This is a genomic window from Streptomyces sp. NPDC001604, assembly GCF_042893475.1.
Taxonomy (GTDB): Bacteria; Actinomycetota; Actinomycetes; order Streptomycetales; family Streptomycetaceae; genus Streptomyces.
The window spans coordinates 236,801-350,815 of record NZ_JBIAUY010000004.1 but is presented as its reverse complement, the minus strand read 5'-3'; the positions used below and the strand labels follow the sequence as shown (position 1 = coordinate 350,815).

Here is a 114,015-nt window from a genome sequence, read left to right as displayed (position 1 = left end):
GCCGGCCTGCAGCACCTGCTGCTGGACCTGCTGCTGAACGTGCTGCACGGCGACCTGGGCGATCTGGTGGAGCTGCTGCTGCACCTGCTGCTCGTGCTGCTGTTGCTGCTGCTGACCGTAGCCCTGCTGCTGGCCGAGCTGCTGCAGCAGCTGCTGGAAGGGCTGCTGCTGGCCGAGCTGCTGGAGCTGCTCCAGCGAGCCCATGCCCATGCCCATGGGCTGCTGCTGCCCGAACGGCTGCTGCTGGCCGTAGCCCTGCTGCTGCCCGAACGGCTGCTGCTGGTACTGCTGGTAGGGCGACGTGCTCGGGAACTGCTGGCCCTGCTGTTGTCCCGGTTGGCTCATCTGCGGGGTGGTGCTCATACGGGTGTCACCTTCCCTTGATGGTTGGGATTCGTCAGCCCGTGACGACCAGGCCGACGATCTCGTCGTCCGAGAACCACACTCGGACGTCGGGCCGTCCCCCCGCGAAGGCGGAGTGCACCGCCTGGCGGATCTCCGGGGACGGGTGGTTCAGGTTCCGCCAGGCACCGGCCACGAACAGCCTCAGCCTGGGCGGGAGTTCACGGGGATAGGGCAGCAGCTCGTCCCAGTACCGTTCGGCCTGGCCCGAGCCGACCGCCTCCGGCAGCAGATGGGTGACCGCCGCCTTGATGTCGGGCCGGTTGCCGATCCGCTGGGAGGCGGGCCGGCCCGGCGCGTCCTGCTGCGGGGAACCCGTGGCCCGCAGCACGGCCCGCGCACGCTCCGGGGACATCGGCTGCTGGGCGGCGGCCTTCAGCATGCCCTGCAGTGCGGCCAGGGCGCCGACCACCACCGGGCAGGCGGCGGAGGTCCCGGAGAACGTGTCCGTGTACCAGGCGATCTCCTCCGGCCCGCCCTGCAGATCGCCGGGCTTGTCCCAGAAGCCCCCGGTGGTCGTCACCTCGCGGCCCCAGCCCTGGGCGTCGAGGCGGGCGCCGTAGTTGGAGAAAGCGAGCCGGGAACGGTCCGGGCCGTGGTCGCGGCCGTGCGTGCCGGGCGGCGGTGCGCCCGCGCCCACCAGGACGGCACCGGAGGACTGGTTGGAGGGGTTGAACGGGTTGCGCCACCACTCGGGGAAGTCGTCCGGGCGGCGCTCGTAGACCGCGTCGTCCAGCGACTCCGCGCCGTTGCCGGCTGCCTCGACGACGAGGACGCCCTTGGCGGTGGCGTACCGGATGGCCGCGAAGTCGTCCGGCCACCACTCCAGAGCGACATAACCGCGCTGGTCGTCGCGCTCGGCGTACTCGAACCGCGGTCCGGGGCGGTGCAGTTCGACCAGTACGACGTCGCCGGGGCCGAGCCGGTCGGCCGCCGCGTGGATCGCGGCCGCCGTGCCGATGCCCTGGAAGGACGCGGCCGCGGTCACCGCCTCGGGCACGATGCCGTTGACGCCGTACTCATTGCGGTCGCCGCCGATCACGCCGATCACGGCGGTGCCGTGGTTGCGCCAGGCGAGGTCGGTCAGCGGGGTGCCGACCACGACGCCGGCCAGCTTGGCGGCCAGGTCCTCATGGCCCAACTGCCAGGCGCCCTCGACGTCGATGACCGTCACCCCCTGCCCCGACCCACCGGGGCGCTGCCAGGCCCAGTGGGCGTCTATCCCCTCCGGCGCGGGGCGCAGATAGCCCTGCCGGCTGCTGAAGTCGGGGGTGACGGGCGCACCCTCCTTCAGCCGGCCGCTCTCCTGCGCGAGGGACGCCGGTACGGCGCCGGGCTTGATGTACGCCGTCTCGACGCCGGGCAGCGCGGCGATCCGCGAGCGCAGCTCCTCCGCGCGGCTCTCGCCGCCGCGCACCCGGTAGAACATCGCGAGGTCGGGCACGTTGCTCTCGCCCGGGGCTGCGGACTGCTGCAGCCGCTCCTCGCTGCCGAACAGCGGCTCCAGGGCCAGCTGTTCATCGCCGAGGAACATGTTGAGAGCGGAGACGTCGGCTCCCGCGGCCGAGCGGACACCCTCGGCCTGGGCGCGCAGCCGGGCCTCGGGACGCGCGACGACGATCAGTTCCCGCTCGGCTCCTCGATAGGTGAATCCCGCTCCGTCGGGCCCCGGCCCGGACGTTCCCGGCCCTTGCGCCGGCTGTACCTGGTCGCTCATCGGTACCGCTCCCTTCGGTCCGTGCGGGTGCGCCATCGGTGCACAACCAAGCACGGTCTCGGCGAGGCGTCCAGACCGTCTTCACCAACTCGGTTTGAAAACAAGTTGAATTGGGTAGCGTGTGCAATCCGTCCTGAAACAGAGGTCACGTAGCAAACCGGCCAAAGACTGCAGAGTTGTCAGTCATGGGACGGGGCGACAGCCATGGCACGGGGCGACAGAACGCAAAGAGGGCGGTGCGCAAGCTGCGCACCGCCCTCAACCCGGTCGACCCGGCTAGTCCTCCGACGACTCCTCGTCGTCCGGACCCGCCTTCGGTGGCTTCGGCGGCTTCGTACGACCGCTGGGGTTGTCCCGCAGATACGACGTGCTGTCACTGCCGTCCGCGGTCGCGTGTCCGCCGCTCGACGGACCTCCGCCGTCCCGGCGCCGCAGATACCGCTCGAACTCGCGGGCGATCGCCTCGCCCGACGCCTCCGGCAGCTCCGCGGTGTCCCGGGCCTCCTCCAGCGTCTGCACGTACTCCGCGACCTCGCTGTCCTCGGCGGCCAGCTGGTCCACGCCGACCTGCCAGGCGCGCGCGTCCTCGGGCAGTTCGCCCAGCGGGATGCGCACGTCGATCAGGTCCTCCAGGCGGTTGAGCAGGGCCAGCGTCGCCTTCGGGTTCGGCGGCTGCGACACGTAGTGCGGCACGGCCGCCCACAGCGACACCGCCGGCACGCCGGCGTGCGTACAGGCCTCCTGCAGGACACCGACGATGCCCGTCGGACCCTCGTACTTGGTCTCCTCCAGGTCCATGCGCTGCGCCAGGTCCGCGTCGGACGTGGTGCCACTGATCGGGACCGGCCGGGTGTGCGGGGTGTCGCCCAGCAGGGCGCCGAGCACCACCACCAGCTCCACACCCAGTTCGTGCGCGAAGCCCAGCAGCTCGTTGCAGAACGAGCGCCACCGCATCGACGGTTCGATCCCCCGGACGAGTACGAGATCGCGCGGCTTCTCGCCGCCGACGCGGACCACCGACAACCTTGTCGTGGGCCACGTGATCTTGCGCACGCCCGCATCCATCCACACCGTGGGGCGGTTCACCTGGAAGTCGTAGTAGTCCTCGGCGTCCAGCGCCGCGAACACCTCGCCCTTCCACTCCCTGTCCAGATGCGCGACCGCGGTGGAGGCGGCGTCGCCGGCATCGTTCCAGCCCTCGAACGCGGCCACCATGACCGGGTCGATCAGCTCGGGAACCCCCTCGAGCTCGATCACCCAGGCCTCCTTCCGACGTGCCCTCGCTTGACCACACAACCTTACGGCGTTCCGCGGGGGCGCCCGCAGCCCCCTTGCACGGGGGAGTGAACGGATCACTGCCCCGTCCGGGGCCCTCGAACACCCATGATCGCCGTCGCGGGCCCCTGTGCGGGAAGCCGCTCAGAGCGTCGAGCGAAGCCACTGCTCCACGCTCGCGATGTGCACCGTCGCCCAGGACCGCGCGGCCTCCGCGTCCCGGTCGCGCAGGGCGGCCAGGATCGCCCGGTGCTCGTGCAGGGTGCGGCTGACCGCATCCTCCTGGGTCAGACCCCGCCAGATGCGGGCCCGGGTGGTCGGCCCCGACAGGCCGTCCAGCAGCGAGCAGAGCACCGAGTTGCCGGAACTCTGCACGATTCCCCGGTGGAAGTCGAGGTCGCAGGCGACCAGCTCCTCCACCGACGGGGTCTCCCCGAGCTTCTCCAACTGGGCCGACAGGGCGTCCAGTTGCTGCTCGCTGATCCTGGACGCGGCCATCGCCGTGGCGGCCGGCTCCAGGATGCGGCGCACCGCCAGGAACTCCAGCACCGTGTCGTCGCGGTGGAAGTCGACGACGAAGCTCAGCGCCTCCAGCAGCAGCTGCGGATCGAGGCTGGTCACATAGGTGCCGTCGCCCTGCCGCACGTCCAGGATCCGGATCAGCGACAGGGCTCGCACGGCCTCCCGCAGGGAGTTGCGGGACAGCCCCAGCTCGGCGGCCAGTTCGCTCTCCTTGGGCAGCCGGTCGCCGGGGCGCAGCGCGCCGGAGACGATCATTCCCTTGATCTTCTCGATCGCCTCGTCGGTGACGGCCATGGGCGGCCTCCCTGTCGTTCAGAGCTGTCGTTCAGACATCCGATGTATCAGTCCATTATGGGGTTCGGTGGGCTGAACGGGGTGCCGAATGCTCAGCTCAGGGCGAGAATCTCCAGGTCGGCGAGGACGATGCCCTCGTCGAGGGTGGGTCTTCGACCCTGCGCTCCCCGTCGTCGGCAACCGCGAACCGATCGTGGGGCGGGACGAGTCGGCGGACGTGGCAGCTGCAGGCGAACTCGTCACCTCACTGAGCCGACGGGTCGTCGAACCACTCCTTCCCGGCCGCCCAGTGCTTCACCCAGCCGGCAAAGCCCGGCTCGGAGGTCGTGAAGCCGAACTCCGAGCCGAACGGCATCGCGCCCACATCCGTGACCTGCCATATGTGCCCGCGCTGAGGGCCGCTGACGACGAGATGCCAGTTCATCGCGCACCCGTCCGTACCCAGCACGACCGACCCATGGTTGAGGACCTGCTCGATGACCGCCTCGGGGTCCTCGTACGGCCCGTCGTCCTCCTCCCAGAGCCAGGCCGCGGTGAGCGGGAACGGCTCGCCCAGCTTGCGGCCCGACCCGTCGTCGCCCCAGTCGTCGGGCAACTCGGCCGGCCCCAGAAGCCCGTACTCCGGCGGCCCCTGGTGCGATCCGTCGGACACCTCCGCCACGAACGTGCGATACGGCTCCGGCAGCACCACCCCGTGCTCCGCCTCGAAGGCGCGCACCGCCTCCCAGCCGAGCGCCGACTCGCCGCCGTCGTCCACGTCGAACGCCGCACGGAGCGCGGCGAGATCCTCGGCACTGGCCTGATCACTGTTCATGCCCTCATGAAAACACCCGCCACTGACAACGACGGGCGCACACGAAAAGGGCGGCTCCGTCGGCGCGGAGTCGCCCTTCTCGCGGATCCGGCCCCTGGGGGAGAGGGACCGGTCCCCGATCGTGCCGGCCCTGGTCAGGGAAGGGGCCGACGCGAGGTCACTTCTTGTCGAGCAGGTCCTGGACCTTGGCGCGGACCTCGTCCGTGGCGAGGCCGCGGATCGTCAGCGTCGTACGACGGCGCAGCACGTCGTCCGCCGTCTCGGCCCACTCGTTGTCCCGGGCGTACACCACCTGCGCCCAGATCTCCGGAGCGTCGGGGTGGACCCGCTCGCCCAGCTCCGGGTTCTCGTTGACGAGGCGGGCGATGTCGAAGGACAGCGAACCGTAGTGCGTGGCCAGGTGCTTGGCGGTGTCGGCGGCCATCCGCGGACCGGGCGCCGGGTTGTCCACCAGCAACCGGTGGGCGACCGCACGCGGGTTGGCGACCCCCGGCAGCGGCAGCTTCTTCGGCAGCGAGGAGATGGGCTCGAAGTCGTCACCCAGCGGAGCGCCCGGCAGCGCCTCCAGCTTCTGCATCACCGTACGGCCGATGTGCCGGAAGGTGGTCCACTTGCCGCCCGCGACGGACAGCATCCCGCCCCGGCCTTCCGTCACGACGGTCTCGCGCTTGGCCTTCGCCGTGTCGCCGGGGCCGCCGGGCAGCACCCGCAGACCCGCGAAGGAGTACGTGATCAGATCACGGCTGAGCTGCTGGTCCCGGACGGAGAACGCAGCCTCGTCCAGGATCTGGGATATGTCCTTCTCGGTGACCGAGACATCCGCCGGGTCGCCCTCGAACTCCTCGTCGGTCGTGCCGAGAAGCAGCATGTCCTCCCAGGGGAGGGCGAAGGTGATGCGGTACTTGTCGATGGGGGTGGCGAGCGCGGCCTTCCACGGGGAGGTCCGCTTCAGGACCAGATGCGCGCCCTTCGACAGCCGGATCGACGGCGCGGCATTCGGGTCCTCCATACGGCGCAGGTGATCGACCCACGGGCCGGTCGCGTTCAGCACCAGACGGGCGTTGACGCCGAACTCGTCACCCGTCGTACGGTCCTTGAGGTCCGCGCCCGTCACCCGGCCGTTGGTGAACCGGAGGCCGGTCACCTCGGCGTGGTTGAGGACGACGGCGCCCGCCTCGACGGCCGCACGGACCGTCATCAGCGCCATGCGCGCGTCGTTCATCTGGTCGTCGCCGTAGACGGCGACGGCCTTGAGGTTCTCGGTGCGCAGCTCGGGCACGTCCTGGGCCGCCTTCGCGGGGGACAGGAGGTGGCCGACGCCGTCACCGAACGCGGAGAGCGCGGAGTAGGCGAAGACGCCCGCCCCGAGCTTCGCAGCGCCGTGCGGCCCGCCCTTGTACACGGGGAGGTAGAACGTGAGCGGGTTCGCCAGGTGGGGGGCCACCTGACGAGACACCGCACGGCGCTCGAAGTGGTTCTCCGCCACCAGCTTCACCGCGCCGGTCTGCAGATAGCGCAGACCGCCGTGGAGCAGCTTGGAGGAGGCGGAAGAGGTGGCGCCGGCGAAGTCGCCGGCGTCGACCAGCGCCACCCTGAGGCCGGACTGCGCGGCGTGCCAGGCGGTGGAGATGCCCAGGATGCCGCCGCCGATCACGAGGAGGTCGTACGACGCCTTGGCGAGCTGCTCCCGGGTCTCGGCGCGGCTCGGGTTGGAGCCGGAGGCCGGGCGCGTACCCAGGGCAGGCACGGACTGCAGGGTGGACTGACTGGTCATTTCGGGTTCTTACTCCTCATCAGAGCCTTCGAGGGACTTGGCAGAGCCCTCGTCAGCTCTCTTCGTCCTCGAGCCAGCCCATCGTCCGCTCGACGGCCTTGAGCCAGCTCTTGTACTCACGGTCGCGGGTCTCCGCGTCCATGCGGGGGGTCCACTCGGCGGCCCGGCGCCAGTTGGCACGCAGGTCGTCGGTGCTGGTCCAGAAGCCGACGGCGAGACCGGCGGCGTAGGCGGCACCGAGGCAGGTCGTCTCGGCGACCATCGGGCGCACCACCGGCGCGTCCAGGAAGTCCGAGAGGGTCTGCATCAGCAGGTTGTTGGAGGTCATGCCGCCGTCGACCTTGAGGGCCGCGAGCTCGACACCGGAGTCCTTGGTCATGGCGTCCGTGATCTCACGGGTCTGCCAGGCGGTGGCCTCCAGGACGGCGCGCGCGAGGTGCGCCTTGGTGACGTACCGGGTCAGACCGGCGATCACACCGCGGGCGTCGGAGCGCCAGTACGGGGCGAACAGACCGGAGAAGGCCGGCACGAAGTAGGCGCCGCCGTTGTCCTCGACCGAGAGCGCGAGCGTCTCGATCTCGGCGGCGGTGGAGATCAGACCCATCTGGTCGCGCATCCACTGCACCAGCGAACCGGTGACGGCGATGGAACCCTCGAGGGCGTAGACCGGCTTCTCGTCGCCGATGCGGTAGCCGACGGTGGTCAGCAGGCCGCTGTACGAGTTGATGATCTTCTCGCCGGTGTTCAGCAGCATGAAGGTGCCGGTGCCGTACGTCGACTTGGCCTCGCCCTCCGCGAAGCAGGTCTGGCCGAACAGGGCCGCCTGCTGGTCGCCGAGCGCGGAGGCGACCGGGATGCCGCCGAGCAGGTCGCCCAGCTTGCCGCCCTTGATCTCGCCGTAGACCTCGGCGGAGGAGCGGATCTCCGGCAGCATCGCCAGCGGGACGCCGATGGACTCGGCGATCTTCTCGTCCCACTCCAGCGTGTGCAGGTTCATCAGCATGGTGCGGGAGGCGTTGGTGACGTCGGTGTAGTGCTTGCCGCCGTCGACACCACCGGTCAGGTTCCAGATGACCCAGGTGTCCATGGTGCCGAAGAGGATGTCGCCCGCCTCGGCGCGCTCGCGCAGGCCGTCGACGTTGTCGAGCAGCCAGCGGGCCTTCGGGCCGGCGAAGTACGAGGCCAGCGGGAGGCCGGTCTCGCGGCGGAAACGGTCCTGGCCGACGTTGCGCCCGAGCTCCTTGCACAGGGCGTCGGTGCGGGTGTCCTGCCAGACGATGGCGTTGTGGACGGGCTCACCGGTGTTCTTGTCCCAGAGCAGCGTGGTCTCGCGCTGGTTGGTGATGCCGATGGCCTTGATGTCGTCACGGGTGATGCCGGCCTTCTGGATGGCTCCGGCGACGACTTCCTGGACGTTGGTCCAGATCTCGTTGGCGTTGTGCTCGACCCAGCCCGGCTTCGGGAAGATCTGCTCGTGCTCCTTCTGGTCCACGGAGACGATACGTCCGTCGCGGTCGAAGACGATGCAGCGGGAAGAGGTGGTGCCCTGGTCGATCGCGGCGATGAAGGGGCCGGCGGTGTGGGCGTCGGTCACGGTGTGCTCCTGAAGTTCCGTGGAGTAGGGGCTGTCTGTACGGCGCGGTGCTGTTTAAGTGCGGTGAAGGCCGGTGCTCTTAAGCAAAAGCGACGTTGTAGATGCCTGCAGCGATCGCGGCGCCGATCAGGGGACCGACGACCGGGACCCAGGCGTAGCCCCAGTCGGAGCCGCCCTTGTTGGGCAGGGGCAGGAGGGCGTGCACGATGCGCGGACCGAGGTCACGGGCCGGGTTGATCGCGTAGCCGGTCGGACCGCCGAGGGACAGACCGATGGAGACGACGACGAGCGAGGTGATCAGGGCACCCAGGACGCCCAGGCCCTTGCCGCTGTCGTTGAGGCCCTGCGTGAGGACGGCGAGCACCAGCACGATGGTGCCGATGACCTCCGTGGCGACGTTCTGCCAGGCGACCCGGACCTCGGGGCCGGTGGAGAAGATGCCCAGGACCGGGCCGGCGCCCTTCTCCTGGGCCTCGACGGCCTTGGCCGCCGTGGCCTGCGCACCCGGACCGCCGACGATCTCCTTGTCGGTGAGGTGCGCGTGGAACTGACCGTAGTAGGCGACCCAGACCAGGGCCGCACCGATCGCGGCGCCGAGCAGCTGCCCGCCCCAGTACACCGGGACGTCGCTCCAGTCGATGCCGTCCTTCTTGAGCGCGAGCGCGAGCGTCACGGCCGGGTTGAGATGGGCGCCGGACAGCGGCGCCGAGGTGTAGACCGCCGTGAGTACCGCGAAGCCCCACCCGAAGGTGATGGCCAGCCAGCCGGCGTTACGGGCCTTGGAGGCCTTCAGCGTCACGGCGGCGCAGACGCCACCGCCGAGCAGGATGAGTATGGCGGTACCGATGGTCTCGCCGATGAAGATGTCGGAGCTGGACACCCGCGACTCCTTTGTCCTTCGTCCAGGGGACCGAACCCCGGGTCCCTCCGGGAGTTCGAGCTGCCCTCGGGGGTGAGAGCGAATACCGGCCCTTGGCGTTGTCACACTCTAGCGCGTATTGCCGGTAGGTGTTCGACAATGCCGACCGATGGACGGGAGTCTTGCCCCGGCGTCAGCCGTCCGTCAAGGGCCTGTGTTGGCGAAAATCCGATCGTTATCGATCGCTGTGAGCTGTCGATCTTGCAGGTCAGGTGCGTACGGCCGGGTAACAAGCACGCGGCGTACCGACCGGGCGGTTCGCCGGGCCGTCGCCGGGCACGACGGAGGCCGGGACGCCACTCGACGCCCCGGCCCGCTCCTGCGTCCCGCCGCGCCTCTCAGAACCGCCCGGCGCCCAGGTCCCGCGACACCGCACGGGCGCAGTCGCGCACCGCGGCGATCAGTTCCGGGCGCAGCGCGTCCTTCTCGTCGGCTCGGCACATCCGCTCCACGGCGCCGGTGATGCCCACCGCGCCCACCGGCATCCGCCGCCGGTCGTGGATGGGTGCGGCCACCGACGCGACGCCCTCCCAGGTCTCCTCGACGTCGGCCGCGTAGCCGCGCGCCCGCGAGATGTCGAGGATGTGCTCGAAGTCCTCCTGCTCGCACACGGTCCGGTCGGTGAAGGGCTTGCGGTCCGCCTCCATGGCCTCGCTGTGCGCGACCGGGTCGTACGCCGAGAGGACCTTGCCCAGGGCCGTGGAATGCAGGGGCTGCATGGCGCCTATCTCCAGCACTTGACGGCTGTCGTCGGGCCGGAAGACGTGGTGCACGATCAGTACGCCCTGCTGGTGCAGGACGCCGAGATAGACGCTCTCCCCGCTGGACCGGGCCAGGTCGTCCGTCCACACCAGGGCGCGCGCCCGCAGCTCGTGCACGTCGAGATAGGTGGTGCCCAGGCGCAGCAGTTCGGCGCCCAGCTGATAGCGCCCGGAGGCGTCGTCCTGCTCGACGAATCCCTCCTGCTGGAGGGTGCGCAGAATCCCGTGGGCGGTGCCCTTGGCGAGGCCCAGTGACGAGGCGATGTCCGAGAGGCCGAGCCGTCGCTCGCCGCCCGCGAGCAGCCGCAGCATCGCGGCCGCCCGTTCGAGCGACTGGATGTTCCGTGCCATCGCCGTACTGCCTCCGTCCCCTTCGACCGTCGACGTGCGACGTCGCTGCCGCTGTTCGGCAATGTCGAACACTACCGGTCGATGTCGACCTCTCGCTAATGGTCGGTGCGTTTCCGTCGGGTTCTGTTGTGTCACTGGTATCCCGTCGGTGACCTGCCCGTCATCCTCGTCCGTCCCGTGGACGCCCCTGACCATCCCCGGCCGACCCCGGTTACCCTGGCGAGGTGCGCCTGCCGGGGGCAGATCCCGGACAGACGCAAAGCCGACAGCCGTCGCACCTAAGGGAGCCCCTTCATGGCCTCGTCGCCACTGACCCCTTCCGCCGACAGCCGGACCCGTGTGTCCGCGCTCCGTGAGGCGCTCGCCACCCGAGTGGTGGTCGCCGACGGAGCGATGGGCACCATGCTGCAGGCGCAGGACCCCACGCTGGACGACTTCCAGCAGCTGGAGGGCTGCAACGAGGTCCTCAACGTCACCCGCCCCGACATCGTCCGCTCGGTGCACTCCGCGTACTTCGACGCGGGTGTCGACTGCGTGGAGACCAACACCTTCGGCGCGAACCTCACCGCGCTCGGCGAGTACGACATCCCCGGGCGCGTCGCCGAGCTGTCCGAGGCCGGCGCCCGCATCGCCCGCGAGACGGCGGACGAGTACGCCGCCCGCGACGGCCGGCAGCGCTGGGTGCTCGGATCGATGGGCCCCGGCACCAAGCTGCCCACTCTCGGTCACACCACCTTCAACGCCATCCGTGACGCCTACCAGCAGAACGCCGAGGGCCTCCTCGCCGGCGGCGCGGACGCGCTCCTCGTCGAGACCACCCAGGACCTGCTGCAGACCAAGGCATCCGTCCTGGCCGCCCGCCGGGCGATGGAGACCGCCGGCTATGAGGTCCCGCTGATCGTGTCGGTGACGGTGGAGACGACCGGCACCATGCTGCTCGGCTCGGAGATCGGCGCCGCACTGACGGCCCTGGAGCCGCTCGGCATCGACATGATCGGCCTGAACTGCGCTACCGGCCCCGCCGAGATGAGCGAGCACCTGCGCTACCTGGCCCGCCACTCGCGCATCCAGCTGTCCTGCATGCCCAACGCGGGCCTCCCGGTCCTCGGCAAGGACGGCGCCCACTACCCCCTCACGGCGCCGGAGCTCGCCGACGCCCAGGAGACCTTCGTCCGGGAGTACGGCCTGTCCCTGGTCGGCGGCTGCTGCGGCACCACCCCCGAGCATCTGCGCCAGGTCGTCGAGCGGGTCCGCGGCCTGGCCCCCACCGGGCGCGACCCGCGGCCCGAGCCGGGCGCCGCCTCGCTGTACCAGAGCGTGCCGTTCCGGCAGGACACCTCGTACCTGGCGATCGGTGAGCGCACCAACGCCAACGGGTCGAAGAAGTTCCGTGAGGCCATGCTGGCCGGGCGGTGGGACGACTGTGTGGAGATGGCCCGCGACCAGATCCGCGAGGGCGCCCACATGCTGGACCTGTGCGTGGACTACGTCGGGCGGGACGGCGTGGCGGACATGCAGGAGCTGGCCGGCCGCTTCGCCACCGCCTCCACCCTGCCGATCGTGCTGGACTCCACCGAGGTCGACGTCATCCAGGCCGGTCTGGAGAAGCTCGGCGGGCGCGCGGTCATCAACTCGGTCAACTACGAGGACGGTGACGGGCCCGAATCCCGCTTCGCGAAGGTCACGAAGCTGGCGCGTGAGCACGGGGCGGCGCTGATCGCGCTGACCATCGACGAGGAGGGCCAGGCCCGCACCCCGGAGAAGAAGGTCGCCATCGCCGAGCGGCTGATCGCCGACCTGACGGGGAACTGGGGCATCCGGGAGTCGGACATCCTCATCGACACCCTGACCTTCACCATCTGCACCGGCCAGGAGGAGTCCCGCAGGGACGGCATCGCCACCATCGAGGCGATCCGCGAGCTCAAGCGCCGCCACCCCGACGTGCAGACCACGCTGGGCCTGTCGAACATCTCCTTCGGACTGAACCCGGCCGCGCGGATCCTGCTCAACTCGGTCTTCCTGGACGAGTGCGTCAAGGCGGGTCTGGACTCGGCGATCGTGCACGCCTCGAAGATCCTGCCCATCGCCCGGTTCTCCGAGGAAGAGGTGCAGACGGCCCTCGACCTGATCTACGACCGCCGTAGCGAGGGTTATGACCCGCTGCAGAAGCTGATGGCGCTGTTCGAGGGGGCGACGGCGAAGTCGCTGAAGGCGGGCAAGGCGGAGGAGCTGGCCGCGCTGCCGCTGGAGGAGCGGCTCAAGCGGCGGATCATCGACGGTGAGCGCAACGGCCTGGAGACGGACCTGGACGAGGCCCTGCAGACCCGCAAGGCCCTGGACATCGTCAACGAGACGCTGCTGGACGGCATGAAGGTCGTCGGTGAGCTGTTCGGCTCGGGGCAGATGCAGCTGCCGTTCGTGCTGCAGTCCGCGGAGGTCATGAAGACCGCGGTGGCCCATCTGGAACCGCACATGGAGAAGGTCGAGGGCGACGAGGCGGGCAAGGGCACGATCGTGCTGGCCACCGTGCGCGGGGACGTGCACGACATCGGCAAGAACCTGGTCGACATCATCCTGTCCAACAACGGCTACACCGTGGTCAACCTCGGCATCAAGCAGCCGGTCTCCGCGATCCTGGAGGCCGCCGCCGAGCACAAGGCCGACGTCATCGGCATGTCCGGGCTGCTGGTCAAGTCCACGGTGATCATGAAGGAGAACCTGGAGGAGCTCAACCAGCGCGGCCTGGCGGCCGACTACCCGGTCATCCTCGGCGGCGCGGCGCTCACCCGCGCCTATGTCGAGCAGGACCTGCACGAGATCTACCAGGGCGAGGTCCGCTACGCCCGGGACGCGTTCGAGGGCCTGCGGCTGATGGACGCGCTGATCGGCGTCAAGCGCGGCGTGCCCGGCGCGAAACTGCCCGAGCTCAAGCAGCGCCGGGTGCGCGCCACGGCCGCGGTCGAGGTCGAGGAGCGCCCGCAGGAGGGGCACGTGCGCTCCGACGTCGCCACCGACAACCCCGTCCCCACCCCGCCGTTCTGGGGCACCCGCGTCATCAAGGGCATCCCGCTCAAGGAGTACGCGTCCTGGCTCGACGAGGGCGCCCTGTTCAAGGGCCAGTGGGGCCTCAAGCAGGCCCGCACCGGTGAGGGACCGACGTACGAGGAGCTCGTCGAGACCGACGGCCGGCCGCGGCTGCGCGGTCTGCTGGACCGGCTGCAGACCGAGAACCTGCTGGAGGCGGCCGTGGTCTACGGCTACTTCCCGTGTGTCTCCAAGGACGACGACCTGATCATCCTGGACGAGCAGGGCAACGAGCGCACCCGCTTCACCTTCCCGCGCCAGCGCCGCGGCCGCCGGCTGTGCCTGGCGGACTTCTTCCGCCCGGAGGAGGCGGGGGAGACCGACGTGGTCGGCCTGCAGGTCGTCACCGTCGGCTCGCGGATCGGTGAGGAGACGGCCCGTATGTTCGAGGCCAACGCCTACCGCGACTACCTCGAACTGCACGGCCTGTCGGTGCAGCTGGCGGAGGCGCTCGCCGAGTACTGGCACGCACGCGTGCGTTCGGAGCTGGGCTTCGCCGGTGAGGACCCGAGCCAGATGGAGGACATGTTCGCCCTGAAGTACCGGGGCGCCCGCTTCTCCCTCGGCTACGGTGCCTGCCCCGACCTGGAGGACCGTGCCAAGATCGCGGACCTGCTCCAGCCCGAGCGCATCGGCGTCCACCTCTCCGAGGAGTTCCAGCTCCACCCGGAGCAGTCCACCGACGCCATTGTGATCCACCACCCCGAAGCGAAGTACTTCAACGCCCGCTGAAAAGCCCGACGGAAAGGCCGACAGGGCCGACGGAAAGGCCACCGAAAAGGCCCGCCCGACGGCACATCGGCGCACGTCACAGCGGCCCCCGGCGGTACACACGATGTGCCCCGGACCACGCCGGATAAACGAGGCGCTTCGGCCGCAACAGTCGTACACTGGTCGGTCCACTGCAGGCCGGTTCCCCGCGCGGGAACCGGCCTGCTCGCCCCTCAAGGAGGTGCGCCCGGATGACCAGTACGGTCCCCGCGCTCGGAACCCGTACGGCCGAAGGCTCAGCCCTGCAGGCCGTACTCCTCGACATGGACGGAACCCTCGTGGACACCGAGGGCTTCTGGTGGGACGTCGAGGTCGAGATCTTCGCCGCCCTCGGCCACACCCTGGACGACACCTGGCGCCATGTCGTGGTCGGCGGTCCCATGACCCGCAGCGCGGGGTTCCTGATCGAGGCCACCGGCGCCGACATCACCCTCGCCGAGCTCACGGTGCTGCTCAACCAGGGCTTCGAGGACCGCATCGACCGCGCCCTGCCGCTGATGCCGGGCGCCGCCAGGCTGCTCGCCGAACTGGCTGAGTACGAGATCCCCACCGCCCTGGTCTCCGCCTCCCACCGGCGCATCATCGACCGCGTGCTCACCTCGCTGGGCCCCCAGCACTTCGCCCTGTCGGTGGCCGGCGACGAGGTGCCGCGCACCAAGCCGCACCCCGACCCGTATCTGACCGCGGCCGCCGGACTGGGCGTGGACCCGGCCAGATGCGCGGTCGTCGAGGACACCGCCACCGGTGTCGCGTCGGCCGAGGCGGCCGGCTGTCATGTGGTCGTGGTGCCCTCCGTCGCCCCCATCGCCCCCGCCGACCGGCGCACGGTCGTCACCTCCCTCGAAGACGTCGACCTGGCATTTCTGCGTGGACTGATCACGCTCTGATCACCCGCTGATCGCCACTTGATGACGGAAATGCGCTGAGCGTTCACCCAGCGTGCAGAACTGATAGGACATGAATTTCCAGGGCTCGTGTACGAAAGAATTCGAAGCGCGGTGGATGGTCCAATTCCGGGGTCGGTCCATGCCATTGGGGATGTGAGGTTCCCCACTCACCCGGGTCTCGACAGGTCGTGCGGGCTGTGCTCTTCGCCCCGTTTCGGGGTGCGAGGACGTGCCCTTGTGTCCCGATTGATGGAACGCTGCACGAATCCTTCCCGGGGCGGGTTTTCGGTCTGTCCACAACCGGTTTCGCTGCGTGATGGGGGCTCAACTCCGGTGACTGCGAACCGCCGTGCTGGTGCGGACTAATCTCGTCGCGAGAACCATCGCCTCTACCCCCGTGATCCGCCGCGACACCCCTGCATGCCGGATACACGGACCTGAACAGCTCTGGAGAAACACGAGCATGAACCGCAAGACTTTGGTGCTGCCGGCCGTGGTCGGCCTGCTCGCGCCCGTGCTCGCCGCCTGTGGCAGTTCCGACAGCAGCGGCAGCGGCGGGGACGCGATCGCCGTCGGCACCACAGACCGGTTCACCGCCACGAAGGACGCACCCGCGCCGCTCGATCCGGCGTACGCGTACGACGTCGGCACCTGGAACATCCTGCGCCAGACCGTGCAGACCCTGATGATCCAGCCGAAGGGCGAGGGCGACCCGGTGCCCGAGGCCGCGCAGAGCTGCGGCTTCACCGACTCGGGCAACGAGCGTTACGCCTGCACGCTCCGCGACGGCCTGAAGTTCTCCAACGGCGACAAGATCACCGCGGCCGATGTGAAGTACTCCATCGACCGCGCCCGCGCCATCAAGGCCGACTCCGGGGTCTCCGCCCTGCTGAACACCATCGACACCGTCGAGACGCAGGGCGACAACCAGGTCATCTTCCACCTGAGGACCGCGGACGCCACGTTCCCGTACAAGCTGTCGACTCCGGTGGCGGGCATCGTCAACCCCGCCGACTACCAGAAGAACAAGCTGCGCGACGGCTTCGACGTCGACGGATCCGGCCCGTACACCCTCTCCGCCGAGGTCAAGAACGACGAGATCGTCAAGGCCACGTTCACCAAGAACCCCAATTACAAGGGGACGCTGAAGGTGAACAACTCCAAGGTCGACATGATCTCCTACGCGGACGCCGACGCGATGGGCAAGGCCCTCGACAACGGTGACATCGACGTCATGACCCGCACCATGGCGCCGGAGCAGATCCAGAAGCTGTCCGCCGGCACGGACAGCAACGAGGACCTGGTCGAGATGTCGGGTCTGGAGATCCGCTACCTCGCCTTCAACACCGACTCGCCCACCGTGAAGAACAAGGCCGTCCGCCAGGCGATGGCCCAGCTGATCAACCGCGGCGAGCTCGTCGCCAAGGTCTACGGCACCCAGGCCGAGCCGCTGTACTCGCTGGTCCCGGCGAGCATCACCGGCCACTCCAACTCGTTCTTCAACACCTACGGCGACCCCAGCACCGCCAAGGCCAAGGCCCTGCTGACCGCGGCCAACATCACCACCCCGGTCAAGCTGACGCTGCACTACACGACCGACCACTACGGACCGGCCACCAAGAAGGAGTTCGAGGTCCTTCAGAAGCAGCTCAACGACAGTGGGCTGTTCAACGTGGACATCCAGGGCTCCCCCTGGACGACCTTCGTCCCGGCCGAGCGCAAGGGCAAGTACGACGTCTGGGGCATGGGCTGGTTCCCGGACTTCCCGGACGCCGACAACTACCTCGCGCCCTTCCTCGACAAGGACAACTTCCTCAAGTCGCCCTACCGCAACAGCAAGATCATCAACACGCTGATCCCGGCGTCCCGTCGTGAGGCCGACCGCCTCGCGGCCTCCTCCAACCTGACCGAGATCCAGGACATCGTCGCCGACGACGTCCCGATCCTGCCGCTGTGGCAGGGCAAGCAGTACGTCGCCGCCCGCGGTGACGTCACGGGGACCGCGTACGCGCTCAACTCCTCCTCGACCCTGCAGCTGTGGGAGCTCGGCCGTGGCGTGAGCGGCTGATCTCTCTCGTCCCCGGGGCCCGGGAGTGTGGCCCCGGGGTTCCGAACCCGACGAGAAGGCACAAGCAGTGAACATGCGTAACCAGTGGCCAGTCCTGCCCGTAGTGGCGGGACTGGCCTCCGGCCTTTTGACCGGCTGCGGAACGGGCGGCTCGGACTCCGGGGGGACCGGCTCGTCCGTCGTCATGGGAATGTCGGACGACGTCCTGGCCACCGACCCCGCCTCCGGTTACGACCCGGGTTCCTGGCTGTTGTTCAACAACGTCTTCCAGTCGCTGCTCAGCTTCCCCGACGGAGGCACCGAGCCCGAGCCGGAGGCCGCCAAGTCGTGCACCTTCACCGACACGTCCACCAAGGTCTACCGGTGCACGCTCAAGGACGGTCTCAAGTTCAGCAACGGTGATCCGCTCACCTCGAAGGACGTCAAGTTCTCCTTCGACCGCATACTCAAGATCAACGACGCTGCCGGTCCGGCCATCATGTTCCCCATGCTGGACAAGGTCGAGACGCCGGACGCCAAGACCGTCGTCTTCCGGCTGAAGGTGCCCGACGCGACCTTCCCGAGCAAGATCGCCTCCGGTGCGGGCTCCATCGTCGACCACACCCAGTACGACGGGAGCAAGCTGCGCAAGGACGGCCAGGCGGTCGGCTCCGGCCCGTACAAGCTGGACTCGTTCGGCAACGACAAGGCCGTCTTCTCGGTCAACGGCAACTACCAGGGCAACGCGAAGACGAAGAACTCCGGCGTGACGCTGCAGTTCTTCCACGGCAAACCGTCCGCCCTGAAGAAGGCGCTGCTCGACGGCAGTATCGACATCGCCTACCGGGGGCTCAGCGCGGGCGACATCGCCGACATCGAGAACGCCGACAACAACTCCAAGGCCGAGGTCGTCGAGGGCAGCAGCGCCGAGGTCCAGCACCTGGTCTTCAACATGAAGGACCGGGTCGCCGGAAAGCTCGGCGTGCGCAAGGCCATCGCCTATCTGCTCGACCGCGACGCCCTCATCAAGGACGTCTACCAGGGCACGGCCGCCCCCCTGTACTCGATCATCCCGGCGGGCATCGCCGGCCACAACACGGCCTTCTTCGACACCTACGGCGCCAGCCCCTCACCGGCCAAGGCCGCCGCCGCACTGAGGAACGAGGGCATCACCGGCAAGGTCAAGCTGACCCTCTGGTCCACCCCTTCGCGCTACGGCCCGGCCACCGACCAGGAGCTGAAGGCGATCGCGGGGCAGCTCAACGCCAGCGGCCTCTTCGACGCCGACGTCAAGTCCGTCGCCTTCGACCAGTACGAGAAGGACATCGCCAAGGGCAAGTACGGCGTGTACGTGAAGGGCTGGGTGCCCGACTACCCGGACGCCGACAACTTCACGGCGCCCTTCTTCGGCCGGGGCAACGTGCTGAGCAACAACTACAGCAACAGCACCATCACCGGCACCCTCATCCCGCGCACCGCCGCCGAGAGCGACCGCGCCGCGACCGACAACGACTACGGCAGGCTGCAGGACATCGTCGCCGACCAACTGCCCGTCCTCCCGGTCTGGCAGGCCAAGCAGTACGCGGTCACCCGCCAGAACGTCTACGGCCTCGAGTACTGCCTGGACGCGTCGACGGTCTTCCGCTTCTGGGAACTCAGCAAGGGCTGACCGACGGCCGTACGAAGACGAAGGGCGCCCTCTGTGCAAGAGGGCGCCCTTCGTGTCGCACAGCCGCCGCTACTGGGCGCCCGGCCGCACCAGCCCGCTCTCGTACGCATACACCGCGGCCTGCACCCGGTCACGCAGCCCCAGCTTCGTCAGCACGTGCCCGACATGCGTCTTGACGGTGGTCTCGCTGACGAACAGATCGGCGGCGATCTCCGCGTTGGACAGCCCGCGGGCCACCAGCTTCAGCACCTCCACCTCGCGCTCGGTCAGCGTGTGCAGCGTGTCCGGCACGGGCTCGTCCCCGGAAGGCAGATGCGTGGCGTACTTGTCGAGCAGCCGCCGGGTGATGCTCGGCGCCAGCATGGCCTCGCCGCCGGCCACCACCCGGATCGCCTGCACCAGCTCGTTGGCCGGCGCGTCCTTCAGCAGAAAGCCGCTGGCCCCGGCCCGCAACGCCTCCACCACGTACTCGTCGAGGTCGAACGTGGTCAGCACCAGCACCTTCGCCGGGCCGTCCCGACCGGGCCCGGTGATCTGCCGGGTCGCCTCCACCCCGTCCATACGAGGCATACGGATGTCCATCAGGACCACGTCGGGCTGCAGCGCCCGCACCTGGTCGAGGGCCTGGAGGCCGTCTCCGGCCTCGCCGACGACCGCGATGTCCTGCTCGGCCTCCAGGATCATCCGGAAGCCGGTACGCAGCAGCGGCTGGTCGTCGACCAGTAGGACGCGGATGGCCACGTAAGTCTCCTTCGCTAGTCCGGCCCCATTCTGCCCTGCGAGACGTCCACGGACTCGGCCGCCCTCGGACCCCGTGAACAAACCCCGCCGCTGACGGAGGTGCCGCCCCGCTGCCCCGCCCTTCGGGCGACCGGCGGGCTCTACTCGCCGGCTCTGACCGGCAGCGGATACGGCGGGGGAGTACCGCCGAATTCCGGGCAGTGCGCCTGGTGGTCGCACCAGCCGCACAGCTTGGTGGGACGCGGGCGCCAGTCGCCCGACTCCGTGGCCTGCCGGATCGCCTCCCACAGCGCGAGCAGCTTGCGCTCGACACGCTCCAGGTCGGCGAGGACGGGGTCGTAGGTCAAAACGTCACCGCTGCCGAGATACACGAGCTGCAGCCGCCTCGGCACCACGTTCTTGAGCCGCCACACCACCAGGGCGTAGAACTTCATCTGGAACAGCGCCCCTTCGGCGTACTCCGGACGGGGTGCCTTGCCCGTCTTGTAGTCGACGATCCGCACCTCACCCGTGGGCGCCACGTCCACCCGGTCGATGATCCCGCGCAGCATCAGCCCCGAATCCAGCTCCGCCTGCACGAACAGCTCCCGCTCGGCAGGCTCCAGCCGGGTCGGATCCTCCAGCGTGAACCAGCGCTCGACGAGCTGCTCCGCCTCGCCCAGCCAGCGCGCCAGCCGCTCGCCCTGCGGATCGTCCTCGAACAGCTCCACCACTTCCGGCCGGCTCTCCCGCAGCCGGTCCCACTGCCCGGGGATCAGGGACTTGGCGCGCGGCGCGGTCCGCTCCGCGGCCGGAGCGTCGAAGAGCCGCTCCAGCACCGCATGCACCAGCGTGCCCCGGGTCGCCGCCTCACTCGGCTTCTCGGGCAGCCGGTCGATGACACGGAACCGGTAGAGCAGAGGGCACTGCATGAAGTCACTGGCCCGCGAGGGCGACAGACTGGCGGGCGCTATGGCGACGCGCGGGCCCGGGCCCGCCGTGTCGACCGGCGGCGCCGCTTCCGCCGACTCCACCACCACCGGCGCATCCGCCTGCGCCACCTCGCTGCTGGGGGCCTCCGCCGCGCCCTCCGTACTCGTCTCCATGCCCCAGACCATACGGCCCGCCACTGACAGTGACCCGCCCGTGGGGGCCTGTGGCAGCTGCGACGCCTGGGGAAAGAGAGGGGGTGCCGGGGCGGAACCCGTCCCGACGGCCGCATACCATCGACCCGAGACCCTTCCGCCCGGCAGGCGCGGAACACGCTTCGAACGAGGGGACATCGTGGACGAGAGCGGCGGGAGCGGGCAGCCGCGGTCCGGCACCGACGAGCCGGCCGAGCACCACGCAGGGTCGGCGTCCCCGGCGGCCCCCGCGCCCACCCCGGCCGACCAACAGCCTCCTGCGGCCGACGAGGACCACCCCGCGCCGGACGACGGCAACGACACCGCCGACAGCGACGAGCGCGAGAACCGGCCCGCCGCAGACGAGACGCCCGCCCCGGAAAAGAGCCCCGCGGAAGGCCCCGCTGCGAACGGCCCGGCGGACGAGCGCACGTTCGCCCACTCCGGCACCGCCAGGAACCGCCCGCCCAAGCGCCCCCGGGAACCCGGCGGCGGCCTCCTCATGGGCCGCCCCTTCGGCGTGCCCGTGTACGTCGCGCCCAGCTGGTTCCTCGTCGCCGCCCTGATCACCTGGGTCTTCGGCGGCCAGCTCGACCGCGTCCTGCCCGAACTCGGCGCCGCCCGCTACCTCGTCTCCCTCTTCTTCGCCGTCGCCTTCTACGCCTCCGTCCTCGTCCACGAACTGGCCCACACGGTCGCGGCCCTCCGCTTCAAACTCCCCGTCCGCCGCATCCAGCTCCAGTTCTTCGGCGGCGTCTCCGAGATCGAGAAAGAAGCCGAGACCCCCGGCCGCGAATTCGTCCTCGCCTTCGTCGGCCCCCTCCTCTCCCTCGTCCTCGCGGGCCTCTTCTACGTCGCCCTGCAGCCCGTCGAGCCCGGCACCGTCCCCGGCGTCCTGCTCGCCGGGCTGATGATCTCCAACCTCATCGTGGCCGCCTTCAACCTCCTGCCGGGCCTGCCCCTCGACGGCGGCCGCATGCTCCGCGCCGTCGTCTGGAAGATCACCGGCAGGCCCATGACCGGCACCATCGCCGCCGCCTGGGTCGGCCGCGCCCTCGCCGTCTCCGTCCTCATCGGCCTCCCGCTGCTCACCCAGTCCGGCGCCCTCGGCACCACCGCGGAGGACAGCGTCGGCATGGACACCGTCACCGACGCCCTGCTCGCCGCCATCCTCGCCGCGATCATCTGGACCGGCGCCGGCAACAGCCTGCGCATGGCCCGCCTCCGGGAACACCTGCCGGAACTGCGCGCCCGCAACCTCACCCGCCGCGCCGTCCCCGTCGCGACCGACACCCCCCTGTCCGAGGCACTGCGCCGCGCCAACGCCGCCGGCGCCCGTGCCCTCGTCGTCGTCGACCCCGAAGGCAACCCCCTCTCCCTCGTCCGCGAGGCCGCCATCGTCGGCGTACCCGAACACCGTCGCCCCTGGGTCGCCGTCAGCGGCCTCGCCCAGGACCTCACCGAGGGCATGCGCGTCTCCGCCGAACTCGCCGGCGAGGACCTCCTCGACGTCCTGCGCGCCACCCCCGCCACCGAATACCTGGTGGTCGAGGAGACCGGCGAGATCTACGGCGTGCTGTCCGCCGCAGACGTCGAGCGCGCCTTCGTGAAAGCCATGGCCAGGCCCTCGTCCTAGTGGTCGGCGGCCCCCGCAAACCCCGGTAGGCTGTTCACATGTCCGAACCGACCGGTGCCGCCCGCAGGCGCGGGCCCTTCAAGGTCGGGGACCAGGTTCAGCTGACCGACCCCAAGGGCCGCCACTACACGTTCACGCTCGAGGCCGGGAAGAACTTCCACACCCACAAGGGTTCCTTCCCGCACGACGAACTGATCGGCGCTCCCGAGGGCAGCGTTGTCCGCACCACCGGGAACGTCGCCTACCTCGCGCTGCGCCCCCTGCTCCCCGACTACGTCCTGTCCATGCCCCGCGGGGCCGCCGTCGTCTACCCCAAGGACGCCGGGCAGATCCTCGCCTTCGCCGACATCTTCCCCGGCGCGCGCGTCGTCGAGGCCGGCGTCGGCTCCGGCTCGCTCAGCAGCTTCCTGCTGCGCGCCATCGGCGACCAGGGCATGCTGCACAGCTACGAGCGCCGCGAGGACTTCGCCGAGATCGCCCAGCAGAACGTCGAGCGCTACTTCGGCGGCCCGCACCCCGCCTGGCAGCTCACCGTCGGCGACCTCCAGGACAACCTCTCCGACACCGACGTCGACCGTGTCATCCTCGACATGCTCGCCCCCTGGGAGTGCCTGGAGGCCGTCTCCAAGGCGCTCGTCCCCGGCGGCATCCTGTGCTGCTACGTCGCCACCACCACCCAGCTCGCCCGGACCGTCGAGTCCATCCGCGAGATCGGCTCCTTCAACGAGCCGACCGCCTGGGAGACGATGATCCGCAACTGGCACATCGAGGGCCTGGCCGTCCGCCCCGACCACCGGATGATCGGTCACACCGGCTTCCTGCTCACCGCCCGCCGCCTCGCCGACGGCGTCGAGCCCCCCATGCGCCGCCGCCGCCCCGCCAAGGGCGCCTACGGCGAGGACTACGCCGGCCCCAACGCCGACGGAGGCGGCCGCTGACGCGGCCGCACACCGCATTCAACGAAAGGGCGCTGCCGCCGAGTTCCCGGACACCATCCGCAACTCGGCCGCAGCGCCCTTCTGTTGACACCGCGCCATAAAACCGGATAAACCCGGCATCACTCATTCGAGGAACCGAACACCCCGCCGTTCCCCCGCACTGTGACGTGTGGCACGATGCAGGCCACCCCCACCGGCACAGCCCTCACAGGAGACACTCCTAGTGCAGCAATCCGCCGTCCCGGAACTGGCACACACGCACACCCGCCCCATCCACTGGGTGGCCACCGCCACGGCCGTCTCAGGCGTCATGGCCCTCTCCTCGCTTCTGCAGCCCAACTCCGCGACGGCGGCCCAGCCCGCCGACCCCCGGGCCGGGACCGTCCACACGGCCACCGCCCCCAGCACCGCAGGAGTGGACTTCCCGCTCGCCTGCGGCCCGGTTAAAGCGGTCGTGCAGAAGAAGGCCACCGGTGACCTCGACGGCGACGGGAAGCCCGAAACCGTGGCCGTCGTGCACTGCGACGCCCCCATGGGCACCCCGCCCGACGGCGTGTACGTCCTCACCCGCGCCACGGACGGCAAGCCACGCGTGGTGGCGACCCTGCTCGACCCCAAGGCCGGCGACACCGTCAGCGACTTCGCCGTACACGACGGAGCCGTCGCGGCGACGCTGCTCGGCTACTCGTCCGACGACGTGCCCCGCTGCTGCCCGGACGTGACGCAGAGTGCCAAGTGGCAGTGGAAGAACGGCGCGTTCACGCGCTCCACCTCCGCGGGCGCGCACAGCGTCTGAGCCGGGCCACCGGGCCGGTGTGAGAAAACAGACAGTCGTGGCGGTCCGTGTCCGTCACGTCACTCTGCGTCTGGCCCGTACACCTCGACCTTGTCCGAAACCCGACGCACATGGATACAGTCACCCGGACACTCCCTGGCGGAGTCCACCACGTCCGTGAGAAGCGGCAGCGGCACGGGTGTTGTGGCGCCCGGGGCCTGCAGCAGTTCGTCGCCCGCGCCCTTCACATAGGCCAGGCCGTCGATGTCCAACTCGAACACCTCCGGCGCGTACTGGGCGCAGATGCCGTCGCCGGTACACAGGTCCTGGTCGATCCAGACCTCCAGCTCCTCGCCGCCGGTCGCGACCTCCTGCTGCACGCTCATCTCTCCTGCCGTTCGGCTGTCGAGCCGCCGAAAACCGGGTCGGCTCCGACGGATGTTGACCGCTTCGACCCTACCTCCGGCGGCTTCCCCGCCCTGTCCGGTGGGTATTCCGGGTTCCAAACGACAGCCGAGCAGGCAGCGGCGAAAACACGCCGGACCGCACGCCTCGAACACCTCTTCGCCTGGTGGGCGCCCCTCTGGAGAGCCTCCGACCGCCGCGCAAGCCCGCCCAGTGGCCGAAAACCGCCGTAGGAGTCTGCCCCGTCCAGCCACATCACATCAGTGGCGCACGACGAAGCCCCAGGGCCCGCCGAGCGCCCTGCGCCAAGCCGCCGCGCTCCTGTTCGCAGGTGCGCGGCGTCAACAACTAGGCTCGACACCGATGGGTGTTGAACGCCCCATCGCTGATTACCGCCTGCTTTCGAAGGTTGATGAATGGGTATTCCCCTGGCGTGAGGAACGGCGCAAGGGGCAAGATCGGACACGCCCCTACCGTCTTTGTGATCTAGGGGTTTCAATCGACACCCACCCAGGTAGGGTCTGGAAGCGTCCAGCTCCCCTTGGAGGAGGTGAGGACCGTGGCAGCCCACGACGACGACATGAACCGCGGCATCCGCCCGGGACGAGGGTCCGACGACCCGGCCGGGCAGATTGCCTACCTTGAGCAGGAGATCGCCGTCCTGCGACGCAAGCTCGCCGACTCTCCGCGACACACGAGGATTCTCGAAGAGCGGATCGTCGAGCTGCAGACCAACCTGGCCGGCGTGTCCGCCCAGAACGAGCGACTCGCCAACACGCTCCGTGAGGCCCGCGACCAGATCGTGGCCCTCAAGGAAGAAGTCGACCGGCTCGCACAGCCACCGGCCGGCTTCGGAGTCTTCCTCACGGCGAACGAGGACGGCACGGCCGACATCTTCACCGGAGGCCGCAAACTCCGCGTGAACGTCAGCCCCAGCGTCGACCTCGAAGAACTGAGGCGCGGCCAGGAAGTAATGCTCAACGAAGCGCTCAACGTGGTCGAGGCCATGGAGTTCGAGCGCGTCGGGGACATCGTCACCCTCAAGGAGATCCTCGAGGACGGCGAACGCGCCCTGGTGCTCGGGCACACCGATGAGGAGCGGGTGGTACGGCTCGCCGAGCCACTGCTGGACGTGAACATCCGCCCTGGTGACGCCCTGCTGCTCGAACCCCGATCCGGCTATGTCTACGAGATCGTTCCGAAGAGCGAGGTCGAGGAACTCGTCCTCGAAGAGGTTCCCGACATCGGTTACGAGCAGATCGGCGGACTCGGCGGCCAGATCGAGGCCATCCGCGACGCCGTCGAGCTGCCCTACCTCTACCCGGACCTGTTCAAGGAGCACGAACTGCGGCCGCCCAAGGGCGTCCTGCTGTACGGGCCCCCCGGATGCGGAAAGACGCTCATCGCCAAGGCCGTCGCCAACTCGCTGGCCAAGAAGGTCGCCGAGGTGACCGGCCAGGCCGCCGGCAAGAGCTTCTTCCTCAACATCAAGGGCCCCGAGCTCCTCAACAAGTACGTCGGTGAGACCGAGCGGCAGATCCGCCTCGTCTTCCAGCGTGCGCGAGAGAAGGCCAGCGAGGGCACACCCGTCATCGTCTTCTTCGACGAGATGGAGTCCCTCTTCCGCACCCGGGGCTCCGGCGTCAGCTCGGACGTGGAGAACACCATCGTCCCCCAGCTGCTCGCCGAGATCGACGGCGTGGAGGGCCTGCAGAACGTGGTCGTGATCGGCGCCTCCAACCGCGAGGACATGATCGACCCCGCCATCCTGCGACCCGGCCGCCTTGATGTGAAAATCAAGATCGAGCGCCCCGATGCCGAAGCCGCCAAGGACATCTTCGGCAAGTACCTCACCGAACGCCTCCCCCTGCACGCCGACGACCTCGGCGAACACGGCGGCAGCAAGACGACCACCGTCGAAAGCATGATCCAGACGGCCGTCGAGCACATGTACGCAGAATCCGAGGAAAACCGCTTCCTGGAGGTCACCTACGCCAACGGCGACAAGGAAGTCCTCTACTTCAAGGACTTCAACTCCGGCGCCATGATCGAAAACATCGTCGGCCGCGCCAAGAAGATGGCGATCAAGGACTTCCTCGACCACAACCAGAAGGGCCTCCGCGTCTCCCACCTCCTCCAGGCATGCGTGGACGAGTTCAAGGAGAACGAAGACCTCCCCAACACCACCAACCCGGACGACTGGGCCCGAATCTCCGGAAAGAAGGGCGAACGGATCGTCTACATCCGCACCCTCATCACCGGAAAGCAGGGCGCCGACACCGGACGCTCCATCGACACGGTGGCGAACACCGGTCAGTACCTGTAAAAAACAGGGCGGCTGCGGGTGCCCTCACCGGGTACCCGCAGTCGACTGTTTTTCAGGCCAAGACCGCAACAAGAGGCGCGCAAGGCAATGACGCAAATGATCTCCCCACCAGCGCAAAGCCGTTCTAGGCTCTTCGGTACCGCCGAGTCGCGCAGTGCGGGGACGGGCACCGCACACGCACCGGAGCGCCAGCGGTACTTGAGCAGCGTCCCCGACCGAGGGCGCCGCCGGGCAAGGAGGGCCGCATGACCGTACGGCGAGTAATGGGCATCGAGACGGAGTACGGCATCTCCGTCCCCGGCCACCCCAACGCCAATGCCATGCTCACCTCGTCCCAGATCGTCAACGCCTACGCGGCGGCGATGCACAGGGCCCGCCGGGCCCGCTGGGACTTCGAGGAGGAGAACCCGCTGCGCGACGCGCGAGGCTTCGACCTCGCCCGCGAGGCCGCCGACGCCAGCCAGCTCACCGACGAGGACATCGGCCTCGCCAACGTGATCCTCACCAACGGCGCACGACTCTACGTCGACCACGCACACCCCGAATACAGCGCCCCCGAGGTCACCAACCCCCGCGACGCCGTCCTCTGGGACAAGGCCGGCGAACGCATCATGGCCGAAGCCGCCGAACGGGCCGCCGCACTCCCCGGCGCCCAGCCGATCCACCTCTACAAGAACAACACCGACAACAAGGGCGCCTCCTACGGCACGCACGAGAACTACCTGATGAAACGGGAAACCCCCTTCTCGGACATCGTGCGCCACCTCACGCCCTTCTTCGTCTCCCGCCAGGTCGTCACCGGCGCCGGCCGCGTCGGCATCGGCCAGGACGGCCACGAACACGGCTTCCAGCTCAGCCAGCGCGCCGACTACTTCGAGGTCGAGGTAGGCCTCGAGACCACCCTCAAGCGCCCGATCATCAACACACGCGACGAGCCCCACGCCGACGCGGAGAAGTACCGCCGCCTGCACGTGATCATCGGCGACGCGAACCTCTCCGAGATCTCGACGTACCTGAAACTGGGCACGACGGCGCTCGTCCTGTCCATGATCGAAGACGGCTTCATCGCCGTCGACCTGGCCGTGGACCAGCCCGTCCGCACCCTCCACCAGGTCTCCCACGACCCGACGCTCAAGCGCCTGGTCACCCTCCGCAGCGGCCGCACACTCACCGCCGTCCAGCTCCAGATGGAGTACTTCGAGCTCTCCCGCAAATACGTCGAGGAACGCTTCGGCGCCGACGCCGACGACCAGACCAAGGACGTCCTCGCCCGCTGGGAGGACACCCTCAACCGCCTGGAGAACGACCCCATGAGCCTCGCCGGCGAACTGGACTGGGTCGCCAAGCGGGAGCTCATGGAGGGCTACCGCCGCCGCGACGGCCTCGACTGGGACGCCGCCAAGCTCCACCTCCTCGACCTCCAGTACGCCGACGTACGCCCCGAAAAGGGCCTCTACAACCGTCTCGCGGCCCGCGGCCGCATGAAGCGCCTCCTGGACGAGAACGAGGTCGAGAGGGCCCGTACGAAGCCACCGGAGGACACCCGCGCCTACTTCCGCGGACGCTGCCTGGAGCAGTACGCGGACGACGTCGCGGCGGCCTCCTGGGACTCCGTGATCTTCGACCTCCCGGGCCGGGACTCACTCCAACGCGTCCCAACCCTGGAACCGCTTCGCGGAACGCGAAATCACGTCAAGGAGCTCCTTGACCGCTGCCGCACGGCGGAAGACCTGGTCAGGGTGCTGTCGGGCGGCTGAGCAGGCGCCAGGGCCGAACCGGCCGGACAGGGTGGAAAGTCCAACGTCAGGGAATCATCGAGGTGGCCCCCGTACGTTGTAGCAACTGCGGGGCCGATGTCAGACCCTGCTTGTAGGGTCTGATCAAGAACGTCGAACCGAGCGGGGTGAGGGGTTATGGCGACCAAGGACACCGGCGGCGGCCAGCAGAAGGCGACGCGCTCCACGGAGGAGGTCGAGGAGCAGGCGCAGGATGCTCAGGCATCCGACGACCTCAAGGAGCGCCAGGAGAAGCTGAGCGACGACGTGGACTCCGTCCTGGACGAAATCGATGATGTGCTCGAGGAGAACGCAGAGGATTTCGTGCGCTCCTTTGTGCAAAAAGGCGGGCAGTAAGCCTCGTTTCCCTTCGAATCGAAGGCTTGCGGCTAGCGGGGGCGTCGAGTGCAAGAAGAGCAAGGTGTGAAGCGCTGTCCGAGGTGCGAGGAGGACAAACCTCGGACAGCCTTCGCAAGGAACAAGGCGATGCGTGATGGGCTGCAGGTCTATTGCAGGGAGTGGGCGTCCGCGTACCACCAGGCGCGGCAGGTGGCCAAGGGACGCAACGTGCGGCCGCGAGTGGATGTTCCTGCGGGCCACAAGTACTGCCGCACGTGCGGCGAGATCAAACCGCACAGTGAGTGGACGCGGAATCGCAGCGCTTCGGACGGCTTCGCGACCCTCTGCAAGTCATGCAAGGCGATGAAGGGGCGAGCAGGCCATCTGAAGCGCCACTACGGCATCACCGAAGCCGACCGCGACGAGATGATCGCCTCTCAAATGGGGCTCTGTGTGATCTGCCTGAAAGCTCCGGCCGTGCATGTGGATCACTGCCACGAGACGGGTAGGGTCCGAGGCGTACTGTGCTTCAACTGCAATTCGGCCATCGGCAAGTTGGGAGATGACCCCGACGCTGTCCGTCGGGCCGCCGCTTACTTGGAAGGAATCGCGTGGAAGCCAACACTCGTAGCACCGGGCGTCTACCAGCTGCCTTCCTGACGCCTGGCTCGTCGTCCTTCATGGACTTCCTGTCCGAGCACCAGCCGGAGATGCTGCCGGGCAACCGGCAGCTGCCCCCGACGCAGGGCGTCATCGAGGCGCCGCACGGCACGACCATCGTGGCCGTGACGTTCCCGGGCGGTGTCGTGCTGGCCGGTGACCGTCGCGCCACCATGGGCAACATCATCGCGCAGCGGGACATCGAGAAGGTGTTCCCGGCCGACGAGTACTCCGCCGTCGGTATCGCCGGTACGGCGGGCCTCGCCGTCGAGATGGTCAAGCTGTTCCAGCTGGAGCTGGAGCACTTCGAGAAGGTCGAGGGGGCGCAGCTCTCGTTGGAGGGCAAGGCGAACCGGCTGTCGACCATGATCCGTTCCAACCTCGGCATGGCCATGCAGGGCCTGGCCGTGGTTCCCCTCTTCGCCGGTTACGACGTGGACCGTGAGAAGGGGCGCATCTTCTCCTATGACGTGACGGGCGGCCGCTCCGAGGAGCACGGGTATGCGGCCACGGGCTCCGGTTCGATCTTCGCGCGCGGTGCCATGAAGAAGCTTTTCCGTGACGACCTGTCCGAGGACCAGGCCACGACGCTCGTGGTGCAGGCCCTCTATGACGCGGCTGATGACGACTCGGCGACCGGTGGTCCCGATGTCGCCCGCCGGATCTATCCGATCGTGACCGTGATCACCGAGGACGGTTTCCGCCGGCTGACCGAGGAGGAGTCCTCCGAGATCGCCCGCTCGATCCTGGAGCGGCGGCTGGAGCAGCCCGACGGTCCGCGGGCCGCGCTGCTGTAGCCGGGTGACCGGCTCTTGTGAAGGTGATCGCGTGACTTCGACAGAAAGGGACGGATAACCGGTGTCGACGCCGTTCTATGTCTCACCCCAGCAGGCCATGGCCGACCGGGCGGAGTACGCCCGTAAGGGCATCGCCCGTGGTCGCAGCCTGGTCGTGTTGCAGTATGCCGACGGCATTGTGTTCGTCGGTGAGAACCCGTCCCGTGCGCTGCACAAGTTCAGCGAGATCTATGACCGGATCGGTTTTGCGGCCGCCGGCAAGTACAACGAGTACGAGAATCTGCGGATCGGTGGTGTGCGGTATGCCGATCTTCGTGGTTACACCTATGACCGTGATGACGTGACCGCTCGCGGTCTTGCCAATGTCTACGCCCAGACGCTGGGCACGATCTTCTCCAGTGCGGCCGAGAAGCCGTACGAGGTGGAGCTGGTCGTTGCCGAGGTGGGTGAGACGCCCGAGGGTGATCAGATCTATCGGTTGCCGCATGACGGGTCGATCGTGGACGAGCATGGCTCGGTCGCGGTCGGTGGTAATTCCGAGCAGATCAGCACTTATCTCGATCAGCAGCACCGTGAGGGCATGTCGCTCGCGGAGGGGCTGAAGCTGGCCGTGCAGGCGCTGTCCCGCGACACGAACGGCACGCAGCGGGAGATTCCCGCCGAGCGTCTGGAGGTCGCGGTGCTGGACCGTACGCGGCCGCAGGCGAGGAAGTTCAAGCGGATCGTGGGCCGGCAGCTGTCCCGGCTCCTGGAGGCCGACGGAGCGGCCACGGAGGCCGAGAGCAGTGCGGAGGAGGGCTCGGACGAGGAGTAGGCCAGTAGGCCGCCTCACCCCCATCCCGCTCCTGTGTGCCCCGGTCGTCGATGCGGCCGGGGCACAGGGCGTTCAGGGGCCGCTGGGCGGCGCTGTCGAGCCTCGTACGACCAGTTGGACGGGGATGTCGCCTGCGTCGGGCACGCGTCCCTCCAGGACGGCGAGCAGGGCTTCCATGCCGCGTTCGCCGAAGAGTTCGGCGTCCAGGCGGACGGTCGTGAGTTCGGGGTCGAGGGCGGTGGCGAGGGCGAGGTCGTCGAGGCCGGTGACGGAGATGTCGTCGGGGATGCGCAGGCCCAGGCGGCGGGCTGCTTTGTAGGCGCCTGCGGCGAGTTTGTCGTCGTCGCAGACGAGGGCGGTGGGTCGGGGTCCGGGGGCGGAGAGGGCGGCTTCGGCGGCGGTCAGGGCGCCCTCGATGGAGATCGGTGCCCGAGCCGTCCGTACGGAGGTGCCGGGGACGGCGGCGACCCGTGCGGCCAGTTCGCGCGCGCGTACTTCGAAGGTCCAGGACGCCACGTCCGCCGCGAGGTGCAGGAGGTGGCGGTGGCCCAGGCCCAGCAGGTGTTCGGCGACCTGTCGGACGCCGTCCGTGATGTCGAGGTTCACGGTGGCTGCGCCGAGGCTGCCCTTCGGGTCGCTGTCGAGCATGACGAGGGGGAGCTGGTCGCCGCGGATGGCGGTGAGGGCGTCGGCGGCCATGGAGGAGGCGATGACGCCGTCGAGGGCGGCCTGGGCGGAGGCGAAGGGGTCGCGGGCGGGGCCGATGCCTTCGGGGGAGGGGTAGAGGACGACGCCGAAGCCGTGGTCGGCGGCCACCCGGGCCGCGCCCGTGTAGACGCCCGCGAAGAACTCCGTCGTCAGTGCCGGGACGACGAGGAGGACGGTGCGGGTGCGGCCGAGGCGGAGGTTGCGGGCGGCGAGGTTGGGTCGGTAGCCGAGCTCGCGGGCGGCTTCGCGGACGCGTTCGGCGGTGGCCTGTGAGACGCGGCCGCGCCATTTGTCGCCGAGGACGAGGGAGACCGCGGCCTGGGAGACGCCGGCGGCCTGGGCGACGTCGCGGCTGGTGGGGCGGGTGCTGCCGGGTGCCACCGTGGGCCTGCTCCTTGTTTTCCGGGTCTTCTGGTCGTCTTCTGGTGGTTCGCCTCCGGGCGTTCCGGCTGCCCTTCGGCTCACGTCCGTCGTCTGGACTCGTGAACAGCGCACATGGTACGTATGGGAGCGGACGTTATACGTAAAACTTCCGGCGTCGGCCCGGGAGAGGGGAAGCGGACATGGCTGCGGGATACGTGGAGATCCTCAGGACGCGGCATGCCGCGCGCCTGCTCGCCGGCACCCTGGTGGGCCGTCTGCCGTGTGCGGTCGCCGCGATCGCGGTCGTGCTGTTCGTGCGGGCGGAGGGCGGAACCTACAGCCTGGCCGGCGGGCTCGCGGCGGTGTACGGAGTGGCCAATGCCGTGGGGCAGCCGCTGCTGGGGCGACTGGTGGATCTGTTCGGGCAGCCGCGTGTCCAGCTGCCCGCCGCGCTCGGTTCCGCGTTGGCCATGTGCGGGTTTGCCTTCGTCGGCATCGATCCGCCGGCGCTCGCGTACGGGTGCGTGGCGCTCGCCGGGCTGTTCACGCCTCCCCTGGAGGGTGGTCTGCGGGCGCTGTGGTCGTCGGTGCTGCGCGGCGAGGGTCAGGTGCAGACGGCGTATGCGCTGGATGCCGTCGCCCAGGAAGTCATGTTCACCGTCGGCCCGTTGCTGGTGACGCTGTGCGTGTCGCTCTGGTCGGCGCGGGTGGCGCTGGTGCTCCTCAACGTGGTCGGGGTGCTGGGTGCCTTGTCGGTGGTGGTGTCGCCGCCGTCGCGGGAGTGGCGTTCGGCGCCGCGCGAGGCGCACTGGCTGGGTGCGCTGCGCTCGCCGGGCCTCCTTGTGCTGCTGGGTGCGTTTCTGGCGGTGGGGATGGCGCTGGGGTCCATTGCGGTCGCGGCCGTGGCGTATGCGGACGGACACGGCGGGGATGCGGTGTACGGCTGGCTGATGGCGGCGATCGGCCTCGGGGCTCTCGTGGGCGGTACGGCGTACGGGGCGCGGCAGTGGAGTGGTGCGCCGGAGCGGCGACTGCGGGTGCTGGTGGCGCTTCTGGCGGTGTGTTATCTGCCGCTCACTCTGATGCCCGGTCCGGTGGCGATGACGGTGCTCGCGGCGGTCGCGGGGCTCTTCCTTGCGCCGTGTCTCGCGTGTGCGTTCGTCCTCGTCGACCGGCATGCGCCGCGCGGCACGGTCACCGAGGCGTTCTCGTGGATTGTGACGACGTTCACAGTGGGTTCCTCGGTGGGAACGGGCCTGGCGGGCCCGGTCGTCGAGTGGGGCGGGGCCGTGTGGGGCTTCGCCGTGCCGGGCGTCGCGGGGGCCGTGGCGCTGCTGGTTCTGCTGGCCACCGGGCGGGTCCTTGCAGCTCCCGCGGGGCGTGCGGTGGTTGCGGCTTCATCGGAAAATGATCCAAACCGTGCCGTCGAACCCCGTTTCAGCTCAGGGGATCGGGCGTAATGTTCAGTCATGGACCGCCGCATTTTCGGGCTGGAGAACGAGTACGGCGTCACGTGTACGTTCAGGGGACAGCGCCGCCTGTCTCCCGACGAGGTGGCGCGGTACCTCTTCCGCCGTGTCGTGTCATGGGGCCGCAGCAGCAATGTCTTTCTGCGAAACGGCGCCCGCCTCTATCTCGACGTGGGCTCACATCCGGAATACGCGACACCGGAATGTGACAACGTGACCGAGCTGGTCACCCACGACAAAGCGGGCGAGCGCATTCTCGAAGGACTCCTGGTGGACGCCGAACGACGCCTGCACGAGGAGGGAATCGCGGGCGACGTCTACCTCTTCAAGAACAACACCGACTCGGCGGGCAACTCCTACGGCTGCCACGAGAACTATCTCGTGGCACGTCATGGGGAGTTCTCCCGGCTCGCGGACATTCTCATCCCGTTCCTCGTCACGAGGCAGCTTCTGTGCGGTGCCGGCAAGGTGCTGCAGACCCCGCGGGGCGCGGTGTACTGCGTCAGTCAGCGGGCCGAGCACATCTGGGAGGGCGTCTCCTCGGCGACGACCCGTTCGAGGCCGATCATCAACACGCGCGACGAGCCGCACGCGGACGCCGAGCGCTACCGCCGCCTGCATGTCATCGTGGGCGACTCGAACATGTCCGAGACGACCATGCTGCTCAAGGTCGGGGCGACCGACCTGGTGCTGCGCATGATCGAGGCGGGCACGGTGATGCGGGACCTGACCCTGGAGAACCCGATCCGGGCGATCCGTGAGGTCAGCCATGACATCACGGGCCGGCGCAAGGTGCGTCTGGCGAGCGGCCGCGAGGCGTCCGCCCTCGAGGTGCAGCGCGAGTACTACGAGAAGGCCGTGGACTTCTGCGAGCGCCGCGGTATCCGCACCGGCACCGTCGAGCAGGTCCTGGAGCTGTGGGGCCGCACGCTGGACGCGATCGAGGCGGAGGACCTCGACCGGATCGGCACCGAGATCGACTGGGTGATGAAGTACAAGCTCATCGAGCGGTACCGGGCCAAGCACAACATGACCATGTCGCATCCGAGGGTCGCGCAGATAGACCTCGCGTACCACGACATTCACCGTCGTCGTGGCCTGTACTACCTGCTCGAGAGGAAGGGTCAAGCAGCGCGGATCTGCAACGACTTGAAGATCTTCGAGGGCAAGTCCGTTCCGCCGCAGACCACTCGGGCCCGGCTGCGCGGTGACTTCATCCGCAGGGCCCAGGAACAGCGCCGGGACTTCACGGTCGACTGGGTCCATCTGAAGCTCAACGACCAGGCGCAGCGCACGGTGTTGTGCAAGGACCCGTTCCGTTCCGTGGACGACCGGGTGGAGAAGCTGATCGCAGGAATGTGAGCTATGTGAACAACGCGTTCCGGTGAAAGGCCGGAACGCAACACGGGCGCCGTACGTTTCCCGTACGGCGCCCTTCTCACGCCGTAGAGTTGCGCGCACGCCATCAACAAGATCGACCGATACGAGGCCTTAACCGTGCGCCGACGCTCCCTTCTCATCGCCGTTCCCGCAGGACTGGTCACACTCGCTGGATGCGGTGACGACAAGTCCGCCTCGAGCAAGGCCGAAGCGAGTCCGTCGCCCTCCGCACCGGCCACGTCCGCCGCGCCGCCCCCGAAGATCGTCGACGGGCCGCTGCCGGCGATCACGGCGGGCACGAAGTTCGGTGAGAAGCCGACCGTCGCCAAGGGCACCGGCGAGCCGTCGAAGAACCTCGCGGTCAAGACGCTCATCGCGGGCGGCGGGCAGACGATCGCGGAGAACGACTATGTGCAGGCCCACTACCTCGGCCAGATCTGGAACACGGCGAAGGTCTTCGACAACTCCTACGACCGCAAGACGCCCCTGATCATCCAGCTCGCCGCGGGCAGCATCATCGACGGCTGGCGGTACGGCCTGACGGGCAAGAAGACCGGCAGCCGCGTCGAGATGGCCGTCCCGCCCACCTGGGGGTACGGCACGTCGGGCAATGCGCAGGCGGGCATCAAGGGCACCGACACGCTGGTGTTCGTGGTGGACGTGCAGGCCACGTTCAACGCCAAGAGCTCCGCCAAGGGCACGGACGTGGCGCAGAAGGACGCGGCGCTGCCCAAGGTCGGCACCAACACCGACGGTGCGGCGCCCTCCATCGACGTACCGAAGAAGCCCGCGCCCACCAAGCTGGTGGCCAACTACATCATCGAGGGTGACGGCCCCGTGGTCGGTGCGCAGGACAGTGTGCTCGTGCAGTACAAGGGCGTGTTCTGGGACTCCGGCAAGGAGTTCGACTCGACGTACAGCCGGGGGGCGCTGACGTCGTTCGGCCTGCAGCAGGTCGTCAAGGGCTGGGGGGAGGGTCTGACCGGCAAGAAGGTCGGCAGTCGGGTCCTCATCGTGATCCCGCCGAAGCTGGGCTACGGGGACAAGCCGCCGGCCGGCAGCGGCATCAAGAAGGACTCCGTGCTGGTCTTCACGGTCGACCTCCTGGCCAAGATGTAACGGCTCGGTGATGTAAGACTGTGCGTGTTGCCTTTCCGCAGACAAGCAGGAGCTAGAGACGTGAGCATCGAGAAGCCCGAGATCGACTTCCCGGGCGGCGAGCCCCCGGCGGACCTCGAGATCAAGGACATCTGGGAGGGCGACGGCGCTGTTGCGCAGGCGGGCCAGACCGTCACCGTCCACTACGTGGGCGTCGCCTTCAGCACCGGTGAGGAGTTCGACGCGAGCTGGAACCGCGGGACGCCGTTCCGCTTCCCGCTCGGTGGCGGCCGCGTCATCAAGGGCTGGGACCTCGGCGTGCAGGGCATGAAGGTCGGCGGCCGTCGTCAGCTGACGATCCCCGCCCACCTCGCCTACGGCAACCAGAGCCCGACCCCGGCGATCAAGCCGGGCGAGACGCTGATCTTCGTGGTCGACCTCGTCGCGGTCTGATCGCCGCCGCGACCGGACCCGATCACCTGGGGCCCATGCCTGTCCGGGCATGGGCCCTCGGCTTTTGCCACGCCACTTCGGGGCGGTACGGTCATCGTCGTAAAGCACCATAGGGAGGCGAAGGGCGTCGATGGCCATTGCCAAGGCCGAGCGGCTGATGAACCTGGCGCTGTGTCTGCTCGGGACGCGGCGGCCGCTCAGCAAGCGCGAGCTTCGTGAGTCCATCGAGGCCTACCTCGAAGCGGGCAGTGACGACTCCTTCAGCCGGATGTTCGAGCGGGACAAGGACGATCTGCGCGAACTCGGCCTGGTCATCGAGACGGTGGAGAACCTCGACGGCGAGGTGGGCTATCTGGCCCGCCGGGACAGCAACCGCCTGCCGCCCATCACGCTCGACGCCGAGGAGGCCGCCGCGCTCGGTCTCGCCGCCAAGGTGTGGCAGCAGGCCCGGCTGGCGGGTGCGGCCAGCGGCGCCCTGCAGAAGCTGCGCGCGGCCGGCATGCCCGAGGACGTCGACCCGTACGAGGCGCACGGCGCCCTGGAACCCCGCATCCCGGTGCACGAGGTCGCTTTCGAGCCGCTGATGCTGGCCTGCCGCGATCGCCGCCCGGTCGTCTTCGACTACCGCAAGGCCACCGCCGCCCACCCCGAGCCCCGGCATGTGGAGCCGTGGGCGCTGGAGTGCTGGCGCGGCCATTGGTACCTGGCCGGCTGGGACCGCGACCGGGGCGCCGAGCGGGTGTTCCGGCTGTCGCGGATCACCGGCAAGGTACGCAGCCGCAGCGGACGGTTCACGGCGGAGATCCCCGATGTCGTCACCGTCCGGGAGACCGTGGCGAGCTGGGCGGGGGAGACCGCCGACCGCTCCGCCCTGATCCGGCTGCGCTCGGGCGCGGGCTACCCCCTTCGGGCGAAGGCCACCGCGGTGCGGGAACTCGGCGACGGCTGGGACGAGTTGGAGATTCCGTACGGGCACGGGCTGGACGCCTGGCTGGTGGAGTTCGGGCCGGACGTGGTGGTCCTCGAGCCGGCCGAGCTGCGTGCGGACGTGGTGGACCGGCTGCGGGCCGTGGCCAAGGGCTGAGGGGGAGCGAGCAGGACAGTGGCAGGCAAACCGGTCAGGCCCGTGAACGCCATCGACCAGACCCGGCGGATGCTCTCCCTGGTGACGTATCTGAAGGAGCGCCCCGGGGCCCGGGTGGAGGACGTCGCGCGCGCCTTCGGCATCACCGAGGACGAGCTGGTCTCCGACCTGGATGTGCTGCCCATGTGCGGCACCAGCTTCCGCGGCGGCGACCTGCTCGACATCGACACCGACGGCGAGCGCATCTGGTGGCACAACCCCGACGACGTGGCGGAACCGCTGCGGCTGGCCGCCGACGAGGCGACGGCGCTGCTGGTGGCCGCCCGCGCCGTGTCCACCCTGCCCGGGCTGCGGGAGAGCGACCGGCAGGCGCTGCTGCGCGCCAACGCCAAGCTGGAGGCCGCGGCCGGTGAGGCGGCGGGAGCCAGCTCCCGGCTGTCGGTGACCTTCGAGTCCGAGGGCGGTGTCTTCGCCGACGTGGACCGTGCGATCTCGGAGCGCCGCCGCCTGTGGATCCGCTACTACTCGCCCGCGCGCGACGAGCTCACCGAGCGGGAGATCGACCCCATCCGCCTGGTCAGCGTCGGGCACACGTACGTGGAGGCCTGGTGCCGGCGTTCCGAGGCGCGCCGCACCTTCCGGCTCGACCGGGTCGCCGAGATCAAAATCCTGGACGAGCCGTCCGCGCCGCCCGAGATCGAGCTCAGGGACCTGTCGGAGGCGCTGGTGCAGCCGGCCGCCGAGGATCCGGAGGTCGTCGTCGAGGTCGGCCCGGGCGGCCGCTGGGTCGCCGAGTACTACCCGCACGACAGCGCGGATGAGCTGGCGGACGGCGGGCTGCGTATCACCCTGCGGACCCCGGACCCGGCGTCGCTGCGGCGGCTGGCGCTGCGGCTCGGGCGGGACGGCCGGATCGTCTCGCCGCCCGAGCTCGCCGACAGCGCCCGCCAGGCGGCCCGTGAGGCGCTGGAGGCGTACGACGGGATCGAGGCGCAGGACCCGCACACAGGGCCTGCGGTTCAGGACGGGTAGTCCGGCAGGCGGGAGTGAGCTGGACGGGGCGTCGGCCGCGGGGTCCCGGAGGCGATCGGCCTAGGGAAGAGGAGCAGGGGCTTTGAGCGAGTCGTCGGTGTCTGGTGCGGGGGGCATGTCGGTCGCGGCCGCCTTCGCCGGGATGAGAAGCGTGACCCCGGTGACCTTCAGGGCGGGCTGCCCCGACTGCCGCGGCAGCTTCGAACTCGCGGCCGCGGCCCTGCGCCTGGCGATCGGTGCCACCAGTCGTACGACGTTCTACTCGTTCACCTGCCCCGACTGCGGCGCCTCGGTCCGCAAGCCGGCCGGGGAGCGCATTGTCGAGCTGCTGACCGGCGGCGGGGTCAGGACCTTGCGGACCGTCTAGGCTCGACGTCATGTTCTGGCCGATGTTCGCGGTAGCTGTGGGATTCCTGGGTCTCGCCGTGCTCGGGGTGTTCGCCGTGCGGGTGTTCGTCGAGGCCCAGCGCCTCGGACGGCAGGTCACGGACTCCGCGCGCCGTATCAACCAGGCCGCCGAGGACCTCGAGCGGGCGGCCGTGAGCACCGCCCGCGCCGTGGACTCCCTCTGAGTACTGCTGTGCGAGGCGTGTGAGTCGTGCGCCCCAGGCGGTTTGGGTCACTTCGACCTGTCACCGGGGCCACCCTGGCGGGTACGCTGCTGGTCGCGGACCGGAGAACGAGGCCCGGACCGCGGACCGGGAGTACGCACGGGGATTGCCTCACGTTTACCCCTGAGCGTTACGATCGCTGTCAGCACGGCTGATCGGACACTTGTCCGACTGGTCGGACAGCATCCCACCCCCAGCCGCCTCGGTGAGAAGGTAAAGACTTATGTTCGGAAGGCTCGGCGCCCCCGAGATCATTCTCATCCTTATCGTCGTCGTTCTCCTTTTCGGCGCCAAGAAGCTTCCCGACATGGCGCGCTCGCTCGGCAAGTCCGCTCGCATCCTCAAGAGCGAGGCCAAGGCGATGAAGGAAGAGGGCAGCAGCACGGCCACCCCGGCCGGCCCGCCCAACAACGACGAGCAGCCCCCGGCTCAGCGCACCATCCAGGCCGCCCCCGGCGACGTCACCAGCTCGCGCCCGGTCAGCGAGCCGACGGACACCACCAAGCGCTGACGCAGGGCCGGACACACCCGGCCCGCCGCACGAGATGAGGACGTGGGTTGCTCAAGTCTGCCCGCAAGAAGGAGAAGGATCCCGAGGGGCGGATGCCGCTCGTGGATCACCTTCGTGAGCTCCGCAACCGGCTCGCGAAGGGCATGCTGGCCATCACGATCGTCTCCGTGGTGGCTGCCTTTTACAGCTCGGAACTGATGAGCTTCCTCATGAACCCGGTGCCGAAGTGCACGAAGGGTCTGGGGGAGTCCACCGGCGGCCACTGCGCGGTCATCGCCTACACCGACCTGTTGTCCCCCTTCACCACCACGGTGAAGGTGGTCTTCATGGCGGGCGTCGTGCTCTCCAGCCCGGTCTGGCTCTACCAGCTCTGGGCGTTCGTGGCGCCGGGCCTGCACAAGCACGAGCGCAAGTACACGTACTGGTTCGTGTCGGCCGCCGTCCCGCTCTTCCTGGCGGGCGCCTGGCTCGCCTACACGATCCTGCCCATCAGCATGCGCGTGCTGCTGGGGATCACGCCCAACGGCTCGGCGAACATCCTGCCGATGGACAAGATCCTGGACTTCATCGTCCGGATGATCCTCATCTTCGGAGGGGCCTTCGAGCTGCCTCTGATCCTGGTCATGCTCAACTTCGCGGGCATCGTGAGCGGCCGCAGGATGGTCAGCTGGTGGCGCGGCGTCGTCATGGGCGTCTTCGTCTTCGGAGCGGTCGCCACCCCCACCACCGACCCCTTCGGCATGATCGCGCTGGCCGGGCCCATCGTGGTCCTGTACTTCATCGCGGTCGGCGTGGCCATGCTGAACGACCGGCGCCGCCGGCGGGCCAATCCCGACGCCGAGCTGGACGACGACGAGGCCTCCGACCTCGACCTGACACCGCAACCCATCGGCGAGGTCGAGCGCGTCTCGGCGTCTCCGGGCGTGCCCGAGCAGGCCAACGGGAGCGTCAACGGCTACGACGACGTCACCTGAGCACCACCCCGGGACAACGGCATGAGCAAGGGCCGGACGGAAGACCCGTCCGGCCCTTGTGGTGTGCGCGGACAGTCCTCAGGGGCCGGAACGGATAATGATCGTCCTGTTGTCAGTGCGGCCCGGTACGCTCGAAAGCACGATGACAGAGGACCTCTCCCCGGCTGAGCGGTACGCGGCTGCCCGCAGGCGCGCTGCCGAGCAGGCCACCGCGCTCGCCTCCTTCCGCGAGATGTACGACTTCGGCCTCGACCCCTTCCAGATAGAGGCCTGCCAGGCGCTCGAAGCGGGCAAGGGCGTGCTGGTCGCAGCGCCCACCGGCTCCGGCAAGACGATCGTGGGCGAGTTCGCCGTCCACCTCGCCCTGATGCAGGGCAAGAAGTGCTTCTACACGACACCCATCAAGGCGCTGTCCAACCAGAAGTACGCCGACCTGTGCCGCCGTTACGGTGACGGCATGGTCGGACTGCTCACCGGCGACAACAGCATCAACCCCGACGCCCCGGTGGTCGTGATGACCACCGAGGTGCTGCGGAACATGCTGTACGCGGGCTCGCAGACCCTCCTCGGCCTCGGCTACGTGGTCATGGACGAGGTGCACTACCTCTCCGACCGCTTCCGAGGCGCCGTATGGGAAGAGGTGATCATCCACCTGCCCGAGTCGGTGACTCTGGTGTCCCTGTCGGCGACCGTGTCCAACGCCGAGGAGTTCGGTGACTGGCTCGACACCGTCCGTGGCGACACCGAGGTGATCGTCTCCGAGCACCGGCCCGTGCCGCTGTTCCAGCACGTGCTCGCCGGGCGCCGGATGTACGACCTGTTCGAGGAGGGCGAGGGCCACAAGAAGGCCGTCAACCCCGACCTGACGCGGCTGGCCCGGATGGAGGCCCAGCGGCCCTCGTACCAGGACCGCAGACGGGGCCGGGCGATGCGTGAGGCCGACCGTGAGCGGGAGCGCAGACAGCGCTCGCGGGTGTGGACCCCGGGGCGCCCCGAGGTCATCGAGCGGCTCGACGCCGAGGGCCTGCTGCCCGCCATCACCTTCATCTTCAGCCGCGCCGCCTGCGAGGCCGCCGTACAGCAGTGTCTGTACGCCGGGCTGCGGCTCAACGACGACGAGGCGCGCGCGAAGGTCCGGGACCTCGTCGAGGAGCGCACCGCCGCCATCCCCACCGAGGACCTGCACGTCCTCGGGTACTACGAGTGGCTGGAGGGCCTGGAGCGCGGTATCGCCGCCCACCACGCGGGCATGCTGCCGACCTTCAAGGAGGTCGTCGAGGAACTGTTCGTGCGGGGGCTGGTCAAGGCCGTGTTCGCCACCGAGACCCTCGCGCTCGGCATCAACATGCCCGCCCGCTCGGTGGTGTTGGAGAAGCTCGTCAAGTGGAACGGCGAGCAGCACGCCGACATCACACCCGGTGAGTACACACAGCTGACGGGGCGTGCGGGGCGTCGGGGTATCGACGTCGAGGGCCATGCCGTCGTCCTGTGGCAGCGCGGGATGAGCCCCGAGCACCTCGCCGGCCTTGCCGGCACGCGCACCTATCCGCTGCGCTCCAGCTTCAAGCCGTCGTACAACATGGCGGTCAACCTGGTGGAGCAGTTCGGGCGACACCGGTCGCGCGAGCTGCTGGAGACCTCGTTCGCGCAGTTCCAGGCCGACAAGTCGGTCGTCGGGATCTCGCGGCAGGTGCAGCGCAACGAGGAGGGCCTGGAGGGCTACAAGGCCTCCATGACCTGCCACCTGGGCGACTTCGAGGAGTACGCGCGGCTGCGCCGCGAGCTCAAGGACCGGGAGACCGAGCTGGCCCGGCAGGGCGCGGCCGAGCGGCGCGCCGAGGCCGCCGTGGCGCTGGAGAAGCTCAAGCCGGGTGACGTCATCCACGTGCCGACGGGCAAGTACGCCGGTCTGGCGCTGGTGCTGGATCCGGGGCTGCCGGCCGGGCGTTCCAACGGCCACCGGGGCTTCGAGCACCACGACGGGCCGCGTCCGCTGGTCCTGACCGCCGAGCGGCAGGTCAAGCGACTCGCCTCGATGGACTTCCCGGTGCCGGTCGAGGCGCTGGAGCGGATGCGCATCCCGAAGTCCTTCAACCCGCGCTCCCCGCAGTCGCGCAGGGACCTCGCCTCCGCGCTGCGCACCAAGGCCGGGCACATTCCGCCGGAGCGGGCCCGCAAGAAGCGCTCCCAGGCGGCCGACGACCGCGAGATCGCGCGGCTTCGGACCGCTATTCGGGCGCACCCCTGCCACGGGTGCAACGAGAGGGAGGACCACGCCCGCTGGGCCGAGCGCTACCACCGGCTGCTGCGGGACACCTCGCAGCTGGAGCGCCGTATCGAGGGCCGCACGAACACCATCGCGCGGACCTTCGACCGGATCGTGGCGCTGCTGACCGAGCTGGACTATCTGCGCGGTGACGAGGTCACCGAGCACGGCAAGCGGCTGGCACGGCTGTACGGCGAACTCGACCTGCTGGCCAGTGAGTGCCTGCGGGCGGGTGTCTGGAACGGGCTCGGCCCTGCCGAACTGGCCGCCTGCGTATCCGCGTTGGTGTACGAGGCACGGGTGGGCGACGACGCCATGGCGCCGAAGCTGCCCTCCGGCAAGGCGAAGGCCGCGCTCGGCGAGATGGTGCGGATCTGGGGGCGGCTGGACGCCCTGGAGGAGGACTTCCGGATCACCCAGACCGAGGGCGTGGGCCAGCGGGAACCGGACCTCGGGTTCGCCTGGGCCGCCTACATGTGGGCCAGTGGCAAGGGGCTGGACGAGGTGCTGCGGGAGGCCGAGATGCCGGCCGGGGACTTCGTGCGGTGGTGCAAGCAGGTCATCGACGTGCTCGGACAGATCTCGGCGGCGGCTCCCGTCTCCGGCGGGGAGAACTCGACCGTCGCGAAGAACGCCCGCAAGGCGGTCGATCTGCTGCTGCGGGGGGTTGTGGCCTACTCGTCGGTGGGGTGAGGTTGGCGTGCGGGTGCACCTCGTCTGTGGCTGGTCGCGCCGTTCCCCGCGCCCCTGATGCCTGCGGCGCATCTGCGGATCGAGTGGAGTGCGCGTAGCGCCTGCGGTTCGGTCGTGGTCGGGGCCGCGCCGGGTGTCCGTCCTCGGTCGGGCGGTGCTGCCTGGTGGGCTGTGGTCGGTGGTGGACGCCCGCCGCTGCGGGCGGACACCCCGCCACGTCCCCTTCCCGCCGTACGCGGCTTGCGGGCCCGTGGGGGTGCGCCGGCCGCGTACCCCTCGCCTAGCGGCCGAGGTATGCCCGCCAGCCGCCGTACGGCGTGATGTCCTCGGCGTCCGTGAGGGCGGACGGTTCGCACAGGAAGCCGGGGACCTCGGTGCCGTCCGCCAGTTCCACGCTGCCCAGGGTCATCGGGCGGGGGAGGCTTGCCAGCAGGCGGCCCAGGCCCTCCGCGGGGAGGGTCCAGACCTCCGCCTCGATCGCCGTGCCGCCCTCGCCGATGTGGACCAGGCCCGGCTTCGGGGGCGTCGTGCGCAGGGCGTGCAGGCGGTAGGCGGGGGCGGTGGTCGTCGTACGGTCCAGACGGGCGCCCAGGGCGAGGAGTTGGGGGTTGAGGGGCTGGCCCGTCAGGTGCGCGCCCACCACCGCCAGCTGTGTGTCCGGCCGGAGCAGGGCGGCGATCCGCGCCAGACGGTCGTCCGTGAAGGCCGGGCCGATCAGCATCACGCCGAACGGCAGGCCGTTCACCTCGCCCGCCGGAACCGCGGCCGCCGCGAGATCGAAGAGGTTGGTGGAGTTGGTGAAGCGGCCCAGCCGGGCGTTGGCGCCCAGCGGGTCGGCGGCCACCTCGGCGAGGGCCGGATGGCCGGGGGTGGTCGGCAGCAGCAGGGCGTCCGCGTCGGCCAGTTCCGCGAGGGCGCGGGCGCGCAGCGCGGCCAGGCGGTCGGTGTCGGCGTAGAGCCGGTGGGCCGGGATGTCGCGGGCGCGGGTGATGATGCCGGCGACGGTGGGGTCCAGGCCCTCGATGCCGTCCGCGAGCGCCTTGTCGACAAAGCCGCCGACCGCCGTATAGCGCTCGGCGACGAACGCGCCCTCGTAGAGCATCGCCGCGGCCTCGGTGAACGGGGTCAGATCGAGGGTGCGGACGGTGGCTCCGGCGGCTTCGAGCTGCCGTACCGCCGCCTCGTACGCCTCCGCCCAGCCCTCGTCCAGCTCGCCGAGCTGCTCCCGCGGCGGGACCGCGACGCGCCACGGGCCGGGGGCACGCTGAGGGAGCGGGGGGAGTTCGCGGTCCGGCGGGGAGGTCATGAAGGACAGCGCCTGCTCGGCCTCCGGGAGGGTGCGGGCGAACACCGTCACGCAGTCGAGGGAGGCACAGGCCGGGACCACTCCTGCCGTCGGGACCAGACCGCGGGTCGGTTTGAGGCCGACGATGCCGTTGAACGCGGCCGGGACCCGGCCCGAGCCCGCGGTGTCCGTGCCCAGCGCGAGGTCGACGATGCCCAGGGCCACGGCGACGGCCGAGCCGGAGCTGGAGCCGCCGCTGATACGGGCGGGATCGTGCGCGTTGCGGACCGCGCCGTGCGGCGAGCGCGTGCCCACCAGGCCCGTCGCGAACTGGTCCAGGTTCGTGGTGCCCAGCACGATCGCGCCCGCCGCGCGCAGCCGGGCGACGACCGGCGCGTCCGCCTCCGGCTGGTAGGCGTACGCCGGGCAGCCCGCGGTGGTGGGCAGCCCGGCCACGTCGATGTTGCCCTTCGCCGCGAACAGCCGTCCGGCGAGTGGGAGTCGGTCGCCTGCCGCCACGCGGGCGTCGATCGCGTGGGCCTCTGCCTCCACCTCCGCCTGCGGGCGCAGGTCGATCCAGATCTCGGGACGGTCCACCGCCTCGATGCGGGCGTAGGCGGCACGGACACGGTTCACAGCGGACATCTCTTGCTCCTTGATGTGTGTCAGGGGGCCGCCGGGGCCAGGACGAGCAGTGCCGTCCCCGCCTCCACCTGGTCGCCCGGCCGGGCCAGGATCTCCGCCACCACGCCGTCCACCGGCGCGTGCACCCTGGACTCCATCTTCATCGCCTCCAGGGCGAGCAGAGGCTGCCCGGCGCTCACCTCGTCGCCCGGCTCGACGTTCAGCTGCCACACGGATGCGGCGAATTCGGCCTCCACCAGCCGGCCGCCCGCCGGGACGGTCACCTCGGCGGGGGGAGCGGCCGGTGCGGCCGCCGCCTCGGCGCGGGTGAACTCGCCGGCGGCCTCCCACGCGTCCCGCTCCGCGGCGAAGGCCCGCTGCTGCCGGGCCCGGAACTCGCCGATCGACGCGGCGTTCTCCTCCAGGAAGGCCCGGTACTCGGCGAGCGAGAAGGTGCCCTCCTCGATACGCGGCACGAAACGGCCGGACGTGATGTCGGCGCGCAGGCCGAGGAGTTCGTCCGCGTCCACCGGATACCACCGGATGCGGTCGAAGAAGCGCAGCAGCCAGGGCGAGCCCGGCTCGAACGCGCCGCGCTGCTGCCACCCCGACCACACCTGCGTCGTACGGCCCACGAACTGGTAGCCGCCCGGCCCCTCCATGCCGTAGATGCACAGGTAGGCCCCGCCGATGCCGACCGAGTTCTCGGCGGTCCAGGTGCGCGCCGGGTTGTACTTCGTGGTCACCAGGCGGTGGCGGGGGTCGAGCGGGGTGGCCACGGGAGCGCCCAGGTACACGTCTCCCAGGCCCAGGACGAGGTACTCCGCGTCGAAGACCGTGTCGTACACGTCGTTCACGGAGTCCAGGCCGTTGACCCGACGGATGAACTCGATGTTCCACGGGCACCAGGGGGCGTCGTCGCGGACGCCCGCCATGTAGCGGGCGATCGCCTCGCGGGTCGCCGGGTCGTCCCAGGACAGGGGGAGATGGACGGTGCGGGAGGGGACGACGAGTTCGTCGGTGGGCGGCAGCGTCGCCGTGATCTCCCGTACGGCGGCGAGAAGGCGATGGAGCGGCAGGCGGCACGGATCCGTCTGGATCTGCAGGGAGCGGATGCCCGGTGTGAGGTCCGTGATGCCTTCGGGGCCCTCCTCCGCCACCGCCTCCATCAGCGCGTGGACGCGCATGCGCAGCGCCAGGTCGAGCTGCATGGGCCCGAATTCGACCAGCAGGTTGTCGTCGCCGCTGCGGCGGTAGGTGATGTCACCGTCGCGGGCCAGTACGCCGCCGTCGACGATGTCCGCGCCGGGCGAGCCGTCGACGGTCACCGGGGCGAAGCGGACCGTGTCGCCCGGGCGCAGCTGCCCCAGCTTCCACCGCTCGCCGCTGAGTACGGTCGCCGGGCAGACGAACCCGCCGAGCGAGGGGCCGTCCGGGCCGAGCAGCACCGGCATGTCGCCGGTGTAGTCGACGGCGCCGACGGAGTACGGGGTGTCGTGGATGTTGGACGGGTGCAGGCCCGCCTCGCCGCCGTCGGTGCGCGCCCAGCGCGGCTTGGGTCCGACCAGCCGTACGCCCGTGCGGGCCGAGTTGAAGTGCACCTTCCAGTCGGCGGCGTAGAAGTCGCGGATGTCGTCCTCGGTGAAGAACTCCGGCGCCGCATGCGGGCCTTCGACCGCGCCTATCTGCCATTCGGCGGTGAAGGACGGGCGGTCCGCAGGAGGCACCGGGGCGCCGTCGGCGACCGTGCCGCCGTGCAGCACGTCACCCGTGCGCAGCGCCCGGCCGCCGTGCCCGCCGAACCGGCCCAGGGTGAAGGTGCTCGCGCTGCCGAGGAAGGCCGGTACGTCCAGGCCGCCGGCGAAGAGCACGTAGGTGCGCAGGCCGTGCCGGCTGGGCGCGCCGACCTCCAGGACGGCCCCTGCGGGCACCGTCACCGGCTCCCACTGCGCGACGGGCCTGCCGTCGACCGTCACCTCGGCCGGGGCGCCCGTCACGCACACCGTCGTCGGGTGGGTGAACCTCAACGACGGTCCCTGGAGCGTGCATTCGAGTCCCGGGGCGCCCTCCTGGTTGCCGAGCGCCTGGTTGCCGAGCCGGAAGGACAGGTCGTCCATCGGACCGCACGGCGGCACACCGACCTGCCAGTAGCCGGTGCGGCCCGGCCAGTCCTGCACGGTGGTGAGCGTGCCGCCGGAGACGACCTCGATACGCGGCGTCGGGTCGGTGACGGAGGCCAGCGTCGCCGTGGAGTGACCGGCGGCCCTGAAGTCGGGGTGGTCCAGCGCCGCGCGCACCAGGCCCAGATTGGTCTCGATGCCGTCGACGCGGGTGCGGGCCAGCGCCTCGTCCAGACGCCGGAGCGCATGGTCGCGGTCGGGACCGTAGGCGATGACCTTGGCGAGCATCGGGTCGTACGACGTCGTCACCTCGGTGCCGGTCTCCACCCAGCCGTCGACGCGGACGCCCGGCGGGAACTCGACCCGCGTCAACAGGCCTGCGCTGGGCCTGTGTTCGCGTGACGGGTCCTCGGCGTAGAGGCGGGCCTCCACGGCGTGGCCGCGGGGTGCACCCGGTTCGCGTACGACATCGGACTCGCCGCGGGCCAGGCGCAGCATCCAGGCGACGAGATCGACGCCGTAGATCTCCTCCGTGACCGGATGCTCCACCTGGAGGCGGGTGTTGACCTCGAGGAAGTACGCCTCCTCGCGGGCGGCGTCGTAGACGAACTCGACGGTGCCGGCGGAGCGGTAGCCGACCGATGCGCACAGGTCGCGGGCGCTTGCCGCGAGTTGCTCGCGCACGCGGTCCGGGAGGCCGGGGGCGGGGGCCTCCTCCAGCACTTTCTGGTTGCGGCGCTGGAGGGAGCAGTCGCGGTCGCCGAAGGTGACGACCCGGCCCTCGCCGTCGCCGAAGACCTGCACCTCGACATGGCGGGCGTGCTCGACGAGCCGCTCCAGGAAGACACCCGCGGAGGAGAAGGAGGCGGCGGCGACGCGCTGCACCCGCTCCCAGGCGTCGGTCAGTTCGTCGGCGGAGCGACATGCCGACATACCGATACCGCCGCCACCGCCGGTCGCCTTGAGCATGACCGGGTAGCCGATCACGGCGGCCTGCGCGAGCGCCTCGTCCACGGAGGCCAGCAGGCCCGTCCCCGGTGCCAGCGGCACCCCCGCCGCCTCGGCTGCCGCCCGTGCGGTGTGCTTGGCACCGAACAGCTCCAGCTGCTCGGGTGCCGGGCCGACGAACACGATCCCGGCGTCCTCGCAGCGGCGCGCGAAGGCCGCGTCCTCGGACAGGAACCCGTAGCCGGGGTGGATCGCGCCCGCACCGGTGTCCTTGGCCGCCTTCAGCACCAGGTCGGCGTCGAGGTACGACTCCTTCGCCGGCGCGGGACCGAGCCGTACCGCCTCGTCGGCGAGGCGTACGTGGGGTGCCTGGCGGTCGGCGTCGGAGTACACGGCGACCGTGCGCAGGCCCAGTTCGCGGGCGGTGCGGATGATCCGTACGGCGATCTCCCCGCGGTTGGCGACCAGCAGCGTGTCGAAGCTCATGCCTCGTCCTCCGAAGCCGCGGCCCCGATCGTCATCTCCACCGCCGTCGGCTCGAAGCCGTTGCACGGGTTGTTGATCTGGGGGCAGTTGGAGACCAGGACGAGGACGTCGCGCTCGGCGCGCAGGGTCAGCTTGAGGCCCGGCGCCGAGAGGCCGTCGACGATGCCGAGGGTGCCGTCCTTCTCGACGGGCACGTTCATGTACCAGTTGATGTTGGAGACGAGGTCGCGCTTGCCCAGGCCGTGCTTCGCGCCCTCCGCGAGGAAGTTGTCCACGCAGGCGTGCTGGGACCAGGTGTGGTGGCCGTAGCGGAGGGTGTTCGACTCCTTGGAGCAGGCGCCGCCGACCGTGTCGTGGCGGCCCACGTCGTCGGCGGTCAGCGTCATCAGCGGGGTGTGCTCGTTGGACATCAGCACGCTGCCCGTGGTCAGGAAGATGCCGCCCTGGGCGTGGATGGTGTCGGGGGCGCTGTAGCGGACCGAGGTGTCGTGGGCGTCGTAGACGAGGAAGTCGACGGCCTGGTTGCCGTGCAGGTCGGTGATGGTCAGCGTCTGGCCCGTGCGGATCACGGACGACCAGGCGGCGCGGGCGGGAACCACGGTCTTCGTGCTCATGAAAGCCCCCTCGCGGCAAGGAATTCGGCGGTGTTGAGGAAGGCGCGGCGGCCCTCGGGCGTGGCCTCCCACAGCGGGTCGCCCGGCGGGGTCGGCGCGGCACGCCAGGCGAGGACCTCCAGCGGGGTGCTGACGTAGTCGGGGCGTGGGTCGGTCGGGTGCGGCACATTGGCGATCAGTACGGTGACGTCCTGTTCGGCGCGGAGCGTCACGCTGCCGCCGGGGCCGGCGGACCCGGTGAAGTCCAGGGCGCCGTCCTCGCGCACCTCCACGCCCTGGAAGAACGACAGCGACGGCGGCAGGTCGCGCGGCTGCAGGCCGTTCTTCGCGGCCGCCAGCTTGAACAGCTCCCGGCCCGCGGGGGACGCGGACTGCGGGGTGCCGTCGCCGTACCGCTCGGTGTTGCGTACGAGGGTGGAGGTGCCGCACAGCGCGTCGTGCCGCCCGGAGGTGTCGGCGACGACACTCGCGAGCACGCGCCCCTGGTCGGACAGCAGGAGCCGGCCCTCCCCGAGGTAGGCGTTCCACTGGACCTTCACCGTGTCGGCGACGTTCAGCCGCTCCCAGGGCCGGTCGGCCACGAACAGCAGCAGATGGGCGCAGGCCTCGCCGTGGAGGTCGGTCAGGCGCAGTTCGGTGCCGCGGGCGAGCACCCGGTGGGTGTAGTTGCCGCCCGCCACCGTCTCCGCCCACACCAGATGGCCTGCCGCGCACGGCGGGTCGGGCCAGTCGGCCGCCGGGACGACGGGCATGGCCTCGGCGTGTGTGCCCTCCTGGGCGCGTGCGTGGTCGCGGGCTCCGTATGTGGTCGCTGTCGCCATCGCGGGACCTCCGGCTCCGGTGTCGTCTCTTCCGGGGTTGTTTCTGTCGCCCGACAGAAATTAGGAGCCGGTCGGGTCACGGGCATTGCCCGCGCGTTGCCGGCGGGTTACCGAGCCCTCACGAGGACCATCGGGAGATCGCCCGAGGCCGCGGGCTGACCGGGTGTCGCCTGGCGGCGGCCGTGGTCGCCCGAAGGCACCTGGAGGTGGCCCTGTGTCGTTCGGGGTCCCGGAGGTGGCACGGCGCTGCTCGGGGGCCCGGGAGGTGGGGCGAGGTGTCCGGGAGTCCTGGACGTGGGCCCGGTGTGGCCCGGGACCGGAGGGGCCTCGGGTGCTCGGGGGCATCGAGGCGGCTGCTGGAGCCAGAGATGCCCGAATGCCGCCCGGAGCCTGCCCGGAGGCCGCCCAAAGGTCCCCAAGGCCGCCCGTGGATCTCCGGCGAACCCGCGGGAGATCACCCTTGCGCCGCCGTGTGCGAGGATCGAACGCATGGGAACGCCGGGTGGAGGAGGCGGCCGTCGGGTCGGCAGGCCGCGGGCCGCGCAACGGCCGGACAGCGGTCTGCAGCCGCGCGACGAACTGCTCGCGGCCGCCGCCGAGTTGTTCACCACCCGTGGGTACGCGGCCACCACCACCCGCGCGGTCGCCGAGCGCGCGGGGATGCGGCAGGCCTCCATGTACCACTACGTCTCCGGCAAGGAGGAACTCCTCGCCGAGCTGCTGGAGTCCACGGTCACGCCCTCGCTGGCCTACGCCCGACAGCTCCTCGCCGACGACGCGACCCCGCCCGAGAGCCGGCTGTGGGAGCTGTGCCGGACGGACGTGGAGCTGCTGTGCGGCGGTCCGCACAACCTCGGCGGGCTGTATCTGCTGCCCGAGGTGCGGGCCGAGCGGTTCGCCGGCTTCCATGCCGTGCGTGCCGAACTCAAGGACGCCTACCGGCAGTTGCTCGCCGGGACGACCGCCGGGAGCGCGCTCGCCAAGAACGAGCTCGACCTGCGTACGGATCTGTTGTTCGGTCTGATCGAGGGGGTGATCCTCGTGCATCGCTCCGACCCCGAACGCCCGGTGGCGGTCTTCGCCGAGGCCACGGCGGACGCGGCGCTGCGGATCGCCGGCATCTGACCGATTGCCGCGGAAGCCGATCTTCACCCATCACGGTGAGTGATTTTCGTACGCCCGTACGTCGTGACGCGGCGTGTTCGAACGGCCGCTGAGTGTGCAAATGGAGCCGAGAGTACCCCTTGGTCCGGTCCCATTTCAGGTGCTTGCTGAATATGACACGGCGATGATCCGGTCGGACTAAGCTCGCCCGCAGCGCACCGAGTTGAGGTGTATTCGTGCGCTTGTTCTCAAAAATACCGAAGATCCAGCGCAGTCCCATGCGTACCCCACTTGCAAGCTCCCCAGACACCCAGCCGATCTTTTTCAGAGGGCCTACATGGTGAGTGTTCAATCCCCTCCCGGGCGCCGTGAACTTCCTTACGCGCGCGTGCTGTTGCTGCCCGCCATAGTGATGGCCGCAGCGACCGGAGCAGCCGTCGCCCTGGTGGCCGTGCCGGCCCGCGCGGCCGTCGTGTGGTGCGGCGCCGTCGCCACACTCCTGGTGATCGCGACGGCGGCCGAAGCGGTACGCCGCGGCCGCGCCCTGCAGGCGGTGCGCGAGGAGAGCGCCCGTCACCGTGCGTACATGGAACGGCGGATCGCCGGACACGAACAGGAGGTCCACCGCCTCTCGCACGAGATCGTCCCCACCGCCATCGAGTACCTGCGCAGCGGGCACACGCCCAGGGACGTGGTCAACCTCCTCGGCGACATCGACCCCGCCTACCGCGACCTGCCCAAGGCCCAGGTGGCGCTGGTCAGGCGGATGCTCGACATCATCGACAACGAGGAAGCCCTGCGGGACTCCTCGGCGCGCTCCTTCGTCAACATCGCCCGCCGCGTTCAGGCGATCGTGCACCAACAGGCCAAGGAACTCCGGGAGATGGAGGAGGACCACGGCCGCAACCCCGAGGTCTTCGACGACCTCCTGCGCATCGACCACGGCACCGCGCTGATCGGCCGCCTCGCCGACTCCATCGCGGTGCTCGGCGGCGGCCGCCCCGGACGCCAGTGGCCGCAGCCCGTACCGCTGTACAGCGTGCTGCGCGGCGCCATGTCCCGGATCCTGGAGTACAAGCGCATCTCGCTCGACAACATCGCCAAGGTCAACATCCGCGGCATCTCCGTCGAGCCGGTCATCCACGCCTGCGCCGAGCTCCTCGACAACGCCACGCGCTACTCGCCGCCGCAGACCAAGGTGCACGTCATCGCGACCGAGGTGCAGACCGGCATCGCCATCGAGATCGAGGACGCCGGCGTCAGCCTCAGCGAGGAGGCCCGCGCCAAGGCCGAGACCATGCTGGAGCGCGCCCAGGCCGGCGTCGACCTCCAGGAACTCGGCGACGCCCCGCGACTGGGCCTGGCCGTCGTGGGCCGTCTGTGCAAGGCGTTCGACATGCAGATCTCGCTGCGTGCCTCCGCGTACGGCGGTGTCCGCGCCGTCCTCGTCATCCCGCGCGTGATGGTGACCGGCGACGAGGCGCCCGGCCTCGCCCACGGCATCGGCGCCACCGCGTTGCCCAAGCTCGAACTCGGTGCGCTCGAAGGTCCCAAGCGCGCACCGAAGCGGCGGCGTCCCACCAGCCCGCGTATTCCGGCCGGCGTGTCCATGGAGGACGAGATCCCCGAGGTCACGGAGTGGACCGCGGGCGGCCTGCCGCAGCGCCGCAGCCGGGTCAAGATCCCGCTCAGCCAGCGGCTCGCCGAACAGGCCGCCGCCGAAGAGGCCGAGCGGGAGGCGAGGGCGGCCAGGCCCGCCTGGACGACGCCCGTGACGGAGCCGGAGCCGGAGACCAAGGAAACCGAACCCGGGCTGTGGGTCGAGGCGTTCTGGGAGGGCCTCAAGGGCGACCCGGACCCGACCGCATTCACCCAGCCGACCAACGAGCCGGCCCGAATCGAGGCCGACGACGAGAGGGACCACAAGTGATCCAGCAGCGAGCCAACTTCGACTGGATGCTCAAGGATCTCGCCGACGGAGTACCGGGCATCGAGATGATCGTGGTGCTCTCCGCCGACGGCCTGCGCATCGCTCGCTACGGGGGCGATCCCGACGCCGCCGACCGCGTCGCCGCGGCCTGCGCGGGACTGCAGAGCCTGGCGGGCGCCGTCGCCCATGAGATCCCGGGCAGCGACGGCCGGATGAAGCTGGTCATCATCGAGATCAACGGCGGTTACTTCTATCTGATGGCCGCCGGAGCCAATGCCTACCTCGCGGTGCTCTCCGACGTGGTCGCCGAGCCCGGTCTGATGAGCAACCGCATGCGTGATCTGGTCGTACGGATCGGGGCCCATCTCACCAGTCCGCCCCGGCGCAACGGGCAGACCGTATGACTCCTCCGCAACGCCGGCGGCGATACCCCAGTCAGGACATCCCGGAACCTCCCCCGACACCCTCCAAGGAAGGCCATGAGGGTGACCCGAAGGCCCCGGAGCGGCTCTACGTCGTCGCCGGGCCGGACGGGGAACGCGCCGACATCGACCTGGTCACGTTAATCGTGGCGCGCGCCGACCCGCCGCCTTCCGCCACTCCGGAGCAGACGGCGATGCTCCGGCTGTGCACGGCCCCCCTCTCGGTGGCCGAGCTCTCGGCCTATCTGAGTCTGCCGTTCAGCGTGGTGACCGTGCTGCTGACCGAGATGCTGACGGCAGAACTGGTGCAGGCGCGCGCCCCGATCGTCCGGCAGGCGCTCCCCGACCGTTCCCTTCTCGAAGCGGTGATGCATGGACTTCAAAGGCTCTGACACCATCCCCGGACCACGAACAGAGGATCATCTGCCGCACACGGCCCAGGCCGCGGTGAAGATCGTGATCGTGGGCGGCTTCGGAGTCGGCAAGACGACGATGGTCGGCTCGGTCAGCGAGATCAGGCCGCTGACCACCGAGGAGACCATGACGCAGGCCGGCGTCGGGGTCGACGACAACTACGGCTCCGAGTCCAAGACGGCCACCACCGTGGCCATGGACTTCGGCCGCATCAGCATCACCGACCAGCTGGTGCTCTACCTCTTCGGCACCCCCGGCCAGGAACGGTTCTGGTTCCTGTGGAACGGGCTGTTCGAGGGCGCGCTGGGCGCGGTCGTACTGATCGACACCCGGCGGCTCGAGGTCAGCTTCGACGTCATAGGGCGGCTGGAGGAGCGCGGCGTGCCCTTCGTGGTGGCCGTCAACTCCTTCCCCGACGCGCCCCGTTACCCCATCGCCGAACTGCGCACCGCACTCGACCTGGCCGAGGAGATCCCGATCATCGACTGCGACGCACGCCGCCGGGCCTCCAGCCGGGACGTCCTGATGACGCTGCTGCGCTTCCTCCATGCACTGGCGCGGGCCAGGGCCGGCACATGAGCCCCGCGCACTGCTACTCCCGTATCCCCGGCCATCCCGCATTTCCGGGCCGTCCCGTGTTCCCGGCTTCGCTCGAACCGGGGCCCCATCACCACCTGTACACCGGATCCACTCAGCTTCGGAGCGACGATCGTGACGCCTGAACCCCTCTCCCCGACCGGTACGGACGAGTCCCTGGCCGGCCCGCCTCCGGGCTGCCCCGCGCACGGAAAAGGCATCGGCCCCGGCGGGCTGCGCCGGCTGTACGGCCCCGGGGCGGAGAACCTGGGAGCCGTGTACGAGAAGCTCCGCGAAGAGCACGGTCCCGTGGCTCCCGCGCTGCTGCACGAGGACGTGCCGATCTGGGTGGTGCTCGGTCACAGCGAGAACCTGCACATGGTGAGCACGCCCGCGCAGTTCTGCAAGAACAACAGGTTGTGGAAGCCGATGCAGGACGGGACGGTCAAGCCCGACCACCCGCTCATGCCGCACTTCGCCTGGCAGCCGATCTGCGCCCACGCCGAAGGCGACGAGCACGTGCGGCTGCGCGGGGCGGTCACCGCCGCCATGTCGACCATCGATCAACGGGGCGTCCGCCGCCACATCAACCACGCGACCCAGCACCTCGTGAACAAGTTCTGCGAGAAGGGCAGGGCCGACCTGGTCGGCCAGTTCGCCGAATACCTGCCGATGGCGGTGATGTGCGAGGTCCTCGGGATGGCCGACGAGTACAACGATCGGATGGTGCACGCCGCTCGCGACATGCTCAAGGGCACCGAGACCTCCATCGCCAGCAACGCGTATGTCATGGACGTCCTGATGCGGCTCACCGCCCGCCGCCGGGCCGAACCCGAGGACGACTTCACCAGCCACCTGATCAACAACGAGGCGCGGCTCAACGACGAGGAGGTCGGCCAGCACCTGCGCGTCGTCCTGATGGCGGCGTACGAGGCCACCGCCAACCTCATCGCCAACGTGCTGCGAATGGTGCTCACCCACCCGGGGTTCCGCGCCCAGCTCAACGGAGGCCAGATGACCGTGCCCCAGGCGGTCGAGCAGTCCCTGTGGGACGAGCCGCCGTTCAGCACCGTCTTCGCCTACTTCGCCAAGCAGGACACCGAGCTGGGCGGCAAGCGCATCCGCAAGGGCGACGGCCTCCTTCTGGGCATCGCGCCGGGCAACGTGGACCCGCGCGTCCGCCCGGACCTGTCGGCCAACATGATGGGCAACCGCTCCCACCTCGCCTTCAGCGGCGGCCCGCACGAGTGCCCGGGCCAGGACATCGGCCGAGCCATCGCCGACGTCGGCGTCGACGCGCTGCTGAACCGTCTTCCCGACGTCCAACTCGACTGTGACGAGGACGAGTTGCGGTGGGTGACCGGCATCTCGAACCGCCACCTGGTGGAACTGCCGGTCCGCTTCGAGCCGAAGCCCCAGCAGAACGTGAAGGCGAAGCCCGGACACGCCCCCGTCCCGGCGCAGCGCACCGACTGGCAGGTCGGCAGCAAGCAGCCCGAGCCGGCCGCCCCCACCCCGGAGCTGCAGCCGGCGGCACCGCCCCAGCAGGCCGCGTCGGCACCTGAGCAGCCGGCTCGCCCGAAGGGTGCCTGGCGCCGCTTCCTGACCTGGTGGCGCGGCTACTGACCGGCCCAGCCGCCGTAGGAGCTCCAGGCCTCCAGAGCCCGCGAACTCCGGAACCGGTGCTCCACCCCCGTGACCGGATCGGTGAACTCCAGCGTCCGCGCCAGCAGTTGGAGCGGTCGCCGGAAGTCACCAGCCGGCACGGGGTCGGTCACCACCGGGTAGAGCGGATCGCCGAGGATGGGCACCCCGAGCGCGTTCATATGGACACGGAGCTGATGGGTCTGCCCGGTGCTGGGAATCAGCCGGTACCGCCCCAGGCCGTCGGCACGGTGCTCGACCAGCTCCACCCGGCTGACCGCGTTCGGCTCGCCCTCCACCTCGTGGGCGGCGAGCACCCCACGCTCCTTCACGATGCGGCTGCGCACCGTCCGGGGAAGGGCGAGACCCGGATCGTACGGCGCCACCGCCTCGTACTCCTTCGCTATCCGCCGGTCGCGGAACAGCGCCTGGTACGCGCCGCGTTCCTCGGGCCGCACCGTGAACAGCACGAGCCCGGCGGTGAGCCGGTCCAGCCGGTGCGCGGCCCCCAGCGTGGGCAGGCCCAGTTCCCGGCGCAGCCGCGCGAGCACGGTCTCGGTGACGTGGCTGCCGCGCGGGGTGGTGGCCAGGAAGTGCGGCTTGTCCGCGACGACGATGTGCTCGTCCCGGTGCACGACCCGAAGCGGGTACGGCACCGGTACCTCCTCGGGCAGCTCGCGGTGGAACCACACGAACATGCCGGGTTCGTACGCCGCGTCGGGCGCGACGGCCCGCCCGTCGGCTCCGACGATCTGCCCCGCCTCGAACATCCCGTCGACGGCCCCTGCGCCCGCCCCGCTCAGCCGCTCGACCAGATGCTCGCGCACGGTGGCCCACGGCCCCCCGGCGGGCAGCCGCACCCGCACCGGATCCACCCCCCGCCGTTGCGGCAGCGGGGCGGGCGGGATCCGTGGCTTGCGTCTCATCACGATCAAGCGTACGGCGCCGGAAAAACCGGTTGGACCGGCCGCGCCCCACGGGCAGGATGCGGATCATGCCCGACACCACCGGACCCGTGCTGCCCTCCGGAAGCCTCGCCCGATCCCCCCAACCTGTGCTCTCCACCGGCGACGGGCTGGTGCTGCGCCCCTGGCGGCCCGAGGACGCGCCCGCCGTGCACGAGACCTTCCAGGATCCGCTCATGCGCCAGTGGCATCTGCGGACCAGCGACTCGGAGGCGGAGGCCGCGGGCTGGATCGAGGGATGGCTGAAGGAGTGGGAAGGCGAGCGCATCGCCGAGTGGGCCGTGACCGACGCGGACAGCGACCGGCTGCTGGGGCGGGTGGCGTTGCGCGAGATCGTGCTCTTCGACGGTCTGGCCAAGGTCGCGTACTGGACCACGGCGGCGGCCCGCGGCCGGGGCGTCGCGGCACGTGCGACCGGCACCCTCACCCGCTGGGCCTTCGAGGAGATCGGCTTTCACCGCCTCGAACTCCTGCACGCCGCCGCCAACTTGGCCTCCTGCCGGGTCGCAGCCAAGACCGGCTTCGCCCTGGAAGGGGTCAAGCGCAGCGCCTTCCTGCACCCCGACGGCTGGCACGACATGCACCTGCACGCACGTGTGCAGGGCGACTGACCTGCACACGTGTGCACGAGAGCTGTCCGCATATGCGCTTGTGACAGAACTTGTCATCCGGCGCGACGGTGCGACCACATGAATCGGCGCACTGAATCCTCTTCGCCGCTGTGGAACATTTTCTCGAGCCATTCATCCGTCGGCATTTCACCGAAGAGGCGCTTGAGCTCGCGGGCCATCGGCGGAGCCAGCGGGAATCGCCTGCCATGCCGACGTTCCTGGTACCGGTCCTGTATCTGCACGAAGAGAAAACCGCTGCGGCCGAAGTGCACCAACGGCTCGGGCGCACCGGTGAAGACCAGATCGTCGATGAGATCGAGATAGATCGACCGGTAGCTGGCCTTCCTTTTCTCCGACCGGTGGCCGTTCGAGGTCGGCTGGTGATTGTCCAGCGAGTAGATGCCGAGCGTCGACTTGCACAGGTCCATCGAGAGGCAGTCGCACACCGCACTGTCCATGAGCCAGGGGAAGGAGACCGGGCCGGTTTCGCTGTTCCGGGCGACCATGATCGCAGTGCCATATGCATTTCCGGTGTTCCCCCGGAATATGACACCGTCCCACATGCTCGGCGAGTTCTGCAACTCCTCGTGGAGTCCGACGTGTTCGTCCCCCGGGCGGAAGTCCATCTTCTCCGCGTACTGCGCAATGGACTGCCTGATCAGAGACAGCAGCGCATGGACTGCGTCGCGCCCCCAGCCGGCCGCGTCCATCGCCTCGACGAGATCACCCACGGAGCGGCCGTACATGCGGAAACGGCCGCTGACCAGATCGAGTGGAGGTATGCAGATGTCGTCGAGGATGGTGGCGAAGGCGATGTAGTGCAGACCCAGTGGATCTGCGCCGTATCGCTCGCCGACCCAGCAGGCCATCCACTGGATGGTGTCACGGCACGCGCGTGACACCGTGTCGGCGGCGGTGGCATCGCGCTTCTTCGTCCAGTCGGCATAGTGCTGCGGGGTCCCGCCGAGCTGCCCCTCCACCGAATCCCACCGCTCCACGACCTCTTCCAGCAACGGCCACAAGTTGATCCGGTGGCGCTGCGCGATCGGGCCCACGTAACCGTCCCCGCCCATCACCGTGTACAGGTGGGCGGTGTGCTTGTTGTAACGGGACCTCGTGGTCGAGGGACGGACGGCCGCCACGGGTTTTCGCGGGTAATGCAGGAATGTGCAGGCCGTATCTCGATCGCAATTCGGTCCGCACCAGAGCTCATGCGAACGGTGCAGCAGTTGCTGAATGCCGCGTGCTTCTGACATATGCGCCAGAGCCTCCTGTGCGGAGCCCTTCCAAGCGAGCATGTCCGGGGTTACTGCCGCGACTTCGACGCAACTTGTTGCCATGACCACGAGCCTCCGCAAGAACATCCCACTTCTGGCTTCAATCCCCCAGCGTGCGCGCGACGTCGTTCCCCGTGAAGGAGCGTAGGAGGAGCGTACGACGGCACACGCGGGGCGCACTTGGTTGAAATGTTGTCATGTGTGGCATCGATCCGAAAGTGTTGGGTCCCATTCGTTCATGGCTGTGCGAGTGAACTGGTGGGCAATGCGCGACACTTGTTGCATCTGTGCAGGAAGCGTCCGGCTATCGAGTCGGATCCGGGAGGGCCGGAGCGGTTTCCCGGGCGGTGTGCGCGCGTCGAGTGCGCCCCCACTGGTACAGCGCTCCGATCCCTACCGTGACCAGCAAGAACAGCACCGTGAACCACTGGAAGTACCAGTGCCCGCCCGCCGGGTCGTACACCGCCGCCCTCGGCCAGGCCAGGTTGACCGTCATGAGGAGGCCGTAGAGGAGGGCGAGTGCGTTGACCGGGATGCCCCAGCGGCCCAGGGAGAAGAGCCGGCCGCCCGTCTCGTCGGTGCCTTCGGAGGTGAACTCGCCGCGCAGGCGGCGGATCAGGAGCGGGCCCGTGACCATCGCGTACGCGAGGTACAGCATCACGATGCAGGTGGTGCCGATGGCCAGGAAGGCGTCCGGGGAGACGAAGTTGAGCAGCAGGAGCGCCGCGGCGAGGACGCCGACGACGAGGGCGGGGGCGCCCGGCATGCCCGTGCTCGGGTTGACGCGGGCGAGGCGGCGGGAGAAGGGGAGCTGGCCGTCGCGGGCCATGGAGAACAGCATCCGGCAGGCCGCCGTCTGGATCGCGAGGGTTGCCACCGCGATCGCCACCACCACGTCCGCCAGCAGGACCTTGCCGACGCCGTCGCCCAGGCGGCTGGTCAGGACGTAGCTCAGGCCGTCGACGCCCAGGTGCCCGTCGGTCAGGCTGGGTGCGGCGAGCAGGCCGCCGAGGATGACCAGACCGCCGAGCAGGCCCGCGGCGCCCAGTGCCGTGAGGATCGTGCGGGGCGCCGTACGACGGGGGTGGTGTGTCTCCTCGCTCATCTCGCCCGCGCTGTCGAAGCCGATCATCACGTACGCCGCCGTGAAGGAACCCACGGCAAGTGCCCCGAACAGGCCGGAACTTGCGGCTCCCGTGGTGTGGAAGGTGATGCCGGGGGAGCGCTTCGAGTGGGTGAGCAGCAGCACGACGATGAGCGCCGCACCGATGATCTCGGCGGTCACTCCGACCCGGTTGATCAGGGACATCACCCGGTTGTCCACGATGTTCACGAGCGTGGTCAGCACCAGCAGGATCACTCCGAGGACCGCCGCGTTCGCCGCGCCGTCCTGCGAGGTCACCGCCGGGTCGGTGCCCACCAGCTGGAACCCCGACCAGATCGCCGGCAGCACCATCTGCAGCGCCAGCGCCGCCGCCGCGACCACCACGATCTGTCCGATCACCATGATCCAGCCGGCGAACCAGCCGAAGGTGACGTTCGAGAGCCGGGAGGACCACTGGTAGATGGCGCCCGAGATCGGATACCGGGCGGCCAGCTCCGCGAAGCACGCGGCCACCAGCAGCTGCCCGACCAGCACCACCGGCCAGGCCCAGAAGAAGACGGGGCCGCCGAACGCGTACCCGAAGGCGAAGAACTGGAAGACGGTCGTCAGTACGGAGATGAAGGAGAACCCGGCCGCGAAGGAGGCGTACCTGCCCAGGCTGCGGTGCAGTTCCTGGCGGTAGCCGAACTCCGCGAGCGAGCCGTCGTCCGGCGGGTGCGGTGGATCGGGGTGGACGTCGGAGGGGGTCGTTGTCGTCACGGCGGCACCTGCCTTCGGCGCGGGGAGCGGGGAGTGGCGCGGGTTCCTGTCAGGCGACAGAAATTAGGGACGGGCTGTTTCGTGCGCGTCACGCCGTCATGTCCGGGGCGGGCCCAAGTCCTCACGCCCTTGCTCTGCACCTCGAAACGCGATACATCGTGTGTATTGACGCCCCGCGGAGGGTCGCGATATGTTCGGTGGCGGATATTCGTAAGCGAGGTGATCCGTCATGGCGATGAAGCGCCGCAAGCTCAGCAACCCGCTGGCGCTCGCCGTGCTGGTCACGCTCTGGCAGAAGCCGATGCATCCGTACGAGATCGCCCAGACCCTGCGTCAACAGGGGAAGGACAACAGCACGAAGATCAAGTACGGCTCGCTCTACACCGTCGTGCAGAACCTCCAGAAGCACGGCTTCGTCGAGGTCGCGGACGTCGAGCGGAAGGGCAACCGGCCCGAGCGCACGGTCTACGGGCTCACCGAGGCGGGGCGGGAGGAGATGGCCGACTGGCTGTCCGATCTGCTGGCCGTGCCGGCCAAGGAGTTCCCGATCTTCGAGACCGCGCTGTCACTGCTCGGGGCGCTGCCCCCCGACGACGTGGTGCGGCTGCTCCAGGAGCGGCTGCAGAACCTCGAGGTGGAGGTGGCGAGCGGGCGCGCGGCACTGCAGAAGCTCGGCGAGACGCTTCCGAGGCTCTTCCTCGTCGAGGTCGAGTACCAGCTGCACATGGTCGAGGCGCAGGCGGAATGGGTCCGCGGTTTCCTGGAGGAGATCGAGAAGGGCTCGCTGCCGGGCGTCGACGCGTGGCGCCACTTCCACGAGACGGGGGAGCTGCCACCGGAGTTCACCTGACGAAAAACAGACCCCGGCCGGGCTGTTGCAGCAGCTGGGCCGGGGTCTCGAACCCCGAACTGAATCCGCCGTGAAGCGGCTCCAGGCGATCGAGGTGCGGCACACCCAGGATAGCCCGGCGCTCTTCACGCGGACGGATCAGTTGTCATCCGGTCGTTTGTCATCCGCTCATTCAGGAGAGCAGTCGTGAGTGCTACCCGTGCGCCCGCAGTGCAGGCGCGCCAGCTGATCAAGACCTACCCCGGTGAGGTCACCGCCCTGTGCGGCATGGACGTCACCGTCGAACCGGGCACCGTCTTCGGGCTCCTCGGGCCCAACGGCGCCGGCAAGTCCACCACCGTCAAGATCCTCACCACCCTCGCGCAGCCCGACTCGGGCACCGCCACCGTCGCCGGGCACGATGTGCTGCGCCACCCGGACCGGGTGCGCCGCGCGATCGGCGTGGTCGCCCAGAGCTCCGGCGCCGATCCGGTCGCCACCGGCCGCGAGAACCTCCAACTGCAGGGCAGGCTCTACGGGTTGAAGGGCGCCAGCCTGAGCAGCCGGGTGGACGAGCTGCTCGACCGCTTCAGTCTCGCCGACGCCGCGAAGCGTCCGGTCAAGGGCTACTCCGGCGGTATGCGACGCCGGCTCGACGTCGCCCTCGGTCTGGTGCACCGTCCCGAGGTGCTCTTCCTCGACGAACCCACCACCGGCCTGGATCCCGAGGCCCGCACGGCCATGTGGGACGAGATCGACCGGCTGGCGGGGGAGGAGGGCCTGACGATCCTGCTCACCACGCACTACCTGGAGGAGGCCGACCGGCTCGCCGAGCGCATCGCTATTGTCGACCGCGGCCGGGTCGTCGTCGAGGGCACTCCGGACTCCCTCAAGGGCGAACTCCGCGGCGACGCCGTCCACCTGGAGCTCCGGGAGCCGGTCGGCGAGGCCGGCCGTACGCTCCTCAAGGGCGCCCTCGGTGCTCTGCCCGGGATGCACGAGGTGCTGATCGACGGGCGCCGCGTCAGCGTCCGCGCCGACGACGGGGCCGCGGCCGTACCCGCGCTGCTCGGGGCGCTGGAGCGGGCCGGGGTCGGGGTGGCCGCCGCGACCGTTGCCCGGCCCTCCCTCGACGACGTCTACCTCCGCTACGCCGGCCGCCGTTACTCGGAGGCCGACGCCGAAGCCACTGAGAGCCTCGTCCCCGCCGGAGGTGCGCGATGAGCACGGCCGTCTCCCACACCTGGTACATGACGCAGCGTCAGCTGATGGTGTTCACCCGGCAGCCGGCGTACGCGGTCATCACGCTGATCCAGCCGGTGATCTGGCTGTTCCTGTTCGGCAACCTCTTCAAGAAGGTCGTCGAACTGGGCGGCTTCGGAACGACCACGTACCTCGACTACCTCGTCCCCGGTGTGGTCGTGATGAGTGCGCTCAGCTCCAACATGTGGGCCGGGATGGGCACGCTGGAGGAGATCCAGCGGGGTACGCTCAACCGCTTCCTGACCACTCCGGTCAGCCGGGCCGCGCTGATGAACGGCAATGTCGTCAACAACGGCCTGGTCACCGCGTTCCAGTCGGTCGTCATCGTGCTGCTCGCGCTGGCAGGCGGCGCCGACTACCCGGGCGGCGTCGGCGGCATCGCCGTCCTGGTCCTCGCCTCCGTGCTGCTCGGCACCGTCTTCGGGGCGCTGTCCAACGCTCTGGGCATGCTGGTGCAGGAGCGGGAGTCGATCATCGGCATCAACACCTTCCTGCTGCTGCCGCTGACGTTCCTGTCGAGCGCTTTCATGGCGCCGTCCCAGATGCCGTCCTGGATGTGGCACATCGCCGACTTCAACCCGCTCAACTGGGCGATGGTCGCGGGCCGTTCGGCACTGTCGGAGCACCCCGACTGGGGCGATGTGCTCAGCCGCGGCGGGGCGCTGCTGGCGCTCGCGGTGGCGGCGGTGTGGCTGTCGATCCGGACGTTCCGCTCGTACCAGCGGTCGGTGTGAGCGCACCTGTCGGTGCAACGGCAACGGCGAAGGGGCGGCACCTCGACGAGGTGCCGCCCCTTCGGACGTATCAGGCGGCGGACGCCGCGCTCTCCTGCTCCGCCTCGATGCGCGCGTTCCATTCCCGCTTGGAGGCCTGCCAGCCGTCCTCGTTGTGGCCGAGCCGCCAGTAGCCGGAGATCGACAGGTCCTCGCGCGGGACCGCCAGGTCGCAGCGCAGCAGCTGGCGCAGCTCCTTCACGAAGTGCGCCTCGCCGTGCACGAACGCATGCATCCGGCCCTCCGGGAACCGCAGCGACCGTACGGCCTCGACCAGCGCCTCGCCGATGGGCCGGTCCCCGCGGTGCAGCCAGACGACCTCCACATCGGAGTCGATCTTCTGCTCCTCCTCGGGGCCCGAGACCTCCACGAAGGCGTGCGCCGTGACGCCCTCGGGCAGCGATTCGAGGGAGCGGGCGATCGCAGGCAGGGCGCTCTCGTCGCCGACGAGCAGATGCCAGTCGGCGCTGAGGTCCGGGGCGTAGGCGCCGCCCGGGCCCATGAAGTGGACCGTCTCGCCCGGCTGGACGCGCGCCGCCCATGGGCCGGCCAGGCCCTCGTCGCCATGGATCACGAAGTCCAGCGTCAGCTCGCGGTGGACCGGATCCCAGGCCCGCACGGTGTACGTCCGGGTCACCGGCCACTGCTCGCGCGGGAGTTCCTCGCGGATGCGCTCCAGGTCGAAGGGTTCGGGGTAGGCAACACCCTCGCTCGGCGGGAACAGCAGCTTCACATAGTGGTCGGTGCAGGTGTCCGCCGCGAACCCGGCCAGACCCTCGCCACCGAGGACCACGCGCTGCATGTGCGGAGTCAGCCGTTCCGTGCGCACGACCTGCGCCGACTGGGCCTTCCGCGGCTTCCGTGCCGGGCGTTCTGCCATGGCGGCCTCCCTGTTCCCAAGCTTAGGTTTACCTAAGTTAGCATCTTCCCTCAGTTAACACCTCTCCCATGAAGACTTGATGAGCGCGCGTCGCCGGACACGTCACATCCCCAGCGTCGTCAGCAGACGCTGCAGCGAGCCGCCCAGTCCCCAGCGGACCGCCAGCTCGTCCAGTGCCGCCGAGTCGCGCGGGGCGTGCGGCAGGGCCGTGTCGACGTCCGGCAGCGGCACGTCGTCGGCGACCTTGACGACCTTCGGGGCCACGGCCACGTAAGGCCGTGCCTCGTCCAGCCGCTTGCGTTGCGACGGTGTGAGCTTCGACTTCGGGTCCTCGACCGCGGCCATGATCCCGGCCAGGTCCCCGAACTCGGCGAGCAGCTTCGCGGCCGTCTTCTCGCCGATGCCCGGCACCCCCGGCAGGCCGTCGCTCGGATCGCCGCGCAGCAGCGCCAGATCCGCGTACCCCGCGCCGTCCACCCCATACTTCTCGCGCAGCCAGTCCTCGTCGGTGAGCTGCAGCGTGCCGACGCCCTTGAGCGGGTAGAGCACGCGCACCCCTCGCGCGTCGTCCACCAGCTGGTACAGGTCGCGGTCGCCGGTGACGATGTCGACCGGGCCCTTCGCCCGCGCGGTGAACGTGCCGATCACGTCGTCCGCCTCATAGGGCTCGACGCCCACACGCGCGATGCCGAGCGCGTCGAGGACCGCCTCGATGACCGGCACCTGCGGGGACAGCGTGTCCGGCACCTCCTCCTCGTCCGGGCCGACCTCGTGCTCCTCGGCGACGCGGTGCGCCTTGTAGGAGGGGATCAGATCGACCCGCCACTGCGGGCGCCAGTCCGCGTCCATGCACGCCACCAGGTGGTCGGGGCGGTGGTCCTTGACCAGGCGGTCGATGAATTCGAGGAGCCCGCGCACGGCGTTCACCGGGGTGCCGTCCGGGGCCTTCACGGACTCCGGCACGCCGAAGTAGGCGCGGAAATAGAGCGAGGCGGTGTCGAGGAGCATCAGTCGTCCGGTCACGCCTCGCATCATGCCGTACGACACTGACAGTCACGCGCCGGCGAGCAGCCACCGCCAGCGCGGACGTTCGGTCACCAGGGTGGCGGCGGCCAAGAGCGACACGAGGACGGCCGCCCAGGCGGGGAACAGCCACCATGCGGAGATCACGGCCGCGACGAGCTGGAGCAGTACGAGCAGGACAGTGCCCCAGCCCGGTACGGCGACGACGACCTTCTCCTTGTCGCCGGGGGTGGAGAAGACGGTCGGCAGACCGATCAGCGCCAGCACCGCGAGGACGGCGAGCGGCCAGGAGTGCGGCCACAGTGCCCAGGGCGTGGCGATCCAGGCCACCAGCTCCGTCGCGAAGCGCAGCACCGACGCGCGTGTGTCGTCCGGCCGTTCCACAGTCGTCCCCCCAGGACACGCCCGATGTGAAGCACCGGCGGCGATCCTACGCACTGGTTGTGAACTGAACCACTTCCGCGTTTGCCCTGGTCGGCCGGGGGCAGGCGCGGCCCTTGTCCCCCCACCCCCGTGATGAGAGGCAGACGTGTCATCCAGGCTAGAGGCCGAGCACCTCTACAAGGTGTTCGGCAGACGACCCGACGACGCGGTCGAGCGGCTCCGACAGGGAGCCGACCGGGAGGAGCTGCGCGCCGACGGCACCACGGCCGCCGTGATCGACGCGTCCTTCACCGTGGAACCGGGCCAGATCTTCGTGGTCATGGGCCTGTCCGGCTCCGGCAAGTCCACGCTGCTGCGCATGCTCAACGGCCTGCTGGAACCGACCGCGGGACGGGTCCGCTTCGACGGCCAGGACCTGACCGCGCTCGGCGACCGCGAGCTGCGCGCGGTGCGCGCGCGGAAGATCAGCATGGTCTTCCAGCACTTCGCGCTGTTCCCGCACCGCAGCGTCCTCGAGAACGCCGGCTACGGCCTGGCCGTGCAGGGCGTGCCCCGCGCCGAGCGCGAGCAGCGCGCCGGCGAGGCGCTGGCCCTGTGCGGACTGGCCGGCTGGGAGAAGTCCTGGCCCGACGAGCTGTCCGGCGGCATGCAGCAGCGCGTGGGCCTCGCCCGCGCCCTCGCCACCGACGCCGATCTGCTGCTGATGGACGAGTCGTTCAGCGCCCTGGACCCGCTGATCCGCCGTGACATGCAGGACCAGCTGCTCGAACTGCAGCGGAGCCTGAAGAAGACCATCGTCTTCATCACCCACGACCTCAACGAGGCCATGCGCCTGGGCGACGGCATCGCCGTTATGCGCGACGGCCGTATCGTCCAGACCGGCACCGCCGAGGACATCCTGCTGCGGCCCGCGAACGACTACGTCGCCTCCTTCATCCAGGACGTCGACCGCTCCCGGGTCCTGACCGCGTCCGCCGTCATGGACACGGACGTACAGGGCGACGAGGCCGACTGCGGCTGCACGAGCCACTGCGAGACCGCGACGCCCGACACGCCGTTCACCGAACTCTGCGCGATGAGCGCCCGGATGACGCACCCCGTGGCCGTCCTCGACTCCCGGCACAAGCTCGTCGGCGTGGTCCCGACCGAGCGCCTGGTCGCCTTCCTCGGCAACGAGGAGGCCGTCCATGCCTAGGATCCCGCTCGGCGACTGGGTCAACAGCACCGTCGACTGGCTGCTGGCCCATGTGTCCTGGCTCTTCGACTTCTTCAAGACCGTCTTCACGGGCACCTACGACGGCATCAACGCCGTTCTGCAGGCCCCCGAGCCCCTGCTGCTCGCCGGCATCTTCGCCGTGCTCGCGTTCTGGCTCCGCGGCACCCTCGCAGGTGTCCTGACCTTCGTGGGATTCGCCTTCATCGACTCCCTAGAACTGTGGGACGACGCGATGGTCACCCTGTCGCTGGTCCTCGTCGCCACCATCATCGCGCTGGTGATCTCGGTGCCCGTCGGCATCTGGGCCGCGCGCTCCAACCGGGTCAGCGGGCTCGTCCGGCCCGTCCTCGACTTCATGCAGACGCTGCCCGCGATGATCTACCTCATCCCGGCGATCCTGTTCTTCGGCACCGGCGCCCCCGCGGGCATCGTCGCCACCCTGATCTTCGCGCTCGCCCCCGGCGTGCGCATGACGGAACTGGGCATCCGCCAGGTCGACAAGGAACTGGTCGAGGCCGCCGAGGCCTTCGGCACCTCGCCCCGCGACACCCTGCTGCGCGTCCAGCTGCCCCTCGCGCTGCCGACCGTCATGGCCGGTGTGAACCAGGTCATCATGCTCGGCCTGTCCATGGCCGCGATCGCCGGCATGGTCGGCACCGGCGGCCTCGGCGGCGACGTCAACGAGGCCATCGGCCAGCTCAACGTGGGCCTCGGCTCGGAGGCCGGTGTCGCGATCGTGATCCTCGCGATCTACCTCGACCGCATGACCAGCGCCCTGGGCACGCATGTCTCCCCGCTGGGCCGCCGCGCCGCCGCCAAGGCCCGCGCCGCCCAGGGCCTGAAGATCTGGTCGTACCGGCCCAGTCCGCAGATCGCGGTCATCGGTGTCGTGGTCCTCGCGCTCGTCGCGGGCGGCATGGGCGTCTTCGGCGGCAACAGCGGTTCCGCTCCGGTGGCCGACGGCAAGGACGTCGGCCAGGGCAAGAAGATCAGCATCGGCTACATCCCGTGGGACGAGGGCGTCGCCTCCACCTACCTCTGGAAGGAGATCCTCGAGGAGCGCGGCTACCAGGTGGACGCCAAGCAGTTCGAGGCCGGCCCGCTCTACACCGCGCTCGCCCAGGGCACCGTCGACTTCCAGACCGACGCCTGGCTGCCGACCACGCACGCCCAGTACTGGAAGAAGTACGGCAGCAAGCTCGACGACCTCGGTGCCTGGTACGGCAGGACCTCCCTGGAGCTGAGCGTCCCCTCGTACATGAAGGGCATCGACTCCCTGGACGACCTCAAGGGCAAGGGAGGCACCTTCGGCGGGAAGATCACCGGCATCGAGTCCAGCGCCGGCGAGACGGCCCTGCTCAAGAGCAAGGTCCTGCCGGACTACGGCCTGGACAAGGAGTACAAGGTCGTCGACAGCTCCACCCCGGCGATGCTGGCCGAGCTCAAGCGGGCGTACAGCCAGAAGCAGCCCATCGTCGTCACGCTCTGGTCGCCGCACTGGGCGTACAACGACTACAAGCTGAAGAAGCTGAAGGACCCCAGGGGCGCCTGGGGTGAGGGCGACGGTGTGCACACGCTCACCCGCAAGGGCTTCACGGGCGACAACCCCGTCGTCGGCAAGTGGCTGAAGAACTTCAGGATGAGCGAGAAGCAGCTCACCAGCCTCGAGGCCGAGATCAACAAGGCGGGCAAGGGCAAGCAGCAGGACGCCGTGCGGGCCTGGCTGAAGGACAATCCGGGGTTCGTGGACAAGGCGGCCCCCGTCCCGCACAACTCCGCCTCCGCCGAGGCCGGGCGGCCCGTGAACGTCGCCTGGTTCCCCTGGGACGAGGACATCGCCGTCACCTACCTCTGGAAGAACGTCCTGGAGCGGCGCGGCTACAAGCTCAACCTCAAGCAGATGGACGTCGGCCCGGTCTACACCGGACTCGCCTCCGGCGACCTGGACGTCAACTTCGACGCCTGGCTGCCGTACGCGCAGAAGAACTACTGGGACAAGTCCAAGGACAGACTCAAGGATCTCGGCACCTGGTACCAGCCGACCTCGCTGGAGGTCGCCGTGCCCTCGTACGTCAAGGGCGTGAAGTCCTACGAGGACCTCAAGGGCAAGGCGGGCCTCTTCGGCGGGAAGATCATCGGGATCGAGCCGGGCACCGGCGAGATGAACCTGCTCAAGACGAAGGTGCTGCCCGGCTACGGCCTGGACAAGGAGTACAAGGTCGTCGACGGCTCCACCCCGGCGATGCTGGCCGAGCTCAAGCGCGCCTACGCCCAGAAGAAGCCCGTCGCCGTGGTGCTGTGGTCGCCGCACTGGGCGTACAGCCGGTACGACCTGACCAAGCTGAAGGACGACAAGAAGCTCTTCGGCGAGGGCAACACGATCCGCACCATCTCCAACGAGAAGTTCCCCGAGCGGTACCCGCAGCTCACCGAGTGGATCAAGAACTTCAGGATGAGCGAGGCCGAGCTCGGCAGCCTGGAGGCCGAGATCAACAAGGGCGGCCAAGGGCACGAGGAGGAGGCCGTCGCCGCCTGGCTCAAGGAGCACCAGGACATCGTCGGCCGGATGACACCTCAGTAGGCCGGATGACGCTTCCGTAGGGGAAGCACGCGCGCGTGGGCGGTCCGTTTCGCGACGGGCCGCCCACGCGCGCGTGAAGGGCGTACGAAAAGGATCCGGCCAACCACGGAGCGCCATGTCATCGCCCAAGCCTCATCGCTCTCCGGGCCGGAAGTGCCGAGTGCACATGCACCGCGCCGCGCGCTCTGGTCGACCGGGCCGAAGCCGCCCCCGGCGTCACCTCGATGGATGGCGGCACCATCGAACTGACCAGCCATGACCGGCAGGATCGCGACACGGGGAGCCAACTGGGCGCCGCGCCGCCGACGTAGGGAACCGGCGGACGTATGCCCGCGATCCCGGCACCGGACGGGCCGACCGGAGCCTGATCCGCCCGCCCGCGGACGGCGGATCCCGCACTGACCGCCGCCCGCCCCCACCACCGGCCCTGTCCGCCCTCCGGCCCCACTGGTCAGCGGCTTCGTCCCGAAGGAGGAATCCGCGCCCGGCGAGTGGGCAGAGCCCATCCGCGGGTCGGAGTTGGCGAATTGACCGCACGCAGTGTTTACGGGGATGTGACGGGCGCATGAAACGGTTTGCCGAACCTGCGTAAGGTGCAGAGAACTCATCAACGAGCCGCACCGGGACCCTGGTGCACGGCACACGGAACCGCGCCACACGGACACACGAGCGAAGGAGGGAGCCGGAGCGATGGGCGACCACAAAGACGACCACAAGGATCAGCCCCTGCGAGTGGGCGCGGCCGTGCGGCGACGCCGTCGGGCGCTGCAGCTCACCCTCGCCGTGGTGGCCGGGCGCAGCGGCCTGTCGGTTCCCTTCCTGAGCCAGATCGAGAACGACCGGGCGCGGCCCAGCAGAACGTCCCTGGAGAAGGTCGCCGACGCCCTGCGCACCACCGCCGTGGAACTCCTCGCCGCCGCCGACCCGGCGTGCAGCGTCGACGTCGTGCGCGCCGAGCCCGATCCGGTGGCCGAGCCGCGGATGCGTTCACTGGTACGGGGGCACCACCAGATGCATGCCTCGGAGTTCACCGGGGACCATGACGCGGGCCGCGAATTCCAGTACCGCAACGATCAGTTGATGTATGTCGCCGACGGTGCGGTGGAGATCGAGGCCGAGGGGCGGGCCTACCGGCTCGGCCGCGGCGACACGCTGTATCTGACGGGTGGCGTACGCCACCGGTGGCGGGCCACCGTGTCGGACACGCGTGTGGTCGTCGTCGCGGTCGCCGAGCACGTCGAGGCGGTCCAGAACCGGTCGCGGTAGTGCCGGTGCGCGTCGTCTCCCTCGTCCCGTCGCTGACGGAGGCGATCGCGGTCTCTGTCCCCGGCGCCCTGGTCGGCGCGACCGACTGGTGCACGCACCCCGCCGGCCTGGACCTCCCCCGCATCGGCGGCACCAAGAACCCCGAGCTCGACTGCATCCTCGCGCTCGCCCCGGACCTGGTGGTGGCCAACGCGGAGGAGAACCGCGAACCCGACCTGGCGGCGCTGCGCGCGGCGGGCGTCGAGGTCCTGGTGACGGTGGTGTGTGACGTACCGCAAGCGTTCGCGGAGCTGGCCCGGGTGCTGGAGGCCTGCGGGGCGACCTCCCGCCCCCGCTGGCTCGACGAGGCCGAGACGACCTGGTCCCGCCTGCCGAGCCCCGAGCACCGTACGACGGCCGTGGTCCCGATCTGGCGCCGCCCCTGGATGGTCCTGGGCCGGGACACCTTCGCGGGCGACGTACTCTCCCGCCTCGGCGTCGACCACCTCTACGCCACCCACCCCGACCGCTACCCCCGCATCCCGCTCGACGACCTGCGGACGGCCGCACCGGACGTCGTCGTCCTGCCGGACGAGCCGTACCGTTTCACGGCCGACGACGGCCCGGAGGCATTCCCCGGCCTGAAGTGCGCCCTGGTCAGCGGGCGCCATCTGACCTGGTACGGACCGTCGTTGACCGAGGCGCCGCGGGTGCTGGGCGAGGCGCTGCGAGCAGTGCTCCGCTGAGCAGACCGCGGGCCGTGTGCAGGGCGGCGGCGGCCCAGGCGGTGAGGAGCAGGACGTACAGCGTGACCGTGAGCCACTCGTATGCGACGAGCCCGGTGTGCCGGGCGAGCGTCTCGGCGCCCGTGACACACGTCCCCACCGGGAAGGTGAACGCCCACCACGTCATCGCGAAGCCCATGCCCTGCCGCCGCGCCCGCACCACATGCGCGGTGGCGAACACCAGCCAGAGCAGTGCGAAGCCCATCACCGGCACGCCGTACAGGACGGCGAGGATGCCGAATCCCTCGCTGTACGGCGCCGGTACGACACCCGGTGCCACGTCCGCGAACTTGCCGACCGCGGTGGTGGACTGCCCGAGCGGTCCGAGCACCAGGAACAGCGTCGGGGCCAGGGCGAGGGGCAGTGGACCGCCGGTGATCAGCCGGCCGAAGATCACCGGCAGCATCAGCAGGGTCGCGAGGAGACTGAGCCCGAACATCGCGAAGCAGGCGAACAGGAGCGTCTGCCGGGGCTGCCCGTCCGGCAGGTGCGGCACGAGGAGCGGCCCGAGCGCCGCGGACACCATGGGCGCGACGACGGGCAGCAGCCACACCGGCGTGGCCTGGTCCGGCTCCACCTTGTGCCGTACGGCCATGAGGTACGGCACGGCGACGGCCGCCGCGAGTCCCACCACCGTCCCGGCGGTGAACAGCACGGCATCGAGAAGGAGCGCGTCGTGCGGTCCGATCCAGTCCCGGCCGACCGTGACGGCGCCGCCGCCGACGGCCAGCAGGGCCATGGCGAGACACCCGTAGAACGGTGCCGTCGCCGGGTCGAGGAGGTGGGCGCGGGCCTGGTCGCGATGGTGCCTCCAGTGCAGGGCGCGGGCGGCGAGCAGAGCGAGCAGGAGGCCGAGGGAGAGGGCCCACCCGGCTGCGCAGACGGTGCGCAGGCCGGGGATGTCGAGGGGGAGCGCCGACCCTGCGGTGGCGACGATGGCGGTGCCCATGACGGTGGCGTACCAGTTGGGCCCGAGATGGCGGACGGCTGTGGCGCGCGGAGGGCGTGCGGTGGCACGCGGAAGGGGCTGGGCTGCGGTGACCATGCTTCACGGTCTCGCTGCCGGTCTCGTGCGACCAGGGAGTATGTCTCTATGAGGGCATAAGCTGGAGTTATGAGTGAGAGGGAGGAGCCGTCGGCAGTCGTCGTCCCGCTGGCGCATCGGGTGCCCGATCTCGGGGCGCTTGAGCTGTTGCTGGCGGTGGCGCGGCTCGGCAGTCTGGGCGGGGCCGCGCGGGAGGTGGGGATCACCCAGCCGGCGGCGAGCAGCCGCATCCGTTCCATGGAACGGCAGTTGGGGGTGGCCCTCGTCGACCGTTCGCCGCGCGGCTCCCGCCTCACGGACGCCGGTGCGCTGGTCACGGACTGGGCGCGGCGGATCGTGGAGGCGGCAGAGGCCTTCGACGTGGGCGCGCAGGCGCTGCGGGACCGGCGGGACTCCCGGCTGCGGGTGGCGGCGAGCATGACCATCGCCGAGTACCTGCTGCCCGGCTGGCTGTTGGCGCTGCGCGCCCAGCGGCCCGACACGGCGGTGTCCCTGCTTGCGGGCAACTCGGCGGCGGTGGGGGAGCGGTTGCTGTCGGGCGAGGCCGATCTGGGCTTTGTGGAGGGGGTCAGTGTGCCGCCCGGGCTGGACTCGACGGTGATCGCCCACGACCGTCTGATCGTGGTGACGGCACCCGGGCATGCGTGGGCCCGGCGCCGGCGTCCGCTGGAGGCCGCGGAGCTGGCGGCGACGCCGCTGATCCTGCGCGAGAAGGGGTCGGGGACCCGGCAGGTCCTGGACGCGGCGCTGGGTGGGCTGGCGCGGCCGCTGATCGAGCTGTCGTCGACGACTGCGGTGAAGGCTGCGGCGGTCAGTGGGGCGGGGCCGGCGGTGTTGAGTGAGCTGGCGGTGGGGGAGGAGCTCGCCGTGCGGCGACTCGTGCCGGTGCCGGTCGACGGCGTCGCGCTCGCCCGGGACCTGCGGGCGGTGTGGCCGACAGGGCACCGGCCGGTGGGACCGGCACGCGATCTCCTGTCGCTGACCCGCGGATAACGACATTTCCCCGCCCCGCCCGCCGCAGGCGTCCGCACCCCCTGGGAGGCACTCCCACCCCCCGTGCGCGACGGAGTCGCAGACGTGCTCGGCGGCACCCCCGTCGTCCACGCCGTAACCCAACCCGGCGGCTTCTCCCCGGGCACGGCCGCTCGCATCCGAACCGCCGCCGGCCGCCGCGCCTTCGTCAAGGCGGTCAGCGCGGACATCAACCCGCACAGCCCCACCCTGCACCGCACCGAGGCCCGCCACACCGCCGCCCTCCCGCACACCGTCCCCGCGCCCCGCCTCCTCGGCACCTACGACGACGGCACCTGGGTCGCCCTGGTCCTGGAGGAGATCCCGGGCCGCCAGCCCCATGTCCCCTGGCGGGAGCGGGAGTTGCAGCGCGTCCTCGACGCCGTGGGAGAGCTCAGCCGCACCCTCACCCCGTCCCCCGTGGCCGCACCACCCGTCGCCGAGGCCCTCGCCGACGACTTCACCGGCTGGCAGCGCCTGCGCGCACAGGAGACGCACGAGCTCCGCGGCCGCCTGGACGAATGGGCCCTCGCCCACCGGTCCCGCCTTGCCGACCTGACCGCCGACTGGGCGGCCGCCGCCTCCGGCGACACCCTCGCCCACGCCGACCTGCGCGCCGACAACATGCTGCTCACCGCCGACGACCGCATCGTCTTCGTCGACTGGCCGCACGCGGTACGTGCGGCGCCCTGGTTCGACCTGCTGGTGATGCTGCCCTGCGTCAGGGCCCAGGGCGGACCCGACCCGGAGGAGGTGTTCACCGCTCATCCCGTCGGCCGGGAGGCGGACCCGGACGCCGTCACCACCGCTCTCGCCGCGTTGGCCGGCTACTTCGTCGCGCACGCCCTGCAGCCGCCGCCACCCGGCCTTCCCACCCTGCGCGCCTTCCAGCGCGCCCAGGGCGACGCCGCCCTCGCCTGGCTCAGGAGACGGCTGAAGGCCTCGTAGCCGAAGAAGCCGAGGAAGCCGAGGAAGCCGAGGAAGCCGAGGAAGCCGAGGAAGCCGGAGAAGCCGGAGAAGCCGAAGAAGCCGCCTCCACCAGCGCCCGCATCACCCGCAGGTCGTCCCCCATCTCCGGATGCCACTGCACACCCAGCACCCAGCCGTCGGCGGACGGCAGTTCCAGTGCCTCCACCGTCCCGTCCGCCGCGTGGGCCGAGGGGATCAGGCCGGTGCCGAGCCGGTCGACGGCCTGGTGGTGATAGGTCGGTACGGACGTCTCCTCGGGGACGGCGGCGGCGTACCGCGTGCCGGGCACCGGCTTGACCGGGTGGTGGCCGAAGACGCCGACGACCTCGGCGTGGCCGTCGATGTGCTGGACCAGCGTGCCGCCCAGGGCGACGTTCAGGAGTTGCATGCCCCGGCAGATGCCCAGCAGGGGGATGCGCGCGGCCAGAGCGGCATCGATCAGCGCCAGTTCCCAGGCGTCCCGGGCACGGGCCGGAGGGCCCGTCCGCGGATGGGGCTCCGCGCCGTAGTGGACCGGCTCGACGTCCGGGCCGCCCGCGATCACCAGACCGTCGAGACGTGCGACGGCCGCGGAGGCGTGCTCCGGAGCGTCCGGCGGCAGCATCGCGGCCAGTCCGCCGGCGCGCTGCACCAGCCGCGGGTAGCCGGCCGGCAGCAGCGCGGCCTCCAGCTCCCACACGCCCCAGCGCGCCCCGGCCTCCAGATACGTGCTGATGCCGATCAGCGGCCCGTCCGCCATGCGCCCTCCCGGTCCTGCAAAGGATTGTATTCGTACCTTTGTCGAGAGGGGCCCTCGAAGGCAAGGCCCCCGGGAAAGCGGCTCCTCACGCCAGGAAGCCCCTGAGCAGCGCCGCCGTCCCGGCGCAGTGCTCCCGCATCATCTCCCGCGCCCCGTCCGCGTCCCCGTCCAGCACCGTCTCCACCAGCGCGACGTGCTGCCGCTGCGAGTGCTCCAGGTTGCGGACGAGCAGCGGGATGCAGTCGAGCAGGTCGTTCACCGTGGCCCGGACCGCCGCGTACTGCGCGGTGAGTGTCGGCGATCCGCACAGCTCGGCCAGCGTCAGATGCAGCATCGTGTCCAGCCGCCGGTAGTCGGCGAGCGGGGCGTCGCCCGTGCGGGCCAGCGCCTCGCGCAGCCGGTCCGCCTGCTCCTTGCCCAGGCCGTGCGTGGCGCACAGCCCGGCCGCCCCGACCTCCAGGACCTCCCGGAAACGCAGGACGTCCTCGATGTCGACCTCGGCGACCCGCCGCCGCAGCTCGTCCTCGCCGCCCGCGTCCGCACGCGGCAGGACGAACGTGCCGCCGTAACGCCCGCGCCGGGACTCCACCAGACCCTGGTCCTGCAGCACCTTCAGCACCTCGCGCAGCGTCACCCGGCTGATCCCGAGCCGCTCCGCCAGCTCCCGCTCGGCGGGCAGCCGCTCGCCCCCCGGCACCAGGCCCAGCCGTACGACCTGCAGGATCTGCTCCAGAGCCTCCTCGAAGCCGTTGCCCGCGCGCACCGGCCGCAGTACCGGTGTGAGCCGGTCCTCCAGGCTGCCGTCCGGATCCAGCGACATCCCGCCGCACCCCCTTCCCAAGCAATGGTTCTCCGCAATACCTTATGGCTTCCGGCCCGGTCGAAAAAGCGAGCAGAAGCCGAAGGAGCTCTCCCGTGGCAGACCGCACACCCCCGCTCAGCGTCGAGGAGCTGCATGCCCTCGTCGCGAGCGGTGAGATCGACACTGTCGTCCTGGCCTTCCCCGACATGCAAGGGCGGCTCCAGGGCAAGCGGTTCGCCGCACGTTTCTTCCTCGACGAGGTCCTCCACCACGGCACCGAGGGCTGCAACTACCTCCTCGCCGTCGACACCGAGATGAACACGGTCGACGGCTACGCGATGTCCTCCTGGGAGCGCGGCTACGGCGACTTCGCCATGCACCCGGACCTGCGCACCCTGCGCCGGGTGCCCTGGAACGCCGGTACCGCCATGCTGATCGCCGACCTCGCCTGGAACGACGGCTCGCCCGTGGTCGCCGCCCCGCGGCAGATCCTCCGCCGCCAGCTGGAGCGCCTCGCCGAGCACGGCTTCACCGCCCAGGTCGGCACCGAGCTGGAGTTCATCGTCTTCAAGGACACCTACGAGCAGGCCTGGGACGCCAATTACAGAGGGCTGACGCCGGCGAACCAGTACAACATCGACTACTCGGTGCTGGGCACGGGACGCATCGAGCCCCTGCTGCGCCGTATCCGCAACGAGATGGCGGGCGCCGGCCTGACGGTCGAGTCCGCCAAGGGCGAGTGCAACCCGGGCCAGCACGAGATCGCCTTCCGCTACGACGACGCCCTCGTCACCTGCGACCAGCACGCCATCTACAAGACCGGCACCAAGGAGATCGCCGCCCAGGAGGGCGTGTCGATCACCTTCATGGCCAAGTACAACGAGCGGGAGGGCAACTCCTGCCACATCCACCTCTCGCTGGCGGACGCGGCGGGGAACAACGCCATGGCGGGTTCCTCCGACGACCCCGGCGGCATGTCGGACGTCATGCGGTACTTCCTCGCCGGACAGCTCGCCGCCCTGCGCGACTTCTCGCTCCTGTACGCCCCCAACATCAACTCCTACAAGCGGTTCCAGCCGGGCTCCTTCGCCCCGACCGCCGTCGCCTGGGGCTACGACAACCGCACCTGTGCGCTCAGAGTCGTGGGCCACGGCCGCTCGCTGCGCTTCGAGAACCGGCTGCCGGGCGGTGACGTCAACCCGCACCTCGCCGTCGCCGGGCTGGTCGCGGCCGGGCTGTACGGCATCGAGCAGAAGCTGGAGCTGCCCGAGCCCTGTGCGGGGAACGCGTACACCGCCGAGTACGAGCACGTCCCGACCACCCTGCGCGAGGCCGCCGAGCTCTGGGAGAACAGCCCCATCGCCAAGGCCGCCTTCGGCGACGAGGTCGTCGCGCACTACCGCAACATGGCGCGCGTCGAGCTCGAGGCCTTCGACGCCGCGGTGACCGACTGGGAGCTGCGCCGCTCCTTCGAACGCATGTGAGGCCCCTGTTGTCTGCCGAGCACGAACTCGTCGTACTGAACCCGGCCACCGAGGAGGTCGTCGCCACCGTCCCCGCCGCAGACGCGGCCGAGGTGGACCGCGCCGTCACCCGCGCGGTGTCCGCCCAGCGGACCTGGGCGGCCGCCGCACCCGCCGACCGGGCCCGGCTGCTGCGCCGCTTCGCCGACGTCGTCGACGCGCACGTCGAGGAGCTGGCCCAGCTGGAGGTCCGCGAGGCGGGCCACGTCCTCGGCAACGCCCGCTGGGAGGCCGGCAACGCCCGTGACCTCCTGCTGTACTCCGCGGGCGGTGCCGAACGCCTCCTCGGCAAGCAGATCCCCGTGACCGGCGGCTGGGACGTCACCTTCCAGGAGCCGCTCGGCGTGGTCGGCGTCATCGCGCCCTGGAACTTCCCGATGCCCATCGCCGCCTGGGGCTCCTTCCCGGCCCTCGCCGCGGGCAACGCGGTCGTCCTCAAGCCCGCCGAGACCACCCCGCTGACGGCCCTGCGGCTGGCCGAACTCGCCCTGGAGGCGGGCCTGCCGGAGCACCTCTTCCAGGTCGTCCCGGGTTACGGCCACACCGCCGGCCGTGCACTCGTCGACCACCCCGACGTGGCGAAGATCGTGTTCACCGGCTCCACGCGCACCGGCCGCGAGGTCATGGAGCGCTGCGCCCGGCTGGTCAAGCCGGTCACGCTCGAACTCGGCGGCAAGAGCCCCAACATCGTCTTCGCCGACGCCGACCTCAAGACCGCCGTCGACCCCTTCTCCTTCCTGGACAACTCCGGCCAGGACTGCTGCGCCCGCACCCGGATCCTGGTCCAGGAAGCGGTGTACGACGAGGTCCGCGAACTGCTCGCCGACGCGCTGGCGTCCGTCGTCGTGGGCGACCCCGCCGACGAGAAGACCCAGATGGGTCCGCTGATCAGCCGTCAACAGCTGGACCGGGTGCGGTCCTTCGTGTCCGACGACGCCCCGGCCCTGCGCGGGAACGCCCCGGACGGGCCCGGCTTCTGGTTCCCGCCGACCGTCCTCACCGGCGAGCGGCACGACTCGGAGGCGTCCCGCGAGGAGATCTTCGGCCCCGTCGCCGTCCTGCTGCCCTTCACCGACGAGGCCGACGCGGTCCGCCTCGCCAACGACACCCCGTACGGACTGGCCGGCTCCCTGTGGACCCGCGACCTGGGCCGCGCCCTGCGCGTCTCGCGGGCCGTCCGCGCCGGCAACCTCTCCGTCAACTCCCACTCCAGCGTCCGCTACTGGACCCCCTTCGGCGGCTACAAGCAGTCCGGCCTGGGCCGCGAGCTCGGCCCGGACGCCCTGGCCGCCTTCACCGAAACCAAGAACGTCTTCATCAGCACGGAGGCCTGACCGCTCATGACCGAACAGACTGATACATCTCCTGGGGGTTCCCCCCAGACCCCCGGCTGCCGCCGCCTGGTGGGCCGTACGGCCGTCATCACCGGAGCCGGCAGCGGCATCGGCCTCGCCACCGCGCGCCGGCTCGCCTCCGAGGGCGCGAACGTCGTCTGCGGCGACGTCGACGAGGCCCGCGGCAAGGCGGCCGCCGACGAGGTCGGCGGGACCTTCGTCAAGGTCGACGTCACCGACGCCGAGCAGGTCGAGGCCCTCTTCAAGACGGCCTTCGACACCTACGGCAGCGTCGACATCGCCTTCAACAACGCGGGCATCTCCCCGCCCGACGACGACTCCATCCTGGAGACCGGCCTGGAGGCCTGGAAGCGCGTCCAGGAGGTCAACCTCACCTCCGTCTACCTCTGCTGCAAGGCCGCCATCCCCTACATGCGGCAGCAGGGCAAGGGCTCCATCATCAACACGGCGTCCTTCGTGGCCCGGATGGGCGCCGCCACCTCCCAGATCTCGTACACGGCCTCCAAGGGCGGCGTGCTCGCCATGTCCCGCGAACTGGGCGTGCAGTTCGCCCGCGAGGGCATCCGCGTGAACGCCCTCTGCCCGGGCCCGGTCAACACCCCGCTCCTCCAGGAACTGTTCGCGAAGGACCCCGAGCGGGCCGCCCGCCGCCTGGTCCACATCCCGGTCGGCCGGTTCGCCGAGGCCGAGGAGATCGCCGCCGCCGTCGCCTTCCTGGCCAGCGACGACTCCTCCTTCGTCAATGCCACCGACTTCCTGGTGGACGGCGGAATCGCGGGCGCGTACGTCACGCCGCTGTAGGGACGAAACGGTACGGTCCACGCGTATGCGACCCCTTCTCGCGTGGACCCTGGCCGCGGCCGCCGCCCTGGCGGCCGCGCCCACCGCACCCCCCGTTCCCCCGCACTCGAACTGCCCCCGCCTGACCGGCATCTGGTACGGCGACAACCGCGCCCGCCTCCAGCAGGTGATCGACGAACGCGGCACCTGCTCGGGAGCCGGCGGCCACCCGGTCGCCGTCTTCGACTGGGACAACACCGTCACCAAGAACGACGTCACCGACGCCACTCTCTCCTGGGTCCTCAGACACGACCGGCTCCTGCGCCCGGCCCGCTGGAAGGACACCAGCCCCTGGCTCACCGACGCCGCCGACCGCGCCCTGACCGAGGCCTGTGGCACCGGCACCCCCGAACCACTGCGCACCTCGGCCAACGCCCGCTGCACGGACGAGATCCTCGACATCCGCGAGAACGCCACCACCGCGAGCGGCGCCCCTGCCTTCGCCGGCACCTGGAACCACCGCCGCACCGTCCCGCAGTACGCCTGGGTCCCCCAGCTCTTCGCCGGCCGCACCCCCGCCGACCTCGCCTCCTACGCCCGCGAGGCCCGCACCGAGGCCCTGGCGGCGCCCATCGGCGCCACCCGCACCCTCGGCACCCACACCGTGCCCGCCTACGTCCGCTACTACGACCAGCAGCGCGACCTCATCCGCACCCTCCGGCGGGCCGGATTCGACGTCTACATCGTCTCCGCGGGCTCCGAACCGATCACCGAGGTCTGGTCCCGGGCCATCGGCATCGACCCCGCCCACACCATCGCCATCCGCTCGCTCCTCGACCGCCGCGGCCGCATCACACCCAGCAACCAGGGCTGCGGCAACGTCCCCGCGACCCGCGGCACGGCGATCCCGTACATCGACGGCAAGCGCTGCTGGATCAACCAGGAGATCTACGGCGTCCACGGCGCCGCAGCCTGGCAACGGCAGCCGTGGCCGCGGCGCCCGGTCCTCGCGGCCGGGGACGCCGACACCGACGTCACCTTCGTCGGCGACGCGACCGGCGCACACCTCGTCCTCAACCGCAACAAGCCGGAACTGATGTGCCGGGCCTACGACAACGCCGACGGCCGCTGGCTGATCAACCCCATGTTCATCGACCCCCTGCCGCGCAGGCCGGACCCGTACCCGTGCTCGACCAAGGCCCACAACGCGTCCGACGGCGCCAAGGACGCCCTCCTGCGGGACGACGGCTTCGTCGTCCCGGACCAGGCGGACACCGTGTACTGACCGGCACTCCACCGCCTAGAGGAAGGTGTGGCCTTCCCCGCGGTACGTCGGGACGGTCGCCGTCACCGCGTCCCCCTCGACCAGGTGCAGCACGTCGAAGCGCTCGCACAGCTCACCGGCCTTGGCGTGCCGGAACCACACCTTGTCGCCGATCAGCAGGTCGTCGGCGGGGGAGCCGAGCAGCGGGGTCTGCACCTCGCCGGGCCCCTCCTGTGGGTCGTAGCGCAGCCCCTCGGGCAGGTACGGGACGGGCAGCCGGTCGCTGCCGGGCGCACCGGAGGCGGGATATCCGCCGCCGAGGACCGTGACGACCCCGACCCCTGGGCGCCGTACGACGGGCTGGGCGAACAGGGCCGCCGGACGCCCGCTGAACGAGGTGTAGTTGTCGAACAGCCGGGGCACGTACAGCCCCGAACCGGCGCCGATCTCGGTGACGGCGTCCTCGGCGGCGGTGTGCTGCACGCTGCCGGTGCCGCCGCCGTTGACGAACTCCAGATCCGGTACGACGGCCCGCACCGCACGCACCACCTCGCCGCGCCGCTCGGCGAGCTCCCGGCGGGCCGTCGCCTGCATGAGCCGTACGGCACGCGACCGCAGCGGCCGCCCGGCGACGGAGTCCCCGACGCCGGCGATGTGGCCCTCGTACGCCATGATCCCCACGACCTTGAACCCCGGCCGCCGGGCCACCAGCCGGGCCATGTCGGCGACCTGGGCGGGCGAGTGCAGCGGCGAGCGGCGCGCCCCGACGCGCACGCGCCCCCCGAACAGCTTCAGAGCGGTGTCCAACTCCAGGCAGACCCGGATGACTTCACGCCCGCCCTCGCGGGCCTCGTCGATGAGCCGCAGCTGCGCGGGATCATCGATCATCACGGTCACGGCGGCGGCGAGCTTGGGGTCGGAGGCCAGCTCGGCGAAGCGGGCGCGGTCCGCGGACGGATAGGCGAGCAGGATGTCGTCGAAGCCGCCGCGAGCCAGCCACAGGGACTCGGCGAGGGTGAACGACATGATGCCCGCGAACCCGTCCCTCGCGAGGACCCGCTCCAGCAGGGGCCGGCAGCGGACGGACTTGCTGGCGACCCGGATCGGCTTGCCGCCCGCGCGGCGCACGAGGTCGTCCGCGTTGGCGTCGAAGGCATCCAGGTCCACGATGGCGAGAGGGGCGTCGAGATGGGCGGTGGCCCGGTCGTAACGGACCCGGTCGGCGGCGCGCGCAGTCATGAACGAAGCCTGCCAGACAGGATTACCGCAGGGTAGGGGGACGTTCCGGGCAGATGCCTCGTGCTCGTGGACTGGTTCCCGCATCGACAGGGGCAGCCCGTAGAGTGACGCGCACGTACGGCGGAACGGCGCCGGTTGCACATGCATCCGGATGCCGGTCCGTTCGTGCGGGTATGCGTGCCCGGGACGGACTGGCCCGGCGTCGATCGGTTGAGCGCAAGGACGACGGCCCGCGTACAGGTAGACGGCCCGGGCGCGAGGAAACGGGGGGCGCATGAGCACGGAAGCGCAGCACGCCTCCATTCCGCCGCGCCCTGCCCAGCCGCCGACGGTCGGGTCGTCGCCGTCGGAAAGCCGGCCGGGGGACGCCGAGACGACCTCCGGCGGGGCCTGGTCCCCGTGGCGGGGCTCCGAACGCTTCGAGGCCTTCGGTCACCGCACCCCCTCCACGGGTTCGAACGCCGAGCCCGAACCGACCGGGGGCGGTGTGGTGGGGGGCGAGGCCTGGTCGAGCCCGCAGACGCCACCCCCGCCGCAGGCCTCGGCCCGCTTCCCGGACACCCCTCCGGCGGCCGACCGCGAGGAAGCCCGCACCGCCGTACCTCCACGCCCGAGGCACCGCCCCACACCCGTGGAAACCCCCCAGGAGTCCACCACACGCCTACGCCCGATCCCGCCGACCACTCCGGACGCTCCCGCTGCTTCGGGCACGCGATCCGGTTCGCCATCCGCTGACCCGCGACGCCGCACCGATTCGGCTGCTGGTCGGATGCCTTCTGCGCGGACGGTTTCGGGTTCTGGCTCGGCCGTCCCGCCGAGTCCTTCTGCTTCGGCCGGTTCGGGCAGGTCGTCGGGGTCGTCGTCGCCGTCTGCTGATCCGCGGCGCCGTGCTGGTTCGGCTGCTGGTCGGATGCCTTCTGCGGGGGCGGTTTCGGGGTCTGGTTCGGCCGTCCCGCCGAGTCCTTCTGCTTCGGCCGGTTCGGGCAGGTCGTCGGGGTCGTCGTCGCCGTCTGCTGATCCGCGGCGCCGTGCTGGTTCGGCTGCTGGTCGGATGCCTTCTGCGGGGGCGGTTTCGGGTTCTGGCTCGGCCGTCCCGCCGAGTCCTTCTGCTTCGGCCGGTCCGGGCACGCGGTCGGGGTCGTCGTCCGCTGACCCGTCGCACCGCCCTGAGTCGGCAGCGGCCGCGCCTCCTGCTCGTCCGGTGGAGACCCCTGGCGGTTCGACCACGTCCCCGGCCCCCGCCGACCCGCCGCGGCGCCCCGGCTCGGCTGCCAGGCCCATGCCCCCTGCCCGCCCGGGTGCTGCCGCGCAGCCGGCCGGCCGGCCCGGCGGCGTCCAGCCGGCGGCGGATGCCCGCCGGGACACTGCCCCGCCGCCGCCCCGCCCGACTGCTGCCCCCGCCGATCCGACCCGTCGGTCCGGCTCGGCTGCGGGGCCCATGCCCCCGGCCGGCCGTCCCGGCAGTACCTCCCCGGCGGCGGATGCCCGCCCGGGCGCGGCCACGGCGCCATCCCGCCCGGCCACTGCCCCTGCCCAGCCGACACATCGGCCCGGTTCGTCCACGTCGGTGCCCCCTGCCCGGCCGGGGGCAACCCCTGACGGGGCCACGCCTCCCATGCCCTCCACGCGCCCGAGCGTCGGCCCCGCGTCGCAGTCGCCGCCCATGCCGCCCTTGCCGGGCACTCGGGTGGAGGGTCTGGGGCCCGATCCGGCGCTGTCCTGGAGTGCTCCGGGGGTGCCCGGCGGGGGACTCGGGGGTGGGCGGCCCGTGGTGTCGTTCGGGGAGCCCGAGGGGTACGACGAGCGGGTGCGGCCGCGGCCGCTAGGGGGGCGGGTGCGTTCGCGCACCGTCGCCGTCGCCGCCTGTGTCGTGCTCGGGCTCGGCCTCATCGGCGGGGCCGTGACCGGGAGTTGGCTGGTCGGCGGTTCCGGGGACGACGGCGGGCAGGACACGTTCGCCGCGGCCGGGGATCTGTGGCACAACGCGCCCGTGGACCAGCTGTTCCCGCGCACCGTGCAGGGCACGGGTGCCGGACCCGGCGGCGCCGACCGGACCTGGACCCGCATCGCCGTAGCACCGGACAGCGGCTGCAAGAACGCCTTCGACCCGCTGCTGCAGAAGGCTCTCGCACCGGTCGGCTGCCGGCGACTGCTCCGCGCCACCTACACCGACGCCACCCAGAGCTTCGTCACCACCGTCGGCCTCCTCTTCACCGACGCCGACACCGCAGCCATGAACTCCCTCGCCAAACGCTTCCAGAGCCAGGGCCTCGGCACCCGCACCGACCTCATGCCCCGCCCCTACGCCGCGAAGAACACCGCCGCCGCCCGCTTCGGCAGCGATCAGCGCGCCTCCTGGACCGTCTCCGTCCTCACCGACGCCCCCGTCGTCGTCTACGCCGTCTCCGGCTGGGCCGACGGCCGCAGCGTCGACACCCCGGTCCCCGCCGAGCAGGCCACCCAGGCCGGCGCCACGGCGGCCCCCGCCCAGGCAGGCCTCGGCAACGAGGCCCAGGGCCTCGCCGACCGCATCGAACGGGCCCTGCGCAAAGACGTCACCTCGCCCACGGAGAACCCCTCGTGACGCGTCGCACCGCAGCGCTGAGTGTCCTGCTCGCCGCCTCCCTCGCCCTGGTGCCGTCCACGGTCGCGCACGCCGACGGCATCCGTGCCCAGCAGTGGGCGCTCGACGCCATGCACACCCAGCAGGCCTGGCAGATCACCAAGGGCAGGGGCATCACCGTCGCCGTCCTCGACACCGGCGTGGAGGCCGACCACCCCGACCTCGTCGGCAACGTCCTGCCCGCCCAGGACATGATCGGCTTCGGGGCCGAGCAGGGCGACCGGGCATGGGCCAGGCACGGCACGGCCATGGCCGGCATCATCGCCGGGCACGGACACGGCCCCGGCGACGCCGACGGCGTCATGGGCATCGCCCCCGAGGCGAAGATCCTGCCGGTGCGGGTGATCCTCGAGGACGGCGACACCGCCCGCGGCAAGGCCCGCGCCACCCGCGGCAACGCCCTCGCGGAAGGCATCCGCTGGGCCACCGACCACGGCGCCGACGTCATCAACCTCTCCCTCGGCGACGACTCGGCCTCCGCCCACCCCGAACCCGCCGAGGACGAGGCCGTCCAGTACGCCCTGAAGAAGAACGTGACCGTCGTCGCCTCGGCCGGCAACGGCGGCGACAAGGGCGACCACGTCTCCTACCCGGCCGCCTACCCGGGCGTCATCGCCGCGACCGCCGTCGATCGCTTCGGCGTCCGCGCCTCGTTCTCCACCCGCCGCTGGTACGCCACCGTCAGCGCCCCCGGCGACAAGATCGTCATCGCCGACCCAGACCACAAGTACTACGAGGGCTGGGGGACCAGCGCCGCCTCGGCGTTCGTCTCGGGCGCGGTCGCCCTCATCAAGGCCGCCCACCCCGGGCTGACCCCGGCCCAGATCAAGCAGCTCCTCGAGGACACCGCCCGCAACCCTCCCGCCGGCGGCCGCGACGACTCCCGCGGCTTCGGCATGATCGACCCGGTCGCCGCGATCAAGGCCGCCGGCCGCCTCAAGCCCAAGGGCCTGCGGGCGGTGTCGTACGGCGAGAAGTACTTCGGCCCAGGGCCGGACGAGTCCAAGTCCGGTGACGGCACCAGCGGTTGGGCGGCCCCGCTCGCGGGCAGCCTCGGCGGGGTGCTGCTCGTCGCGGCTGTCGTGCTGTGGCGCGGCCGCCGCCCACGCTTCGACGGGTTCTGAGCCCGCCGGCCCGTCACTCCGGGACGGACGCGGAGGGCGAGGCGGACCCCGCGAGCGCCGCGACCGCCGCCTTCGCCACCGACTCGACCAGCGAAATCCCCTTCGTCTGCGTCGAGTTGCCCCTGGACAGCACGGCCACCAGATGGTCGCTGCCCTCGACCGTCACCCGCCCGATGCTGTTGACGTCCCACAGCCCGGTCGTGCTGCGCGGCAGCCAGCCGTTCTTCAGCGCCCACTTCGAGCCGTCGGCCGCCGCCGACACACCCCACTGCTGGTCGGCCTCGATCCGTCGCATCAGCCCCTGCAGATACGTCCGCGAGGCCTCGCTCAGCTTCGAGTCCTCCCCGAACACCTGCTGCAGCAGCGTGAGCTGGTCGGCCGCCGTGGTCTGCGTCAGCCCCCACAGCATGCCGTCGCCGCCCTCGGTGTCCGTGAGCCCCAGCCGCTCGTTCGCGGCGTCGAGACCCTCCGCCCTGCCGATGGTCCGCCACAGCTCGGAGGCGGCGGTGTTGTCGCTGCTCTCGATCATCGTGGTGGCGTACGCCTTCTCGGCCGCCGTGAGATGCCGGCCCGCGTCCTGCGCCTGGAGCAGCAGCGCCGCCAGGATGTCGACCTTGACGATGCTGGCCGTGTCGAACGAGCCGTCCCCGTACGAGGCGCTCTCGCCCGAGTCCAGGTCCAGCACCGCCACCGACACCTCGGCGCCGTCCTCGACCGGCACCGACTTCACGGCCGTGGCCAGCTGTGCGTCGTGGTCCACAGCAGGCTCCGCCACAGGTTCCACCGCATCCTCCCCGTCCGCCGTGCCCGAGGCGGAGGCCGACGCCGTCGCCGTCGCCGTCGCCGACGATACGGGGCTCCCACCGGAGTGCGCCCGAGCCTTCACATACACGGTCCCGGCGGCCGTACCGCCGACGACGGCCATGACGGCGAGGGCGGTGTGGAGCAGGATGCGCGTCCTGGACGGACGAGCGCGGCGGCTGCGGCGGGCTCTGGAGGACTCCATCCCGCGATGCTGGGGGCGGCGACTGTGCGCCCCGTTAGGCCGAAGTTAGATGTGCGTCAGGGAAATCTGAGAAAGCCGTGAATCCTGTGAACCAGCGGTTTCCGGTGCCGCACAAGCCCAGCAGCATCCCCCCGATATCCGCCCGATAGGGTCGGTGACCGTGGCGAACAAGAACATTCCCGACTCCTGCTTCTCCGACGACGACGGCACCGCCGACCCCCGGCTCAGCGCCGCGCTCACCGCCTGGGCCGAGGACCGCACCGCTGTGGGCCCCGTCCTGGAGGCACTCAAGGGCGCCCGGCTGCTCGTCCCCGTGGTGGCAGTCCTCGGCGAGGTCGAGGAGGACGAGAACGGGCTGCGCCGCGAGAAGACCAGCGACATGGCCGTACCGACCCTCAAGGCCGGATCCCGCACCGCCCTGCCGGCCTTCACCTCCACCGACTCGCTGGCCCGCTGGGACCCGGCGGCCCGCCCCGTCGCCGTCCCCCTGCACCAGGCGCTGCAGGCCGCCGCGCACGAGAAGGCGGACACGGTGGTACTGGACCTGGCCGGACCCGTGCCCTTCGAACTGACGGGCTCCGCGCTGCTCGCGCTCGCCGAGGGACGTACGACGGCCGACCCGCTCGCCGACCCTGCCGTACGGGAGGCGGTACGGACCGCGGTCGCCGCCGAGCCCGCCGTGCGGCGCGCCCACCTCGGGCCCGGCCAGGCCGACGGCACCCTCGCCCTCGTACTGGACGAGTCCGCCGCACCCGCCGAGGCCGCCCGTGCGGTCGCCGAGCGCCTCGCCGCCGACGAAACACTGAGGGCCCGCCTGGTGCGCGGCCTCGACCTGGCACTCCTGCCGGCCGGGGCGACGCCGCCGGGCGAGCCCTTGTACGTACGTGGCTGATAGATCTACTACCCGGAGCTAGCCGTACACCGGGCCCGTGTACTTCTCGCCCGGCCCCTGGCCCGGCTCGTCCGGCACCAGCGAGGCCTCGCGGAACGCCAGCTGCAGCGACTTCAGGCCGTCGCGCAGCGGCGCCGCGTGGAAGGAGCTGATCTCGGTCGTGCTCGCGTCCAGCAGGCCGGCCAGCGCGGTCACCAGCTTGCGGGCCTCGTCCAGGTCCTTGTACTTGTCGCCCTCCTCGGTCAGACCGAGCTTCACCGCGGCGGCGCTCATCAGGTTGACGGCGACCGTCACGATCACCTCGACGGCGGGGACCTCGGCGATGTCGCGGGTCATGGCGTCGAAGTCGGCGGGGGACTCGGAAGACTCAGGAGGGGTGTCACTCATGCCCCACACGATAGGGCCCGGTGCAGGCCGGTTAGCACCACCCCCGGGTTGCTGCTAACCTTGTGTGACGACCGGCTGGACGCTCGCGTGTCCGGCCCACAAGTGGAGGCTCCGATCTCCCACCTGACCGTCCCCAGGGACGGCGGGTCACCCCGGTCAGGCGGCCACCATCGTTCCGTACGGACGATGGAGTCGCCCGAAAGCGCGCCCCGCGTCATCGCGGCGGTGCTCCGGTAGTGCTTTGGAGCCCCGCCTGTGATCGTCCGGGGCATTTTTCATGCTTCGGCGCGGTTAGGTCTAACGAAAGAGACATACGCGGCTGTCCGCCAGACCGCCGTGTGGTGCTAACCGAGGAGGATCCATCAGCGCCGAGCCCCGCATCAACGACCGGATTCGCGTTCCCGAGGTGCGACTTGTCGGTCCCAGTGGCGAGCAGGTGGGCATCGTCCCGCTGGCCAAGGCACTGGAGCTTGCGCAGGAGTACGACCTGGACCTGGTCGAGGTCGCGGCGAACGCCCGTCCGCCCGTGTGCAAGCTCATGGACTACGGGAAGTTCAAGTACGAGTCGGCCATGAAGGCCCGTGAGGCGCGCAAGAACCAGGCGCACACGGTCATCAAGGAGATGAAGCTCCGGCCGAAGATCGACCCGCACGACTATGACACCAAGAAGGGTCACGTCGTCCGGTTCCTCAAGCAGGGCGACAAGGTCAAGATCACGATCATGTTCCGTGGTCGCGAGCAGTCCCGGCCGGAACTCGGCTACCGACTGCTGCAGCGTCTCGCGGAGGACGTCCAGGACCTCGGCTTCGTTGAGTCGAACCCGAAGCAGGACGGCCGAAACATGATCATGGTCCTCGGTCCGCACAAGAAGAAGACCGAGGCGATGGCCGAGGCCCGCCAGGCGCAGGAAGCCCGCAAGGCAGACGCGAAGGCCAACCCCGGCAAGTCGCAGAACGCCGCGGAGACCGAGAACGCCGTGGAGACCGAGGCCCCTGCCGAGGCTTCCGCCGAGGCGTGATCCCGGGGGACGCAGGTCCCCAGGATGTAACCGAAACACGAACGACGCTCCACCGTGCCCGGTTTTCGTGACCGGGCACCGGAGCGCCACCGACGAGGAGAGAACGGCGCTATGCCGAAGAACAAGTCGCACAGCGGTGCCAGCAAGCGCTTCAAGGTCACCGGCTCCGGCAAGGTGCTCCGTGAGCGCGCCGGCAAGCGCCACCTGCTCGAGCACAAGTCGTCCCGCGTGACGCGTCGCCTCACCGGCAACGCCGAGATGGCCCCGGGCGACGCCGCGAAGATCAAGAAGCTTCTCGGCAAGTGACGTGAGCGGCGCCTGATCATTCGATCGCCGAGCGCCGTACGTCTGGACCGGGACCCAATCGTTTCCGGGCCGTGTGAGTCCAACCACGGCCCCGCTACAAGGAGTTAACAAGTGGCACGCGTCAAGCGGGCAGTCAACGCCCACAAGAAGCGCCGGGCGATCCTCGAGCAGGCCTCCGGCTACCGCGGTCAGCGTTCGCGCCTGTACCGCAAGGCCAAGGAGCAGGTCACCCACTCGCTGGTCTACAACTACAACGACCGCAAGAAGCGCAAGGGTGACTTCCGCCAGCTGTGGATCCAGCGCATCAACGCCGCTGCCCGCGCCAACGGCATCACGTACAACCGCTTCATCCAGGGTCTGAAGGCCGCGAACGTCGAGGTCGACCGCAAGATCCTGGCCGAGCTGGCCGTCAACGACGCCACCGCGTTCGCCGCGCTGGTCGAGGTTGCGCAGAAGGCCCTCCCGGCCGACGTCAACGCGCCGAAGGCCGCGTGACGCTGCGCCGGCCCTGAGCCGACGTGACATGAGGGACCCGCAGGCCTCCGGGCTTGCGGGTCCTGTTGTGTAGTTTTCCGAAAGTGAGCCCCATGCCCTCCGCCAGCCCCGAGTTGATCTCCCCCCGTTCCCCCCGCGTCTCCGCCGCCCGGCGGCTCGCCCGGCGGAACTTCCGGAGCAAGGAGCGGCTGTTTCTCGCCGAGGGACCGCAGGCCGTGCGGGAGGCGGCGGCCTACGGCGACACGCTGGTCGAGCTGTTCGCTACGGTCGAGGCCGCCGAGCGGTACGCCGACATCATCGGCGAGGCACGAGCCACCGGCGCCCGGGTGCATCTCGCCGCCGATGACGTGATCGCCGACATCTCGACCACCGTCACCCCACAGGGGCTCGTCGGGATCTGCCGGTTCATCGACACGCCCCTCGAGGAGATCCTGGCCGCCGAGCCGAAGCTGGTGGCCGTACTCGCCAACGTGCGCGACCCGGGGAACGCCGGGACCGTGCTGCGGTGCGCCGATGCCGCCGGCGCCGAGGCCGTCGTACTGACCGACGCGTCCGTCGACCTCTACAACCCCAAGGCCGTACGGGCCTCCGTGGGCTCGCTGTTCCATCTTCCGGTCGCCGTCGGCGTCCCCGTGGAGGAGGCGGTCGAGGGGCTCAGGCGGGCCGGTGTGCGGATCCTCGCCGCCGACGGGGCCGGGACCGACCTGGACGACGAGCTCGACAAGGGCACCATGGGCGGGCCGACGGCCTGGGTGTTCGGAAACGAGGCGTGGGGGCTTCCGGAGGAGACCCGCGCGCTCGCGGACGCCGTGGTGCGCGTGCCGATCCACGGGAAGGCCGAGAGCCTGAACCTCGCCACCGCGGCCGCCGTATGTCTGTATGCGTCGGCCCGTGCACAGCGCGCCTCCACAGGGTGCCGTTCCGTCACTGACAGCTAGTAGGGTGACCAGCTCGGGGGCCACCTGCGCCGTCTGAAGGGTGGGTTTGCGGGGAATGAGTGTCGGCACGAGCAGGGCACGGGGATCACGGGACGCGCGGCGCGCACCCGCGCCCCGGCACGGTGATCTCGCCGAGCTCGGCATCGACCCCGACCAACTGCCCGACGGCCTCGTCGTCGCCGACGAGCACGGCCACGTCATCTGCTTCAACGCCGCCGCCGAACGCATCACCGCCGTCCCCGCCCGGGACGCCCTCGGGCAGCGGCTGGAGAAGGCGCTGCCGTTAGAGGACCTGGAGGGGCGGCGCTGGTGGCAGCTGACCGACCCGTACGGCGGGCTCGCCATCCGGCGGCGGCAGCCCGAGCGGAACCTGCTGCTTCCCGGTGGACGGGAGGTCCTCGTATCGGCCCGGTACGTCCGCAGTGAACCCACCGGCCCGGTCCGCCGTGTCGTCGTCTCGCTGCGCGACACCGAGGCCCGCCGCCGCACCGAGCGCAGCCACGCGGAGCTGATAGCGACCGTGGCCCATGAACTCAGGTCGCCCCTGACCTCCGTCAAGGGCTTCACCGCCACGCTGCTCGCCAAGTGGGAACGGTTCACCGACGACCAGAAGCGGCTGATGCTGGAGACCGTCGACGCCGACGCAGACCGCGTCACCCGGCTCATCGCCGAGCTGCTGGACATCTCGCGGATCGACAGCGGACGGCTGGAAGTGCGGCGCCAGCCCGTCGACATCGGCGCGGCCGTGGGACGGCACATCCAGGCGTACGTCGCCGCCGGGCAGCCCGCCGACCGGTTCCTGCTCAGGATCGAGCAGCCGCTGCCCGCGCTGTGGGCCGACCCCGACAAGATCGACCAGGTGCTGAGCAACCTGCTGGAAAATGCGGTGCGGCACGGCGAGGGAACCGTCACGATTGACATCACGGCCACGGAGTCCCCCCGGGAGGGAGAGGACACCGGCACGTCGGTCACGGTGAGCGACGAGGGGCCCGGCATCCCGGAGGAGTCCATGAACCGCGTCTTCACCCGCTTCTGGCGGGGCAGCAAGCGCGGTGGCACGGGTCTCGGGCTCTACATCGTCAAGGGCATCGTCGAGGCCCACGGCGGCACCATCACGGTCGGCCGCGGCACCCAGGGCGGCGCCGAGTTCCGATTTACGTTGCCCGTGGCGGCCCCGGCGTATCTCACCTGAGAGCCGGAGAGCGGCCCACGGGCGCATTCGTACACCTCCACCCCGTTAGACTCGGCCTTTGGCACCTTTGTGTCCCATGGACGGCCCTCTGACCTCTGTGTGAGTCGGTGACGGGGACCTTCAGCCAGCCAATCGGAAGCACGGGAAGAGATGTCGGCACCGAATAAGTCGTACGACCCGGTAGAGGTCGAGGCCTTGAAACCGGAAGAGATCGAGCGCATGCGGGACGAGGCGCTCGCCGCCTTCGCAGCCGCGGACTCCCTCGACGCGCTCCAGGAGGCCAAGGTCGCCCACACCGGGGGCACCTCCCCGCTGGCCCTCGCCAACCGCGAGATCGGCGCCCTGCCCCCGCACGCCAAGGCCGCCGCCGGAAAGCTGGTCGGTCAGGCCCGCGGCGCCGTCAACAAGGCGCTCGCCGGCCGCCAGGCCGAGCTGGAGGCCGAGCGGGACGCGCGCGTGCTGGTCGAGGAGTCGGTGGACGTCACGCTGCCGTACGACCGCGTACCGGCCGGCGCCCGCCACCCCCTGACCACCCTCTCGGAGCGCATCGAGGACGTCTTCGTGGCCATGGGCTACGAGGTCGCCGAGGGCCCCGAGATCGAGGCCGAGTGGTTCAACTTCGACGCGCTCAACATCGGCCCGGACCACCCGGCCCGCGGTGAGCACGACACCTTCTTCGTCGAAGGCCCCGAGGGCGGCACCGAGTCCGGTGTCGTGCTGCGCACCCACACCTCGCCGGTCCAGATCCGCTCGCTGCTCAGCCGTGAGCTGCCGGTCTACGTGATCTGCCCGGGCCGGGTGTACCGCACCGACGAGCTGGACGCCACGCACACGCCCGTCTTCCACCAGGTCGAGCTGCTCGCCGTGGACGAGGGCCTGACCATGGCCGACCTCAAGGGCACCCTGGACCACATGGTCCAGTCGCTGTTCGGCGAGGGCATGAAGACGCGGCTGCGGCCCAACTTCTTCCCGTTCACGGAGCCGTCCGCCGAGATGGACATGGTGTGCTACGTGTGCCGCGGCGAGTCCGTCGGCAACCCCGACCGCCCCTGCCGCACCTGCTCCTCCGAAGGCTGGATCGAGCTCGGCGGCTGCGGCATGGTCAACCCGCGGGTGCTCACCGCCTGCGGCGTCGACCCGGAGAAGTACAGCGGCTTCGCCTTCGGGTTCGGCATCGAGCGGATGCTGATGTTCCGCCACAACGTCGAGGACATGCGAGACATGGTCGAGGGTGACGTCCGGTTCACCCGGCCGTTCGGGATGGAGATCTGATGCGGGTCCCGCTTTCTTGGCTGCGGGAGTACGTCGACCTGCCGGCGACGGAAACCGGCCGTGACGTCCAGGAGAAGCTCGTCTCGGCGGGGCTCGAGGTCGAGACCGTCGAGCACCTCGGCGCCGACCTCAAGGGCCCGCTCGTCGTCGGCAAGGTGCTGACCATCGAGGAGCTGACGGAGTTCAAGAAGCCGATCCGCTTCTGCACCGTCGACGTCGGCCAGGCCAACGGCACCGGCGAGCCCCAGGAGATCGTCTGCGGCGCCCGCAACTTCGCCGTCGGCGACAAGGTCGTCGTCGTGCTCCCGGGTGCCACGCTGCCCGGCGGCTTCTCGATCTCCGCGCGCAAGACCTACGGCAAGACCTCCCACGGCATGATCTGCTCCAGCGACGAGCTGGGCATGGGCGACGACGGCACGCACGGCATCATCGTGCTGCCGCCGGAGGCCGAGGTCGGCAAGGACGCCATCGAGCTGCTCGAGCTGGTCGACGAGGTCCTGGACATCGCCGTCACCGCCAACCGCGGCGACTGCCTGTCCATCCGCGGCGTCGCCCGCGAGACCGCCATCGCCTACGGACTGCCGCTGCGCGACCCGGCCCTGATCGACGTGCCCGGCCCGAACGCGTTCGGCTACCCGGTGCAGGTCTCCGACCCGCTCGGCTGCGACCGCTTCACCGCGCGCACGGTCACCGGGCTCAGCCCCGAGGCACGCTCCCCGATCTGGCTGCAGCGCCGCCTGCAGAAGGTCGGCATGCGCCCGGTCTCGCTCGCCGTCGACATCGCCAACTACGTGATGATGGAGCTCGGCCAGCCGCTGCACACCTACGACCGCTCGCTGATCCAGGGCGCCATCGGTGTCCGCAGGGCCGAGCAGGGCGAGAAGCTCGTCACCCTCGACGGCGTCACCCGCACCCTGGACGCCGAGGACCTCGTGATCACGGACGAGCGCGGCCCCATCGGCCTCGCGGGTGTCATGGGCGGCGCCAACACCGAGATCGCCGACCACGACGACACCGAGAACGCGACCAGCGACGTCGTGATCGAGGCCGCGCACTTCGACGCGGTCTCCATCGCGCGCACCGCCCGCCGCCACAAGCTGTCCTCGGAGGCCTCCCGCCGCTTCGAGCGCGGCGTCGACCCGCAGGCCGCGGCCGCCGCCGCACAGCGCACGGTCGACCTGCTGGTGCTGCTCGCGGGCGGCACCGCGGAGGCCGGCGTCACCGAGGTCATCACGCCGTCCGCCCCGCACACCATCACCGTCCCGGCCAACCACCCGGACAAGGTGGCGGGCGTCGACTACGGCCGCGAGACCGTCGTACGGCGGCTGCAGGAGATCGGCTGCGACGTGTACGGACAGGACGAGCTGATCGTCACCGTGCCGTCCTGGCGGCCCGACCTCCTCGAGGTCAATGACATCGCGGAGGAGGTCATCCGCCTGGAGGGCTACGAGAACCTGCCCTCCACGCTGCCCAAGCTCCCCTCGGGCCGCGGCCTCACCCACCGGCAGCGGCTGCACCGCCGGGTCGGCCGCGCGCTGGCCGGGGCGGGCTATGTCGAGGCGCCCAACTACCCGTTCGTCAGCGAGCAGGTCTTCGACCAGCTGCTGCTGGAGGCCGACGACCCGAACCGCCGCGTCGTGAAGCTCACCAACCCGCTCAGCGACGAGGAGCCCGCGCTCCGCACCTCGCTGCTGCCGGGCCTGCTGGGTGCCCTGCGGCGCAACAACGGCCGCGGCTCGCACGACCTCGCGCTGTTCGAGACCGGGCTGGTGTTCCTCCCGCGCGAGGAGCAGAAGACCGCCGTCGCCCTGCCCGTCGACCGGCGTCCCACCGACGAGGAGATCGCCGAACTGAACGCCGCGCTGCCCGAGCAGCCGCGCCATGTCGCCGTCGTCCTCGCGGGCGCCCGCGAGCAGGCCGGCTGGTGGGGCAAGGGCCGTCCGGCCGACTGGGCCGACGCGGTCGAGGCCGGACGCGTCGCCGCGCGGGAGGCCGGAGCCGAACTGATCGTCCGCAAGGGCCAGTACGGTCCGTGGCACCCCGGTCGCTGCGCCGAGCTCGTGGTCGTCCTCGACGGCACGGAGACGGTCGTCGGGCACGCGGGTGAGCTGCACCCGCGGGTGGTGAAGGCCTTCGGGCTGCCCGAGCGCACCAGTGCGATGGAGATCGACCTGGATGTGCTGGAGCAGGTCGGCAACGACACCCCGCAGGCGCCGGGCATCTCCACGTTCCCGGTGGCCACGCAGGATGTCGCGCTGGTCGTCGACACGTTCGTGCCGCATGCCGAGGTGGAGGCTGCGCTGCGGGACGGGGCGGGTGAGCTGTTGGAGAGCATCCGGCTGTTCGACGTCTACGAGAACGCCGAGCAGTTGGGTGAGGGGAAGAAGTCGCTGGCCTACGCGCTGCGGTTCCGGGCGTCCGACCGGACCCTGACCGTTGACGAGGCGTCTGCGGCTCGGGATGCGGCGGTTGCCCTCGCGGGCGAGCGGGCGGGAGCAGTGCTTCGGGGCTAGTTCGCCCAAGGGGCGGGGAGCTGTTGCTTCGTTGGCGGCTGCGGGACTTCTGTGGCTTGTCGCGCCCACGCGGCGGTAGCCGCAAATCCAACACAGCCCCGCGCCCCTTTGGGGCGCATCAGCCCCCCTAGCTGCATAAATGCACGTGGCCTGGAGGTTGTCACTCGTTTGGGTGGCAACCTCGGGCGATCTGGCCCTGCCGGGCCATGCCGTGGACAGAATCGGACCGGCCTTTCGGGGTCGGTCCGTCTCTGCTTCAGGGCCTGAGTGGGGGGCCAATCGGCATGATCTGCATCAAGGCTGGTGTTCCCCGCGGGGCGGGGCGGCCGCCGTTGCGCCGGGTGCTTGCGCTGGGGCTGCCCGCGGTGTGGGGCGCCATGGCGATCACGTACAAGCTGGCCTGTCCGCTCGCCCAGCAGAACGGGCTGGGGGCGCGCATCGGCACCAGTGCCGTCTTCTTCGCGGTGGGGACCGGGCTGATACTCCACGTCCGGCATGTGATGCTCTGCGAGCTCAGAGAGGTGCGGCAGGTCGCGGGGGCCGCGCAGAGTGTGCTGCTGCGGCCGCTGCCGCCGCGGATCGACGGGCTGAACATCGCCGCGGCACAGCTGTCCGCGGACCGCTGTGCGGCCATCGGCGGCGATCTGTACGAGGTCATCGCCACCGAGCACGGTGTGCGGGTCGTGATGGGCGATGTGCGCGGGCACGGACTCGCCGCCATCGGTACGGTCGCCGCCGTGCTCGGCAGCTTCCGCGAGGCCGTCCACGACGAGGCCGAACTCGGCAGTGTGCTGCGGCGGCTGGAGCGGGCGCTGGCCCGGCATCTGCGGGAACGGGCGCGCGCGGAGCACCCCTCGGCCGGAGCGGAGCCGGACAACCCGGTCGCCGAGGAGTTCGTCACCGTACTGCTGCTGGAGATCCAGCGGGACGGCGAGGTGCGCGTCCTCAACTGCGGGCACCCCTGGCCGTATCTGCTGGGTCCGGCCCGGGCCGAACTGCTGACCCGGGCCGAACCACTGCCTCCCCTCGGGCCGTTCCCGTTGCCCGCCGAGCTGCCGGCCCTCCCCTGCGGTCGGCTGCTGCCCGGCGAGGCGCTGTTCCTGCACACGGACGGTGTCGAGGACGCCCGTGACGGACGTGGCCGGTTCTTTCCGCTGCCGACCGCGCTCGCCGAGGCCGTGGATGCCGGGCCGGTCTCCGAGCAGTCGGTACTGCGCGCCGTCTTCGGCGGGTTGCTGCGCCACGCAGGGGGAAGACCCGCCGACGACGTAGCCCTCCTCGTCCTCCGCAACGACCGCCGCCATCTTTCAGGGGCGCGGGGCGGTATCGACATGCGGCTCCGCCGCGCGGGCGCGACAAGCCACGACGCACCCGCAGTCGACAACGCGCGTTTTGGCCACGGTGCTTAGTCGCACTGCCAAGCTGCCGCCGGCGCACCGTCCGCCCCGCCACGGAGTGTCGGGCAGGCAGCTGGGCGGACGGCGCGGAAGCGGGCCGCCGCACTGTACGAGGGGGAGCCGGCGGCCCGGCCGGCCTCTTGCGAGGCATTTCAGTCAACCGGCTGGAAACTCTCCGCGACAGTGCGCGTACGCTGCGGATTCGGGCACTCCGTTCACACCCCGTGTGAAGGCGTTCGCACTACGCTGACGGCACCGAGCGATCCGGGGGGCACCTATGCAGCCCAACACTCTGCTCGACGCGATCCTGGACGAGGCCGGGATCTCGCATGCGGGGCTGGCGGCACACGTCAATCAGGCGGGGCGGGCGCGCGGCCTCGCGCTCCGGTACGAACACACCGCCGTGGCACGGTGGTTGAAGGGGCAGCGGCCCCGAGGTCAGGTGCCCGACCTGATCTGCGAAGTGCTCGCGGGACGGCTGCACCGTCCGGTCACGCTCGACGACATCGGCCTCGGTGTGCCGGGTGAGCCGTCCACCCCGCACGGCACCTCGCTCTCCGGCTTCGTCGAGCGGGCCACCGCGCTGTGGCGCTCCGACGAGCAGCAGCGCCCGCACATCCTGGGCGCCCCCGCGGTCACCGGCACGCCCGCCGTCATGCCCGTGTGGGAGTGGGAGAACCCGCCTGAGGACGTGGATGTCTCGCGCGGCGGCCGGCACCGGGTCACCCCCGGCGACATCGAGATGCTGCGCGCGGCCCGCACCCACTACGAGCAGATGTACCGCAAGGCCGGCGGCATCGCGACGCGCACCCGGATCGTCGGCTTCCTCAACGCCGAGGCCGCCCCGCTGCTGCGCGGCAGCTACACCGATGCCACCGGCCGCCAACTGCACCGGGCCACGGGCGGTCTGGTGGCCATCGCGGGCATCTGCGCCTACGACTCCGACGCACACGGGCTCGCCCAGCGCTACTTCCACCAGGCGCTCAGGCTGGCGAAGGCCAGCGGGGACCGGGGCCTCGGCGCCTATGTGATCGCGCTGCTGGTCAACCAGGCGCTGTTCATGCGGGAGTACCGCCAGGCGGTCGCCTTCGCGGAGGCCGCGCTGCGCGCCGCCGGCAAGCACATCACTCCCGCCCTCGCCTCCGATCTGTACGCAATGCAGGCCAAGGCGTACGCACACCTCGGCGACGGCACGAGCGCCCTGTCCTGCATCCGGCGTGCCGAGCTGGCCGCCGAACGCATCCGGCGCGGGTACGAACCCGATGAAACCGGCTATGTCCAGCCGGGTCTTGTCAACGTCCAGGTGGCGGAGGCACTGCTCAGCCTGGGCGAACTCGTGGCCGCGGCAGAGCATGCCGCGGCGGCCGTCGACAACCCCGCGCACGACCGCGGCCGGGTGCACCGGCTCGCCATGCTGTCCACGATCGAACTGCGCCAGGGCAATGCCGACAAGGCGGTGGCCACCGCGGTGCAGATGGCCGAACAGGCCCGCGGAATGGAGTCCCAGCGGCTGCGCGACAGACTCCGCGCGGTACGCGAACACCTTGTGCGCAGCGGCTGTGCGGGCACCGCAGAAGCCGCCGAACTCATCGACGGGGCACTGCGCGTACCGCTGTAGGAAGGTTCCTGAGCGCCGACACTTACAGTCCCTGCTGCGATATTGCCACTTACTCGACGGAAGGTGGCAGAACCGTGCAGTGGACGAAACAGAACGAACAAACTGTGTATGAAAACCGCTGGTTCACCGTCAACCTGGCAGATGTGGAACTGCCGGACGGGCGGCACCTGGACCACTTTCTGATACGGCTGCGGCCCGTCGCCGTGGCCACGGTGGTGAACGAGGCCAATGAAGTCCTCCTCCTGTGGCGCCACCGCTTCATCACCGACAGCTGGGGGTGGGAACTCGCTGCGGGCGTGGTCGAGGACGGCGAGGACATCGCCGTCGCGGCCGCCAGGGAACTCGAGGAAGAGACCGGCTGGCGGCCGGGACCGCTGCAGCACCTCATGAGCGTCGAGCCGTCCAACGGCCTCACCGACGCCCGGCATCACATCTACTGGGCCGACGAGGGCGAGTACGTCGGACATCCCGTGGACGACTTCGAGTCGGACCGCCGGGAATGGGTCCCCCTCAAACTCGTCCCCGACATGGTCGCCCGCGGCGAGGTCCCGGCCGCCAACATGGCGGCCGCGTTACTGCTCCTGCACCACCTCAGGCTCGGGCAGGACGCCTGAGCCCGATTCCCCCACCGCGCCCACCCTGATTCCCCCCACGCCCTTGTCCCTCAGTGGCCCAGGGCTTGCCATACCGTCACGACGAGCGCGCCCACTGCCGTCAGTGCCGCGACTGCGGGCAGCGGCCAGCGGGCGTGCTCCAGGGCGATGATCCGTGCGCTGAGATCGTCGACTTCCTTGTGTGTCTCCTCGGTGCGATGGTTGAGCAGGGCCAGCCCTCCCTCGACGCGCGCGTAGGCGACATCGAGGCGGCGGCGTAACTCTGCGAGTTCTCCATGGACCACGGGATGCTCCGGGTCGGCGGTCACGTGTCCGCTCCTTTCCGTAGTCGTCACATCCCTTGCATTGCGCATGGAGAGTCAACTCGCCTGGTGGGCGCGTGGGGAGCGTGTGCGACGGGCATATGCGGGCCCGGCGCGCACACGGTGTGTGAATGGCACGGGCCCGGCACTCCGAAGAGTGCCGGGCCCGTGTTGGTCGCACTGTGTAATCAGCACCCTGGAACGGGCACTGTGCAAAATGCCGGTCCAGGTCAGCCGTAGGTGTAGAAGCCCGAGCCGGTCTTCCGGCCGAGCCGGCCCGCGTCGACCATGCGCTGCAGCAACGGGGGAGCGGCGTACAGGGGCTCCTTGTACTCGGCGTACATCGAATTGGCGATGGACACGATGGTGTCCAGGCCGATCAGGTCCGACAGCTTCAGCGGGCCCATCGGGTGGGCGCAGCCCATCTCCATGCCGTTGTCGATGTCCTCGCGGCCCGCGATGCCCGACTCGAACATGCGGATGGCGGACAGCAGATACGGCACCAGCAGCGCGTTGACCACGAAGCCGGAGCGGTCCTGGGCACGGATCGCGTGCTTGCCGAGGACCTTCTCCGCGAACAGCTGCGCCCGTCCGAGCGTGCCCTCGGAGGTGGTGAGCGCCGGGATCAGCTCGACCAGCTGCTGCACCGGGGCCGGGTTGAAGAAGTGGATGCCGACCACGTGGTCGGGGCGGGAGGTGGCCACCGCCAGCTTCACCAGCGGGATGGAGGAGGTGTTGGAGGCCAGGATGGCGTCCGGGCGGGTCACCACCTGGTCGAGCACCTGGAAGATCTCCGTCTTCACCTGCTCGTTCTCGACCACGGCCTCGATCACCAGATCGCGGTCGGCGAACTCGCCCAGGTCGGTGGTGAAGCTCAGCCGCGCCTGCGTCTCGTCCCGCTCCTGCTCGGTGATCTTGCCGCGTTCGGCCGCCTTGCCCAGGGAGCTGAACAGCCGGGTCCGGCCGATCTCCAGGGCCTCCCCGGTGGTCTCGGCGACCTTGACGTCCAGACCGGCCCGGGCGCACACCTCGGCGATGCCCGCTCCCATCTGGCCGCAGCCGACCACTCCGACGCGCGAGATGTCTCCCGTTGGGAAGTCCGTCACATCGTCCCCTTCGCTGATCTACGAATGCGGCAGGACCCCCGGTGGTTCGGTGCCTGCTCCAAACCTGCACGTTACCTCCGGCGATCGTTGATCGATCGTTCGGGTCCGCGTGGCAGCCTGACGCGGGAGGTGGCCCAGGTCGAGAATCTCTCCCGGTCACGCACATCTGCGCATGGAGGTACGGGAATGCTGCACCGTAGGTCTCGGCTGTCGCGGCGGGCGTTCGCGGCGACAGCCCTGTCGGCTCTCGTGGCGGGGGGCGGTGCGGTGGCGGCGAGTGCCGTGACGGCGGGCGGCGACTCCGGGCGCCGGCGGTCCGTGCGGGAGATGCGGGGCGTCTGGGTGGCGACCGTGGCCAACCGGGACTGGCCCTCCAAGCCGGGGCTGACGGCGGACGAGCAGCGGGCCGAGCTGATCGCCATCCTGGACCGTGCCGTGCACAACCGCCTCAACGCCGTGATGTTCCAGGTGCGTCCGACGGCCGACGCCCTGTGGCCCTCCCCGTACGAGCCCTGGTCGCAGGTCCTCACCGGCACCCAGGGCCAGGACCCGGGCTGGGACCCGCTGGGTACGGCGGTGAAGGAGGCCCACGCCCGCGGTCTGGAACTGCACGCCTGGTTCAACCCGTACCGCATCGCCAACCACACCGACGTGACGAAGCTGGTCGCCTCCCACCCCGCGCGCAAGCACCCGGAGTGGGTGGTGCCGTACGGCGGGAAGCTCTACTACAACCCCGGGCTGCCGAGAGTGCGTGCCTTCGTGCAGAACGCCATGCTCGACGCGGTGCGGAAGTACCCCGTGGACGCCGTCCACTTCGACGACTACTTCTACCCGTATCCCGTGACCGGCCAGACCTTCGACGACGACGCGGCCTACGCCCGGCACGGCAAGGCCTTCCCGGACCGGGACGCCTGGCGCCGCAACAACATCGACAGGCTGGTGTCCGGGATCGCCACGCGGATCAAGCAGGTGCGGCCGGGCACGCGCTTCGGCATCAGCCCGTTCGCGGTGTGGCGCAACGCCGCCACCGACGCCCGCGGCTCCGACACCCGGGCGGGCGTGCAGACGTACGACGACCTGCACGCGGACACCCGCAAATGGGTGCGGGAGAACTGGATCGACTACATCGCCCCGCAGGTCTACTGGAACATCGGCTTCGCCGCCGCCGACTACGCCAAGCTGCTGCCCTGGTGGTCGGAGGTCGCGCGCGGCACCGGGACGCAGGTGTACGTGGGAGAGGCCCTGTACAAGGCCGGTGATCCGGCCCAGTCCGCGGCCTGGCAGGACGTCGCCGAACTCTCCCGCCACCTCACCCTGGCCAAGAACTATCCGCAGGTGCGCGGACACATCTTCTTCGCCGCCAAGGACGTGGCGACGGACCGGATCGGCGCGATGGCACGGGTGGTCGCCGACCACTACCAGCAGCCGGCGAGGCCCCCGCGCTGATCTGCGCCCGGCGGAGCGCTCAGTGTTGGATTTCCTTGTGGCGGATCTCGGTGTCCGGGCCCGGTGAGCAGATGCCCGTGTGCCCGTCCTCGAAGCGGACGCGGTACGGAGGGTTGCCCTCCTGGCCCAGTACTTCGACGATCTCGCCGACCTTGTCGTGTTGGCCTACCACCCTGCCGTGCTGGACAAGCTGGTCGCCCACGGTTGCACGCATCTGTAGGGCCTCCTCACCAGGTGCGGGAGCAGCGGTCCGTGGCCTTGAGTCTACGGCGCGGGGCCACGGTTGGAACCGGCGCGTACCTGCGCCGCTCAGCCCCGCGCCCGCTGCGTGACGGCGATGCACACCAGCACCGCCGCGGCCGTCAGCGGGGCGGCCACCGTCAGGTGCTCGCCCAGCAACAGCACCGACCACACCAGTGTGAGCAGGGGTTGGGCCAACTGCAACTGGCTGGCCTTGGGAATGCCGATCGCCGCCATCCCCCGGTACCAGACGACCAGGCCGAGGAACTGGGAGCCCGCCGCCACCCACAGCAGCCCGGCCACGCTGTGCGCACTCAGCCGTACGGGCTCGTACGACAGCGCCAGCGCGGCGGCCGGCACGCTCAGCGGCAGGCACAGCACCAGCGCCCAGCCGATGACCTGCCAGCCCGGCATGACCCGGGCCAGCCGGCCGCCCTCGGTGTAGCCGGCCGCACACACCAGCAGCGCGCCGAACAGATACAGGTCGGCGGTGGTCAGCGCGCCGCCGCTCTGCTGCACCGTGAAGGCGACGACCGCGGCCGCACCCGCGAGGGCCGCCGTCCAGAAGGTGCGGGAGGGGCGGCTGCCCATGCGCAGCGCGGAGAACAGTGCGGTCGTGAGCGGGAGCAGGCCGACCACGACGGCGGCGTGCGCGGTGGTCGACGTCTGCAGGGCGAGCGTGGTCAGCAGCGGGAAGCCGACGACGACACCGGCAGCGACGACGGCCAGGCCCGCCAGATGCCTTCGACCGGGCAGCGGCACGCGCAGGGCCAGCAGACAGGCCCCCGCGATCAGCGCCGCGAGAACGCTGCGCACGGACACCAGGGACCAGGGCCCGAAGCCCTCCAGGCCCCAGGCGGTGGCGGGGAACGTGAGGGAGAAGGCGACCACGCCGAGGGCGGCCAGGAGGGTGCCGGCGCGGCGGTTCGCCGCGATCACCGGGGTACCCGAGCCGGCCGGCCGGGTCTCGCTGTCGACCGCTATCCGGTTGGGGGCAGTAGCGCTACTCTGTGCTCTCATGCAAGAGCGTAGCAGCGTCGGTGAACTGGTGAAACAGCTGCGGGGAGAGCTGGACCGCTACTCTCCCGGGGGGAAGCTCCCGTCGAGCCGGTCCCTCGTCGAGCGGTTCCGGGTCAGCCCGGTGACCGTCTCGCGTGCCCTCGGGCAACTGGCCGCCGAGGGGCTGGTGGTGACCCGGCCGGGCGCCGGCGCCTTCCGTGCCGAGCCGCGCGGCGGGGCCGCTCCCTCCGGTGACACCTCCTGGCAGCAGGTCGCCCTCAGTGCGGACGGCGCCGCCGACCTCGTACCGCGTTCCGTGGACGCCTCCGGGGTCACGGTCTCCCTCGCCGCCCCGCCGCCCGGAGTCGTCGAGTTCAACGGCGGCTATCTGCACCCGTCCCTGCAGCCGGAGCGGGCGATGGCGGCGGCCCTGTCCCGGGCGGGCCGTCGCCCCGGCGCCTGGGGTCGGCCGCCGATGGAGGGGCTGCCGGAACTGCGCGAGTGGTTCGCGCGGAGCATCGGCGGCCAGGTCACCGCCGCCGGAGTGCTGATCGCCGCGGGTGGCCAGTCCGCACTGACCACCGCACTGCGCGCGCTCGCCCCGCCCGGTGCGCCGGTGCTCGTCGAATCGCCCACGTATCCCGGGATGCTGGCGATCGCGCGGGCCGCGGGTCTGCGGCCGGTGCCGGTCCCGGTGGACGCGGACGGGGTCCGGCCCGCGCTGCTCGCGGACGCGTTCCGGGCGACCGGTGCGCGGGTCTTCGTCTGCCAGCCGCTGTTCCAGAACCCCACGGGTGCCGTGCTCGCCCCCGAACGGCGCGGGGAGGTGCTGCGGATCGCCCGCGAGGCCGGTGCGTTCGTGGTCGAGGACGACTTCGTACGACGGCTCGTGCACGAGGACGCGGGACCGCTGCCGAGTCCGCTGGCGGCCGACGACCCCGACGGAGTCGTCGTCCACGTCTGCTCGCTCACCAAGGCGACCTCGCCCAGCTTCCGGGTGAGCGCGCTGGCCGCCCACGGGCCGGTCCTGGAGCGGCTGCGTGCCATCCAGGTCGTCGACACCTTCTTCGTGCCCCGTCCGCTGCAGGAGGCGGCGCTGGAACTTGTGGGCTCGCCCGCGTGGCCGCGTCATCTGCGGGCGATCTCGCAGGAGTTGAAGGCCCGCCGTGACGCCATGACGACGGCACTGCGGCTGGAGCTCCCCGAACTGTCCCTCCCGCACATCCCCTCGGGCGGCTACCACCTGTGGCTGCGGCTGCCTGACGGCACTGGGGGCACCTCCCAGGCTTTCGGCTCCGGGGGAGAATCCGCCCTTACGTCGGCGGCGCTGCGGGCGGGGGTTGCGATCACTCCCGGCCGTCCGTACTTCAGTGCGGAGCCCTCGGCGGCCCACCTCCGGTTGAGCTTTGCGGCGGTCGCGGGGGTGGGGGAGATCGCGGAGGGGGTGCGGCGGCTGCGGGCGGCCTGCGACGAGGTGTTCTGACGCACCGGGGCGAAAACTGCTCGACGCCTCCGGCCCCGGCCTGCGAGTCTCCCGCCATGACCGACACCCCGAGCCTTCCCGAAGGCTATGAGATCTCCACCGACCCCGACCGGCTCGACGTCGACCGCGTCCACCGGTGGCTGGCCACCGACGCCTACTGGGCCAAGGGCCGGGCGCGGGAGAAGCAGGAGCGGGCGATGGCCGGGTCGCTCAACTTCGGGGTGTACGACATGGTTTCCGGTGATCAGGTGGCTTATGCCCGAGTCATCACCGATCGGGCGACCTTCGCCTGGCTGTGTGATGTCTACGTCGACCGGTCCGTGCGCGGCAAGAGCATCGGTACGGCCATGGTGGGCGCCGTGCGTGATCATCTGAAGCCGTACGGGCTGCGACGCATCATGCTCGCCACCGCCGATGCGCACGGGGTCTACGCGAAGCTCGGATTCGAGCCGCTGGCACAGCCGGACATCTGGATGGCCCTCGTTTTCGAGTGACTTGTCCGGCAGGTCCTGACCTTGAAGTAAGTTTTCGGGCACCGTCGGTGAATGCTCACCAACACCCCTTGACCTGCGCACTTTCCCGGCACACCATCGCCGCATGCAACTTCGGGTCACTTTCGTCGCCGCCGCGCGCAGCTCGCCGCTGCTCGCCGAGCGCTTCGAGGACGACCGTCCGCTGGACCAGGCCGGCTGGGACGAGGTGCAGCGCGTCGCCCGCGATCTGGTGCCGCTCGCGGCGGCGGAGCTGCGCTACTGCTCGCCCACGCCGCGCAGCCGTGCCACCGGCGACGCCCTCGGCTATGCACCGCTGGTCCAACTGGCGCTGCGGGACTGCGACATGGGCCGCTGGCGCGGGCTGACCCTCGGCGAGGCGATGGCCCGCGAGCCGGAGGCGGTGGACGCCTGGCTGGCCGACCCGCGGGCCACTCCGCACGGTGGCGAGCCGCTGATGGGCTTCATCGCCCGGGTCGGGAACTGGCTCGACACCCGGCCCGCCGAGGACGGCGGCCGCATCGTCGCCGTAGCCGAGCCGTCCGTCGTCCGCGCGGCCCTGGTGTACGCGCTGAAGGCGCCGCCGTCGACGTACTGGAACATCGACGTGCGGCCCCTGTCGACGACCACCGTGACCGGCCACGCCGGGCGGTGGAACCTGCGCTTCGACGGGACCCCGGTTCAGCCCTCGCGGGCGTAGTCGGTGGTCAGTACGAGGTCCTTGGCGGGTCCGCCCACCCGCCACACCGTCCGCCAGTGGTCGGCGTCCCGGACGGTGAACTCGCCGCGGTAGAGGTCCGCCGCGCAGGGATGGTCGGCGACATGGTGCCCGGCGGTCAGATCCAGGTGGTGGAAGGGGCGCCCGTCGGCGAAACGCACGTCGGCGGTGCCCGGGGAACCGCCGGGCAGGAAGCGCAGCGCCCGTTCGGCGGGGCGCGCGACGCCCTGCCAGGTGAAGGTGCCGGACTCCTCGTGCAGCAGCCCGCCCTCGGGGAGCGGGCTGAAGAGCGTCGCACCCTCGAAGCGGCCCTCGTCGCCACTCGCGAGATCCCGCACCGTGCGCTCCACGTGCCAGCGTCCGGCGAGATGCGCCAGCACGTCCGCCACGGGCCAGAACTCGCCCATGTTCAGCCCCTCTTCCGCCGCGGTCGCAAGGGATCGGGAGAGCCGTCGGGCGTCTTGCGGTCGGCCTGGGCCCGGATCTCGTGGTGCGCGGCATGACTGGTGGTGCGGAAAGCCTCCTCGTACGCGGCGAGCGCCCCGCCCAGTCCGCCACCGGCGGTGCCACGGCGCCGGATCCGCAGCGCCAGTCCCGTGAAGGCCGCGGTCACGACGACCAGGCCGGCGGTCACGATGAGGCAGGGCGTCAGCGCATCCATGCCGTCGACCTTAGCCCGCGCATGGTCGCCCCCCTGGACGTGCCCGAAGGTCGCGTCCAGGGCCCGGGTGGCCACGCTCGCGGCCGCGCCGACGCGGTGAACACCGAGACGTCCGCCTTCCAAGGGATCGCCGACAGGTTCTCGTGCACCTTCCCGGCGAACCCGATCACCTTTCCGCGGATCAGGCAGAGGTGGCCGGGGTCTCCTGAGCGGGCTGCTGTCCGAGCGGCAGCAGCCCGCGCTCGGCGAAGACCTTCTTCGCGACGAAGGTCGCGTTGAGCGCCTTCGGCATGCCGCAGTACACCGCCGAGTGGGTCAGGGCCTCGACGATCTGCTCGGGGCTGAGGCCCACGTTCAGGGCCGCGTTGACATGCACGTCGAGCTGGGCCTCGCAGCCGCCGAGCGCGGTGAGCATGCCCAGCGTGACCAACTGCCGGTCGCGCGGTTCGAGCCCGGGACGGTCGTAGATCTCCCCGAAGGCCCAGGCGACGACCTGGTGGCCGAGTTCGGGGTTGATGTCGGCGAGGGACTCGACGACGCGTTGACCGGCTTCGCCGTCGACTTGCTTGAGGACCTCCAGGCCGTGGGCGAAGCGGTCCTCGCGGGTGGTGCTCTCGCTCATTTCGGGTCTTCCGTCCCCGGCTGCTCGTCGAGCAGCCGTTCATAGTGGTCGATCTTGTCGTCCAGCGCGCGGGCGTTGCGCCGCAGCGCCCGGATCCGGTCGGCCAGTTCGGCGCGGTGCTCCCGCAGCATCGCCAGCCGGGCGGCGACCGAGACGTTCCCCTCCGCCCGCAGCCGCGCGAAGTGCTGCATGTCGGCGATCGACATACCGGTCTCGCGCAACCGCAGCAGGAACTCCAGCCAGGCCAGGTCGGCCGCGTCGTAGCGACGCTGGTTGCCGGTGGTCCGGCCGACCCGCTCGATGAGGCCCGCCTTCTCGTAGTAGCGCAGGGTGTCGTGCGAAAGGCCCGTGCGCTGGGCGACCTCGGCGATCGTGAGGGCCGGCTCCCGGTCCTGCGGGAGAGGGTGTCCGCTGGTCATGAACAAGACCGTAGAACCTGGAGCGCACTCCAGGTCAAGCGGGCCACCGGGGGCACGGCCGGGGGCCGCACCCAACGGCCCGCTGAATTTCACCGCCAAATAACTCTCCGGGAGAGTTCTGTTTCCCGGTCGTTCACCATTCCATAAGGGCACCCTCGTATTTCGGAATCGACGTCGCCACTTTTCACGGGCGGCACAACCAAACAGAAACGGAGTCCGTCTAAGCCGTCGAATCGATAAGCCGCGGGGAGTGCCAAGGAATGGATCGCTCGACCCTGTCCACAGCCGTTTCGAGCGGTCATTTCTCGCCGAAGAAGGCCGCGGCCCTGCTCGCGGCCGTCATCTCCGCCGCCGTGTTCTGCGCCGCCGACGCCGTCGCCCGCAGCTACCCCTTCGGCCCGCGCACCCGCAGCGTCAACGACCTCGGCAACCAGTACGTGCCCTTCCACGCGCACCTGTGGGACCTGCTGCACGGCCGGGCCGACGGTGGCCTCTTCGTCAACTGGCAGTCCGGCTTCGGCTCGAGCTTCCTGCCCGACCTGGGCACCTACCTCAGCAGCCCGTTCGCCCTGCTCGTCGGCCTGTTCCCACGGGACGAGATCGATCTCGCGGTCTATGTGATCACCGTGCTGAAGATCGCCTCCGCGGGTGCGTCCATGGCCTGGCTGCTGATGGGTCTGCGCCCCGGCCGCTGGTGGGGCGCCGGGCTGCTGGGCGCCTCGTACGCCCTGTGCGGCTGGACCGTGGCGCTCGGCGACTACAACCCGATGTGGCTCGACGGCCTCGCAGCCCTGCCGCTGCTGTGCCTGGTCGGCGAGTGGACCCTCCAGCGCCGGCGCCCGCTGCTCGGCGTCCTGATCGTCGCCCTCGCCTGGATCGCCAACTTCTACACCGCTTACATGGCCACCCTCGGCGCCGGCCTGGTGCTGCTGCTCCGGCTCTGGCTCTCCGACCTCTCCCGCAGGCAGCGACTCGTGGCGGCAGGGCGGGCCGCGGCCACCGTCGCCCTCGGCATGGGCCTGGCCGCACCACTGGTGACCGTCGTGTATTTCGGGACCAAGCACGCCTACCCGGGGCGGGTCGCGCAGTTCGCGCCCGTGGGCACCCAGGACCTGCTGGCCCGTCTGCTGCCCGCGACGTACAGCTTCGGCACCCCGGCCCTCTACGTGGGCATGGCGGCGCTGCTCCTCGCCCTCGCGCTGCCCTTCCACCGGGCGGTTCCGGGGCGGGTGCGCACCGGGTGGACGCTGCTCGTCGCCGCGGTCGCGCTGTCGCTGCAGTGGGGGCCGACCCATCTGGTCTGGCACGCCTTCGTCACCCCCCAGGGCAGCCCCTACCGGCAGACCTTCGTCCTGTGCGCACTGCTGGTGATGGCCGCCTGGCAGGCCCTGTCGTACGGCCTTCCCGACCGGCGGGCGCTGGGGGCCGCAGGAGCGCTGCTCGCCCTGATCGCCGCCTTGGCGAGCCTGAGTCACCTGGTGAAGCCGGTGGCCTGGCCGATCCTGGTGCTCGCCGTCATCGGTGCGGCGGGCGGCCTGCTGCTGTTGCGCCGCGCCGACGGCCGTCGTACCGCCGGCGCCTGGATCGCCCTGGTACTGCTGTTCGGCGGGCAGTTCGGCGAGGCGGCGGCCACTTCCGCCGTCGCCACCCGTGTGCGCCTCGGCCACATGGACGACTACGCGTCCTGGGGAGACAGGCAGGAGACCCAGGCGGAGGCGATCGCACGGGCCGACGGCTGGCCGCGGTACCGCACCGACCCGGGCCGGGAGCAGACCGTGGCCAACGACCCCCTGTCGGTCGGCGGCCAGGGCGCCCAGTACTACAGCAGCCTCACCGGCGACGTCCTCACCCGCACCCTCACCGCCCTCGGCGACGGCTGGACCTCGCGGGGCCGCAATCTGCAGAGCCTGGACAACCCCGTCACCGACGCGATCTTCTCCGTCGGAGCGCGGGTGCATTCGCCCGTCGACCCGCACCAGGAGTACCTGCCACAGTTCGGCGGCCCGTTGTCGGTCTCCCGGCAGGACGTGCCGCCTCTGGTGACCGTACGGAGCACGCCCGACCGGGCGGCCTTCGGGCCGTCGCCGTACCGCAACCAGGAGCTGCTGCTCGGCGCCCGCGTGTACACCGTCTCCCGGACCGCCGTCCACGACGACAGCGGAAACCTGCTCCATGAGAAGGACTGGGTCGGTTACGGGACCGCCCTCACCCACCCGACGATCACGGCCGACTGCCCGGCCGGCAGCCAGGTCTACCTGTGGGCCCCGTACTACTCCGGCACCGCACGCCTCGCAGGTCACACTGCGCTCTTCCGTGCCCAGTACCCGCGCAACCGCGCCGCCATGGCGCCGCTGGGCACGGCCCCGGCCTCCGGCCGGCTGCGCATCGCACTGACCCCCGACCGTCCCGGCCGCATCCCGCGGGGCGCCGTCGGCTGCCTGGACACCGCTCGGCTGCACAAGGCCGTGGAACACCTCAAGGCCACAGGAGCCACCCAGGTCACTGTCTCCGACGCCACGGTGCGGGCCGAACTGCCCGCGGGCAGCAGGGGACTCGCGGTCCTCGCGGCTCCCCGCATCGCGGGCTGGCGCTGCGCCGCGGGCGACGGCGACGCCGTACCGGCCGGGCAGTTCCACGGCCTGATCGCCGTCCCCCTCGACGGCTCCTCGACCAGCGTCACCTGCCAGTTCCATCCGCCCGGCCTGCGGCTCGGCACGGCTCTCGGGACCGCCTCGCTGCTGACCCTGATCCTGCTCGGCGCCGTCACCGCCGTACGCCGACGGCGTTCCGCCACGCCCACCCCACCGACCACCCACAGCCGCCCGCGCGAGCCCATGACCGGCGTTCTCTGACCGCGTCCCCAGGGGGTAAACCATGCTCATATCGATCGTCGCACCCTGTTACAACGAAGAAGACGTCATCGAGCGCTTCCACGACCAGGTCCAGAAGGTCGCGGAGGAGCTCCTTCCGCTCGGTCACGACATGGAGTTCGTGTACGTCGACGACGGCAGCCGAGACCGCACGCTCGCCGCGCTGGAGCGGCTGGCCGACCGGGACGCGCGCGTGCGCTACCTCTCCTTCAGCCGCAACTTCGGCAAGGAGGCGGCCCTGCTGGCCGGCCTGCGACACTCCACGGGAGACTCCGTGATCGTCATGGACGCGGACCTCCAGCACCCGCCGGAGCTGATCAAACGCATGGTGGACCTGCGAAAGGAGGGCTACGACCAGGTCATCGCCAAGCGCACCAGGACCGGTGATCGGATGACCCGCACGGTCACCGCCCGCCTCTACTACCGGCTCATCAACCGCCTCGTCGACGTGGAGCTCGTCGACGGTGTCGGCGACTTCCGGCTGATGTCCCGCCGTGTGGTGGACGCGGTCCTGGAGCTCACCGAGTACAACCGCTTCTCCAAGGGCCTGTTCGCCTGGGTGGGGTTCCCCAGCACCACCTTCGAGTACGACAACGCCGTACGCGAGGCCGGCCGCAGCTCCTGGAGCCTGCGCAGCCTGCTCAACTACGGCATCGACGGGCTGCTCTCCTTCAACAACAGGCCCCTGCGCCTCGCCCTCTACCTGGGCACGGGGCTGCTGCTGTGCGCCCTCGCCTATACCGCGTGGATCGTGGGCGCGGCGCTCGTCAACGGCGTGCAGACGCCCGGCTATGTCACGATCATCACCGCCGTCACCGGTGTCGCCGGAGTGCAGATGATCATGCTCGGGGTCATCGGGGAGTACACCGGCCGCATTTACTACGAGGTCAAACGGCGCCCGCACTTCCTGGTGAAGGCGAGCAATGTCGACCGGGCGAAGGACCTCATTCCCTGATGCGCAGTGCACTTGTCTCGAGGCAGATGATCACTTTCGCCGTGATCGGTGTCGTCAACACGGGCACGTATTACGGTGCCTATCTGCTGCTCCTCACCCGTTTGCCGTACCTCCTCGCCCATATCCTCGCGACCGCGCTCAGCCTGACGGGTTCATTCTTCCTCAATGCGCGATTCACCTATCGGACACGCCCGACGCTGCGGAAATTCATGCTGTTCCCGCTGACGAACGCCGCGAATTTCGTCATCACGACAGCCGGCGTCTACGTCCTCGTCGACCTGCTGCACTTCAGCAGCCGCTTCGCCCCGCTGCTCGCGTCCCTGGCGGCCGTCCCGGTGACCTTCCTCGTCTCCCGCAGGATCATGCTCCCGAAGGCGGACCCCGCCCCCGATTGCATAAACGTGCATCGATACGTATAGTCATGCCATCCAGGAGGAGGATGACATGGCGGTACGTGCGGCAGTGGCCGGAGCGAGCGGATACGCGGGCGGAGAGCTCCTGCGTCTGCTCCTGGCGCACCCGGAGATCGAGATCGGGGCCCTGAGCGGCAACTCCAACGCGGGCCAGCGCCTCGGCGCACTGCAGCCGCACCTGCTGCCGCTGGCCGACCGGACACTCCAGGAGACCACCCCCGAGGTCCTCGCCGGGCACGACGTGGTCTTCCTCGCCCTGCCCCACGGCCAGTCCGCCGCCGTCGCCGAGCAGCTCGGTCCGGACGTGCTCGTCGTCGACATGGGCGCCGACTTCCGGCTCAAGGATGCGGCCGACTGGGAGAGGTTCTACGGCTCCGCGCACGCCGGAACCTGGCCCTACGGCCTTCCCGAACTGCCGGGTGGCCGCGCCGCGCTGGAGGGGTCCAAGCGCATCGCGGTACCCGGCTGCTACCCGACGGCCGCCACCCTGGCCCTCTTCCCGGCCTATGCCGCGGGGCTCGCCGAGAACGAGGCCGTGATCGTCGCCGCCTCCGGCACCTCCGGCGCGGGCAAGGCGCCCAAGCCGCACCTGCTGGGCAGCGAGGTCATGGGCTCCATGTCGCCGTACGGCGTCGGCGGCGGCCACCGGCAC

Annotated in this window: 101 protein-coding genes and 1 pseudogene (2 of these 102 only partly in view); 65 read left to right on the top strand and 37 right to left on the bottom strand. The window is 70.4% G+C overall.

Going from position 1 to position 114,015, the window contains the following annotated elements; genetic code table 11:
- The 9 genes from ACFY1E_RS14685 to ACFY1E_RS14645 all read right to left on the bottom strand — a co-directional run.
- Positions 1-363 carry the 5' portion of a hypothetical protein gene (locus tag ACFY1E_RS14685; protein ID WP_389075510.1) on the bottom strand. 216 nt of this gene lie to the left of the window's left edge, so only the first 363 of its 579 coding nucleotides appear in the window; it begins with the start codon at positions 361-363; the stop codon falls past the left edge of the window.
- 34 nt (positions 364-397) lie between these two features.
- Positions 398-2,119 (bottom strand): S8 family peptidase, encoded by a 1,722-nt coding sequence (locus ACFY1E_RS14680; protein ID WP_389075509.1) that lies wholly within the window; start codon positions 2,117-2,119, stop codon positions 398-400.
- 276 nt (positions 2,120-2,395) lie between these two features.
- Complete coding sequence (locus tag ACFY1E_RS14675) at positions 2,396-3,376, bottom strand: PAC2 family protein (RefSeq protein WP_389075507.1); 981 nt, start codon at positions 3,374-3,376, stop codon at positions 2,396-2,398.
- A gap of 162 nt (positions 3,377-3,538) precedes the next feature.
- Positions 3,539-4,210 carry a FadR/GntR family transcriptional regulator gene (locus ACFY1E_RS14670; protein ID WP_389075504.1) on the bottom strand — a complete coding sequence of 224 codons (672 nt, stop codon included), beginning with the start codon at positions 4,208-4,210 and terminating at the stop codon, positions 3,539-3,541.
- 244 nt (positions 4,211-4,454) lie between these two features.
- A complete protein-coding gene (locus tag ACFY1E_RS14665) occupies positions 4,455-5,024 on the bottom strand; it encodes an SMI1/KNR4 family protein (protein WP_389075503.1) in 570 nt (189 codons plus the stop codon).
- Between the two features lie 157 nt (positions 5,025-5,181).
- A complete protein-coding gene (locus tag ACFY1E_RS14660; RefSeq protein ID WP_389075501.1) occupies positions 5,182-6,798 on the bottom strand; it encodes an FAD-dependent oxidoreductase in 1,617 nt (538 codons plus the stop codon).
- A gap of 52 nt (positions 6,799-6,850) precedes the next feature.
- The gene (gene glpK / locus ACFY1E_RS14655; protein WP_389075499.1) at positions 6,851-8,392 is read right to left on the bottom strand and encodes a glycerol kinase GlpK; all 1,542 of its coding nucleotides are present in this window, start codon (positions 8,390-8,392) and stop codon (positions 6,851-6,853) included.
- Positions 8,393-8,471: 79 nt separating this feature from the next.
- The gene (locus ACFY1E_RS14650; protein ID WP_351466163.1) at positions 8,472-9,272 is read right to left on the bottom strand and encodes an MIP/aquaporin family protein; all 801 of its coding nucleotides are present in this window, start codon (positions 9,270-9,272) and stop codon (positions 8,472-8,474) included.
- A 377-nt stretch (positions 9,273-9,649) separates the two neighbouring features.
- On the bottom strand, positions 9,650-10,423 hold the full coding sequence (locus tag ACFY1E_RS14645) for an IclR family transcriptional regulator (RefSeq protein ID WP_389075497.1): 774 nt from the start codon (positions 10,421-10,423) through the stop codon (positions 9,650-9,652).
- 294 nt (positions 10,424-10,717) lie between these two features.
- Here ACFY1E_RS14645 and metH point away from each other — a divergent pair, with 294 nt between their 5' ends.
- The 4 genes from metH to ACFY1E_RS14625 all read left to right on the top strand — a co-directional run bounded on the left by metH (position 10,718) and on the right by ACFY1E_RS14625 (position 18,881).
- Positions 10,718-14,239 (top strand): methionine synthase, encoded by a 3,522-nt coding sequence (metH, locus tag ACFY1E_RS14640; RefSeq protein WP_389075495.1) that lies wholly within the window; start codon positions 10,718-10,720, stop codon positions 14,237-14,239.
- Positions 14,240-14,469: 230 nt separating this feature from the next.
- Positions 14,470-15,165 carry an HAD family hydrolase gene (locus ACFY1E_RS14635; RefSeq protein ID WP_389075493.1) on the top strand — a complete coding sequence of 232 codons (696 nt, stop codon included), beginning with the start codon at positions 14,470-14,472 and terminating at the stop codon, positions 15,163-15,165.
- Between the two features lie 463 nt (positions 15,166-15,628).
- A complete protein-coding gene (locus tag ACFY1E_RS14630) occupies positions 15,629-17,233 on the top strand; it encodes an ABC transporter substrate-binding protein (protein ID WP_389075491.1) in 1,605 nt (534 codons plus the stop codon).
- A 67-nt stretch (positions 17,234-17,300) separates the two neighbouring features.
- A complete protein-coding gene (locus tag ACFY1E_RS14625) occupies positions 17,301-18,881 on the top strand; it encodes an ABC transporter substrate-binding protein (protein ID WP_389075489.1) in 1,581 nt (526 codons plus the stop codon).
- Between the two features lie 69 nt (positions 18,882-18,950).
- On the opposite strand, the gene ACFY1E_RS14620 is transcribed toward ACFY1E_RS14625, so the two are convergent.
- Both ACFY1E_RS14620 and ACFY1E_RS14615 read right to left on the bottom strand, forming a co-directional pair.
- Positions 18,951-19,622, bottom strand: a complete 672-nt coding sequence (locus tag ACFY1E_RS14620) for a response regulator transcription factor (RefSeq protein ID WP_099927643.1) — start codon at positions 19,620-19,622, stop codon at positions 18,951-18,953.
- A 140-nt stretch (positions 19,623-19,762) separates the two neighbouring features.
- A complete protein-coding gene (locus ACFY1E_RS14615) occupies positions 19,763-20,707 on the bottom strand; it encodes a RecB family exonuclease (protein WP_389075486.1) in 945 nt (314 codons plus the stop codon).
- 178 nt (positions 20,708-20,885) lie between these two features.
- Between ACFY1E_RS14615 and ACFY1E_RS14610 the strand changes: the two genes are divergently transcribed.
- The 3 genes from ACFY1E_RS14610 (at position 20,886) to ACFY1E_RS14600 (ending at position 24,095) form a co-directional block, all read left to right on the top strand.
- Positions 20,886-22,361, top strand: a complete 1,476-nt coding sequence (locus tag ACFY1E_RS14610) for a site-2 protease family protein (protein ID WP_389075484.1) — start codon at positions 20,886-20,888, stop codon at positions 22,359-22,361.
- Between the two features lie 38 nt (positions 22,362-22,399).
- Entirely contained in the window at positions 22,400-23,299 is a 900-nt protein-coding gene (locus tag ACFY1E_RS14605; protein WP_020939007.1) for a tRNA (adenine-N1)-methyltransferase, read from the top strand.
- 223 nt (positions 23,300-23,522) lie between these two features.
- On the top strand, positions 23,523-24,095 hold the full coding sequence (locus ACFY1E_RS14600; RefSeq protein ID WP_389075481.1) for a hypothetical protein: 573 nt from the start codon (positions 23,523-23,525) through the stop codon (positions 24,093-24,095).
- A gap of 59 nt (positions 24,096-24,154) precedes the next feature.
- Here the strand turns inward: ACFY1E_RS14600 and ACFY1E_RS14595 are convergent, their stop codons facing one another.
- Complete coding sequence (locus ACFY1E_RS14595) at positions 24,155-24,460, bottom strand: ferredoxin (protein ID WP_389075479.1); 306 nt, start codon at positions 24,458-24,460, stop codon at positions 24,155-24,157.
- 578 nt (positions 24,461-25,038) lie between these two features.
- Here ACFY1E_RS14595 and arc point away from each other — a divergent pair.
- The 6 genes from arc (at position 25,039) to prcA (ending at position 31,190) form a co-directional block, all read left to right on the top strand.
- Positions 25,039-26,805: a proteasome ATPase gene (gene arc, locus ACFY1E_RS14590; RefSeq protein WP_099927637.1), complete on the top strand. Its 1,767-nt coding sequence runs from the start codon at positions 25,039-25,041 to the stop codon at positions 26,803-26,805.
- A gap of 245 nt (positions 26,806-27,050) precedes the next feature.
- Positions 27,051-28,562 carry a depupylase/deamidase Dop gene (dop, locus tag ACFY1E_RS14585; protein WP_351466190.1) on the top strand — a complete coding sequence of 504 codons (1,512 nt, stop codon included), beginning with the start codon at positions 27,051-27,053 and terminating at the stop codon, positions 28,560-28,562.
- A 156-nt stretch (positions 28,563-28,718) separates the two neighbouring features.
- On the top strand, positions 28,719-28,937 hold the full coding sequence (locus ACFY1E_RS14580) for a ubiquitin-like protein Pup (RefSeq protein WP_108011740.1): 219 nt from the start codon (positions 28,719-28,721) through the stop codon (positions 28,935-28,937).
- A gap of 129 nt (positions 28,938-29,066) precedes the next feature.
- On the top strand, positions 29,067-29,579 hold the full coding sequence (locus ACFY1E_RS14575; RefSeq protein WP_389075475.1) for an endonuclease VII domain-containing protein: 513 nt from the start codon (positions 29,067-29,069) through the stop codon (positions 29,577-29,579).
- A complete protein-coding gene (prcB, locus tag ACFY1E_RS14570; protein ID WP_389075473.1) occupies positions 29,531-30,376 on the top strand; it encodes a proteasome subunit beta in 846 nt (281 codons plus the stop codon). Before ACFY1E_RS14575 ends, prcB begins: the two co-directional genes overlap by 49 nt.
- A 61-nt stretch (positions 30,377-30,437) precedes the next feature.
- Positions 30,438-31,190: a proteasome subunit alpha gene (gene prcA / locus ACFY1E_RS14565; protein WP_351466197.1), complete on the top strand. Its 753-nt coding sequence runs from the start codon at positions 30,438-30,440 to the stop codon at positions 31,188-31,190.
- 72 nt (positions 31,191-31,262) lie between these two features.
- On the opposite strand, the gene ACFY1E_RS14560 is transcribed toward prcA, so the two are convergent.
- Positions 31,263-32,279, bottom strand: coding sequence for a LacI family DNA-binding transcriptional regulator (locus ACFY1E_RS14560; RefSeq protein WP_389075470.1), 1,017 nt, complete (start codon positions 32,277-32,279; stop codon positions 31,263-31,265).
- Positions 32,280-32,461: 182 nt separating this feature from the next.
- Here ACFY1E_RS14560 and ACFY1E_RS14555 point away from each other — a divergent pair, with 182 nt between their 5' ends.
- From ACFY1E_RS14555 to ACFY1E_RS14505, 11 genes are all read left to right on the top strand, one after another.
- Entirely contained in the window at positions 32,462-33,721 is a 1,260-nt protein-coding gene (locus tag ACFY1E_RS14555) for an MFS transporter (RefSeq protein ID WP_389075468.1), read from the top strand.
- 9 nt (positions 33,722-33,730) lie between these two features.
- On the top strand, positions 33,731-35,092 hold the full coding sequence (pafA, locus tag ACFY1E_RS14550; protein WP_059196529.1) for a Pup--protein ligase: 1,362 nt from the start codon (positions 33,731-33,733) through the stop codon (positions 35,090-35,092).
- Positions 35,093-35,227: 135 nt separating this feature from the next.
- The gene (locus tag ACFY1E_RS14545; protein WP_389075465.1) at positions 35,228-36,229 is read left to right on the top strand and encodes an FKBP-type peptidyl-prolyl cis-trans isomerase; all 1,002 of its coding nucleotides are present in this window, start codon (positions 35,228-35,230) and stop codon (positions 36,227-36,229) included.
- Between the two features lie 60 nt (positions 36,230-36,289).
- On the top strand, positions 36,290-36,661 hold the full coding sequence (locus tag ACFY1E_RS14540; RefSeq protein WP_030945962.1) for an FKBP-type peptidyl-prolyl cis-trans isomerase: 372 nt from the start codon (positions 36,290-36,292) through the stop codon (positions 36,659-36,661).
- A 130-nt stretch (positions 36,662-36,791) separates the two neighbouring features.
- Positions 36,792-37,745, top strand: coding sequence for a helix-turn-helix transcriptional regulator (locus ACFY1E_RS14535; protein ID WP_389075463.1), 954 nt, complete (start codon positions 36,792-36,794; stop codon positions 37,743-37,745).
- An 18-nt stretch (positions 37,746-37,763) separates the two neighbouring features.
- Complete coding sequence (locus ACFY1E_RS14530; RefSeq protein ID WP_389075460.1) at positions 37,764-38,777, top strand: helix-turn-helix transcriptional regulator; 1,014 nt, start codon at positions 37,764-37,766, stop codon at positions 38,775-38,777.
- Positions 38,778-38,859: 82 nt separating this feature from the next.
- On the top strand, positions 38,860-39,144 hold the full coding sequence (locus tag ACFY1E_RS14525) for a hypothetical protein (RefSeq protein WP_266953660.1): 285 nt from the start codon (positions 38,860-38,862) through the stop codon (positions 39,142-39,144).
- 10 nt (positions 39,145-39,154) lie between these two features.
- Positions 39,155-39,349: a hypothetical protein gene (locus ACFY1E_RS14520; protein WP_115909189.1), complete on the top strand. Its 195-nt coding sequence runs from the start codon at positions 39,155-39,157 to the stop codon at positions 39,347-39,349.
- A 262-nt stretch (positions 39,350-39,611) separates the two neighbouring features.
- The gene (gene tatA, locus ACFY1E_RS14515; RefSeq protein ID WP_030945949.1) at positions 39,612-39,899 is read left to right on the top strand and encodes a Sec-independent protein translocase subunit TatA; all 288 of its coding nucleotides are present in this window, start codon (positions 39,612-39,614) and stop codon (positions 39,897-39,899) included.
- Between the two features lie 92 nt (positions 39,900-39,991).
- Entirely contained in the window at positions 39,992-40,873 is an 882-nt protein-coding gene (gene tatC, locus ACFY1E_RS14510) for a twin-arginine translocase subunit TatC (RefSeq protein ID WP_389076029.1), read from the top strand.
- 97 nt (positions 40,874-40,970) lie between these two features.
- Positions 40,971-43,832 carry a DEAD/DEAH box helicase gene (locus ACFY1E_RS14505; protein WP_389075456.1) on the top strand — a complete coding sequence of 954 codons (2,862 nt, stop codon included), beginning with the start codon at positions 40,971-40,973 and terminating at the stop codon, positions 43,830-43,832.
- Between the two features lie 280 nt (positions 43,833-44,112).
- Here the strand turns inward: ACFY1E_RS14505 and atzF are convergent, their stop codons facing one another.
- Genes atzF through ACFY1E_RS14485 form a run of 4 tightly spaced genes read right to left on the bottom strand, consistent with a single transcriptional unit; the run spans position 44,113 to position 50,730 of the window.
- The gene (atzF, locus tag ACFY1E_RS14500; RefSeq protein ID WP_389076028.1) at positions 44,113-45,777 is read right to left on the bottom strand and encodes an allophanate hydrolase; all 1,665 of its coding nucleotides are present in this window, start codon (positions 45,775-45,777) and stop codon (positions 44,113-44,115) included.
- A gap of 5 nt (positions 45,778-45,782) precedes the next feature.
- The gene (locus ACFY1E_RS14495) at positions 45,783-49,295 is read right to left on the bottom strand and encodes a 5-oxoprolinase/urea amidolyase family protein (protein ID WP_389075454.1); all 3,513 of its coding nucleotides are present in this window, start codon (positions 49,293-49,295) and stop codon (positions 45,783-45,785) included.
- Positions 49,292-49,909: an urea amidolyase associated protein UAAP2 gene (locus ACFY1E_RS14490; protein ID WP_389075452.1), complete on the bottom strand. Its 618-nt coding sequence runs from the start codon at positions 49,907-49,909 to the stop codon at positions 49,292-49,294. The genes ACFY1E_RS14495 and ACFY1E_RS14490 overlap by 4 nt, the downstream gene beginning before the upstream one ends.
- Complete coding sequence (locus ACFY1E_RS14485; RefSeq protein ID WP_389075449.1) at positions 49,906-50,730, bottom strand: urea amidolyase associated protein UAAP1; 825 nt, start codon at positions 50,728-50,730, stop codon at positions 49,906-49,908. Before ACFY1E_RS14485 ends, ACFY1E_RS14490 begins: the two co-directional genes overlap by 4 nt.
- Before the next feature lie 489 nt (positions 50,731-51,219).
- On the opposite strand from ACFY1E_RS14485, the gene ACFY1E_RS14480 reads away from it, so the two are divergent.
- From ACFY1E_RS14480 to ACFY1E_RS14455, 6 genes are all read left to right on the top strand, one after another.
- The gene (locus ACFY1E_RS14480; protein WP_389075447.1) at positions 51,220-51,855 is read left to right on the top strand and encodes a TetR/AcrR family transcriptional regulator; all 636 of its coding nucleotides are present in this window, start codon (positions 51,220-51,222) and stop codon (positions 51,853-51,855) included.
- A 316-nt stretch (positions 51,856-52,171) separates the two neighbouring features.
- Positions 52,172-53,764, top strand: coding sequence for a sensor histidine kinase (locus ACFY1E_RS14475; RefSeq protein ID WP_389075445.1), 1,593 nt, complete (start codon positions 52,172-52,174; stop codon positions 53,762-53,764).
- Positions 53,761-54,168: a roadblock/LC7 domain-containing protein gene (locus tag ACFY1E_RS14470; RefSeq protein ID WP_016434374.1), complete on the top strand. Its 408-nt coding sequence runs from the start codon at positions 53,761-53,763 to the stop codon at positions 54,166-54,168. Before ACFY1E_RS14475 ends, ACFY1E_RS14470 begins: the two co-directional genes overlap by 4 nt.
- Entirely contained in the window at positions 54,165-54,578 is a 414-nt protein-coding gene (locus ACFY1E_RS14465) for a DUF742 domain-containing protein (protein ID WP_389075442.1), read from the top strand. The genes ACFY1E_RS14470 and ACFY1E_RS14465 overlap by 4 nt, the downstream gene beginning before the upstream one ends.
- Positions 54,559-55,179 carry an ATP/GTP-binding protein gene (locus tag ACFY1E_RS14460; protein ID WP_389075439.1) on the top strand — a complete coding sequence of 207 codons (621 nt, stop codon included), beginning with the start codon at positions 54,559-54,561 and terminating at the stop codon, positions 55,177-55,179. The genes ACFY1E_RS14465 and ACFY1E_RS14460 overlap by 20 nt, the downstream gene beginning before the upstream one ends.
- A 132-nt stretch (positions 55,180-55,311) precedes the next feature.
- Complete coding sequence (locus ACFY1E_RS14455) at positions 55,312-56,802, top strand: cytochrome P450 (RefSeq protein WP_389075437.1); 1,491 nt, start codon at positions 55,312-55,314, stop codon at positions 56,800-56,802.
- Here the strand turns inward: ACFY1E_RS14455 and ACFY1E_RS14450 are convergent.
- Positions 56,796-57,746: an RluA family pseudouridine synthase gene (locus tag ACFY1E_RS14450; protein ID WP_389075434.1), complete on the bottom strand. Its 951-nt coding sequence runs from the start codon at positions 57,744-57,746 to the stop codon at positions 56,796-56,798. The two genes, ACFY1E_RS14455 and ACFY1E_RS14450, sit on opposite strands and share 7 nt — an antisense overlap.
- A 68-nt stretch (positions 57,747-57,814) precedes the next feature.
- Here ACFY1E_RS14450 and ACFY1E_RS14445 point away from each other — a divergent pair, with 68 nt between their 5' ends.
- Positions 57,815-58,396 (top strand): GNAT family N-acetyltransferase, encoded by a 582-nt coding sequence (locus ACFY1E_RS14445; protein ID WP_389075432.1) that lies wholly within the window; start codon positions 57,815-57,817, stop codon positions 58,394-58,396.
- Between the two features lie 53 nt (positions 58,397-58,449).
- Here ACFY1E_RS14445 and ACFY1E_RS14440 read toward each other — a convergent pair whose 3' ends face one another.
- Both ACFY1E_RS14440 and ACFY1E_RS14435 read right to left on the bottom strand, forming a co-directional pair.
- A complete protein-coding gene (locus ACFY1E_RS14440) occupies positions 58,450-59,652 on the bottom strand; it encodes a hypothetical protein (RefSeq protein WP_389075429.1) in 1,203 nt (400 codons plus the stop codon).
- Between the two features lie 325 nt (positions 59,653-59,977).
- Positions 59,978-61,537 carry an amino acid permease gene (locus ACFY1E_RS14435; protein WP_389075427.1) on the bottom strand — a complete coding sequence of 520 codons (1,560 nt, stop codon included), beginning with the start codon at positions 61,535-61,537 and terminating at the stop codon, positions 59,978-59,980.
- 229 nt (positions 61,538-61,766) lie between these two features.
- Here ACFY1E_RS14435 and ACFY1E_RS14430 point away from each other — a divergent pair, with 229 nt between their 5' ends.
- From ACFY1E_RS14430 to ACFY1E_RS14420, 3 genes are all read left to right on the top strand, one after another.
- Complete coding sequence (locus ACFY1E_RS14430; protein ID WP_389075426.1) at positions 61,767-62,387, top strand: helix-turn-helix transcriptional regulator; 621 nt, start codon at positions 61,767-61,769, stop codon at positions 62,385-62,387.
- A 186-nt stretch (positions 62,388-62,573) separates the two neighbouring features.
- Positions 62,574-63,590 carry an ATP-binding cassette domain-containing protein gene (locus ACFY1E_RS14425; RefSeq protein ID WP_389075423.1) on the top strand — a complete coding sequence of 339 codons (1,017 nt, stop codon included), beginning with the start codon at positions 62,574-62,576 and terminating at the stop codon, positions 63,588-63,590.
- On the top strand, positions 63,587-64,363 hold the full coding sequence (locus tag ACFY1E_RS14420) for an ABC transporter permease (protein ID WP_389075421.1): 777 nt from the start codon (positions 63,587-63,589) through the stop codon (positions 64,361-64,363). Before ACFY1E_RS14425 ends, ACFY1E_RS14420 begins: the two co-directional genes overlap by 4 nt.
- Before the next feature lie 70 nt (positions 64,364-64,433).
- On the opposite strand, the gene ACFY1E_RS14415 is transcribed toward ACFY1E_RS14420, so the two are convergent.
- The 3 genes from ACFY1E_RS14415 to ACFY1E_RS14405 form a co-directional block, all read right to left on the bottom strand.
- Positions 64,434-65,282, bottom strand: a complete 849-nt coding sequence (locus ACFY1E_RS14415; RefSeq protein WP_389075418.1) for a siderophore-interacting protein — start codon at positions 65,280-65,282, stop codon at positions 64,434-64,436.
- Positions 65,283-65,384: 102 nt separating this feature from the next.
- Positions 65,385-66,314, bottom strand: coding sequence for a 5'-3' exonuclease H3TH domain-containing protein (locus tag ACFY1E_RS14410; protein ID WP_389076025.1), 930 nt, complete (start codon positions 66,312-66,314; stop codon positions 65,385-65,387).
- A gap of 21 nt (positions 66,315-66,335) precedes the next feature.
- A complete protein-coding gene (locus ACFY1E_RS14405; RefSeq protein ID WP_389075416.1) occupies positions 66,336-66,689 on the bottom strand; it encodes a hypothetical protein in 354 nt (117 codons plus the stop codon).
- A 145-nt stretch (positions 66,690-66,834) separates the two neighbouring features.
- On the opposite strand from ACFY1E_RS14405, the gene ACFY1E_RS14400 reads away from it, so the two are divergent.
- The 4 genes from ACFY1E_RS14400 to ACFY1E_RS14385 all read left to right on the top strand — a co-directional run bounded on the left by ACFY1E_RS14400 (position 66,835) and on the right by ACFY1E_RS14385 (position 72,477).
- The gene (locus ACFY1E_RS14400) at positions 66,835-67,884 is read left to right on the top strand and encodes a glycine betaine/L-proline ABC transporter ATP-binding protein (RefSeq protein WP_389075413.1); all 1,050 of its coding nucleotides are present in this window, start codon (positions 66,835-66,837) and stop codon (positions 67,882-67,884) included.
- Positions 67,877-70,486, top strand: coding sequence for an ABC transporter permease/substrate binding protein (locus tag ACFY1E_RS14395; protein WP_389075411.1), 2,610 nt, complete (start codon positions 67,877-67,879; stop codon positions 70,484-70,486). Before ACFY1E_RS14400 ends, ACFY1E_RS14395 begins: the two co-directional genes overlap by 8 nt.
- A gap of 690 nt (positions 70,487-71,176) precedes the next feature.
- The gene (locus tag ACFY1E_RS14390) at positions 71,177-71,752 is read left to right on the top strand and encodes a helix-turn-helix domain-containing protein (RefSeq protein ID WP_389075409.1); all 576 of its coding nucleotides are present in this window, start codon (positions 71,177-71,179) and stop codon (positions 71,750-71,752) included.
- A gap of 5 nt (positions 71,753-71,757) precedes the next feature.
- Positions 71,758-72,477, top strand: a complete 720-nt coding sequence (locus tag ACFY1E_RS14385; protein ID WP_389075407.1) for a helical backbone metal receptor — start codon at positions 71,758-71,760, stop codon at positions 72,475-72,477.
- Here ACFY1E_RS14385 and ACFY1E_RS14380 read toward each other — a convergent pair.
- On the bottom strand, positions 72,389-73,561 hold the full coding sequence (locus ACFY1E_RS14380) for a TDT family transporter (RefSeq protein WP_389075406.1): 1,173 nt from the start codon (positions 73,559-73,561) through the stop codon (positions 72,389-72,391). The genes ACFY1E_RS14385 and ACFY1E_RS14380 overlap by 89 nt on opposite strands.
- Before the next feature lie 69 nt (positions 73,562-73,630).
- Between ACFY1E_RS14380 and ACFY1E_RS14375 the strand changes: the two genes are divergently transcribed.
- The gene (locus tag ACFY1E_RS14375) at positions 73,631-74,554 is read left to right on the top strand and encodes a LysR family transcriptional regulator (protein ID WP_389075404.1); all 924 of its coding nucleotides are present in this window, start codon (positions 73,631-73,633) and stop codon (positions 74,552-74,554) included.
- Positions 74,555-74,617: 63 nt separating this feature from the next.
- Positions 74,618-75,520, top strand: coding sequence for an aminoglycoside phosphotransferase family protein (locus ACFY1E_RS14370; protein WP_389075401.1), 903 nt, complete (start codon positions 74,618-74,620; stop codon positions 75,518-75,520).
- On the opposite strand, the gene ACFY1E_RS14365 is transcribed toward ACFY1E_RS14370, so the two are convergent.
- Together ACFY1E_RS14365 and ACFY1E_RS14360 are read right to left on the bottom strand one after the other, a co-directional pair.
- Positions 75,495-76,280, bottom strand: coding sequence for a gamma-glutamyl-gamma-aminobutyrate hydrolase family protein (locus ACFY1E_RS14365; protein ID WP_389075399.1), 786 nt, complete (start codon positions 76,278-76,280; stop codon positions 75,495-75,497). The genes ACFY1E_RS14370 and ACFY1E_RS14365 overlap by 26 nt on opposite strands.
- Positions 76,281-76,365: 85 nt before the next feature.
- A complete protein-coding gene (locus tag ACFY1E_RS14360) occupies positions 76,366-77,100 on the bottom strand; it encodes a FadR/GntR family transcriptional regulator (RefSeq protein WP_389075397.1) in 735 nt (244 codons plus the stop codon).
- A gap of 95 nt (positions 77,101-77,195) precedes the next feature.
- Here ACFY1E_RS14360 and ACFY1E_RS14355 point away from each other — a divergent pair, with 95 nt between their 5' ends.
- The 4 genes from ACFY1E_RS14355 to ACFY1E_RS14340 are packed head-to-tail and all read left to right on the top strand — an operon-like array spanning position 77,196 to position 82,025.
- On the top strand, positions 77,196-78,566 hold the full coding sequence (locus ACFY1E_RS14355; RefSeq protein WP_389075395.1) for a glutamine synthetase family protein: 1,371 nt from the start codon (positions 77,196-77,198) through the stop codon (positions 78,564-78,566).
- An 8-nt stretch (positions 78,567-78,574) separates the two neighbouring features.
- A complete protein-coding gene (locus tag ACFY1E_RS14350; RefSeq protein WP_389075393.1) occupies positions 78,575-79,939 on the top strand; it encodes an aldehyde dehydrogenase family protein in 1,365 nt (454 codons plus the stop codon).
- Positions 79,940-79,945: 6 nt separating this feature from the next.
- Positions 79,946-80,761: a 3-oxoacyl-ACP reductase gene (locus ACFY1E_RS14345; protein ID WP_389075390.1), complete on the top strand. Its 816-nt coding sequence runs from the start codon at positions 79,946-79,948 to the stop codon at positions 80,759-80,761.
- A gap of 25 nt (positions 80,762-80,786) precedes the next feature.
- Positions 80,787-82,025: a haloacid dehalogenase-like hydrolase gene (locus tag ACFY1E_RS14340; RefSeq protein ID WP_389075388.1), complete on the top strand. Its 1,239-nt coding sequence runs from the start codon at positions 80,787-80,789 to the stop codon at positions 82,023-82,025.
- Between the two features lie 15 nt (positions 82,026-82,040).
- Here the strand turns inward: ACFY1E_RS14340 and ACFY1E_RS14335 are convergent, their stop codons facing one another.
- Complete coding sequence (locus ACFY1E_RS14335; RefSeq protein ID WP_389075386.1) at positions 82,041-83,243, bottom strand: amino acid deaminase/aldolase; 1,203 nt, start codon at positions 83,241-83,243, stop codon at positions 82,041-82,043.
- A gap of 1,834 nt (positions 83,244-85,077) precedes the next feature.
- On the opposite strand from ACFY1E_RS14335, the gene ACFY1E_RS14330 reads away from it, so the two are divergent.
- Together ACFY1E_RS14330 and mycP are read left to right on the top strand one after the other, a co-directional pair.
- On the top strand, positions 85,078-85,827 hold the full coding sequence (locus ACFY1E_RS14330) for a hypothetical protein (protein ID WP_389075383.1): 750 nt from the start codon (positions 85,078-85,080) through the stop codon (positions 85,825-85,827).
- Positions 85,824-86,990, top strand: a complete 1,167-nt coding sequence (gene mycP / locus ACFY1E_RS14325; RefSeq protein WP_389075381.1) for a type VII secretion-associated serine protease mycosin — start codon at positions 85,824-85,826, stop codon at positions 86,988-86,990. Before ACFY1E_RS14330 ends, mycP begins: the two co-directional genes overlap by 4 nt.
- Before the next feature lie 13 nt (positions 86,991-87,003).
- Here the strand turns inward: mycP and ACFY1E_RS14320 are convergent, their stop codons facing one another.
- The gene (locus tag ACFY1E_RS14320) at positions 87,004-87,996 is read right to left on the bottom strand and encodes a serine hydrolase (protein ID WP_389075378.1); all 993 of its coding nucleotides are present in this window, start codon (positions 87,994-87,996) and stop codon (positions 87,004-87,006) included.
- 160 nt (positions 87,997-88,156) lie between these two features.
- Here ACFY1E_RS14320 and ACFY1E_RS14315 point away from each other — a divergent pair, with 160 nt between their 5' ends.
- On the top strand, positions 88,157-88,888 hold the full coding sequence (locus ACFY1E_RS14315) for an SseB family protein (protein WP_389075376.1): 732 nt from the start codon (positions 88,157-88,159) through the stop codon (positions 88,886-88,888).
- Positions 88,889-88,906: 18 nt separating this feature from the next.
- Here the strand turns inward: ACFY1E_RS14315 and ACFY1E_RS14310 are convergent, their stop codons facing one another.
- Positions 88,907-89,275 carry a DUF1844 domain-containing protein gene (locus ACFY1E_RS14310; protein WP_351466327.1) on the bottom strand — a complete coding sequence of 123 codons (369 nt, stop codon included), beginning with the start codon at positions 89,273-89,275 and terminating at the stop codon, positions 88,907-88,909.
- A gap of 336 nt (positions 89,276-89,611) precedes the next feature.
- Between ACFY1E_RS14310 and infC the strand changes: the two are divergent.
- From infC to ACFY1E_RS14260, 10 genes and pseudogenes are all read left to right on the top strand, one after another.
- Positions 89,612-90,293, top strand: a pseudogene (infC, locus tag ACFY1E_RS14305) (translation initiation factor IF-3).
- Positions 90,294-90,404: 111 nt separating this feature from the next.
- Positions 90,405-90,599: a 50S ribosomal protein L35 gene (rpmI, locus tag ACFY1E_RS14300; protein ID WP_004933563.1), complete on the top strand. Its 195-nt coding sequence runs from the start codon at positions 90,405-90,407 to the stop codon at positions 90,597-90,599.
- 111 nt (positions 90,600-90,710) lie between these two features.
- Complete coding sequence (rplT, locus tag ACFY1E_RS14295; RefSeq protein ID WP_004933571.1) at positions 90,711-91,094, top strand: 50S ribosomal protein L20; 384 nt, start codon at positions 90,711-90,713, stop codon at positions 91,092-91,094.
- A 92-nt stretch (positions 91,095-91,186) separates the two neighbouring features.
- A complete protein-coding gene (locus tag ACFY1E_RS14290; RefSeq protein ID WP_389075373.1) occupies positions 91,187-92,032 on the top strand; it encodes a TrmH family RNA methyltransferase in 846 nt (281 codons plus the stop codon).
- Positions 92,033-92,087: 55 nt separating this feature from the next.
- Positions 92,088-93,224 carry an ATP-binding protein gene (locus tag ACFY1E_RS14285; protein ID WP_389075370.1) on the top strand — a complete coding sequence of 379 codons (1,137 nt, stop codon included), beginning with the start codon at positions 92,088-92,090 and terminating at the stop codon, positions 93,222-93,224.
- Positions 93,225-93,374: 150 nt separating this feature from the next.
- Positions 93,375-94,496, top strand: coding sequence for a phenylalanine--tRNA ligase subunit alpha (gene pheS / locus ACFY1E_RS14280; protein WP_389075369.1), 1,122 nt, complete (start codon positions 93,375-93,377; stop codon positions 94,494-94,496).
- The gene (gene pheT, locus ACFY1E_RS14275) at positions 94,496-97,009 is read left to right on the top strand and encodes a phenylalanine--tRNA ligase subunit beta (protein WP_389075366.1); all 2,514 of its coding nucleotides are present in this window, start codon (positions 94,496-94,498) and stop codon (positions 97,007-97,009) included. The genes pheS and pheT overlap by 1 nt, the downstream gene beginning before the upstream one ends.
- A gap of 284 nt (positions 97,010-97,293) precedes the next feature.
- Positions 97,294-98,418, top strand: coding sequence for a PP2C family protein-serine/threonine phosphatase (locus tag ACFY1E_RS14270; protein ID WP_389075364.1), 1,125 nt, complete (start codon positions 97,294-97,296; stop codon positions 98,416-98,418).
- Positions 98,419-98,683: 265 nt separating this feature from the next.
- The gene (locus ACFY1E_RS14265) at positions 98,684-100,024 is read left to right on the top strand and encodes a transcriptional regulator (RefSeq protein ID WP_389075361.1); all 1,341 of its coding nucleotides are present in this window, start codon (positions 98,684-98,686) and stop codon (positions 100,022-100,024) included.
- 74 nt (positions 100,025-100,098) lie between these two features.
- Positions 100,099-100,638: an NUDIX hydrolase gene (locus ACFY1E_RS14260; RefSeq protein ID WP_344405642.1), complete on the top strand. Its 540-nt coding sequence runs from the start codon at positions 100,099-100,101 to the stop codon at positions 100,636-100,638.
- Positions 100,639-100,688: 50 nt separating this feature from the next.
- Here the strand turns inward: ACFY1E_RS14260 and ACFY1E_RS14255 are convergent, their stop codons facing one another.
- Both ACFY1E_RS14255 and ACFY1E_RS14250 read right to left on the bottom strand, forming a co-directional pair.
- Entirely contained in the window at positions 100,689-100,946 is a 258-nt protein-coding gene (locus ACFY1E_RS14255; RefSeq protein ID WP_030945808.1) for a hypothetical protein, read from the bottom strand.
- 224 nt (positions 100,947-101,170) lie between these two features.
- Positions 101,171-102,046 (bottom strand): 3-hydroxybutyryl-CoA dehydrogenase, encoded by an 876-nt coding sequence (locus ACFY1E_RS14250; RefSeq protein WP_351466349.1) that lies wholly within the window; start codon positions 102,044-102,046, stop codon positions 101,171-101,173.
- Positions 102,047-102,232: 186 nt separating this feature from the next.
- Here ACFY1E_RS14250 and ACFY1E_RS14245 point away from each other — a divergent pair, with 186 nt between their 5' ends.
- Positions 102,233-103,492 carry a glycoside hydrolase family 10 protein gene (locus tag ACFY1E_RS14245; RefSeq protein ID WP_389075358.1) on the top strand — a complete coding sequence of 420 codons (1,260 nt, stop codon included), beginning with the start codon at positions 102,233-102,235 and terminating at the stop codon, positions 103,490-103,492.
- Between the two features lie 19 nt (positions 103,493-103,511).
- Here ACFY1E_RS14245 and ACFY1E_RS14240 read toward each other — a convergent pair whose 3' ends face one another.
- Together ACFY1E_RS14240 and ACFY1E_RS14235 are read right to left on the bottom strand one after the other, a co-directional pair.
- A complete protein-coding gene (locus tag ACFY1E_RS14240) occupies positions 103,512-103,706 on the bottom strand; it encodes a DUF1918 domain-containing protein (protein WP_389075356.1) in 195 nt (64 codons plus the stop codon).
- 95 nt (positions 103,707-103,801) lie between these two features.
- Complete coding sequence (locus ACFY1E_RS14235) at positions 103,802-104,752, bottom strand: DMT family transporter (protein ID WP_389075354.1); 951 nt, start codon at positions 104,750-104,752, stop codon at positions 103,802-103,804.
- On the opposite strand from ACFY1E_RS14235, the gene ACFY1E_RS14230 reads away from it, so the two are divergent.
- The 3 genes from ACFY1E_RS14230 (at position 104,751) to ACFY1E_RS14220 (ending at position 107,405) form a co-directional block, all read left to right on the top strand.
- Entirely contained in the window at positions 104,751-106,214 is a 1,464-nt protein-coding gene (locus ACFY1E_RS14230) for a PLP-dependent aminotransferase family protein (protein ID WP_389075352.1), read from the top strand. The two genes, ACFY1E_RS14235 and ACFY1E_RS14230, sit on opposite strands and share 2 nt — an antisense overlap.
- 56 nt (positions 106,215-106,270) lie before the next feature.
- Complete coding sequence (locus tag ACFY1E_RS14225) at positions 106,271-106,708, top strand: GNAT family N-acetyltransferase (protein WP_389075350.1); 438 nt, start codon at positions 106,271-106,273, stop codon at positions 106,706-106,708.
- 103 nt (positions 106,709-106,811) lie between these two features.
- Complete coding sequence (locus ACFY1E_RS14220) at positions 106,812-107,405, top strand: histidine phosphatase family protein (protein ID WP_389075347.1); 594 nt, start codon at positions 106,812-106,814, stop codon at positions 107,403-107,405.
- Here ACFY1E_RS14220 and ACFY1E_RS14215 read toward each other — a convergent pair.
- The 4 genes from ACFY1E_RS14215 to ACFY1E_RS14200 form a co-directional block, all read right to left on the bottom strand.
- Entirely contained in the window at positions 107,387-107,830 is a 444-nt protein-coding gene (locus tag ACFY1E_RS14215; RefSeq protein WP_389075345.1) for a DUF6314 family protein, read from the bottom strand. The genes ACFY1E_RS14220 and ACFY1E_RS14215 overlap by 19 nt on opposite strands.
- 2 nt (positions 107,831-107,832) lie before the next feature.
- Positions 107,833-108,084: a hypothetical protein gene (locus tag ACFY1E_RS14210; RefSeq protein ID WP_389075342.1), complete on the bottom strand. Its 252-nt coding sequence runs from the start codon at positions 108,082-108,084 to the stop codon at positions 107,833-107,835.
- Between the two features lie 181 nt (positions 108,085-108,265).
- Positions 108,266-108,706: a carboxymuconolactone decarboxylase family protein gene (locus ACFY1E_RS14205; RefSeq protein ID WP_389075340.1), complete on the bottom strand. Its 441-nt coding sequence runs from the start codon at positions 108,704-108,706 to the stop codon at positions 108,266-108,268.
- Positions 108,703-109,125 carry a MerR family transcriptional regulator gene (locus ACFY1E_RS14200; protein WP_389075338.1) on the bottom strand — a complete coding sequence of 141 codons (423 nt, stop codon included), beginning with the start codon at positions 109,123-109,125 and terminating at the stop codon, positions 108,703-108,705. The genes ACFY1E_RS14205 and ACFY1E_RS14200 overlap by 4 nt, the downstream gene beginning before the upstream one ends.
- 260 nt (positions 109,126-109,385) lie before the next feature.
- On the opposite strand from ACFY1E_RS14200, the gene ACFY1E_RS14195 reads away from it, so the two are divergent.
- The 4 genes in view from ACFY1E_RS14195 to argC are tightly spaced (at most 25 nt apart) and all read left to right on the top strand, a layout consistent with a single transcriptional unit that may run on beyond the window.
- Positions 109,386-111,977 carry a YfhO family protein gene (locus ACFY1E_RS14195; protein ID WP_389075336.1) on the top strand — a complete coding sequence of 864 codons (2,592 nt, stop codon included), beginning with the start codon at positions 109,386-109,388 and terminating at the stop codon, positions 111,975-111,977.
- Positions 111,978-111,999: 22 nt separating this feature from the next.
- Positions 112,000-112,950: a glycosyltransferase family 2 protein gene (locus ACFY1E_RS14190; RefSeq protein ID WP_389075333.1), complete on the top strand. Its 951-nt coding sequence runs from the start codon at positions 112,000-112,002 to the stop codon at positions 112,948-112,950.
- The gene (locus tag ACFY1E_RS14185) at positions 112,950-113,369 is read left to right on the top strand and encodes a GtrA family protein (protein WP_389075332.1); all 420 of its coding nucleotides are present in this window, start codon (positions 112,950-112,952) and stop codon (positions 113,367-113,369) included. Before ACFY1E_RS14190 ends, ACFY1E_RS14185 begins: the two co-directional genes overlap by 1 nt.
- Positions 113,370-113,394: 25 nt before the next feature.
- Positions 113,395-114,015, top strand: the 5' portion of a protein-coding gene (gene argC, locus ACFY1E_RS14180) for an N-acetyl-gamma-glutamyl-phosphate reductase (RefSeq protein ID WP_389075330.1). Its footprint extends 408 nt past the window's final position; 621 of the gene's 1,029 nt are visible here — the first part of the coding sequence; its start codon is at positions 113,395-113,397; its stop codon lies beyond the right edge, outside the window.

Excerpts from the sequence above, each read along its gene's own strand:
- ACFY1E_RS14285 (WP_389075370.1), top strand. The coding sequence starts at position 92,088 with ATGAGTGTCGGCACGAGCAGGGCACGGGGATCACGGGACGCGCGGCGC.
- ACFY1E_RS14480 (WP_389075447.1), top strand. The coding sequence starts at position 51,220 with ATGGGAACGCCGGGTGGAGGAGGCGGCCGTCGGGTCGGCAGGCCGCGG.
- ACFY1E_RS14595 (WP_389075479.1), bottom strand. The coding sequence starts at position 24,460 with ATGAGCGTGCAGCAGGAGGTCGCGACCGGCGGCGAGGAGCTGGAGGTC.
- ACFY1E_RS14340 (WP_389075388.1), top strand. The coding sequence starts at position 80,787 with ATGCGACCCCTTCTCGCGTGGACCCTGGCCGCGGCCGCCGCCCTGGCG.
- ACFY1E_RS14220 (WP_389075347.1), top strand. The coding sequence starts at position 106,812 with ATGCAACTTCGGGTCACTTTCGTCGCCGCCGCGCGCAGCTCGCCGCTG.
- ACFY1E_RS14660 (WP_389075501.1), bottom strand. The coding sequence starts at position 6,798 with ATGACCAGTCAGTCCACCCTGCAGTCCGTGCCTGCCCTGGGTACGCGC.
- ACFY1E_RS14475 (WP_389075445.1), top strand. The coding sequence starts at position 52,172 with ATGGTGAGTGTTCAATCCCCTCCCGGGCGCCGTGAACTTCCTTACGCG.
- ACFY1E_RS14555 (WP_389075468.1), top strand. The coding sequence starts at position 32,462 with ATGGCTGCGGGATACGTGGAGATCCTCAGGACGCGGCATGCCGCGCGC.
- ACFY1E_RS14375 (WP_389075404.1), top strand. The coding sequence starts at position 73,631 with ATGAGTGAGAGGGAGGAGCCGTCGGCAGTCGTCGTCCCGCTGGCGCAT.
- ACFY1E_RS14630 (WP_389075491.1), top strand. The coding sequence starts at position 15,629 with ATGAACCGCAAGACTTTGGTGCTGCCGGCCGTGGTCGGCCTGCTCGCG.
- ACFY1E_RS14495 (WP_389075454.1), bottom strand. The coding sequence starts at position 49,295 with ATGAGCTTCGACACGCTGCTGGTCGCCAACCGCGGGGAGATCGCCGTA.
- ACFY1E_RS14310 (WP_351466327.1), bottom strand. The coding sequence starts at position 89,275 with ATGAGTGACACCCCTCCTGAGTCTTCCGAGTCCCCCGCCGACTTCGAC.
- ACFY1E_RS14420 (WP_389075421.1), top strand. The coding sequence starts at position 63,587 with ATGAGCACGGCCGTCTCCCACACCTGGTACATGACGCAGCGTCAGCTG.
- ACFY1E_RS14665 (WP_389075503.1), bottom strand. The coding sequence starts at position 5,024 with ATGAACAGTGATCAGGCCAGTGCCGAGGATCTCGCCGCGCTCCGTGCG.
- ACFY1E_RS14215 (WP_389075345.1), bottom strand. The coding sequence starts at position 107,830 with ATGGGCGAGTTCTGGCCCGTGGCGGACGTGCTGGCGCATCTCGCCGGA.
- tatC (WP_389076029.1), top strand. The coding sequence starts at position 39,992 with ATGCCGCTCGTGGATCACCTTCGTGAGCTCCGCAACCGGCTCGCGAAG.
- ACFY1E_RS14615 (WP_389075486.1), bottom strand. The coding sequence starts at position 20,707 with ATGGAGACGAGTACGGAGGGCGCGGCGGAGGCCCCCAGCAGCGAGGTG.
- ACFY1E_RS14490 (WP_389075452.1), bottom strand. The coding sequence starts at position 49,909 with ATGAGCACGAAGACCGTGGTTCCCGCCCGCGCCGCCTGGTCGTCCGTG.
- ACFY1E_RS14505 (WP_389075456.1), top strand. The coding sequence starts at position 40,971 with ATGATCGTCCTGTTGTCAGTGCGGCCCGGTACGCTCGAAAGCACGATG.
- ACFY1E_RS14210 (WP_389075342.1), bottom strand. The coding sequence starts at position 108,084 with ATGGATGCGCTGACGCCCTGCCTCATCGTGACCGCCGGCCTGGTCGTC.
- ACFY1E_RS14235 (WP_389075354.1), bottom strand. The coding sequence starts at position 104,752 with ATGAGAGCACAGAGTAGCGCTACTGCCCCCAACCGGATAGCGGTCGAC.
- pafA (WP_059196529.1), top strand. The coding sequence starts at position 33,731 with ATGGACCGCCGCATTTTCGGGCTGGAGAACGAGTACGGCGTCACGTGT.
- ACFY1E_RS14680 (WP_389075509.1), bottom strand. The coding sequence starts at position 2,119 with ATGAGCGACCAGGTACAGCCGGCGCAAGGGCCGGGAACGTCCGGGCCG.
- pheS (WP_389075369.1), top strand. The coding sequence starts at position 93,375 with ATGTCGGCACCGAATAAGTCGTACGACCCGGTAGAGGTCGAGGCCTTG.
- ACFY1E_RS14195 (WP_389075336.1), top strand. The coding sequence starts at position 109,386 with ATGGATCGCTCGACCCTGTCCACAGCCGTTTCGAGCGGTCATTTCTCG.
- ACFY1E_RS14605 (WP_020939007.1), top strand. The coding sequence starts at position 22,400 with ATGTCCGAACCGACCGGTGCCGCCCGCAGGCGCGGGCCCTTCAAGGTC.
- ACFY1E_RS14465 (WP_389075442.1), top strand. The coding sequence starts at position 54,165 with ATGACTCCTCCGCAACGCCGGCGGCGATACCCCAGTCAGGACATCCCG.
- metH (WP_389075495.1), top strand. The coding sequence starts at position 10,718 with ATGGCCTCGTCGCCACTGACCCCTTCCGCCGACAGCCGGACCCGTGTG.
- rpmI (WP_004933563.1), top strand. The coding sequence starts at position 90,405 with ATGCCGAAGAACAAGTCGCACAGCGGTGCCAGCAAGCGCTTCAAGGTC.
- ACFY1E_RS14245 (WP_389075358.1), top strand. The coding sequence starts at position 102,233 with ATGCTGCACCGTAGGTCTCGGCTGTCGCGGCGGGCGTTCGCGGCGACA.
- ACFY1E_RS14670 (WP_389075504.1), bottom strand. The coding sequence starts at position 4,210 with ATGGCCGTCACCGACGAGGCGATCGAGAAGATCAAGGGAATGATCGTC.
- ACFY1E_RS14410 (WP_389076025.1), bottom strand. The coding sequence starts at position 66,314 with ATGCGAGGCGTGACCGGACGACTGATGCTCCTCGACACCGCCTCGCTC.
- ACFY1E_RS14225 (WP_389075350.1), top strand. The coding sequence starts at position 106,271 with ATGACCGACACCCCGAGCCTTCCCGAAGGCTATGAGATCTCCACCGAC.
- ACFY1E_RS14335 (WP_389075386.1), bottom strand. The coding sequence starts at position 83,243 with ATGACTGCGCGCGCCGCCGACCGGGTCCGTTACGACCGGGCCACCGCC.
- tatA (WP_030945949.1), top strand. The coding sequence starts at position 39,612 with ATGTTCGGAAGGCTCGGCGCCCCCGAGATCATTCTCATCCTTATCGTC.
- ACFY1E_RS14460 (WP_389075439.1), top strand. The coding sequence starts at position 54,559 with ATGGACTTCAAAGGCTCTGACACCATCCCCGGACCACGAACAGAGGAT.
- ACFY1E_RS14395 (WP_389075411.1), top strand. The coding sequence starts at position 67,877 with ATGCCTAGGATCCCGCTCGGCGACTGGGTCAACAGCACCGTCGACTGG.
- ACFY1E_RS14485 (WP_389075449.1), bottom strand. The coding sequence starts at position 50,730 with ATGGCGACAGCGACCACATACGGAGCCCGCGACCACGCACGCGCCCAG.
- ACFY1E_RS14575 (WP_389075475.1), top strand. The coding sequence starts at position 29,067 with ATGCGTGATGGGCTGCAGGTCTATTGCAGGGAGTGGGCGTCCGCGTAC.
- ACFY1E_RS14360 (WP_389075397.1), bottom strand. The coding sequence starts at position 77,100 with ATGTCGCTGGATCCGGACGGCAGCCTGGAGGACCGGCTCACACCGGTA.
- ACFY1E_RS14320 (WP_389075378.1), bottom strand. The coding sequence starts at position 87,996 with ATGGAGTCCTCCAGAGCCCGCCGCAGCCGCCGCGCTCGTCCGTCCAGG.
- ACFY1E_RS14205 (WP_389075340.1), bottom strand. The coding sequence starts at position 108,706 with ATGAGCGAGAGCACCACCCGCGAGGACCGCTTCGCCCACGGCCTGGAG.
- ACFY1E_RS14265 (WP_389075361.1), top strand. The coding sequence starts at position 98,684 with ATGCAGCCCAACACTCTGCTCGACGCGATCCTGGACGAGGCCGGGATC.
- ACFY1E_RS14290 (WP_389075373.1), top strand. The coding sequence starts at position 91,187 with ATGCCCTCCGCCAGCCCCGAGTTGATCTCCCCCCGTTCCCCCCGCGTC.
- ACFY1E_RS14200 (WP_389075338.1), bottom strand. The coding sequence starts at position 109,125 with ATGACCAGCGGACACCCTCTCCCGCAGGACCGGGAGCCGGCCCTCACG.
- ACFY1E_RS14365 (WP_389075399.1), bottom strand. The coding sequence starts at position 76,280 with ATGGCGGACGGGCCGCTGATCGGCATCAGCACGTATCTGGAGGCCGGG.
- ACFY1E_RS14415 (WP_389075418.1), bottom strand. The coding sequence starts at position 65,282 with ATGGCAGAACGCCCGGCACGGAAGCCGCGGAAGGCCCAGTCGGCGCAG.
- pheT (WP_389075366.1), top strand. The coding sequence starts at position 94,496 with ATGCGGGTCCCGCTTTCTTGGCTGCGGGAGTACGTCGACCTGCCGGCG.
- ACFY1E_RS14450 (WP_389075434.1), bottom strand. The coding sequence starts at position 57,746 with ATGAGACGCAAGCCACGGATCCCGCCCGCCCCGCTGCCGCAACGGCGG.
- dop (WP_351466190.1), top strand. The coding sequence starts at position 27,051 with ATGACCGTACGGCGAGTAATGGGCATCGAGACGGAGTACGGCATCTCC.
- ACFY1E_RS14240 (WP_389075356.1), bottom strand. The coding sequence starts at position 103,706 with ATGCGTGCAACCGTGGGCGACCAGCTTGTCCAGCACGGCAGGGTGGTA.
- ACFY1E_RS14230 (WP_389075352.1), top strand. The coding sequence starts at position 104,751 with ATGCAAGAGCGTAGCAGCGTCGGTGAACTGGTGAAACAGCTGCGGGGA.
- ACFY1E_RS14520 (WP_115909189.1), top strand. The coding sequence starts at position 39,155 with ATGTTCTGGCCGATGTTCGCGGTAGCTGTGGGATTCCTGGGTCTCGCC.
- ACFY1E_RS14185 (WP_389075332.1), top strand. The coding sequence starts at position 112,950 with ATGCGCAGTGCACTTGTCTCGAGGCAGATGATCACTTTCGCCGTGATC.
- ACFY1E_RS14635 (WP_389075493.1), top strand. The coding sequence starts at position 14,470 with ATGACCAGTACGGTCCCCGCGCTCGGAACCCGTACGGCCGAAGGCTCA.
- ACFY1E_RS14390 (WP_389075409.1), top strand. The coding sequence starts at position 71,177 with ATGGGCGACCACAAAGACGACCACAAGGATCAGCCCCTGCGAGTGGGC.
- ACFY1E_RS14445 (WP_389075432.1), top strand. The coding sequence starts at position 57,815 with ATGCCCGACACCACCGGACCCGTGCTGCCCTCCGGAAGCCTCGCCCGA.
- ACFY1E_RS14440 (WP_389075429.1), bottom strand. The coding sequence starts at position 59,652 with ATGTCAGAAGCACGCGGCATTCAGCAACTGCTGCACCGTTCGCATGAG.
- ACFY1E_RS14430 (WP_389075426.1), top strand. The coding sequence starts at position 61,767 with ATGGCGATGAAGCGCCGCAAGCTCAGCAACCCGCTGGCGCTCGCCGTG.
- ACFY1E_RS14580 (WP_108011740.1), top strand. The coding sequence starts at position 28,719 with ATGGCGACCAAGGACACCGGCGGCGGCCAGCAGAAGGCGACGCGCTCC.
- ACFY1E_RS14535 (WP_389075463.1), top strand. The coding sequence starts at position 36,792 with ATGGCCATTGCCAAGGCCGAGCGGCTGATGAACCTGGCGCTGTGTCTG.
- ACFY1E_RS14270 (WP_389075364.1), top strand. The coding sequence starts at position 97,294 with ATGATCTGCATCAAGGCTGGTGTTCCCCGCGGGGCGGGGCGGCCGCCG.
- ACFY1E_RS14380 (WP_389075406.1), bottom strand. The coding sequence starts at position 73,561 with ATGGTCACCGCAGCCCAGCCCCTTCCGCGTGCCACCGCACGCCCTCCG.
- ACFY1E_RS14345 (WP_389075390.1), top strand. The coding sequence starts at position 79,946 with ATGACCGAACAGACTGATACATCTCCTGGGGGTTCCCCCCAGACCCCC.
- ACFY1E_RS14645 (WP_389075497.1), bottom strand. The coding sequence starts at position 10,423 with ATGGCACGGAACATCCAGTCGCTCGAACGGGCGGCCGCGATGCTGCGG.
- ACFY1E_RS14190 (WP_389075333.1), top strand. The coding sequence starts at position 112,000 with ATGCTCATATCGATCGTCGCACCCTGTTACAACGAAGAAGACGTCATC.